Here is a 114,672-nt window from a genome sequence, read left to right as displayed (position 1 = left end):
TCCTAGTATATGAATTGACTGTGGGAGAGGTGTGTACAGTATGGGCAAAAACCAATCGACTCGGTAGCTGTAACCGCGGGGAAATAACAAACAGAGTGGCGATTACCGACAACACAGAAATAATGAGTGCGGTCAATCCAAAACTTGTTGGTACATTAAAAAACGAATTATACGCAGAGATGTGGTGAATGGCCACCGAAAGTACATCTTGTGGACAAATGGTGGCTCCCGCCGTTGAGAAGGGGCAGTCGCCCGTCATTTGTTTCCCCGACTCATGTGCCACCACACCAAAACTGAAAAGAACCAGCATTGAAAATACTACCAGAACAATGATGGCTATATTTTTTTTAAACAGAGAATTCATATTCATTTCATATTCATATTGAAGTTCATTATACCCCCACGGGGTATAGTAGTCAAGCGGGTACTCTAGCTCTTCTTTAAACTTGAATTGTGCATCCAGACCATATAACTCCCAAATATCCAAGCAAAGACAAACATATACACCGCACCAAGAACAATACTGCTAGAATTTCCCCACACAAAACCGGGGAGAGTTTCAAACAAACGGTGGTGTAATTCGGTGGCTACTTCTGAACGCCATGGAATATACCCCCCAAGAAGACAAATAACGTAGATAACCTCCGAGCCAAGTACACATTTCCAACCATATTTTTTTAATGATAGTTCCATATAATTTTTATTAATCTATTAAACAATTCCTCCTCGCTTCTCAAGCATCGTGTGATGAATTGTTGCAATCGCAAACCAAATTGCTATAAGAATAAGAATTCCGGCACAGAGTAGAGCACCCACTTTTGTAATTCCAAAAACCAAATTATCCGACCCACCTAGAATGGCACCTGCAAACACTATGATTCCGACAAACCCCACGATAACACTGACGACATGCATTAATTTAGATAGTTTCATAATAAGTTCTTTAATTAATCTAATAATCTTAACTTATATAATTTTACTTATACCAACTCTTATACCAACTTTCCATTTGTTCTATTTCTTTTGACTGCGATTCGGTAATATTATTTGCAAGAGTTAACATTTCCAGTCTGCTGGTCCCAGCTTTTAGCATCTGTGCCATCATAATTGCCATTTGGTGGTGCGGTATCATCTGTTCAATAAACTCCTTGTCAAAATCTGCGGCAGTGTTCAGTTTGTTTATATCTTCCTGCCCACCCATATGCATTCCTCTTTGTGACATCATCCCCCCCATCATGGAAAGGGTGTTCTCGGGGGCATCTGTACCGAACCACTCTCCGTACCATACTCTCATATCTACATTTTCTTTTGTTTGGGCCACAAGGATTGCCTGCGCCAATGTTTTAATTTCTGGATGCACTGCCTTTTGTAGTGCAAGGGTAGCCATTGCTATGGCTCCCTCGTGGTGCGGTATCATCTGTTCAATAAAATGTCTATCAATACCATTCATCACTTGGGTATTCCCTACGCCTTCAGTATCAAAGCCCATCATTCTAAATCCTGCGGTACGGTACCCGAAAAAACCCCCAGGTGTAAGAATGAACGCCAGCAGGAGGCCGGCAATGATTCCTCCGATTCCAAAAATAATTTTATTATTCATATTTTTTAATTACTTATAATTTTTTAGTTTTAATTCGTAAGGAATTTGATACCACAGACACTGAAGACATTGCCATCGCAAAACCAGCAAACACCGGAGAGAGTAGCCATCCAAAAACTGGATAAAATACTCCTGCAGCAAGTGGAATACCAACGATGTTGTAAATAAACGCCCAGAACAAGTTTTGCTTGATTCCCCACATGGTCATCTTTGAAAGCTTAATTGCTTTCACTAGCTTTGAGATATCTCCACCAAGAAGCGTAATGCCTGCTGATTCTATGGCAACATCAGTTCCTGTACCCATCGCAATACCAACATCCGCTTGAGCAAGTGCCGGTGCGTCATTCACTCCATCTCCTGCCATAGCAACAATACGTCCCCGCGACTGCAATTCTTTTATTTTTGCCAACTTGTCCTGTGGCAACACATGTGCTACCACGTCATCAATACCAACAAGAGATGCCATGTATTTCGCCGCCTTCTCATCATCTCCGGTGAGCATCACCACTTTGATTCCGAGTTTGTGAAGATCTGCAATTGCCTGTTTTGATTCTATTTTTATTTCATCAGCAACCATAACAAACCCGAGAACGCTCTCTTTCGTCGCAAGAATAACTGGAGTTTTTCCTTGCGCGGTAAACGTTTCAATTTTTGAAGCATCAAAAGAAGTGCCGAGGTCTGAAATCAATTTTACATTTCCCGCATAGTACTGAATTCCTTTGACCGTTGCCGTCACACCCTTTCCTTGAATTCCTTCAAAATTTGAAGCATCTTCAACACTAATAGCCTTATCTTGTACATACGACACAATTGCGTGTGCAATAGGATGTTCTGATTTTTTCTCAAGTGATGCAAGAAGTGATACAAGTTCATCATCTGACATTTTTGAGAAATTCTGAATATCAACAAGTGTTGGTTTTCCAATGGTGATGGTTCCTGTTTTGTCCACAATAACCGTATCCACCTTATGTAATTTCTCTAATGTTGCTGCATCTTTAATAAGAATACCTTCTTTTGCACCTTTGCCCACTCCAACGATAATTGCCGTCGGCGTTGCGAGCCCTAGTGCGCACGGACACGCAATCACCAAAATTCCCACGAACGACACGAGCCCAAATGAAAGTGCTTGTGAGAATCCGAGGTATTGTGTCCCCACAAGAAGCCATGTACCCAGAGTTACGAAGGCAATAACGAGCACAATTGGGACAAAGACACCAGATATCTTATCTGCGAGTGCCTGAATCGGTGCCTTGCTTCCCTGTGCCTCTTCAACCATGTGAATAATCTGAGCAAGCAGTGTCTCCGAGCCAACTTTTGTTGCGGTGAATGTAAATGAACCTGTGGTATTAATGGTTCCAGCAACAACACTATCCCCCACTTTTTTCTGTGCAGGCATCGGCTCTCCTGTCACCATGGACTCGTCCACAAACGAAGAGCCTTCCATGATTGTCCCGTCAACAGGAATTTTTGCGCCGGGTTTTACGACAAGTACGTCTCCGTGTTTCACCTCATTCACCGGAATCTCTATTTCTTTTCCATCACGAATCACGAGTGCTGTTTTTGCCTGCAAATTGAGAAGTTTTTCAATCGCATCTCCTGTCTTTAATTTTGAACGCGCCTCAAGATATTTACCAAATGCAATGAAGGCAATAACAATAATGGTAACGTCATAGTACGTATTATCTACATTAATGAATGGTCGTAATGTTTCTTCAAACGCAGTAACAATAAAACTGTAGAGGAACGCCACGGACGTACCAATACCGATAAGCGTATCCATGTTTGCTTTGCCATAACGAAGAAATCTGTAAAAACCAAGAAGATATGGCTGTCCTACAACAAAAAGTGTATAGGTCGCCATTATAGGAAGTAGGTGGTGAAAGAATTCACTCCAAAACTCCGGCATTGCGGCGCCTGAGTTAAATCGCGCAACAATATCCCACACTAAAATGATGGTACTGATGATGGTAAGTGGAATAACTGAAATAATTTTACTTTTCATGTCAGCCAGTTCTGCCAATTTCTCTTTTTTGGATTGATTAAGACCGAGATGTGCCGAATGTTCATCCTCAGACATTCCCATCCCATTAGAGTCAGAAGACCGCTCCATGTCTTCGCGGCCTCTAACGGGACTCGTTTCTTTCACACTCGGGCTATCTGGCAAGCGTAGAGAGTATCCGAGTGGCTCTATCTTCTTTGAAAGATCTGTTGGGTTTGTTTTTGACTCATCGAAAGAAACTTTTGCGGTTTCTGTGCCATAGTTTACTTGTACGGATGTAACACCGTCTGTTTTCTTAAAGGTTTTCTCAATAATTGCTGCGCATGACGCACAGTGCATTCCTTTTATGTTGTATGTTTTTGTAGTATCCATAAAAATTATTTTCGTTTGAGTTTGTACACTTTGAGAATCTCCTGTGCCGCCTTCGTTTCTTTGCCGTGTTTCATCTGGTGCACTACGTGTTGCGTCAAGTGGTTTTGCAACATTAAGTCCTCCACCGAGGCAAGTGCATTTCTGATGGCCGATGATTGGGTAATAACATCAATACAGTACTTACCCTCTACAACCATTTTCTGTAAACCACGAACTTGCCCCTCAATACGTTTGAGACGGTTTTCAACGTTTTTATGTATGTGTGTATGCATATATAAAAGCAGTATACCCCCATGGGGTATACTGTGTCAACCCTGTTAGAGTCTTGTGGAGGGCTTGGCTATTTTTCGTACCGTCGAATCACCGAGCGGACCACTGCACCAATTTTGAGTTCCTCTTGGGGATAGATATTCTGATATTTTTTGTTTCCCGGTTGGAGATAGTAGCCCTCTGCATTACGACGTAAATATTTGAGTGTCCACAACCCATCAATGTCAGCAACCACAATATTCCCCACCTTCCATGTGTCGGTGCGTTCAACAAGTACGAAATCTCCTTCAAAAATTCCCGCGTCCACCATGGAGTCCCCTTTTACCTTAAGAATGAATGTCGCATTGTGATCGTTGATGAGCCACTCATCAAGCGTAAGAGAATCAAATTCGTGTTCTTCTGTTGGTGACGGAATACCCGCCTCAATGAAGCCGAGCATTTTTACTTCACCAAAGAGCATTGTTGGTGTGAGACGTCCGAGATAATCTTTGGTTACTGCACCCGCTTCAACAAGTTTTTCAACAACTTTAAAAACTGCGTTTTTAGATTTAAAACCGAAAAGCTTCGCCATCTCTGTATACGTTGGCATTCGTTTATTCTTTTCATAAAACGAATGAAGTTTTTGTGTGTACTCGGTAAGCATTAAAAGAGTGCCATGACTGATGAAAGTCTTTTAAAAAGTGATGGACGACGATTGCGTCGTGCCCACCGTATCAGCTCTTTGTGTCTCTTTGCTTCAGAACGATACGAAATTCCTTGCATTATTTTTTCATCAATAGTCCAGTTAAGGGCCTCAATCTCTTTATCTATATATTGTATGTAGTCTTGGTACTTCATATGAATAATTGTTAGTTACCTATAACCTTTTGTTGGTTATAAGTATAGGTGAACGGTCGTTCACCTGTCAATGGATGGCTGTGGAAAACTCTACATTCGTTTTGCTTCCCAAAAACACGTGTCTTTTTCTACTGAAAAAGCACTCCCTCTCGCCCTCATCGGGCTCCCCGCCTGCCGGCAGGCAGGCGAGAGTTTTTTGAGAAGCAAAACTCATTCCGTACCTGAACTTTTGTTCTGCAAAAGTTCAGTGTTTTTACAAAAAGAAAGCGCGGACAAAAATACCAACACGAGTAATAATGACAAATCCAATTCCCCATGCAAATGGTAACCAATATGGAATACCAAATAGAGATGCACGTGACCATTTCTGTTGCGATCCAAGTTTTCGTAATCCAATCTCAATTACCAAACCAAAAGCAAGACCGAGTAGGAAAAGTGCTATTTCACCCACGTTGTAATGCAATGCAAAAATACCTCCGCTGAGAAATATCACAGTAAGCGTTAGTGCTTTTTCGCTTGTCTTGCCCGTTGCTTGTACGACAAAAAAGAGAACAAATCCAATAAACGGTACTACGACATCTAAAGGAAGTACTGTGTTCATACTAAAAGTATACCCGACTAAAATTATTTTTATAGTCTAAAAAAGAAAAACCGCCCTCCCAACGGTTTTTCTTTTCGTTGGTGGACGGTTTGAACCAAAAAAGCTTCAGATTACCTCGGCGATCTCTTCTTCGAGCTGGGCGAGAGCGGCGACAGGATCGGGCGCCTTTGTGAGTTGGCGACCCACAACGAGGTAGGACGCACCGGCGTTGAGTGCCGCGAGGGGCGTATCAACACGCTGTTGGTCGCCGGCATCCTTACCGACGGAACGAACTCCCGGCGTCACGAGAGTGAGACCTTTGAGCTCGGGACGTTTGGAGAGAATGCCGACTTCCTTCGGCGAACAGACAACACCTTGCATGCCGGCAAGCTTGGCCATGCGCGCGAGGTAGAGCACTGCCGCCTTGGACGGCTGCCCATGTAATAGATGCGTCTCCTCTTCCGAGAGAGAGGTGAGAACCGTAATCGCAAAGATCTCGGGAATACCGCTCTGAAGTGCGGCCATCATCATTTCGATACCACCCGATGCATGCACCGTGATGATGTCTGCACCTGCGTCGGCGAATGCCTGAGCACGAAGCCTGACCGTGTTCGGGATGTCGTGAAGTTTCGCGTCAACCCAGACGCGTCGCGCACCTGCCTTGTGAAGCTGGGTGACGATGGACGGGTCCATATCGTACAGGTTGTGAACCTTGAACGCATAGACCTGTTGCCCGATGGCGCGCGCCAAATCCAAGCACGCACCGAGAGGAAGCTCGTCTGTGGCTACGATAACCTTCTCACTCACGCTCATGTCACGTCTCCTAGGTTGGTGGTGGGGTGAAGCTGACGAGGAACAATTTCTTCTGGTGAGGATAGTATTCCTAATTACCAGTAAGAGCAATGTTTTAAAAAAATAAATTTTTTAGACCTAATTTTCAATTTTAAACCCCAATAGTGTGGCAAGATATAGGGCCTGCCCCGTATTGACAGTAATACTGTTGAGTGAGTTTTTGTCTATCACAATTCCTTCAATATCTGCGTCTTTAAAACTAATGTTTTTTAATTTTGTTTGGGAAAATTATGAATTCCTAAGACTGCAATCCTTAAACACAACATTCTCCATACTAGCCCCCATGAAGTCGGCATTTTCTAAATCACAACCAAGAAAAACCACATCTTTTATTTTTGCAAACCTAAATGATACATCTGCACACTTTGATTTCTCAATCATCACATCACGGACAACACACCCCATAAACTGTGTCCCTTGGAAACGACTTTTTGTTATTAAAACTCTTTCAAAATAAGTTTGTTCAAAGGAAGCTCCGGCAAAGTTAGCACCTGTGAGGGTTGAATCAATACATTGTATATCTTTTACTTTTGAGGATTGAAAGGAGATGTCTTCTAGGGCGCTGGTATCAATTTTTATATCTTCAATATTCTGATTTTCTAAAGAACCACCAACAATAAAAACACCCTCAAGTTCCGTCACGGAAATATTCGTAAAAGTTTTCTTTTTCAGAATACCTTTATTTAAAACGGGTTTTCTTATTTCCATATCAGAAGTACTTACCACGGCAATTCTTTGTCTCTAAACCAAAAGTGTCCTGTTTCAGGTTGAGAGAGGGCAAGAGTATAGATTCCATCAGCGGCATCTTCCGGTGTTACATCGGCCTCTTGTCCACCCATGTCGGTCTTTACCCACCCAGGATGAACTGCAGAAACAATCGCCTTCCCTTTCAACCTCTCTGAAAGTGTTTTGACATACATATTGAGAGCGGCCTTTGAAATTTTGTATGCAGGATAGTGTCCAGGAAAATGACTCTCGGTCGCTACTTGAGTGATTGAGCCAGCCGAGGAGGTGATGGTTAGAAGATGGGCTCCCTCAGACAAAAGAGAAATGGCTTTTTCAGTAAAACCAATCGTGCCGATAAGATTTACTTCTAACGTTCCTCGCAGTTTGTCCATAACAACTACCGTCTCGTCTTCATCAAGAAGCACGCCGATGTTATTAATGAGAATATCTATCGTATGCCCTGTATTTTTAATGTCTGCAACGCATTTCTCTATACTTTCTTCACTTCGTATATCTAGATGAAACACGGAGAGGTTTGGATCAGAAAAATCAACGGCACCCGTTAGTGCTGTACCAATAACACGGTTTCCTTCCGCGAGAAATTTTTGCGCAAGCGCCTTCCCAATTCCTTTGCCTATTCCCGTAATGAGAATTGTTTTTGTTTTGTGTGAACGCTCTTCCATACCATACCAAAAGTATACCAGTTCAAACTACAATTAGAGTACTTGGACAAATCACCAACTTCCAACATCCCTGCCTGCCGGCAGGCAGGTAACCACTAACTTCCACTATTTGGGGGTGGCTATCTCGAGCTGGAACTAATGAGGAAAAGGGGTCTGACCCCATTCCCCCACGAGCCCCTTTTTAAAGCCTTATTTCGTATAGTAACATATGTTACTATACGAATATGAACAGAAAATTTTATTCCACGGCAGAGGTAGCAAAAATATTGCACTTAAGTCGTGTGGAGGTTTTTAGAAAAATAAAGAGTAAAAGACTAAGGGCCGAAAAAATAGGACGTAATTATGTAATCGCCCACGAAGATCTTTTGGAAGCGTTGGGTCAGGCTGTTGGTTCAAGTAGAAAACAAAAAATTGAAACGGCAGTGAAAAAGGCCGTGAAAGAGTACGGAGGAGCATTCAGGAGATTGGCCAAGGAATGAAAACAAAACCTATCACAATGGCAGAGGTGGAATTTACTGCTTTTGCGTTAGCAAAAGAGCTAATGACATGGGATGAGCCGATACCTGACTTTAGGACACGTCTTCCCAACGCGCTTGAAAGTTGTTTAGATGTTCCATTTACCAGCTTTGACCAAAAAGATATGTATAGAGGGTTGGTTGAAAAATCAACGATGTTGTTTTATTTGATGATAAAAAATCATCCATTTCAAAACGGCAATAAAAGAGTCGCTATTATGACACTACTTGTTTTTCTAGCACACAATAATAAATGGATAAAGATGGATCAGAACGATTTATATAATTTTGCAGTTGGTATTGCAAAAAGCCGTCCGACGTCACGTGAAAAAGTGTTACAAAATATCCGGGTAACGATAAAAAAATACCTTATAAACTTTATCCAGTAGGGTCACAACCCTTGCTCGACCAGAACCTACCTCTAATTGGGGTGCCTAGAGAGAATCGAACTCTCGACACCGCTGCCACAGAGCGGAGTTTTACCACTAAACTATAGGCACCATATTTCGACTCGCCGAGGACGGGCTCTGGCTCGCTCAAGACAAGTTGTGGGGATACTGTACCAAAAAACCTTCAGTAAAGCGACAAAAAAAATTATTTCTCAATAAGTTGTTGGGGTTGCGTTGCACCAACATCAACAATATCAAAACGTACACGTCCAATGACTTGACCACGAGATGTTTCCACAGACACGCGCCACGCACCCGCTCCCAGATTTTCTTTCATAGAATATCCTCGGTATCCCCCATCACTGCCTCCGGTAATTGGAAATGAAATTCTGCTTGCCGTCTTCCACGAATTTCCTTCTTTATACTGCCAGTTATGAACGATTGCCGTGGAAAGCTTCGTTGGTGCAAACACCGATGTCCATATATACACCGGCTCACCAGGTGTTCTGTGGTAGATTTCAGACAATTGGAAGTAATCAGAAAGTGAATGTGGCTCAACTGAAAGTCGGTATCCATCGTCAACACGTACAACGCTGTGTGCTACGGCAAAATCTTTAAGTGCCAGTGGCACAGGAGGAATAATATTGGTGATATAGGCAATCATGTACACAATGGTAATGATGCCAATACTCTGCATGAGCACGTGTCGAACTTCGTATACATGCTCTCGAGAAAAAAAAGTGAGCAGTAAAATAAAACAGTACACAAGAATAATACTGACAGACACACTAAGTAGAAATGGAAGAACTCCAATTGAGTGAAGAACCACAGGAACAATCAGAACACTGAATGAAAGGAGTGCAATGAAAAAAATACTCACACGAAACACCATTCGCTCATATCGCGCACGAAATGTTTCATTACCGATAAGCATTCCAATAAGAAACAAAATGAATGGCCAACTTGCCGAAAAAGATGCACTTCGAGAATAAAAAACAACAAGCGCACTGAATAAACCACCGAACACAATCTGCATGATGAGTGGTGCTATTGTTACTGCCCACAAAAGAACGGGGTGGCCAGCAATTCGTGTTTCTTGCAACGCAAGAATAATAATACAAAAACCAACAATACAGAGATATATAAAAAGAACGAGTTGGTTTGAGAGAAGATCAATACGACTCAGTGTGAGTGAATCCATCACAAAACCAAACACAAGCGCGACCGCCGACAGTGGACGTTCGTGTCGCTCTAAGTAATCTTTTACTCTATGAAATGTCTCTCGCATATATGTAGAATAGCACCGAACCAAAATCTGTGTTCTCTTCCCTGTTTTTCAACTTTAGTTTATACTGCCCTCACCGCGCAGGTGGCGAAATTGGTAGACGCACTACCTTGAGGTGGTAGCGCCCGCAAGGGCTTGGAGGTTCAAATCCTCTCCTGCGCACAGAACGAAAAACAGCCCCGACGTTACGTCGGGGCTGTTTCTTTTTTTATTTTGTATCTTCTACGGCTACCTCTGCCACCACTTCGTCTACTACTTCATCTTTTGCAGTGCCTGTTGAAATGTTGACGGTGTGCATCTTGCGCATTTGTCGGCGAATTTCACGCGCCGCCTTGTCACGAATATCGTACAACTTCGCACGGCGTGTCTTCACACGGCGAGTGATTTCAATTTTATCGATTGCAGGAGAATAGAGAGGGAAGATTTTCTCAACACCATAGCCACCAGACACACGTCGTACGGTGAATGTTGCTCCCGCCGTTGTACCTCCCTTTCGAGCAAGAATCGTACCTTCAAACGCCTGGAGGCGTGTTTTTCCCTTTTCTTCAACTTTTACCCAGACACGAACTGTATCACCTGCTCGTAGAGGAAGGGCTTTTCGTTCGTCCATATTTATTGGTGATATTTTGGTTGTTTTTTGTGCCATATTTCGTAAAGAAACCATACTCTAGCACGACTCTAAAAAAACGGCAAGAATGAAGTACCCGTGTTATTGCTTGGTGATTAGTCATCAAAAACTCTTATTCTATAGAATTATAGAATTTGCGATGTTTGGTATTGTGCAAACATAGTAAAAAACCACTAGAGTCATGGGAGATTCTATTTACCCTCTTTTTTGAGAATTTTTTCTGCACGAACAAAATCAGGAGGAAGGGGCGCCTCAACGGTCTTGATTGTTCCCGATGGAAGCATGAGCGAGAGTGAGCATGCATGAAGTGCGAGGCGTTCAAAGCCGAGCGCTGCTTCTTGTTTGGGTGCGTATAAACGGTCACAAATGACCGGATGATTGATTGCTTTGAGGTGCACGCGGATTTGGTGCGTTCGTCCTGTTTTTGGGCGTAGTTCAAGGTATGAATGTTCTGTTCCCCGCTGCAGTACATCGTAGTGTGTAATTGCATCACGCATTACACCTCGAGCTCCTCTCTGTGCTGACCATAGGCGCGGGTCAGTTCTACTTTTTCCAATCGGACGGTTGATGACATCTGTATCTTTTTTCACGCTTCCGTACACAAATGCTCGATACACTTTTGTTGCCTCTCGTTCCTGAAACACACACTTGAGATGCACAAACGCATCTTCTGTTTTTGCAATCACAAGCACACCCGATGTGTCAGCATCAAGACGATGCACAATTCCTGGACGGTCTACCATCATGCCGTTAGAAAGCATTTGTGGCTCACCCACCGTCGCGCTGTCGGGATAGTGTTCAATAACCCAATCCACCAGCGTTTGACCTTTTCCGCGCCCGTCTTCGTGCACCATCACACCAGAGGGCTTGTTGATAAACACAACATCATCGTCTTCGTAGAGAATTTTTATATTCATAGTAAATTCGAAATATGAATATCGAAATTCGAAAAACTGTTTTTGAAATTCAAGATATTCGTACTTGTTTCGATTTTTGTAATTCGGTATTCGTGCTTACAGTTTACACTATAGAAAACTCTGTAAACTGTTCTGTTGGTTCTCTCCATAGTACCTGTACATCACGAACGTGTGCAAGAAACGGACCTTTGTGCAAGTGTTCTATGAGTCGCTCCAGTTTATCTTCTGGCCCTTGCGCAACCACCCTCAATTCGCCAACACCTTGGTTCTGCACAAAACCCTGAAGCCACAGTGCGTTGGCATGTCGTGAGACGAACTCTCGAAATCCAACATTTTGAACCTTACCTATTACAACTGCCTCTATCTCGTTCATGACCCTAGTATGACCCTTAAAGATAAAAAGTTAATATACCCAAAATAGAAAAACACCCTCTCGGGTGTTTTTGGTGGGCGCTGAGGGATTCGGTCACGGATACTTTTCTGTTGAAAAGTTCCGCGACCCCGTCTCGACACGTCTGTCTCTGACCTTCGAATCCCCACCGCCTCTACAAAACATAAACCTCCACTACATACGTAGCGGAGGCACTGTTTTGTGGGCGCTGAGGGATTCGAACCCCCGACCTTCTCTGTGTAAAAGAGTTGCTCTACCAACTGAGCTAAGCGCCCGACTGACCAATTATACATATTTTTTTCTGCCTGTCTTCTTCTTTTTCTTGTCCTCCCGGCAGGAATCGAACCTACATTAAGAGCTTAGAAGTCTCCTGTTTTATCCATTAAACTACGGGAGGAAAATGAGGGTGACACGCATGAGTCATAGAGCGTAGCGTTCGAGGAGAGAACAAAAAAGAAAGCCTGTTTTCTTTTTTGTTCGATTCCGAGGACGTGGGAGCTCGAGCTTATATGTGGTCCGAGTGACCTCCCGCATGGTACTCCATACAGGAGGGACACGCCTACCCTATCACAAAAACTTCCCTTTTACCTTCACAAACTTTTTATGAAAATTTTAATACCCCAACATACCAACCTCCACATACTAGCTACTATTTTCTGTTTACTTCGGCTCTGGAATAGAAACGCCATTTGTTTTTCTGTATTCAAATTCAACCACACGACGAGAAAAAGCCTCGAGGGTTTTTTGTACGCTCGCTCGGTCAACATCATCCGCCTGTTCAACCTCAACTGGCACAATGATTGATTGATTCATGTTTTGTATCCGAGAAAAGAAAATAAGCGAGAGTGTGATTCCAAAAATGTTCAATACTATTACAACACACAGAAGTCGGACCCAGAGACCCGCGGCTGTTTGTGCAACAAAAAACGTATGCGCTTTTTTCTTTATGTATAACCAAACTGTCTGAAGTGATGACATACTTATTTTTTAAGTACTATAGATAACGACGCTCGAACGGTCCATGGTAAAACGGTAGTAGACCCTCCCTCTTTTTGAGATGTGTCGAGAGTTATTTGGCTTGCTTTTGCTTGATACGGAAGCGAATCAAGCAGTCCTATAAGGTTCATCATTTTTTTCCACGAACCTGTTGAAAAAATACTCACCACAAACGTTCCTTCACGCGTCTTTGGGTCCTCATCATCTACCTGAACCTGCACAACAGACACCAGGGCTCCAATGGTGCGACCAAACCCCTCAATTTCTTCAATAATAGAAATCACGTCGTCAGGAGTTTTAAAAAAAGTTTTTACAACTTCACGCTCTTCTTTGAGACTAGCAATCACCCCCGCTGTGTCACGAACCCGTCGTTCGCGTTCAACCTGAACAAGTAGTTCTTCTTGTGTAAGAATGATTTGATTGTGGTATTGATTGGTCAAAAGAATGGCCCACACATATGCACCAACAAGACCTACCGCAAGAAGGGCAAACACAAACACAGCGTACCGTCGTTTCGTTTTTTCTGTTACCTTTTTCATGGTGTTATTTTTTCTATCAGCGCACCTGTTGTCGCTGATGTCCCTGTGCCCATTTCAGGCAACGGCACGTTCGTTCTTGGTGTCCCCGCGTATTCAACAACGTCTCCTGCCATCTCCAACAAAAGTGTTACAGTAAAATCAATATCTACACTTCGTGCCAAACTTGAAACAGGAATATCAACGCGTGAGAATAGTGGAGATGAACGCAACGAATCGCCGAGAGACGTCAATGCATTTCGTGTTTGTGCAATTCCTTTAAGTGTTACTGATATCTCTTTTTTTTGAGTACTGTATGTTATTTGTTGAAGAGAAACCCCATTTGGAATTCGTGGCATCACCTCTTGAAGAATTGACGTCAAAGATCTCTGTGATAACACATCTTTCAAGAGGTCAGAGCGCGTTTGTATGTCTGTCAACACTTCTGTACCACTTTGTCGCCGTTGTAAATCAACAAGTGTTTTTGTGGCAACCAATTGGTCTGTAAATCCACCTACCGCAGACCGTGCGAGAATGAGCGACGGCGCAAGAAAAAATATCAAAAGAATCAATGAACAAATAGCAAATATCAAAACGACAAGGAGAGCCCTCCCGCGACGCTCCCACGCAACGATGTGTTGATTTTTTATTGGAAGCAAATTAACCACACCTCTAGTATACCGCGCACTTCTCCCTCAAAGATAATCAAAAGTGGGATAATTCTGTCATGTGCTACTCGTGCTCGTGAAGCGCAAGTCCTATTGCGGACGCATATCCAAGCGAATCATTGAATGGTATTTCTGGAACATATCCATCCAATGAAAAAGCATTTGTCCATACATTTCCAATTTCAACAGGTATATGTAACGCGTGCGCGAGATACTCTGGAAGACCTGCAATATTTGCATTACCACCCGAGAGAAACACCCTCTCAATGGGGATGTGAGATACGTTAGAATCTTTAATATCCTTGTGGGTTTGCCAATACACAATATAACGGTCAAGTTCCGTGGCAATACTCTTTGCAAAAGTTTCAAATCCCTGACGAATGGTTGCATCTCCAGAAAAATGCAATCCTTCCTGATTTTTTATTCGCACCATGTCTTCTTCGGTTGTGGCGGGAAGTGTTGCGAGTATGACATCACTTACGTTGTCCCCCCCGATATCTACTGTAGCTGTAAAACGAACGGCCTGTCCTCGTACAACTGAAATTCCAGACCTTGTTCTTCCAACATCAACAACCATACATGCACCCACAAAACTTTTGGGGACAATGGCGCGAGCGATTGCCTGTGCCTCTATTTCAAGAGACAACGGTTCAAGTCCAGATGCAATAAGCAAATCTGCGTATTGTTGAGCAATTGCTTGAGGGTACGCAGAGACGGACACGAGTCGCTGACCAACAAAAAGAGACGCATCACGAACACTATCAAAATCAAACACCGCCTCGCTTGCTGTAAGTGGCACATTTTCCGCCAATTTAAATTCAAGAACTTCTTGTACTTCTTTTTTGGTGATACCAGTTGGAACGTATGATGGAAAAATGTATCCCTCTTCTTCAGGAAGCGATGCTCGCACAAAATGTAGCTTATATTTTTCTCGAAAAAGAGAGAGTACTTCTGTGAGTTTTTTTGCATCAACAACCTTACCACCAACAACAACCCCTTTTGGAATTTGCATTGACCCATACCCACTCAAACGCCTTCCGTGTGTGCGACTTTTTGAAAAGGTAATGTACTTCACCGAGTTGTCAGACACATCAATCCCCGCGGCGAGCATGGAGAGATACGCCGGTGTAGGAAAAAGAGAAAGAACTCGTGACGTAAATGTCATGACTTAATACTAACCCAAACGGGCGCCTGGCGGTATGTCTCTCTCGGGGACAATGAAAGAAAACTGTCGTTCTTCACCCTCACCCGTCGAGACAGCAAACAACATGCCGTTGCTTTCAAGTCCTTTAATGGTGCGGGGTTCAAGGTTTACTACAAATGCGGTTTTTTTGCCCACGAGTGTTTGTATATCAGCAACGTACTGTTTAATTCCAGAAATAATTTGACGTGGTGTCTCTTCACCAAAAGAAACAGTAAGTCTAAGGAGTTTGTCTGTCTCGGGAACTTCTTCTGCAGAAAGAATTTGTCCGATACGAATATCTGCGGTTTTTAATTGGTCGATGGTAATCATATGTTATGAATTATGTAACACGTAGCATGTAACGTGTAACACTATTATTCCACACATTTTGTTTCAAGTTACATGTTATCTGTTTTGTGCCCCCCTCTTTCTATCTAAAAATCTCTGCAAAATAATTGCGGCAGCCGATGCATCTATCATACTATTTGCACCCGTAAATCGTGTCGCCTCCTGTGAAGAAAACCACTCACGTTCAAACACAACTGGCACGTTTATTTCCTTCTCAAGTTTTTCTTTAAAACTCTGAATTGCAATCATGACAGGGTTATCTTTACCTTTTGTATCCGTTGAATGACCGATCACAATAATGTTCGCATTTTCTTTTGCAACAATGCCGGCAATGTCGGCTACGAGCGACTTTGTGTTTTGCAAAACCTCTCGCGGAAATGCAAGCGTTTCGCTTGTATCCGAGAGTGCAACCCCAACTCGTTTTGTTCCGTAATCAATGCCGAGAATCATGCTTGGGGTAGTTCTACTTTTTTCAAGTCAAGAAGCGCGATGACCTTTGTCTCTGCTTCTTCATATTTTTCAGCACGGGCAAGTTCTCGAATTTCTTCCCCCTCTGGAGTATCAGCGTCAATAATGGCACTTATATAATCCAAAATTTTCTTTCCGTGCTCATATGCGGAGTCCGAGTCAAAGGCCCTCTTGCCAATGCTTATGAGGATATTGTGTTGAAGCTTGCCACGGTACTCAAGCTCAAGACGTGTTGTTAGCACATCTGGAGTAGGCGGTATTTCGGGAATATATTGTTCAGAACTTTCCATATAGTTAGCCGATATGAGAGACCAATTAACCAAGATATTTTTCTAACAACGTCTCCCTACTCATGTGAGCCACCGAAACCGGTCTTTCTTCATCGCCGAAATGTTGGACTTTCGTTTTTTCATCCATTGGACCGTCAACTATAAAACCAGCTTTTTCTAAGAGACCGGGGTTTGATGCAACTATCCAAGACATGGCTTTAATTTCTTTTATTCTTTCGTCTTTTTTTGCCTGTTTTGCAAGCTCTTTCATTCCATCACGAAATGATTTTAGTATTCCGCCAAACCCTAAATTTCCCTTTGGTTCGACGTGAATAATCGCCACACCGTTTTGAAGGTCAAGGCTATAATACATAAGTTCACTCAATTTAATAGTTCCGAATCGTTGTATTCTTCTTTCTCGACGTATTTCTTCAAAAATTTCTGGGTGTTCTATTTTTTGGTCTATATATTTTTTTGTGGCACCAAAAACTATAGCAACAAATTCTTCCGGATCTTCTTGGTTCCACCCTTTCTTAATTTTTTCAATTATTATACTTGGATCCTCCCCAATAGCAGATACAAGAAATTGTATCTCAGAATACAGGCCCTCTATTTCTTCCTCATTTTTATCCTTAAAAAGTTTTAAAAGCCAAGTTTTTATTCTTTCGTATTCTTTGGTATACACCTCGGAATTTGGCCTTTGTTCTTTAGATATTGAGGATTCCTCAAATTTCATATAATTGTGTAGTGTGCCCCCGGTAGGAATCGAACCTACATCAGCAGCTCCGCAAGCTGCCGTCCTATCCGTTGAACGACGGGAGCGAAAAGAGGATGACACGCATGTGCGTAGAGCGAAGCGTTCGAGGAGAGAGTAAAAAAGAAAGCCTGTTTTCTTTTTTACTCGGGTCCGAGGACGTGGGAGCTCAAGCACATATGTGGTCCGACTGAGCTTCCGTATGGTACTCCATACAGGAGCGAATTTTCCACACGAGAGTCCAACACGCACACTCTAGCAAAAATGATGACGAGGCGCCACTAAAAACCAGCGAGCTCAACAATTCTATCAGAAAATGTTTCGTGCACCTCCTCTTCGTCTAGATACTGCAAAAGAGTATCGCGAACCTCATCGGTAGAAATATCAGCAAGGGGCACAATGATGTGGGGCATAAACATTTTTTGTGATTTAAGAAGAAGTCGATTTGGAATGAGGCGCTCATCTATCCAAAAAGACTCAAGCGTACGATACGGGAAAAGGGTGTCACCAATACGCACCCCTCTGTCTTGAATCTCACACTCTATGATATGCGGATGGCGAAGTGCATGTAAGCCGAGAGCAACCGCACCAACACCAATCACAACACCAAAAAGAAAATTTCCTAAAAAAATTGAAAGAATGACTCCCGCAATCGCAATAATACCGAGTCCCCAGAACCAATCGGAGCTCCGTGGTTTGTGTTCGTATTCCAATGTCTTCCACGCAAGGTGAATTTGCATACCTATAGCGTACCACATCTACACCTTGCTCAAAGAGGACTTTGTTAGTATCTTCTTGGTACTGGTGGGATGGCAGAGAGGTCTAACGCGCCGCACTTGAAATGCGGTGTCCCTTAACGGGGACCGTGAGTTCGAATCTCACTCCCACCGCCAGATGCACACACTATTTCTTCAGTATCTTCAGACATACCACGTATTCGCATACGTTCTCATTTTTGTTGGACTACTCATTGAAGGTGAGCTTACTCTTTTTCTTGCCGCCTTTCTTGTACACCAAGGTTCTTTGAACTTTTACGATATTCTCGCTATAACACTTCTTGGAGTTTTTATCGGTGATTTGTTGTGGTTCTTGCTCGGCACCAATCTTTCGCTCTCTAAAAAAATAAGCGCATGGGTTACCCGTGAAGCAGGACAATTTGACCATCTTTTTCATGCGCACATATTTAAATCACTTCTCATCACCCGTTTTCTATACGGTTTGAGTCGTCCAACACTTATTCGTATGGGAATGATTGGTGTTCCCATAAAGCAATTCCTTGAAGCAAACATAATCACCACGTTTGTGTGGTCATCCGTTATTTGGGTTTTGGCATACGTGCTCAGTGCCTCTCTCTTTTCAACACAACATTTTCTTCCACGACTTGAGGTTGGCATTGCGCTTATTATTGTCGTTATCATACTTCTCAATAAAGTTGCCCGACGTTTGATTGAAAAATATCTTGTTGAATAGATTCTAGATAAAAAAACAACCGCTCACGACGTGTGAGCGGCCTTGCGCGCCTTCTGCTTGGCGAGCCATGTACGTGCTTGAACCTTAGGAGGCTCCTTCCCCACGAACACCTTTCGTGGATCAAAGGGCGCCGGAAGACTGGTCCCCCGTTGTCTCCAGACATTGAAGTGAAGATAGATGTTCTCCGCCGAGCCCAAGGCGGTCTCGAGGACTCCCCACTCACATCGGTAAAGATTCCTCTTAACCCCATCGGAGCATCTTATTTCGTAACGCAGGTCCTCGTCGGAAGTCACTCTCCCGACTGCTTCCGAGGTATGTCCATTCTTCGGTTTGATATACCACACAGTCTTCCCCATGGCGTTTCTCCCCTTGGTTGAATCTGCCGAGACAATACCACCGCACAAACAAAAACACCAGCCCGAGGCTGGTGTTTTTAGAATTATTGCGATGATTTTTTAAGAAGTTTGGCAAGGCGTGATTTCTTTCGTGAAGCTGCATTCTTTTTGATAATACCGAGTTTTGCCGCCTTATCAATTGCCTGGTAGGCACTGGCGAGTTTTGCCTGCGCATCTTTTACACTACCCTTTCCTGTAAGATCGCGAATATCCTTCACCACTTCTTTCATGGCACGTGTACGACGCAAGTTAACCACACGCTTTCGTGCGGAACTGCGAAGTGCCTTTTTTGCTGCTTTGATTATTGGCATAGGAATTAGCTTCTTAGCTTGTAGCTTTTATAGCTTCTTAGTTTGTAGAGCGTAGTAAACATAGCAAGAAAAGTAGCAAGTAGCAAGTAGTAAAAGTTTTTGGATTTTGATATTTGGATTTTGAGCTTATACTTCATATATGATTTCCCACATTTCAGGCACAGCACTTCACACAGAACCAGGACTCATCGTTATTGATGTTGCTGGCATTGGCTACGGTGTTCATGTGGCACGCGACACGGCATCAAAAATAAAAATTGGTGACACGATTTCGTTGTGGACGCATATGGCGGTGCGCGAAACATCTATGGATTTGTTTGGATTTGCCGACCGCGACGAATTGGCATTTTTTGAAATGCTCTTAGCGGTACCGGGCATTGGTCCGAAGTCCGCTCTTGCCGTACTCTCGCTTGCAAGTGCCGAGACACTTCGACGTGCTATTGCTGAAGAAAATATTACCTACCTCACCAAAGTATCCGGCATTGGAAAGAAAACTGCAGAGCGCATTGTGGTAACGCTCAAAGACCGACTCGGCAGTCGCGGCGAGATGGGCGGAGAACTTCGTGAAGATGCTGATGTGGTGGAAGTGCTTGTGTCATTGGGTTACTCACAAACAGAGGCACGTGATGCGGTGAAAAAAATTGATGTATCAAAAATCGGCACAAACGAACGCATAAAAGAAGCCCTAAAAATTCTCGGTGGCAGGTAATCATCAAGGTTAAACCTCGATATATCGAGGTTTAACCTTGATAAACAAGCATGCTCAACAAAACTCTTCGGTTCATCAAACGGTTCATTCCCACAAAGCTGTTTACGGCATTGCAACCAATCTACCACTGGAAACTCGCCCTCCTCGGTACGCTTGTCTATCGCTTCCCTTCTCGCCATATCAAAGTTGTTGCCATCACCGGCACCAAAGGAAAATCAACAACAGCAGAGTTGGTAAATGCAATTCTTGAGTCCGCGGGATACACAACCGCGCTTCTTGGCACCATTCGTTTCAAAGTTGCCGACACCGAAACACGCAACCTCTACAAAATGACGATTCCGGGGCGATTTTTTGTGCAAAAGTTTCTGCGTAACGCAGTTACTGAGAAATGTGATTGGGCAATCATTGAAATGACGAGTGAGGGTGCGAAACAGTTCCGCCACAAATGGATTGCCATGGATGCGCTTATTTTTACCAATCTCGCGCCCGAACACCTTGAATCACACGGCTCATTTGAGAACTATCGCGATGCAAAATTGTCTGTCGCACAACAACTTGCACACTCACACAAACAAAATACTGCGATTATTGCAAACGCAGACGATGCTGAGGCACTTTCGTTTTTAGAGTGTGGCGCCAATCGTGCATTTCCTTTTCATCTTTCAGACGCAAAACCGTACAGCCAAACAAGCACGGGTTATGAGTTTGGATTTGGTGGAGAGCGTATCCATCTCGCTATTCCAGGACTTTTTAATGTGTATAACGCACTATCGGCTGCAACTTTTGCACAGAGCCAAAACATTCCACCCCAGAAAATAAAAGAGGGGCTAGAAAGTGTAACCAGCGTTCCTGGGCGTGCAGAATTTATACGAGAAGGCCAAGCGTTTGATGTGGTGGTGGACTACGCACACACACCTGATTCACTAAAAAGCATCTATGAGGCATTCTCTCTTTCTCGAGTTGTTGGTGTTCTTGGAAATACTGGAGGTGGACGCGACACATGGAAGCGCCCTGAAATGGCGCGTATTGCCGAAGCATCTTGCCAACATATTTTTCTCACCAACGAAGACCCATATGACGAAGACCCTCAAAAAATTCTAGAACAAATGGCGGAGGGTATACAAGATACATCAAAACTTTCTATTATTCTTGATAGACGAGAGGCCCTCCATGAAGCACTCGTACTGGCCCAAAAAATGGCTACAACAAACCCCCACGCGCGTGTTGCTGTTCTTATAACCGGCAAAGGTACCGACCCGTATATTATGGGTCCGAATGGGAGTAAAATACCTTGGGACGACGCAACGGTAGTCAGAGAAGAGTTGAAAAAACTAAACTAATCACCCCCATTCCAACTTCCCATATCCAACTTCCAACCTCTACTTTATATGAACGACCTCGTCAAATTTCTTTTTTTTATCATTGCGGCCGTCTTTTTTATCTCGTACGTACAAGAAACTGTTCCCGTCCTTAATAATTCTTCGTCATACAGTTTTTTGGGTGGTACTGATTCTATTGAAAGTTCTGCGGCATACACCCGTTCATATGACAACAATAATGATGGCGTTGTCAGTGACGCAGAATACAAACAGGGCGAATTAAACCGTATTGAAGATGAAATTGCAAAAATTGCACGGGCGGTACAAGAGGCCCTTGATGAAAAAAACCAATCTGTATACCACGGAATGATTACTTTGAGCGCGGGTAATACCTACACACAAAATTCTCGTGATGAATATCTCATCATTGAAGCCAGTGGTGCAAATACTGCCCCGATTGTTATTTCTGGATGGAAACTTGAAAGTCTGGTTTCTGGTACTCGTGTTGCTATACCAAAAGGTGTTGCCGTTCTTGAAGGTAACCAGCCGTGGAAAAAAGAACAAAACGTCTTTCTTGCACCAGGCGAGCGGGCGATTATAAATTCGCGATACGCAGTTGGAATAAACACGGGATTTTTAGAAAACAAATGTACAGGATATTTGAACCGTAGTTACAACTTTAATCCAAGTATGTGGCAGTCGTGTCCCCTCCTAGAAGATGAAGACCTTGTGTCATTTGGCATTACACCAGACGCATTTGACGATGAAGAAGAATACGACGCGTGCATGGATGGCATTGAAAACACTGGTTCGTGTGACCGCGGAACCTATGCAAGCACCACCCCTAGTTTTTGTAGAGCTTTTATACGTACGTATTCCACATATGATGGATGTCTCGAACTACACAAAACAGATTCTGACTTTTTAGGAAATACGTGGCGACTCTTTTTGGGTTCAAGTAAGACTCTGTGGCGAGAAAGGCGTGAGGCAATCGCCCTTATTGATGACACGGGAAAAGTGGTTGATATTCTTGAATATCGTTAAATACTTGACGTAAGACACTAAATACTCTACAGTGCTTCCAGAAGTCAACTTTCGGCCACTTGGCTGAGGAGGTATGTATGATCAGATTCATTCAGGACAAGGGATGGGAAGATGTTGCAAAATCTGCCCCAACGGGCAGAGTTGTGAGGAATCAGAACAACGAGTTGTCCGGTGGTGTTATCAAGGGCCTCACGGTCGATACGAATCGAGAGCTCTTGGTGGTGGAGTTTGAGGACACGGGGAGTAATCCCCCCAGCCTTGGGACTTTCGAGATCCCTCTTTCGGTGACATTCTCCGAAGAAGGTGAAGGAAGCGAGCGTCACTTCAAGACCAAGCAAGGAGAGATGGTCCTCCAAATCTTCGTTCGGTAAGACGACAAGAGCGTGCAGAGGGGTAACACCCTCCCGCATTCTGGGGACTGCGAAGCATTGCGGTCCTTTTTTAATGTAACAGGAAACCCCGCAGGCTACTGCGGGGAGGACGTCATTTATCTAAAAAGAATAATGCCGACAGTAACAGATACGTTGAGTGATTCTTTTTTCCCGCGCATAGGAATTTCAATTATTTCATCACACATCTTGAGGATTTCTTTTGAAATACCAGCCACTTCCCCACCAAATACAAACGCGATCGGTCCCTGTACCGATATATCGGTACAGAGCTTTGAATGTGGGTTTTGCTCAACGGCAACAATCCAAACTCCATCTTGTTTTAGTTTTTCAATTACATCCTGTGTATTGTATGCATACTCCCACGCAGCGTTCTTTTCCGCACCAAGCGCAACTTTTGCCATATCTTTTCGCACGCGCCCGAATCGGTCCACTGGTATCGGCGTAAGTCCACACAAGTAGAGTTTCGTAACACCCGCAGCATCACAGGTACGGAAAATAGAACCGACATTATGCACGCTTCGAATGTTATCAAGGATGACGTATGTGTTCATGTAACATGTAGCATATAACATGTAGCATGTAACATATAGCACGTAACACAAAACATGAAGTAATGAAAAAGTTTGTCTGGAAGAAAATTTTGTTGTACAGTGTCCATGTTCCGCACTTAACCGCCCGTAGCTCAGCCTGGTAGAGCACCTCCCTTTTAAGGAGTGGGTCGTTGGTCCGAATCCAACCGGGCGGACAAGATGAAACCTATATCCATTTCTACAAAACTGTCCGACGAACAGATTATGGAAGCTGTGCGACAGATAAAAGTCGCCTATAAACTCAAGCGGACGCTGCGGTATGCATCGGATCGAGACCTTACAGTACACAACGAGTCCGTCGCCGAGCATGTGTTTGCGTTGCTTTTTCTTGCAGAATATTTTTTGCCTTTTGAGGACCCTGATGACAAACTAGACGTTCAAAAGCTATATCGAATTCTCTTGTTCCATGACTTTGGTGAGATAACACACGGAGACATCCCCTATCACTTGAAAACAAAAGTGGATGAGGAACGTGAACAAGCTGATGCGGAGGAGGTGTTTGCATCTCTACCTCCGTCTTTACGAGAGATTGGGCATGAAAGTTGGCGCGCATACACTGAAAAAGACGGTCGCGAAGCACGTTTTGCATATGCACTTGATAAGATTGAGCCACTATTTGAGCTTTTTGATCCAATCAATGAGCGCTCCTTGAAGCGCACCCACCACACATATCAAGACCATATCGAAAGAAAGAGGAAAGCGACCGAAGGTTTTCCTGTGATGCAAAAATTCGTTGAGGTCGTCAGCAAAGACATGCTCGAGCGGGATGTTTTTTGGAAAGAGGACACCTCTATAAATTCAAAATAAATTTTTCCAAAGCAATTTCAAGCGGTGGACCTTCACGACGTGCTTCGTGGTACAGCGTTACAAGTTCATGAGTTAACGTATGAATTTCTTCTTGAGAAAAAAGTTTCAAGGCACTTCGTGCTTTGGTAATAGTGAATGGTTTCATACCCTCAGTATCGCCTCTATCAACAAGTGCGAGGGTTTTAAATTGCCACCACACACTTCCAAAAATTTCTTCTGGAACCATTCCTTCGCGTAGTGCCTTTTGCAACACAGTCCATGCATTCTTTTTATCACGACGAACGCACGCGTCGGTAAGCGCAAAAATGTTGAATCTTTTTTTCTCTTCTTTAGGAAGATCGAGTTCCTGTACTTTGTTTGCATGTTCTTCAAAAACTTTTTGTAGTGGTGTTCCTATTTTTTCTTCCAAGATAACAAAAATATGTTTTGACTCAGCGAGGGCGGGTGCTAGCGACATAATTGCTTCATCAAATATTTCGTCACCAAGAGCAAACTCCAATACAACAATATATTTTGCTTCAAAAAGCCCAGTGCTTTCAAGAAGTTCTTTAAGACGTTCAATTGTTGCTCCTTCATCAACAAGACGAAACACTTGCGCACCGGGTCGCTTGATCGCGAGACCTGTAAGAATCTTTTTTGATTCCTCTCTCACCTTTTTTCTATCTGTTCCGTGTAGGACGTATAACATATAAATAGAGACTAGATACTGGAGATTAGAGACTGGGGCATTTAAATTATATTTATGCTTTGGATTTTGTGCTTACCCTTTTCATCTCACTCCACCTCTTTCCTGATGAGGCTTCGGTAAGAATGGGTACTCCACCTGCCTTATCCGCGGGTAAGGCTTTCTCCATAATATTTTTAATAATAGGAACAATCTCGGCAACTTTTTCTTCGCGCACTTCAAATATCAATTCGTCATGAATTTGTAACACCAAACGAACGTCTTCAGAAAGCTTGTTCTCTGTTATGTGTTCGTCCGCACGAATCATGGCAATTTTTATGATATCTGCTGACGTACCTTGAATGGGCGCATTGACCGCCTGACGTTCCGCTTCGGCTTGCATAAATGGCAACGGCGAACGAATAGCGGAGAGCCGTCGACGACGACCAAAAAGTGTTTCCGTATACCCCTTTTTGCGAACCTCGCCTTTTGCCTTAGAAATATAATCACGTAAACCAATAAATGTTTTTTCGTATTCAGCAAGATATTTTTGGGCATCACTTCGGGGCATTTTTGCTGTCTGTGCAAGAGCATTCGCGCCCATACCATAGAGCACGCCAAAGTTAATAACCTTTGTTGTTCGTCGCATGTCGGCAGTTACATCTTCTGGGGCAACGTTAAATATTTCTGCGGCAACCGTTGTGTGAATGTCCCCTCCTTCGTGAAACGTCTTCACTAGCTTTTCATCGCGAGACATAATCGCCGCAATACGTAATTCAATTTGTGAATAATCAAACGCAACGAGTGCGTATCCTTTTTCTGCAACAAATGCTCCGCGTACCGCACGCCCAAGTTCTGTTCGAATTGGAATATTTTGCAAGTTTGGATTTTGAGACGACAATCGCCCTGTTGTTGTGCCCGTCTGCATAAATGTTGTGTGTAAACGTCCGTCGTCGCCAATCAGAGATGGAAATGCGTCAATGTAAGTGGAAAGTAGTTTTTGCAATTCACGATGCTCCAAAATTTCATTAATAATCGGATGAGTATCAACAAGTTTTTGTAATTCTGATTCACGCGTTGAGCGTTGTCCTGTGGCGGTTTTTTTACCACCCTTCAATCCCATTTTTTCAAAAAGCACATCTCCGAGTTGGCGTGGTGAATTGATATTAAACTCACCTCCCGCATGTTGATAAATACGTCGTGCAAGCGCATCCAATTCGCTGTGGTAATCGCGCGACAATTCTTTGAGATACTCACTATCAAGCCGAATACCTGTTGCCGTCATTTTTTTAAGAACGGGTGTGAGGGGTTTTTCAATCTGCTCAAGTACAGTAGTGAGCCCTTCCTTTGCAACATCTGTAAGAATTTTTGTACGTGCTTCGGTAAGTGATTCAGTTTTTGCATATGCAAGCAGGTCTTCTTCAGATGGTGATGTCATATCTGAATTAAGTAACCACAAACCTAGACACGCTTCCTCAAAATCTTTTTCAGGAATTACTTCCTTTGTTGGTTCTGGTGTGTCTTCAAAAAGTTTTTCACTTCGACCAAATTGCTCTTTGAGTCGAGAGACCAGCGAGCGAAATCCGAGTTCGGTAAACAGTTTCATGACAACGGTGAGGTCAAGAGTCTCTTTCCATGGTTTTGGTGGCAGTGTAAATGAGATGGGAACATCCCGACGAATTGTTGCCAACATCTTTGAGAATTCAGCGTCTTCTTTCCCTTCTTGTAACAGTTTTATAGTGCGCGCGGTTACACCAGAAGTGATAACTTTCTCCTCGTCTTTTTTGAGAGCTGCATAGATATCCTTAAGCGAACCAAATGTCGTCACAAGTGTTGTCGCCGTCTTCTCACCAATGCCCACAATCCCAGGAATGTTGTCGGACGGGTCGCCTCGGAGTCCTTTGTAATCAGGGAGAAGTTTCGGTACAAAACCAAATCTAGTCTTCACATCTTTTTCTCCATACAAAATAGTGTCGTGCATTCCTTTGCGAAGCGTGAATACGCGCACCCGATTTCCCTCCACAAGTTGGAGTGTGTCCATGTCACCAGAGGTAATGATGATTTCAACATCATCTCTTTTTTTCATCTGTTCAACAATGGTGCCGAGCACATCATCTGCCTCAAATCCTTCACATTCATACAACGGTATTGAAAGAGCTTCAAGCACATCCCGACTTCTTTGTATTTGTTGTATCAAATCATCTTCTGCCTTCACGCGCGTTGCTTTGTATCCAGCAAATGCTTCGTGCCGGTACGTCGGCTTTGGTAAATCATATGCAGCGACAATGTAGTCCGGTTTCAATTCGGTAACCATTTTCAAAAGCATTGCAGAGAGGCCGTACAAAGCACCTGTTGGTTCGCCTGTTGCGGATGCAAAGTCGGGAAGAGCGTGGTAGGCGCGGTGAATAATTGCGTGTGTATCAAGAAGCACGAGGCGTTTTATTTCTTTTTTTGTTTCTTTTTTTGCCATACTATAGTGTGAACGCTCGTGTCGTTTCATTTACAAATTCGCATTCAATAACGTGTGCTCCCTCAGGAATACTTTCTGCAACTCGTTCAGGCCACTCCACCATCACCAGCGTTTTTGGTTCTTTCAAAAGTTCTTGCCACCCAAGCACCTCGAGCTCATGTGCACTTTCCATCCTGTATGCATCGATGTGGACGAGGGAGCGAAAGTAGGAAGTAGTAGGTAGTAAGCCGGAAGGAAGTGTGTAGCGTTTTTCAATAACAAACGTCGGACTTGTTACGTGTTCCGTAATGCCGAGCAATCGCGCCGTTTCTTTTACAAATGCGGTTTTACCCGCACCAAGATCCCCTTTTAAGATGACAAGTGTTGCCCCATCTTCCCTAGACACAAGGGTACCCAAAAAAGCTCGTGCGAGCTTGCCCACCTCATCCAGCGACTGGCATTCCACCCTTTTCATGACCCTATTGTACCACCCCCAAAAATACTCACTCATTGATGAAGGGTGGGAATATGGTGTACTTTCTACGACATGATACCCAGGTACGCCCCGTGAGATATTTTATTTGCATGTTGTTGAAAGCGTTTTAAAGAGTGTGTACGAGTCATAAGCCACACAAGGTATAGTCAGTGTGTATCTCACGGGGTAAACTATAGGTAATGATTACCTTTGACGAAGACAAACAAAATAAAAAGTTCGAGCAACTCCGCGAACAAGAGGAGGAGGATTTGATGCACATGCTTTCAAATAAATATTCTATACCGTACATTGACCTCACCTCTTCTCCAATTAATCCAGACGCGCTTATTATCATTCCAGAAAAATCGGCGCGCGAAGGGATGATTGCTGCGTTTGGACTCACAGGAAAAGCGCTCAGTGTGGCGGTACACGCACCAGAAAATCCAGCAACAAAAACAGTTCTTGCCGAGCTTGAGAGTCGTGGGTTCACTCCGACACTCTCTCTTACCTCAACACACAGCCTTGCATTTGTGTGGGACAGATATAAAGATCTTTCATACACAGCGGGAAGCAAAAAGGGAATGCTCGATATTGGATCTGAAGACATGACCGCGCTTGTTGCACAAGTACGACATCTTGAAGACATCAAAAAACTCTTTGTGGAAGCACTCGCCATGCAAAAGACACACCGTATTTCACGAATTATTGAAGTACTTCTTTCGAGTGCCCTTGCAACAAAAGCATCCGACATCCACATAGAACCCGAGGAAAAAGATGTTCGTGTTCGTATGCGAGTGGACGGTGTGCTCGCCGATGTGGCAACGATTGATTCGGAAACATATCACCTTGTACTTTCACGTTTTAAACTTCTCTCAACCCTCAAGCTCAACGTACAAAACGAGGCACAGGACGGTCGTTTTAGTATCAATTTTAAAGATATCAGTATTGAAATTCGTACATCAATTCTTCCTGGTCAATATGGTGAGTCTATCGTAATGCGTATTTTAAACCCTGACTCAATCTCTGTGTCTATTGAAAGGCTTGGTATGCGCGATGATTTGTTTGCAATTATAACCGCTGCAATTGCCAAACCAAATGGACTTATTCTCACTACTGGTCCAACGGGTTCAGGAAAAACAACGACACTGTACGCATTCCTCAAAAAAGTACACACGCCCGATATCAAAATTATCACCATTGAAGACCCAATCGAGTATCACTTGAAGGGTGTCGTCCAAACGCAGGTTGATAGTGGGCACGATTACACATTTCAAAGCGGACTACGTGCGGCCCTTCGACAAGACCCTGACATCATCATGGTGGGTGAAATTCGAGACAATGAAACTGCGGAAATTGCCATTCACGCCGCACTCACCGGTCACCTTGTGTTCTCAACACTCCACACCAACTCTGCTGCTGGAGCGTTCACACGACTTATCGACATTGGAATCAATCCTCGTATTTTAGGTTCTGCTCTTACACTTGCACTTGCACAACGACTTGTGCGAATACTCTGTGAAAAATGTAAAAAAGAAGTACCTCTCGAGGGTGTTGAAAAAGAAAAAATTGATGCCGTTCTCGGAACCGTTGTTGATACAAGTAAAATAGCAAGCCTACAACGAGAACGTGTGTGGCATGCAGGAGAGGGTGGCTGTGAGGCATGCAACGGCCTTGGATATAAGGGTCGTATGGGTTTGTATGAAGGAATTATCGTGAACGCCGCAATTGAAGACATTATTGAATCCTCACCATCTGAACGTGAAATTAGAAAAGCTGCGGACCTTCAAGGTCTTCTCACACTGGCTCAAGATGGTGTTATGAAAGTCCTTGAAGGCAAAACAACACTTGAGGAAATTGAGCGTGTGGTGGATTTAACAACCGAAGAAAAAGCTGCACCACCAACACCTGAAATCTAAAAAGTAGACAAAACACAAAAGACCCGCTCCAAAATAATAGATATTGGAAGTTAGAAGTAAGGGGTTGGTGGTTAGAAAACAAAAACTTTACAAAACAAGAAAGCCACACCGCAGTATATGGTGTGGCTTTCCTTATTTCTTAATAACGAGTAGTATAAAGGGTAGGTTAACAGAAGAGAAATCTCTAAGCAAAACCACATTATCTGTTCAGGATACTGTTCGCTACCTCGATGCGAGATCGAGACAACCAACGGGTCCTCACCGACTTTGTGCATGTGACCATGACGTTTGCTTAGAGGTTTCTCGCCTGTCTGTTAAGTAAGCACGAGAAAATATTCGTTCCTCTTGAGAGGACTTTCCGTGCGCCACCCCTTACTGAAACCGCTTCTGAAAAGAACAACAGTATCCTAGCATACTTGATTGAGAATGTCAAGCCCGTTAAAGTTTTATCTTGGACCACATCAAAATACCCTGTAAAATGGGCACATACTCCTATGACATCTTTTTCCGATAAAGAAAAAACTCTAACGGGCTCAAGTCCCTCCAAAAAACCCGCCGAGGAGACCCCAAAAGAAATCCGCGATGTGTATTTGGATGCTTCTCTTCGCCCAACTCACTGGAACGAGTACATCGGACAATCTCAAACAAAAGACAACCTTCATATTTTATTGTCTGCCGCAAAAGAGCGCGGGCATGCACCAGAACATATCCTTTTTTATGGACCGGCGGGTCTTGGAAAGACAACACTTGCACACCTCATTGCTCACGAACTGAACAACGCAATTAAAATTACTTCGGGCCCAGCAATTGAACGCGTTGGTGACCTCGCGTCGGTGCTCACCAATCTTTCACCAAACGATATTTTGTTTATTGATGAAATCCATCGTCTTAATCCTGCAATTGAAGAAGTTCTCTACCCCGCCATGGAGTCGGGGCGTCTCGATATCATCATCGGCAAGGGTCCGTCAGCACGCACGGTGCAATTGGATCTTCCACCATTCACCTTGATTGCCGCAACAACGCGCATTGCACTTCTTTCTGCTCCACTTCGTTCACGTTTTTCTGGAGGAATGTTTCGATTGGAGTTTTATACTGACGAAGAAATTTTTTCTATTCTCAAACGCTCAGCGAAACTGCTTGGCGTAGAGGCCGATGCTTCCGCATTGAAAGAAATTGCAAAACGAAGCCGCTCAACACCACGCACAGCAAACTATTTGCTCAAACGCGTGCGCGATTTTGCACAAGTACACAAAAAAGATGTTACACACGAGGTTGTGCTCGACGCCCTCACACTTCTTGGTATTGATGAGTGCGGACTCACGCCGACAGACCAAAAATTACTTTCACTTATTGTTGACACGTTCAACGGCGGACCCGTCGGACTCTCAACACTTGCAGCTTCTCTGTCAGAAGACTCCGCAACTATTGAAGAAGTGTACGAACCATATCTCATGCAACTTGGTTTTATTGAACGCTCCCCTCGCGGACGTATCATTACAGGTAAAGGACGTGCACATATTGGTGCAAAACCAGCTGATCAAGAGTCACTCCTGTAGACTTGACAAAAGTATATTTTAAAATATAATACTTTCCGAACCTGTTCACCAACAACAAGGAGGCTGAAATGCCCGAAACTCGACTGCAGGGTGACGAAGAGCTCATCAAGTACCACGCCGACTACATCCTCAGAAGGTTGTACGAGGTGGGAACCCCGCCCCAGGTGATGATGCCCGCCATTCTCATCTCCGAACGGCTGAGCACCTTGGCCCAGTTCGACTCGCCGGAGAAATTGCGGGCCGTGATTGCACAGATCATCCGCAGAGTTCAGGAGGATGCCGAGCGATTCGAGAAGGAATTCTGGCCCGGGACGAAGCTTCCGAATTCCCCCTCATTGGGAGGAACGACTGGTGGCTAATGCCCCGCCCCGCCTGCACGCAAGTGCGCGGCGGGGCTTTTTCTATACGATTGACACCACGCTCCAAAAGCGTATTGTTGTTTCGAATGTTCCTTGAGAGGCGCGGATCGTCTCTGCTCACGAGCAGATCTCATGGGCCCATTGTGGCGGGAACGTCACCCGCAAAAAGCGGGAGGAGGTGGATGTGAAACGAGATTTGAAATATGATTTGTCGGATGTCTCTGTCACAAAAAGATTGTGGGGTGCTTGTACTCTGTTTGTACTCACATCCATCGGAATGTTGGCGTTTCGAGATGGTGTTCCAACCGATTCCAATATCATTGTCCTCTTTTCTCTTGGATGTATGGGAATTGTTCTTCTTACCTTCCTCATCCTGAAGAAACTCAAAGAGCTTCGGAACGAGCTCATCATCCGAAGCTCGTTCATCGGACAAAATGAAGTTGATGAGAAACTCACCAAGCTTGCTGTAAATCTTCGTCTTGGATCGAAGATTGCCAGTGATCTTCAAACGGAGGTGTCTCAAGCCCGCGAGCCAAGCCTCAGTCTTCGCGAAAGAAGCGAGAGCGCAACCACGTCATTCAAGGGGTACCAGGAGATTTTTTTCAATCTCTGCAAGGCGCTCGAAGAAGCTGGCTACGAAGTTCTCAAGACCGCCGAGGGTAAGTACTCCATCAAGTTGTACTGGCCCAAGGAAGAGAAGACCCCACCTCCACCAACTGAGGGGCCTGGGGTGATATCGGGTGGCTCTCATTTTTTGGTTGATGAATACAATATCTAAGAGAGCCTTGGCAAAAAAGATGTTCTTTCGCCCAGCCGAAGCACTTTGTGCTAAGGCGGGGCTTTTTCTTTGGCTATTGCATTACACAGCGCTGGTGGTACCTTCAGAGACAGAGACGTTCTCGGTGTTGTTTTCCAAAGGAGGGTACTTATGGAAACGCTCGGCGAAGTGGCAACCCTGATTGTGTTGTGGTTTGCATTCCTTCTGTGGGAGTTTTTGAAAGCGGTTTGGTTTCCTCTTGTTATGGTCGGAGCGCTATGTGTTCTTGAGCGCCTGTCTGGAGGATTTTTGTTGCAAAACTGGGCATTCGCATTGGTGATACTTTTTTCACCACTCTTTCCGGCGACAAGGTTTCACCCCCTAACCACCGACCTCTCACGTGCAAACTGGCTTGTGTTCATCCTCGGTCTTGTTGGGGGTCTGGTGTTATGGTTTGTGCACGGCTCCCAAATGGAGCTTCGCGCGCTGAAGTCTCCACACCTCACCCCCCGCCCGCCTGTGTAGGTGCTGGAAATTCTAATGGCTTACATGTCGGCACGGTTTCGGACGCACCTCGGTGCGTCCTTTGTTTTTCCAAAAAATAAGGCGCGAGTCTCGCGAGCAACTATATTTTTTGAGAACCCCGCCCTCTAAAAATTTCTTCCGTTCTTTGATATACTAGATAAATTAAGAGGGTGGGGTGGAGATTTTTTAATCGCTCAGCTCTTAAAAAATCAACCATGTCCGGACACAATAAGTGGAGCCAAATAAAGCAAAAGAAGGGTGCCGTTGATGCACAACGCGGAAAACTCTTTACCAAACTGGTGAAACTCATCAAAACGGAGGCCCGGGTTACGAAGGGTGACCTCAACGCACCAACCCTCAAGGCGGCTATTGAAAAAGCGCGTGTAGCAAATATGCCCAAAGATAATATCGACCGATCAATACAAAGTGCCCAAAACACCGTTGCTGATGAAAAAGTAACCTATGAGGCATACGGACCGGGGGGCTGTGCGCTTATTATTGAAGGACTCACCGATAGCAAAAACAGAACATCTCAAGAAATGAAACACCTTCTTTCTGAAAATGGGCTCGCGCTTGCAGCCCCCGGATCGGCAAGTTGGGCATTCACCAAAACCTCCGAAGGGTGGGCGCCATCAACAACCATTCCCCTTTCTGAAGAAGACGGAATGAAACTCGCCGGCCTCATTGAAGAACTTGAAGATAATGATGATGTGCAGGAGGTGTATACAAACGCCGAGTAGTGTCAGTGTTTTGCACTAACAAGGTGTGTGAGAGCAACACCAATTGCATCGTATTCATCATCCAACATTTTTTTCTTTGGGATGACGAGAAGTTTTGTAAGCATTGTTGCAATATCTGCTTTTGAACTTTTTCCATATCCAGACACTGCCATTTTTATTTCTTGTGGTGAATATTGAGCAAGCGGTATTTCTTTATCTTCTGCAAGATACACAAGCGCCCCACGAACTTCCGCAACATTCATTGCAGTTTTTTGATTGTTACTAAAAAAAAGCGTCTCGAGTGCAACTGCGTCAGGAGCATATTCTGTACAAATAGCTTCAACACGCCGTATTGATTTCAATAGTCGTTTTGAAAAATCTTCTTTAGAATCAGTTACAAAACATTCAGAAAAAAGAATGCGTTGTTTTTGTCTGTCGCCCTCAAGTACGGAAATACCGAGGCGGCCATATCCAGGATCTATACCAAGTACCTTCATGGTGAAAGTATACCCTCTTTTCCTTTCTATTCAGTTGTCCACACATTATTCACCTGAGGGTCTGGGGGGTCTTGAACTCCTGCGCATGATTTGGTACAACATACCCACTCTCGCACTGGCACTGTTTTTGTGAGAGATTATTAGCGACGAGGGGCGAGTGAAATAAAAGGAAACATTCTTTTATTTCCGAGCCGAGGAGCTAATACAAACGCGCACAGCGTTTTTACTACCTAATAGTGAGCCTATGTTTGACGCAGACGCATCTCTTGCACCACTCATCGCAGAGGACGATGATGCACTGTCTCCGTGGGATGACGCCGTAGATGTTCCTGTTCCTGTAGAACCAGATGAGGAGGAAGATTCTATTGTGCCAAAACCAGTTGCACCACTCGATGAGGATGAGGAAGAAGATGATGATATTGGATTGCTTTCGGACGAACTTGATGAAGAACTATAAGTTCTCAAACAAAAAACCGCCAAGAGGGCGGTTTTTTGTTATTCCTTCTTTTTGGGAACATGTTTAAGGGTGATTTTGAGAAACTTTTTCTTTCCAATCTTGAGAATGATTGACTTTGAAATAGGGGCCTTCACTTCGTGAATTTTTTCTCCTGTTTCTGCATCACGCAAACCACCACCTTCAATAAGTCGACGGATTTCTGATTTTGAAGGCACCATCCCCTCTTTCATAAGCACGTCTTCTAATGAAGACGCGTTACCGATAAGCGTCTCCGGCATTGAGCTTGGAAGTTCTTTGTTGCTAAACACTTTTACAAATTCCTCTTCTGCTTTTTGTGCGGCGCCTGGTGAGTGATAAAGTGTCACAATCTCTCGCGCTAATCGCATCTTTAATTCTCGTGGACGAGTAGCGAATTCTTTTTGCAAACGTGCCACTTCTTCTCCTGAAACACGTGTACAGATTTCAAAATATTTCATTACCAAACTATCGTGCACACGCATGATGTTGGCATACATCACATTGGGCGTATCGGTAAGTGCAATAATATTTCCCCAACTTGAACTCATCTTTCTTCCATCAATTCCCAAAAGCATCTCCATAATGACGACATCTTGTGACTCCTGTTTATAGTGTTGTTGCAACACACGCCCAGAAAGCACATTAAAGCGTTGGTCGGTGCCACCAATCTCAATGTCAGCCTTAATTGCCACACTGTCATAACCCTGCATAAGTGGGTACAGTGTTTCTCGTAGCGAAACGCGCTTTCCAGCAACAAGTCGGCGCTTAATGATATCCCGCGCAATAAAATCAGAGATTGAAAACTGGTCTGCTTGTTCGCCAATTTCTGCAAATGAGAGTTTGTTCAGCCATTTTGAATTGTGGTGTACTTCGGCGCGAGAAAGGTCAACTATTTTTTCAATTTGTTTGAGGTATGTTTTTTCATTGTTCTTCACCTCTTTTGATGACAACATAGGCCGTCCGGAATCTTTGTCCGACGTATCGCCTATAACACCCGTTGCATCTCCAATAATCAAAACCGGAATATGTCCAAGCTCCTGAAAATCTCTTAGCTTCAAAAGGGTTACCGCACGCCCCAGATGTATGTTGGGGCTTGTTGGGTCAATGCCGAGCTTTACCCGCAAACGTTTTCCAGACAGTAGTTTTTTCTTCAAATTCTCAAATGAAATGGTTTCGGCGACACCGCGCGTCAAAACCTCCTGTATGCGCGCAGAATCAACTATGACCGTATCTTTTTGCTTTTTTGCCGTCATATACCATCGTAGTGTATCATGGTGCGCCACATCGCTCCATTTGATATCTACCGTAAATACTGCGTGATATAATCATCACATACTTGTTATGACTCGTAAGAAACACCACCCGTACTACACAGCAGCACTCTTGCTTCTTGGTCTCGGCGCCTTGGGTGCTGGGGTTGTCTTGTTTTGGGCCGCCTCATTGCGATTGCCTGATTTTGATGTGTTTGAAGAGCGAAAGGTCCAGCAGTCAACAAAAATATATGACCGCACCGGCGAGGTCCTTCTGTATGACCTCCATGAAAATATTCAACGCACCGTTATTCCATTTGACCAAATTTCTCGAAACGTCAAAAACGCAACCGTTGCTATTGAAGATGCTGAGTTTTATCAGCACCACGGCATTAAGTGGAGTTCCCTTTTTCGAGCAGTTCTTGTTAATATTCTTTCCCTTCAGTACAGCCAGGGCGGTTCTACTATTACTCAACAAGTTGTAAAAAACTCTCTCCTTACACAAGAAAAAACTATTTCACGAAAACTAAAAGAGTGGGTTCTCGCCCTTAAGTTGGAACAAAATCTTTCCAAGGAAGAAATTCTTGCATTGTATCTCAATGAAACACCATATGGAGGAAGTGTGTATGGTGTTGAAGAAGCCAGTCGTACTTTTTTTCATAAAGATGCCTCAGAAATTACTTTGTCTGAATCTGCATATCTCGCCGCACTTCCTCAAGCCCCAACGTTTTATTCTCCGTATGGTGACAACGTAGACAAGCTTGAGGATAGAAAAAATCTTGTGTTAAGCCGAATGCTTGAAGACAAATTTATTACACAAGAAGAGTATGACACTGCAAAAATAGAAAAGGTGGAGTTTAAACCTCGTCCAGAAAAAGGACTCCTTGCGCCTCATTTTGTTTTTTATATTCTTCAATACCTTGAGCAAAAGTATGGACAAAACGCACTTGAAGAAGATGGGCTGCGTGTCATTACAACACTTGATTATGAATTACAGGAACAGGCAGAGGAAATTGTACGGGAGGGGGCGCTAGAAAACGAAGCAAAATTTAAAGCAGAAAATGCTGGTCTCGTTGCCGTTGACCCAAAAACTGGTCAGATTCTTGTCATGGTTGGTTCACGTGATTATTTTGATACCGCAATAGATGGAAATGTAAACATCGCGACGGCAAAACGACAACCTGGGTCTGCGTTCAAACCATTTGTCTATGCAACCGCTTTTAAAAAAGGAATCACACCTGAAACAGTTCTCTTTGATCTTCCAACACAATTTTCAACTGCGTGCCCCGTAACAAGTACAAAAAGTGCAACACCTTGTTACTATCCTGAAAACTACGATTCCAAGTTTCGTGGACCAATAAGTATTCGCAGCGCACTTGCACAGTCAATTAACATTCCTGCGGTGAAAGCACTCTATCTTGCTGGAATTACTGCATCTATTAAGACCGCCCGAGATATGGGCATTTCAACACTTGCAGACGCGTCACGATACGGTCTCACGTTGGTGCTTGGTGGTGGAGAAGTAACCTTACTGGACCTTACAAGTGCATACGGTGTGTTTGGTAATGGGGGCATACGCAACGAAACAAAATCTATTCTCAAAGTTGAACGTTCTGATGGGACTGTGCTTGAACAATTTTCTGAACACCCCTCTCGTGTATTGGAGCAAAATATTGCACGACAAATATCAAGCATCTTGTCTGACAATATCGCACGCACACCGTCGTTTGGAGCAGCGTCTGCGTTATATTTTCCAAGTACTGATGTTGCGGTAAAAACGGGAACCACAAATGACTACCGTGATGTGTGGATTATCGGATATACACCGAACATTGCCGTTGGTGCGTGGGGAGGAAACAACGACAACACACCTATTGACAAAAAGGTTGCTGGATTTGTTATTGCCCCACTGTGGCACCGTTTTATGGACGTAGCTTTACAAAAATATCCCGACTCACATTTTTCAAGTCCAGAAAAATCAACCTCAAACAAACCCGTTCTCTTGGGTATTTGGCAAGGAGGAGATACTCAAGAAATAGATTCACGAACAGGCAGTCCCGCAAAAAACAATACCCCTGATGCATTTCGTAAAATTGAGGTGACCCAAAATGTGCATGATGTTCTTCATTGGATAAATACCGACGACCCAACCGGCCCTGCTCCAAGCAATCCCTCAAATGACCCTCAATACGCATACTGGGAGTACCCCGTACGCGCGTGGGCAGCACAAAACGGATATTCATCTGGTGTAAAAATTATTACCAACACACCACTTTCTACATCAAACTCGGACACCGGGGCTACCTCAGGAGATATTGGTATAACTGGACTTAAGTCATCCTATCAAAAAGACGACACTATTTCTCTTAGACTCACACTCCCTGCTGGCTATAATAATAACCAGACCGAGGTGTTAATAAATAATACCGTGGTTCCTGATGTTGTTCGCGGTTCGTACTCCCTCTCGTTTCCTATTGATTCAGATTTAACACTCGAGGAAGAAAACGCACTCTATTTTATCTTCCACAAAACAGATGGCAGTAAGGTTGGTGTCACAAAATCATTTTCACTTAAATAAGTCCCGCTAGAGAACTTACACGGGGGACTAGACCCCGCGCTCGTACAACATAAGCCCCGTGGTTTGCTACGGGGTATTCTCTAACGGGATAAATACACCTATTGAATATCTTTTACTATTTTTTTCCCGAGGGTTTCTTCAAGACGTTGTAAAATATCTTCTTTTTTTAAAAAGAGCATGTTTTTTAAACCGCTTTCAACACCACAATACGCAACAGGCCCAATAATACGAACATCCTTTCCTTCTAATCGTATTTTTGTTTTTTCTTCAATAACATCAATAAGTTTTCTTCGCACCACGATGTCTGGTGGTGTAATTTCTTTGTATCGTGACAAAAAATCAAGTATTCCTCTCATACTTATCGGTTCATTGGCATCACAATGTACAAAAATGATTGATCTCCCACACTGCGAATTTGTGTTGGTTTTCCAACCCCAGCAAATTGTAGGGTTACTGAATCTGTTGCAACCGTTTGGAGAGCATCAAGTATGTACGCATAATTAAAGCTCATAGTAATATCCGGACCTGTAATTGCCGCATCAAGAGAGACGCTACTTTCACCCGATTCAGGGTTTGTTGTTTGAACGACACATTGTTTTTTTGTATGGTTAATACTAACCAATAGTTTATTAAATTGTCCTGAAAAAATTCGAACATGTTTAAGTGCATCTGCAAGATCTTGTTTTAAAAGTGTCATCTCTGTTTCAAATGTTTTCGGAATAATTTGTTTGTAGTCTGGAAATACTCCGTCAACAACACGGGAGGTGATGTACGTGTTTCCAAGCGTAAAGCCAATCTGGTGTACGTCTCCATACACAGAAATGTCGCCGGAAAAATTTTCAAGATGCCGTATAATTTCAACGACGTTTTTAAGTGGAATAAGAAGTGAGTCAAGTTTTTCTGTTTTTGAAATTTTTATTTTTTTCTCAGCAAGACGAAACGAGTCTGTTGCAACACACACAAGGTGTTCGCCGTTTTGGTATAAATAAATACTTGAAAGTTCTGGTTTAATACTTGAAACCGAGGCACTCCACCACACGCTTTTTAGTCCTGTAACAAAATCTTTTGCCTGAATAGTAAAAAGATGATTGTCTGATATTTTTGGTAATCGTGGAAAATCTTCATGAGAAAGTGTGGCAACACGGGTTGTACTTTTTGGCGTTGAAAGCACAATTGATCCGTCTACAAGAGAAAGAGTTAGTGGACCTTCATAAGAAAGTGTGGAAAGAAGTGTAAAAAGAGTGTCTGCAGGAACAGCAACCGTTCCCTCTTCTGAAACATCTGCGGGAACTCGTACTTCAACTCCAATATCTAAGTTTGTTGCCCTCACAACAAGCTCTTTTTTTTCTGCAATCAAAAGAACACACCGAAGAACTGGGAGAGAAAGATTTTTTCCAGTGACTCTTTCTGTTGCCACCAGAGCGTTATACAGATGTTCTTTTTGTAGGAGTATTTTCATATATATAAAACTTATTATTACTATTAAGAGGGTGAATATGTGTATAAGTTTTTAAGGCCGTGTGTTGTATTGGTTTTTTAGAAAGTGCCTTGTGAATTGAATTGTATAGAGGGAAGATAAAAAATGATTAAAAAAGCGATGTTCAGATTTTTAGGTTTTTATACGTTTTTTAAACACATTTCTTACTCTATTTATACAGAAGTACTACACACACTTATACAAAACATATCCACACCTATAACATCGCACGAACCTGAGTTAATTCTTGGCCCAACTGATGATCTGTTTCTAATTCCCTTTTAATTTTTTCATACGAATGAATAACCGTTGTGTGGTCTCTCCCACCAAGTTTTTGACCAATGGTTGGATATGGTAGTGCAAAATCTTCACGAAGAATATACATAATTACCTGCCGTGGTTTTACCACTTCTTTTTTACGACTCTTTTTATAAATACTTTCTTCATCAAGATTGTAAAAACCAGCAACAATCTTTACCACATCCTTCACAGCAACCATTTTTTTCGGTTTTATATTGTTTTTAACCACCTCTTTAATTTCTTGAAGGCTTAAATCTCTCTTTTTGAGTAAAATTTGGCACATAATTGAGTTAAGCGCCCCCTCAATCTCCCGAATGTTTCCATCCATGGAGTGTGATAGGTAGGTTACAATCTCATCAGACAACACAATATTATTTTCAGCCGCTTTCGTTTTTACAATCGCCATTCGTGACTCAGAATCAGGCGCCGGTATATCCACCGTCATACCAGCGTTAAAGCGTGATTTAAGACGTTCAGCAAGGCTTTGTATATAGTTAGGGTGTCTATCCGAGGAAAAGATAATTTGACCATTTTTATCATAAATTTCATTAAATAAATGGAAGAGCTCCTCCTGCATTTTTTCTTTATTTGAAAGAAATTGGACATCATCCATAATTAACACATCAAACTTTCTATATTTTTCTTTAAAATTACTTGTTGTATTAAGTTGAATTGAATTGACAAGATCTTGTGCAAATCGTTCAGATGTTACGTAGTACACTTTTTTGTCCGGATATTTTTTTCGCATCTCGTTTCCCACTGCTTGAATAAGGTGTGTTTTCCCGTGACCGGTCTGCCCGTACACAAAAAATGGGTTATATCGTGTTCCGGGGCGCTCTAAAATCGCCTGTGCGGCCGCATAGGCGAGCTCGTTGAATGACCCAACCACAAACGTGTCAAAGGTGTATCGCGGGTTAAGGTTGTCTAATTTATTGATGTAGAGGTCTCGTAGAGGAAGTTCGTCGGGCGAGTTTCCGGGGGAAACCTGAGTATATGATTGTATCTTGGTCTCACTTGGTGCTTTTGTAGAAATGATGTATTCAACAGACCGAATGGTGTCTGATATGTCACGGAGGCTCTTCAATATCATTTTGTGGTGTTTTTCAGACACCCAATCCTTTGCAAAGAGGTTTGGAACACCCACAAATACCACCCCGTCCTCTACCTTGACGATGTGGGTGTCTTTAAACCATGTCCGAAATACCGCCTTAGACACCGTTAGCTCTATCATTCCAAGAACTTCTTTCCATAATGTTTTTGTGTCTGTTGGTGTGATGTTCATTTGGAGATTTGATGCCTGGTTATTATATACTCCTTCTCCAAGCCGTGAGCTTGAAAAAATATGAAAACTATGTTAATAATATGGGGACAACGGAAGCATAAAATAGGTAACACAAAACACATAGTACAAAAGTCAACAATTTTTACTAACTACCAAACTAATCACCCAGCACCCGTCGCGCTCTGTGTCACGTCTCAATTGACGGTACGTGACATGATTTCGTAAAATCAACACTTGCGCGACGCGATTTTGTGAAATCGTATGAAACGAAAATATCAACCAAAGAAAAGAAAGCGAGCAATGACACACGGGTTTCGTGTTCGTATGAGAACATCAACAGGACGACGAATGATTAAACGACGTCGTGCCAAGGGACGAAAAAAGATTTCTGCATAAGCCCCCGGCTTCATGCTTTCTAAAAACAAACGACTCTCCACACAACAGTTTGATACAGCATTTTCAGCTGGCGCACTTATTCGTACACCACACTTTGCTATACGACACCTCCCCTCTCCCACAAAAACACAATGGGCAGTTGTTGTTCCTAAAAAACATATTCGTACAGCAGTAGGTAGAAATGCATTACGAAGAAAAATATATTCCGCGATAGAAAATCTCTCAAAAGAACAAAATACTTTTGCAGGACACTACATCATTATTCTTTCAAAACCGTTTGTGGCGACTCCTGCCGAAATACAAAAAGAGCTTGGCGACACACTCACTAGACGCTCCTCCTAAAAAGAGTACAATACGCTCATGTCTCAAGGTTTTTTCTTTACACTCGTTACACAACCTCTCTACAACGGTGTTGTAATTCTCATGCACGCACTTCCGTGGGCGGACCTGGGTGTGATTGTTGTTGTCTTTACGGTTATCGTACGATTTATTCTCTTTCCTCTTGCACAAAAAGCGCTTCGAACACAGATGGCAATGCAAAATATTCAGCCCGCGATGGATGAGGTGCGTACAAAGTTTAAAAATGATTCAGCCAGACAAGCACAGGAAACGATGAAGCTGTATAAGGCATATAAGGTAAATCCTTTTGCAAGTATCTTCTTTCTCCTTGTCCAAATTCCCATTATTTTTGGGCTGTATTACATGTTTGTGCGTACAGGATTACCTGAAATTCACCCCGATTTTCTGTACTCATTTGTATCAAACCCAGGTTCTATTTCAACAATGTTTCTTGGATTTCTTGATGTTGCTCAAAAAAGCATACCCCTAGCCGTTCTTGCTGGTGTTTCTCAATTTTTTCAAGCGTACTTTATGAAGGCGCCAGAGGTTGGAAGTAAAAAGGGGTTTGGTGCAGATTTTGCAAAAAGTATGTCACTCCAAATGAAATATGTCTTCCCTGTCATCATTGTGTTTATTTCATACGCACTCCCAGCAAGTGTCGCTCTGTACTGGACAACAAGCAACCTTTTTTCAATTGCACAAGAAGGAATGATACGAAAGAAATTGGATACGGAAAAAGTAGTAAGTAGTAAGTAGCAAGCAAAAAGATGGACTTCTAATTTAGAAGTCCATCTTTTTAAAATACTAAACAAAGTTATTCTACGGGTTGGGCGGAAAAATCAACGAGCCACAGCCGGCCGTCTTTTTTATTTGTGAATGAAAGAAACCCTCCACCAGCACTCACCCCTATATCAATCATGTCGGCACCACCGGAAATTGTGTCGTGTGGGTCGAAAATGAATGTTGCATTTCCTGTTTGTGTATCAATTTTCCAAAGCTCGTCAGAAAACGACACAACACCTTGATACCACACATCAGGAAGCCCTGTTTGAATTTGAATATCAGGAATGGCGCAATACAGGGTTCCCGCCCCTACCCACGCACATTTTTCTGGAAGCGTGCTGAAAGAAAGTGCGGTTCTTTGTTTTTTCATAACATCATATATAAAGAGTCGCATACCGGCTTGTCCTACGGATCCAAAAAGAACACGCAATCCGTCTGGAGAAGGGTGTGCTGTTAATGCGGTCGTGCTGCTGGCGATGCGGTCAAAGGTCTTCGTTGTTGTGTTAAGCAAGAAAGCGTTTCCGTTAGATTGAGAGGACGGTGCCGTTGTTAAAAGAACGGACGATGCTCCACTCCACGAGGTTTGCCATTGTGAAAAAGGGTGTAAAAACACACTTTTTGTAATTTTTTCACTCAAAACATACCCAACACCACCAGCATTTGTTTTTGTAAGATAAAAAGTTTTTGGAAGTGTTGGGTGAATAGAAAGAGATACAATGTCTTTTGGCAGGAATGATCCAGATAGAAGTGATCCGTTGTCCAAATTTGCGCTTGATGTTGCAATGGTTCCTAAAAATGTTTCTATAGAACCGTCCTCAGTAAGATAGCGTAACGCAACGGTTGAAGCGTTGTTTCCCCACAATGCCTCACGAACGCGAGGAACGGTAGTGTTTGAAATACGAGTCGTAAGCCCCGTTGAAAGTGAGTAGTCAAAAATGTGTCCTGTTTCTCGTTCAACATAACGCACCAACATATCGGTAGAGGTGCCATGTGTAATGATGGCAAATGTGGAACCAGCAACTACTTTTTCAGAAATAGCGGTAAGAAACTTTTTTTGTTGTACACCAGTGTCGGGTGTTTGTCCGTCTGTGCTCGTTGCGCTGGGACGTATTGGTGTGATGTCTCCAAAAAGTCCAAACGGGTTAAATGTTTGAGTTCCCTGTTGTGTACCGTCTCCCGTCGTTGCTAAATCATTTTTCGTAAAAAACCACCACACACTCCCTGCCAAAAAAAGAGCGACAACAAATACGATTATAAAAATAACAATTTTTTTCATACACTATATTTATTAAAAACGACACGTTGTTCCAATACACGCATGCCAGTGTGAACCCCAATTGCTACCCGGATTTGCGGGCTCATCCCAGAACTCACTCGTTCCATCAGTATATACTTGTCCGCCACCGACCACCTTCACTTTTTGCAGGCCCTCAAGGTAGGTGGTAATAGGCGGTGTCTGGCCGTTTATTATTTTTTTACTAAAATCATACATAGGTTTGTCTGGTCCGTGTGTTGTGTGACCCCGCTCTGTTCCACCTGTGATGTTTATGTTGCATCCACAGGCTTCAGCCAAAGCGACAAGTTGATGTGCAACAGGTGTCGACATGTCACCAACGTTTATACAACTTGGAGCCCCTTGTCCAGGAGTACAGGCGGCTTGATTTACGGTGATATGGTTAGCATCTAAATATGCACGAGCACTGGTTTCCATGGCGGGGTCGGTTGTTCCATCCCCTCCAGGGGGAGGAGGCGTTCCGCCCCCACCCCCGCCACCTGGTGCGGGTTCAATTGCTCCTAGTGTTTCAAAGATTCCAAAGTTAACAAGTTGGGGATTGATGACCTCAAGAATAAGCACAGAGCTAAATACAAGCACGAGCCCTCCTAAAATACTCAAGAATGCTTTTTTTGCACCCTCTTTGTTTCCAACAATGTCGGATGTCATGTAGATGACTCCGTTGTAGACAAACATAAGAATGGCAAGTGTTACGGCAATACCCAGACCTATTCTAAAAATGGTATTGAGATATGCACCCACCCCACCTCCCGCACCAGGTGTTACCGTCTCTCCAAGACCCGGAATATCATTGACAAGAAGTGTGTATGGTTCTGTTGCGGCATGAATAAAAAAGATGGGTACAAGGAAAACGACAAGAGTTAAAACAAAGACAACATTTTTTCTAGTGAGTATACGCATACTATTCAAAGGTAACGAGAATACTAGTACTTGCTCGTTGAAGAATTTGAGCAACATGATTCATGGAAAGTAACATGATGATGGAACGAGGTTCATCACTTTGTACAACAATACTTGGACCTTTTGCATCAAGAATTTTTTTTCCATTTGCTGACCACGAGTATGCAAGCGAGCTGTCGTTGTTAGTATTTGCTGAGAAAAAATACGGGTATACCTCAAGTGCTATGTCCTTTTTTGTCGTTGTGAGAGTTTGAGGAAGTGCGTGTTCAAGAGCAACACCTTCCAGTGGTTTATTTTCATAGAACCTAATGACTGGATTTATTTGTTGAATTTGAAGCGCCCCAACAGCTCTCGCGTTTCCGCTAGAAACCTCAACAACAACGAGTGGTATGTCTCCAAATTGTGAACCAGAGAAACTAAAAGAACTTTTTCCAACACCAGAAAGAGACCCCTGCACTTGCCCATCTCGTTTCCATGTGTAGGTGAGAGCGTTTGGATTTCCCAACGAAGCAGGAGGAAGCGCTAAGACGGTTACTTCCCCACCAATCGGATAGAGTGCTTTTCCTTTATAAAAAGGTGGAATATAAGAATGCGCTTCCCATATCATTTCAACTGTTGGTCGGATAATTTCTGTAGTAACGTTTATTTGGGCGTTGGCAACAGCACCAAAAAGAAAAAGAAAGACAAGGATGGCTGTTTTTTGAAGCGTTGTCATACCTTTATACTAGCACTCTTTTATATTTTAAGCGGTTCCTTTTTCTTTGTTTTCCACAGGACCAGTTGGAGGAGAATGGTCGGTGAGAGGCTCGTTGTACTTTGATAGTGGCTGACTAGGTGCACTTATTCCCTGGCCACCACCTCGAATGAGTCGTAGGCGTTCACTTGCAGGGTTTTGCTCCCACTCCTCTCCACCAGTCGCCTTTATTTGTGGTTTTCCTACTCTAAACTTTAATTTCTGCCAAGGGTTTTTAAATGTCACCTTTGCCCCACCATCTCCATAATTGTACTTTTCGGTTGGCTTTAAATCCCTCATCATTCCCTGAGGATTCGTTTTTGTCGCTATACCAACCTTTTTTTCTTTCATTTTGGCTAGGCGTTCTCGTGCCCGAGTTGCTCGTTCGGGATCGGCCGCTCTACGTGCAGCCTTTCTTTCTGTTCGTTGTGCTGTTGTGGACACTTTCCCTTTTGACATTTTTCCAGCTGCCAAACTTGCCAAACCGATTCCCGTTTTGTCCTCAATGTCAGTTAACACAATCATAATAATTGTTCCAGTTGTTATAAGGGGAAGAGCACTTACAACAGGAATTGCTTCGCCAATATACTCAACGGCGGTGGTTACAATTCGTTTTGGGCTTATGAATGATACGCCGAGTGTCTTGAACCAAATATAAAAAGTGATACCCGCCCCTCCAATGGCCAAGAACTGTCCAACAACAGGGATAATGCTGATAAGATCAAAAATAATTGCGGTTCCAATCAACAAGTAGCGTGTTGTAGAATCAATTCGTTTCGGTTTTTTATTTTCTTGAGAATCATTTTCTGACATAGCCGGGTTATTCTACGTTTTTCATATCCACAGCCTGGGTGAGAAGCTCGTTTTTGTGTTGTTCAGATTGTGATACTTTTTCTGCAAGAGGTTCAACATCACTTGTTTTTACCACGTCACTCTCTTTTGTTGCCTGTAATTCTTCTCGTGATTTTTTGAGTGCAAGAAGTTGTGACGGGTCCGAGGTAATAATTTGGTCTTCGGTATACGATGCAATACTTTTTATTGCCACGTGCTTGAGTCCAGCAAAGAAAATGCCCTCCCCGCGCTCAGATTCAAGAAGCAAGAACTTTTCCTCGTCGGTGAGGTTAAATGTTTGTTGCACGAGATCAATAGACGACGGAGACTGTTTTAAGAGCAACTGAATTGAAGAGTTGGTGATAATTGGAAGTCCGTATGGGGAACGTAGGAAGTCCCCAACATCCTGCGTGATGGTGGCAATGCCGAGGAAGTACTTTCGTCCACGTTTTGCCAACCCAAACAACAACGATGCGGTATTTTCATCCTTCATCATGAGCCATGCCTCGTCCACCACAAGGAGGCGCTTTTTGAGTGTACGGCGTACTGCACTCCAGATATAGTGTGTAATCAAATACATAGCAACCGGCTTGAGCTCCTCTTCCATGTCACGTACAGAGAACACAATAAATTTTTTATTGATATCCACGTTAGTTGGTTGGTTGATGAAGCCAGACCACGTTCCTTTGGTGTACTTTGAAAGTCGTTGTACGAGCGATTCTCCACCGTTCATACCCGCAAGCACGAGTTCAAAATCAGACAAAAGGGGTGGCTCAACACCCGCAAAATCGTGTTCTCCAGTAATATCTTTGAGTGCATACACTTCAGTAATAGCTCGGTCAATAATGGCATCCTCTTCTGGCGTGAGCCCACCAAACATAATACGGAAGAGTCCCACAAGTGTAATAATGTTTGAACGCAATACGTTTGCTGGGGTTTCATCTTCGCGCACTGGAGGTAGGTCAAAGGGATTGATGTGGTGTTGAGATGTAAGTGAAATATCAAAATAGCGTCCACCCATAGCATCAACCATAAATTCATACTCACGCTCTGGGTCAATTACAATAACTTCGGTGTCAAACATGAGCGTACGAAGAATTTCCAACTTCGTTGCGTAACTTTTTCCTGCCCCTGATGTTGCAAACATAACTGAGTTGTAGTTTGGCATAGAGAATCGGTCAAACAGAATGAGTCCAGAGTTGTGGCGGTTCACACCATAGAGAATTCCCTGATTTGATGAAAGATCAAATGACACAAATGGAAAAAAGCTTGAGAGAGGTGCTGTGTTGAGTTTGCTGTGGATACCAAGTTCGTCGGTTCCCACAGGAAGCACGCTCTTGAATCCCTGCTCTTGTTGGAAGAGCGCGGGTTTGAGATAAATAAGACGTGATTCAAGAAGTGAGCGAATTTCTGATTCTGTTTTATCAAGGTCACTCTCATTTTCTGAATAGATGGAGATATACAGTCCAACATCAAATAGTTTCTCAGTTGCTTGTTGTAGTTGGTCACGAAGTGATTCAAGATTTTCATAGGCACTATCAAGCATTGGGTCACGCACCATTCCCTTATCTTCGCGCATGTGAATTTGGCTTTGTACTTCTGCAACACGCTTTCTGAATTCTTTGAGCACTTGTGCGGTATCAACAGGAATAATAGAGATAGAGAGATCAAACACCTTGTCCATGTTGATAACTGGTGAAAGCCAATTGTCTGGAAGAAAGCGTGGGTATGAAATAGCAAAGAACGTTCGCACCACCTTGTCCCCAAGGTTGAGTGCGCGGGGTGTTATTTTGAGAGCAGATGGTGCAATAACGTCTTGGAGTTCAAGCACACCAGCCTCGTAAATATCCTTTGGAAGCACGGGGGTAATTTGTGCCGCCTTTTTTGGTTTTCCTTTTATAAAATCAAGAATTCCCATATATTATTTTTGAACCCCCTGAAGTCCTTGCAGAACAATAGGTTTTTCTGAGTCGCCAGGATTAAACATTTTGTAGTACAACTCAACAAGCTCTTCAGTTCTTAGTTGTGTTGAGCGAATGCCCGTACGCGCAAGGTTTTGTGTTACAGCGGTAACGCGTTGTTCGAGCTGACTGCGACTCTCTTCAAAAGCGGTAAGTTTTTGTTCGGAATTGGTACGATTCTTTTTTCCAAAGAGCCCCTTGAGTCCACCGAGAACACCGCCCTTTGAGGCACTCACAATTGCGCCAGTGTAGGGCACCACAATATAAAAATATTTTGTCATGATGCTCACATTCTCGGTGAATCCTTTCACAAATTCAATGTACTCACGTGTTTGCACCTTAATGAGGTCAATTGTTTGTTCCTTTAGTTGGTTTTCTAGCAAGGCAATGTATGGGCGAATATCAAGTCTGCGGGATTGCACGAGTATCTGAATGGGAAACTCAATAGAGTTCAACATGTTTTGAAATTGCATGATGATGGCAGATTGCTCATCTTCAGATTTGAGAGCAAAGTTGAGAGATGATGCAAGAAGGACAGCACGAAGAGACCCATCTTTGAGTACAACAACACCACTACGAATTTCTTTGATGGGCACGAATGCCTGTGTCGATTCGGCTTTTGGTTGGGCCATAATGTATATATTGTAGCCGAGAAAGTGCGTCTCACCAACACTTACAGTGGTGATTCCCCGCCCCCATTGAGTGAATCGTGTACATCCAAACTCCACGCAAGGTCGCGCAACTTACTATCTGCGATGCGGGGAACAAGCATACCGGACTCCTGTGTGCCATCTTCTTTTTCTTTGGTAACTTTTTTCGGCATTTTTTTCCAAATATACAGTTTATGCCCGAGAGAGTATCGAAGCGCTGACTCAATGAGAGCAATAAATGGTTCGTTGTTCACTTTATAGAATGCAAGCGCAACACCAAGTCCGACAACAACACCAATAAGTGGAATGGCAAGAAGAAGTGGTAGAAAAACCCAAATAACCACCGAAAGACCAGCACTACCCGCAAGATAGATGAACTGTTTAAAGGTGAGTGGTCCGAACACCTTGTCTTCTATGTCAATGAATTGAGGGACTTCAAATTTCATGGTAGGACACGAAACATGTAACACGAAACATGTAACATATTTTTGTTGTGCATTATATGCTACATGATACACGTTATATATCTTATGTCATATGTGAAAAACTTGACCACAACATTTTACCAATCTCATCCCCCATTTGGTACAGTTTTTGATGTGTTTCTAGAGATATCCACTCTCTGTCTTTAGCAAACTGCACAAGATACATGGATTCTTTGAGTGAGCCATAAGAAATCTTAAGAAAATGAGCAAGCTCCCTTTTACCATGACGAGCGTATCCCTCTGTATAATTTAGGGCAACAGATAGTGTTGCTCGACGCAGTTGACTTGTTACACCAAAAATCTCGTCTCCGGGGAATGTTTTAGTTGCATCATAGACACTGTGCACAAAAGAGTACATCAATGTTTGAAGTTTTTGATGAAATGTTTCCGGTGAGTTTTTGTTCACCAGTATACAATAACTCCCTGTCCTAAATTTTTTCTAAAACTTCTTGTTTCAAGCTACATGTTACATGCTTCGTGCTACATGCTACATGTCACTCAGTTGGTTCGCGGTACGGATCTACCACCTTTTGTGTCACAGGTGTTGGTGGCGTACTTTCTTTAATGGTTGTCGTTGTTGGAGGCATGCGGAAACTTTGTTCAAGTTTTGTTTGTACAATATCTTTTGGAAGTGTGCGGGTTAGTCCAGGGGCTGTCTGTGGTTGTGGTGTGATTGGAAGATTTGCAGGAGGTACCGCTTGTGATACTGGTGCTTGTACGGCGGGTTTTTGCGGGTAGATAACGGTTGGGGAGTGTTGTTGAGACGTTGCTGGTGCGACAGGTAGTTTTTCGGGGGTTGCTCCGTGTTCCCCAGTTGGAAACATCTTCATCAAGGACTCTCTCACAGGAAGAAAAACTTCCTTCTCTACATCAATAACAAGTTTTTCAATAGTGATAAGGGGAACATGCAGTCGGGTGGTAAGGTTCGCAATAAAGTTATTTGGATGCTCTAAACCAAGTAATATAAACATAACCTCATCCTCAAACAACCCCCCGTCGTCCACTCGCAGATTATTTTTGGTTATGATATTTCGCACACGACCCAAAAGATCAATCTCCGTAAATGCTTTTTGTAAAGCAGGAGGAAGCTGGGCAAATTTTTCTTTGATGATTTTTTGAGATTCTTCGTTCATACAATGTACTATATTAACCACCACAGATCTCCCTCTATTCTGGGCTGTGTGGGTTTCCTAGCTGTGGCACTGGTCCCCCCGGCGCCGCCGGTGCCGGTGTCTTCACTTCAGGTTCTTTCGCGTCCTTTTTTTCCGCCTTCAACTTTGCGATTTCTTTGGCGAGACTACCTTTTTCTGAGTCCTCTAGTCCTTTTCGTATTACTCTTACTCCCGCATCATGTGTTGCTACAACTACTGAAGTAGCATACTCCTCACCCAATTTTCGTAGGGCCGTTGCGGTGGTGGTTTTTTGGGCTTTTTCAATTTTGCCCCGTGTCTCCATTAGTCCAATCACATCCAATATGTTTTTTGATTTAGCCCCAGTCACCGTGCCATCCGCACCTTTTATACCGTTCTTGTATTCCTCAAGGTTTTTCTTGGCGTCTGTTACTTCCTCTTCAAGCTTCCTCTTCTCATCTGAACCCTCTTTTGCAATGTCTCTTCGGTTTTCAAGGTCTTCAATATATTCTTTTCGCAGTGCAATTATTTTCATTGTAGTGTTAAGCTCTGTTTCTTCTGCAAGAGTAAGCTTTGCACTTGCTTCAGCAAGTTCTCTGCGCTCTTTTGATGGGCCACCCCTCATTTCAACAAGCGCGCTTTTCTGTATAGCAAGATTGTCATTTGCCTTCTTTATGTCATCGTCACTTGCGCCCTCTTTCGTTTTCTTCGAAACATCTGCCTCGGCTTCTCGTACTGCCACCTCTTGTCCTGCTATTGCTCTGTTCTTTGCGTACATAGTAAGACGCTCCTCCTTCCCCTTACTTCGTGCTTCGCGTCTACCAATCAGACCACCTTCACCAGCAGCTTTTCCAGCATCAAGGCTAGCGGCAGCTTTGAGACCCCGTGTATCAAAACTTGCCTTTTGTGTCCAGTTTCCTGCCGCAGAGAGTGATTGGCCAACACGTTTTATGAATGGGTTTGTTGACTCTGCCAACCTTCCAACCCTCCCAGATTTTGCCAACCCTTCTCCGGCGCGTCCAAGTGTTTGTCGGGCGAGAAGTGCTCCGCCTCCAAATATTGCGCCACCCGCCAGTTTTGAACCCAAACCAGCAGCACCCTTTCCTGCATCACTTGAAACTTTTTTAGCAACAATGAGTGCAGTAACAAGGAGGTAGATGACGATGATATATTTAACAATAACTTCAGCGCTGCCAGCAACAAAGTTTGATAAATCAAGACCCTCAATACCAGTACCATTAGGATCAAGGGGACGGGCTGCAAAATCTTGAAAATGGGGGTCATTAAGTATTTTGAATACCACTAAGAGCATTGCAAAAAAGATTGGAGCAAAAAATGCTTGACCCCACAACGCTTCCCACCACTTATCCGCTTGAGATTTGAGCTGAGGAATAAGCCCCCCCATAAATGCTATTGGTGAGGTAACTATCAAAATAATAAAAATAACCATTCGCGCCAAGAACATAAATGCCATGATGAGAAAAATAAACATGGCAACGAGCACAACAATGATTCCCATGGTCACATTGGTCAACAAACTTCTATCTGCCGAGTCGGGTATTGCGACAGCCCTCCCCTCTTTTGTGAGTTTTCCATTTAGAAAAGAGGTCATGTGCAGGCTGTTCATTATCCCCCCCGCAAGTCCCGTAGTATTCATGTTAATACCCTCAGGAGGTGTAACACCTGCTACGGGTTCAGAGATTTTTTTCGTAGCAACATAAAGTTCAAGAGTGAGAATGTTTGATGTGTCTATAACAACCTTGGTAATCATCATGCTGAAGTTGATAAACAGGGCGGCCAAGAGAATTTTGGGAATGAGTTTTGTGTTGAAAGATGAACTAGACCATGAACCAAGTATGGTATTAATTCCCACAAAGAGAAGTGCAAACACAAAGACAATATTCATGAGGTCTCGGATAATTGTCCAACCCTCATTTATTCCGTTTGTTCCGGAAATAAACTGACTCATGTTTACTATGGAGAACTGAATACTGAAATCTAAAAGAGCACCACTTACCGCAAGAAGTATTCCAAGTATTTCAAGAACAATATAAAGTATCCACGCAACAAGGATTCTTGGCTTTGTTATGATATCCCAAAAGCCACCACTTTCTTTGTCCTCTGCGCCCGTCCCCTCAAGGTTAGGATTGTCTGGAAGAAGTACACACCCAGAACCCATGTGCATGTCCACGTAACCTTCTCGTGGCGGGTCACATTCGTATGCGTGTGCCTGGGTTGGTACGGAGAATGTGGTAAGAACAGCAACCACAAACAGAAGTGGCAACACAAACTTAATCCAGCACTTTTTTTGCGCGCTTTTTGCCCCGCGAGATAATGTCGCTTGGCAAAGTTCTGGACTTGGATTTTTTTTACCCCACGTGAACATATTTTTTAGAGTTACACACTTTTTGATTTGCTTCATTTTATGTACCTCAACCGTACCACCCCAATCTTAAAACTCCACCTAAAAAGGAACCACACATGGAAACACCGGCAACTGACCTCCTGGAATTAGTGTAATCGTGCCACCACCGATGGGCACCGAGTATGCCTCATATACTTCTGTTGCCGTTGTGTCGGCGAGGAAGTAGACCGTTTCACTATCACAACTTATTTTAAACTCTTCCTGTCCTGGCTGTACCTGCACATTCTCGCCAGCGTCCATTTGTTGGCTGATACGCAGTGCTCCAGCGCTCGCGCTTGGTGTGGAGAACAGCTCCCACAACCCAATAGATGTTCGGCCTGCTTGGTAGACGACACGCTGACCGTCTGGCGAGAAATCAAAATTCTTCACATCATAGTCAAACGGCAAGGTGTGGCTAATGCGCGTAACAGCACCACCCGTGATTGGCACGGTGTACAGTTCATAGTCTAGGTAATTACGAGCACTGGCACTGTACGCCACGTACCGGCCATTCTGCGAGACCTTAAAGAAGAGTACGTTTCCGTCGGCCACAAGTGGTCCAGAGAGTTTCGTGATTCCAGAACTCGCTTCTTTATAGAGTTCCATCTGTCCGGGGGTGTCGCGATCGTCAATAAAGAGTCGTAGTGGCGTCGGTGTTGCGTCAGCATTAACAACAACACTTGCGGTGGCCGTTCCGCCTGTTCCTGTACAGAGAATTGCAAATGTTGTTGCCGAAGCTATAAGGTCGTCTGAGTCATCACTTCCCGAAGGTGCACTGCCGACGATTTCAAATCCTGAATCTGAGCCCGCTGTTACTGAACACGCTGTTGCACCAGTGGAACTCCACGTCAGTATTGTTGGGCTTTGTGGGTTTACGGGGTTTGGAGAAGCGGTGAGGGTTGCTGTTGGTGCACCACCGATAGTAACAGTTGCACTTTTGTTTGCTGCCCCACCCGTTCCTCTACAGCGAATTGCAAACGTTGTAGTTGCGGTGAGATTAAACGAGGTATCGCTTCCTGATAGTGCGCTACCAGTAGAAAATCCTGCATTTGAGCCCTGCGTTACGTCACACGATGTTGCGTCCGTTGAACTCCACGAAATAGTTGTGGGAGTTCCAGAGTTCACTGGGCTTGTTGCGGTGAGTGTTGCTGTTGGAACAGGGCCTTCACACGTTGTTGTTCCCCAAGGAACACAACCGCTGCCATCATCATCACCACTATCCGCGGTGGTTGCCGGACCGGGTGTAAATACAACATTCAGATCTCTCCATGTCCAACCATAGGGGGCACCCTCATTACCCTCAGCATTTTCTGCACCACCGAGCACTATTTTAAAACCACCCTTGCCCTTATGTTTTCCAAAAGGAGGATTACTCTGCAACACATTAATACCCTGGCCGTTAGTGCCGGTGTTTAGGCTTGCAACAGCAGAGCCATTAATTTTTAACGACATTTGGCCAAAAGCGCCGGACTCAAAACCCCTTAGGCCCGGGTTGTAATCTACTTCAACGCGATATGTCTGACCAGCAACAAAAGAAAAACGAGAACCATTGTTTAGTGTTGCCGCACAAGGACTTCCATTGACTAGATTAACACTTGTCTTAAAGGCCAGTTGTCCTCCGTGTTGTCTTGAAACAAGTTCAACCACATCGTTTTGCCCCCAACCCGTATCTCTGTGAAGCCAAAAAACATTGTATTGGTCACCAAGAGATACCGGACATTCGGGTGTGGGTGGATCGACCGGAACACATTGATATTGGTCACCAACGGTTACAGTAAACGAAATTTGTACACGTGAGTAGTTTTGTTTTACGCCCATGTTGATAGGAATCTCTAAGCTTGGGTTTGAAGGCGTTGAGGTAAATGGCAAGCCAGTTGCAGGGTATTGGCTTGATGGAATTCTTATCGCTTGACCAGGTACTCCATCGGAAAGTGGGTATATTTCCCACAAATTTTCTGGCAAACACATTTGAAAATCACCACCCGTATCAACCCCAGGTATTTCAATCTCATCAAGACTTGGAAGGTCTGGATATGTGTCGTCGAGGAAATCGTTCGGGTCGTATCCCGCAAGACCTTTTTCTCCGAGAAGAACATCGCGTACCAAGAAGGCAACAATGGCCGTTATCATTTCATTAAGTTCATCTGCAAAAGACAGTCGCTCCATAGAAAGTCCAGTTGTCTTTGCAACCTGCTCTTGAATATATGAACCAGGGGTGACTGTCCGTGGTTCATCACAACCAACATCATCTGCACCAGCGGGAGTATTGGCGTTTTCATAATCCTCTGCTGTCATATCAACCCTTGTCCCGTCAACCATCGCATAACACTGTTGCACCTGCTTAGACAAGTACCCCGCCCCTTGGGCTATATCTTTTGTTTGTTTATCTGTAGTTGCTAAGATTTTTATTTTCATCTCTCTGTCCGCTTCAAGGTATGAGCCGTAGGGATTGCTGTATGGGTTGCTTACCAAATCTACCCACCCATTCCAGCCACCGTCATAAAAGTTTCCACCAAGAAATCCCTCAACGTTCCCAACCGCCTCTGTGAGCGAACAGCTCCCTTGATATCTCCCGGAACTTGTTTGGTATGACTGCATGAGGGCGAGCTGGACATCAAGTTTAAACGGAGAACAAAGCAGTGGAATTTTGCTTTCAAGATATAACCCTATCTGTTTATCAACAACATCGCGCATGTAGGAGTCCAATTGAGTAACAAACACGGGGTTTCCTTCAAACCCACTCTGTGCCCACCTCGTGATGCTCTTTATCATGTCCTCAATAATTACGTTTACAACACCATAGAGAATACAGTCAAGCATTTTTTTCACAGGAGTTTCCGCCGTTCCTGCGGGCACTGTCGCAGATGGCAAAATTGCAACAACACCAGATACATATTTCATTATAAATGCAGTTATAGCACACGCTGCAACCGTGGAAACAAAGCCCTTACCAAGCTCGCCAAGAGGCAGTGATCCTGCTTGGACACGTTGTACTTGCATGCCCGTAGAAAGAGATAAACCAACGGGTGTTATGACAAAAAGCACAACGAGGAGAGTAACGACTATTTTTGTATAAAAATGAGAGAACATGTACAGAACTAGTCCATAGTAACAAGTAAAAACCCGTCTTCAAAGTCGGTATAGGTGATATTTTGCGCAACAAGATACGTTTTAATGGCACGAAGTGCGGCAACTCGGGCGTCGTAGTTTGTTTGGTATGTTTGTAACACGGGAATAATAGCCACGGAGTCGACGGAGGCGGTCTGAAGTTGTCCAAGTATAGTTGCTGTTATTTGTGTTGTATTAATAAAATCAAGGTAGCTTGCGGAAATGTCTCGTGGGGTGGCAATACCGCGTAGCTTGGCAACAACATCTTTGTAGTGCTGAATAACGGGGCTCAGTTTTACAAAAGAGGCAACGTTTCCTGTTTTTGCAAACTCTTCAAATACAAAAAATTCGTTATTTTGTTCGGACACAGTAACCTTAAGCGCTCCTGCAACAGTGTTTCCATAGGTATGTAACTGTGCAGTGGTTGGTGTTTCAATAATACTGAGGTTGCTTAATTGAAATTGTTTCTGGTTTGTGTCTGGTGCCTGTTCAATCACACTTCCGAGCGTTGAAGCGATGTGTATTGCATCTTCTTTCGTGAGAGGAATTCCCGCAGTTTTAAATGCAATAACTTGTTCAAAGAGTGCTCGAGAAAGAGCATCGGTTTTGGTGATGTTTGTACCCTGTTCAAAATAAGAAAACATACTGCTCGTTGCAGAATTAAGAATTTGTTCTCGTGTCGTCTGTATTTCGATTTTTTTATTTCGCACTTCTGCAAGGTCACCAATTCCATCTCCATTCGAGTCCGTCATTTTTGGGTCGGTACCCCAAAGTGCCTCCTCCCAATCTTTGAGTCCGTCTGCATCAGAATCTATTTCGGTAACAATGGTACCGCTTACCACCTCATTTTTGAGCACGCCCTGTTGGGTGGTTGATGGTTTTATTTTAAAAAGAACAACAGAAGCAATCACCGCGATAGCAATTATTCCGAGGGCAAAAATACGTTTGCTTGGTTTGTGTAAAAAAGAATCAGGTTGCATAGAATAAAAGTGTATACCCCACGTATTATCATCCTTTATTCTACGCTATACTATATATATGTCCACGCACAAAAAGGCTTTTTGGGGCACGCCCTCCAGCGCACGTCTGGTATTGGGCGCCAGTTTTTTTATCGGTGTATTTTTTTTGTTGCTGTCCGCCCGTGCTTCTGCGGAAACGTTTTCCCGCAACCTGCGTCTCGGCGACTCTGGTGGTGATGTGTGGCAGTTACAAATACTTTTGAATCAAAACACAGTAACGCATGTTGCGGAAGCAGGCGACGGGTCTCCGGGGTATGAAACGTCGTATTATGGTGTGCTGACCGCTGATGCGGTACGGAGGTATCAGGAGCTGTATCGCGAAGAAATACTTATACCAGCTGGATTAGTGTCAGGAACCGGTTTTTTTGGTCCAAGTACGCGTGCGTTTATAAGTGATACACCTACTATTGTCATTGAAGATATGGGCACTGGCAGTACTATACCTGCTGAAGTGGGCCCAGATGCAAAAACAAAAGAACTATTTACCAGTATTGTGTCGCGCATGAATTTGGTGGTTATTTCTGATACAGAGATGTTGATGGCAAGAAAGGATACGGAGATTGTCCCAGAAACCATTGCGAGTCCGCCGACGACAAGGGCGGTGATGGATCTCGTACAAAATCAAAATGAAAACAATGTTGAAATACTCATTGCCTTTTTGGATGAGGGAGGATATTTGAATGACATGGATTCAAAAACAAAAGATGCTGTTAAGAACCAAATTCGTAAAGACTCAAAAAAAGATATTATTGAATTAATACAGTCCTCGGACGACATTACTTGGGCGATTCCTCAAGCACAAAAAACAGGGAACCTCCTTTTTCGCTTCTTAACGTCGGTTGTTACTATTTTAAAACCAAAAGAAGCACTTGCCGTCAGCCTACTTCCTTTTGGTGGAACTATTTATTATCGTTTCTTCTGTTATTACAGCGACACATGGGCAATCGTCATTGCTCCCCCGGGCATGCTCACACCTGCATGGGTCGGGTACACATATGCTCAAGGATATGCGAACTGGAATATGCCCTTTGCGTCGAAGACAATAGGATTGTATGTACCAGGAACCCAAACCTGTTATATCACATACGAAGGTGAGCCACTTCTTATTCCAACCATGGGGGTTATATCATTTATTACAGGGTCGGATTTGTAGTTTGAGATAACGCAAGCCAATCATCAACCGACAATTCCTCCGCACGCTCCCTCGCGGAGTGTCCGTGCTCCGTCAAGAAACGCGAAAGCGTTTCTTTTGGTACCAGGCTCGCAAGATTCGGGACGAGTTGTTTTCGTTTGTGTGCGAAGCCAGCTTTGACGAGTGTAAAAAATTTCTTTTCATCACCACCTGCAAATTTCTTTTTTGAAATATCTGAAATGCACAACACGGCCGAATCAACTTTTGGTGCAGGAGAAAAATATTTCTTTGACACATTCATCACAATCTTCGGTGTGCCATACGCTTTCACCGACAGTGAGAGAATACTTTCTTTTTTATCACGTGCTACAATTCGTTGTGCAACTTCTTTTTGTACAAGTACCACAATGCGTTCTGGTTGTGGTCCGTGTTCAAGAAATAATTCTAAAATTTCTCCCGTGATGTAGTAGGGAATGTTGGCAATGAGCTTGTAGCTCGTAGCTTGTAGCAGGTAATGAGAAAAATCAACAGTGCGAATGTCGCCTTGAATCAGTGTTAGTTTTTTTGATGCAATCTCTTCTGCAAAAGTTTTTTGCAACAATACAATAAGTTCACCATCTTTTTCAATTGCAATAACAGTGCATCCAGTATCAAGGAGTGCTCGTGTAAGTGCTCCCTTGCCTGGTCCAATTTCAAGAACGGTGTCTGTTGCGGATAAGGAAGCCACTTCAACGATTTTGCTAATCGCAAGTTTAGATTTCAAAAAATTTTGTCCAAGTTCTTTTTTTGCACGGTGTGCCATGTTTTTATTTTGCAGGAGTCTTGCTTCTGTACAGAAGCAAGACTCCTGCAAAGAATATACCTTAAAAATCTATATCCAAAAGGCCTTTTCCAAAACCTCCTTGGGGTTTCCACTCATTTGTAGGGGTAACATCTTCCACAAGCTCACTATCCATTTCAGTTATAAATCGTGACGGTGTGTTGATGGTTGGTGTTCCGAAAATGGTGCGGATAAATGCGTACGAAAGATGTGCTTGGTGTCGTGCACGTGTGAGTGCAACATAAAAAAGTCGGCGTTCCTCCTCGCGTTCCTCGGGTGTTTCGCGCGTCTCACTTCGTTCATCGGGAAAGAGCCCCTCTTCAAGACCAGAAATAAAAACATGAGCAAATTCAAGCCCTTTTGCAGCGTGAATGGTCATAAGTTTCACCGATGATTCGTCATTGCGGAGTGCGTCTTGATCACTTGCCAGTGATGCGTTTTCCAAAAATGTTGAGACGCCCTCTTCTGGTGGAAGAGTGTCATATCGCACCGCGAGTGTGGCGAGCTCTTTCATGTTGGCGAGACGTTCAATGTCGTCATCACCTCCATGTATGAGGTCTAATTCAATTCCACTTTCTTTGATGACAAATTTAACTACCTCGGATGGTTTGTGTGTGTGGGTGTATTCCGCAATGCGTCCAAGTAGCGCACGAAATCGTTCAATCTTTTCTTTCATCTTTGCTGGCAAGTCATGTTCTTGGTATGAAAGAATTTTAAGGAGTGTTGTTTTTCCAATACCGCGCGCTGGAACATTTATAATTCGAGAAATAGCGGTTGTGCTGTCTGGATTAAGTGCGGCAATAATGTACGAGAGAATATCCTTCACCTCTTTTCGTTCAAAAAAACGTACACCAAGCATTTGGTATGGTACGTGCGTGTTGAGAAACGCTTCTTCAAGTACGCGTGACTGAAAGTTTGCACGAAACAACACGGCGATTTCGTTTGCGGGAGTACCAGACGCAATTAATTCTGCAGCACGCGCAGCAATCCACATTGCTTCGTCATTTTCATTTGCCGCAGTGTAGAGTTCTATTTTTGCTCCATCAGCACTGTTAGTAAACAAATTCTTTTCTTTTCTAAATTCATTTTGTGCGATGGCGCTATTTGCTGCAGAGAGAATTGTTTGTGTTGAACGATAATTTTCTTCCAACATCACAACTGTTACGTGGGAGAAATCTTTTTCAAATCGCGCGAGATTGCGCATGTCGGCACTTCGCCATGTGTAAATGCATTGGTCGTGGTCACCGACAACACAAATATTCCCATGTCCGCTCGCGAGTAGTTTGGTGAGTTCATACTGCACCGTGTTGGTGTCTTGATACTCATCAACGTGAATGTGTGACCAACGCTTCTGGTAGTGTTCAAGAATATCTGGATTCTTTTTGAGGAGTTCCAATGTAGAAAGAAGTAAATCATCAAAATCAAATGCTTTTTCTTTTGTAAGCACCTCGGCGTATTTCTCCCACACAGGAACAACGAGTCGCTCAAAATAGTTGAGCCCACTTTTTTCCTTAAACTTTGAAAGTGTTGTTGCCTCGCCTTTGTTTTTTGAAATAACGGAGAGAAATGCGTTTGGTGAATGTTGTTTGGGATCTAATCCGAGGTCTTTTACAATTCGTTTGATTGCCGAAAGAGAATTATCGCGGTCAAAAATGGTGAAGTACTTTGTCACACCAAGACGTGTCACATTTTCTCGCAAGATTTTGACACCGAGGGAATGAAAGGTTCCCACAAAAGGAGAGGTGGTAGCTGGTATGTGGTAGCTGGTATGTAGGTCGGTTCCAAGGAGATGTCCAACCCGTTCGCGCATCTCGGTCGCCGCTTTATTGGTGAAGGTAATGGCGAGAATCTTCTCGGGAAGGACACCACTATTAATAAGGTGGAGTATGCGGGTGGTTATGACGCGTGTCTTTCCTGTCCCGGCACCAGCAATAATCATAAGAGCACCGTCAGTATGTGAAACAGCTCGTTTTTGTGCAGGATTGAGGCTTTCAAGGTAGTGCATGGACGCATAATAGCATGGTGGCCAAATAGCAAATATCAAATGGCAAATAACAAAATACAAACAAGAGTAGAAAGTAGTAAGTAGTAAGCGGTAAGAAATGACCAATAACCAAGCACCAATAATCAATGAAAATACGAAATTCGAATATCGAAATCCGAAACCTAAACGAGTAGAAAGTAGTAAGTAGAAAGTAGAAAAGAAAAACCGCCGACCGAGCACATGCTTGTGCATGTTGCTTGGCCGGCGGGCGATAGTGGTGGCAGAGACGAGAATACTAATCGATTTCCCCACCGTCGACGTTGACCGCGGCGAGGTCTTCGAAGACCATCGTCGCATAGAAAGTTCCGCGGGGCCCTGAACCTTGCTGGATAGGGCCTATGAGCTTCCACCGGGCGGACATCTCCTTCTGGAAGAGGGCGATGTTCATCAGAACTCCCGCAAGGTCGTTGCTCACGGCGACGGCAGTATGGCCGTGGACAACGACATGACCCCTGTTTTCCACATACTCGATACTCGTGACGCCGTCGTCACTCGTCTCACTTCTCATGCCTACAGTCTCCTTTTTGAGCCAACTCGGGCAGGATTGCCCAATTTGAATCGAGGTTACTTCTTACGGAAGACCTCCACGCCGATGCCGAAAATCATCAGGGCCATTCCCACAGTCAGCCGGGCTGTGATGGCCCATTCGTAGTGGGCGGTCTCGTTGCCGTACCAGAAGATGGCAACTGTTTCCAGCGCCGCAAATCCGGAGAGACAAAAACCGATGAGGAAGGAAATTCTTGACAGGTGCATGGGACATCTCCCCTTGTTTTTGAGCCAACTCAAGCGAAATGCTCGGGTTGGGTACATTCAGACGCTATTATATACGAATTATAGTATTTGTCAATCCTGCCATGTGTCCAAAAAGTTACATTGGAAATGTTTTTTACAATGAAAACATGTGTGATGTCAATAGTCCACGGGGTGTCTAAAATCCAAAAAACGGCTCTGTAGAGCCGTTTTTGACATAATTTTTATCCACGGAGTAGTCCACTTCTTTATTGCCCCTTTATCTCCATTCCCGTAGAATTGTAAGGGTTGCAGAAGTGAAGAATCCTCCCACCTTGGTGGGAACGCCAGACAAAGCAGGATTACCATTAACCTCACCATATACTATCTCCCTATCGTGATTTTGGCTCGTCCATTTCTTTTTTGACGAGTCGGATGAAACACGGTTTTCAGTCACAGCGCTTCTGGCGTGGTTTTGTTTTTCGTATACTCGCCACGGTGCTTCCTTTCGTTTCATATGGGGCCTTGCTGGGTATCTATGGTTTCTTGCCGTCAGTAGGTGCTCAAGAGGAATTTCCGGGAATTCACCTTACATCGCTCAACATACCCCTTTTAGAAAGCACAGGAAATCCCAATCCAAAGTTTGCTGTGGCAACACATTCCAATATTATCTACGGTGTTGCCCTTGCATACAACGACAACCCAATAGCTGATGAGCGACGACTATCAGCAACATCTGACCAAATTTCCACATATATCGTCCGCGAGGGTGACTCTCTTTCCACGATTGCGGACATGTTTAATGTTTCCATCAATACCATTCGTTGGGCAAATGACCTTTCAGGAAAATCACTCATTCGACCGGGCCAGACACTCGTCATTTTGCCAGTTACAGGAATTCAACACATAGTGAAGAAGGGTGATACGGTAAAGAGTATTGCCAAGAAGTACAAGGGTGATTTGGATGAAATTTTGCAGTATAACGGTATTGAGATTGACTCCGCCCTTGCCGTTGGAAGTGAGATTATCATTCCTGATGGTGAAATTGTTGCCGTACCGTCAAAAAGCTCAGTTGGTGGGGCGTCTCGTGCATATGCGGGTCCCACATACGCGGGATACTATATGCGACCAACAAGGGGTATTAAGACTCAGGGATTGCATGGAAATAATGGTATTGACATTGGCTCTCCAGCAGGGACGCCGATTTGGGCAGCGGCCGCGGGGGAGGTCATCGTTTCTTCAAGTGGTGGGTGGAATGGTGGATATGGAAACTACGTGGTTATTAAGCATGATAACGGAACACAGACGCTGTACTCCCACAACAGTAGTAATGCAGTTTCAGTTGGTCAGACCGTGGCGCAGGGTGATGTGATTGGTTATGTTGGCTCAACAGGACGCTCAACTGGCTCGCATGTTCACTTTGAGGTTCGTGGAGCAACGAATCCGTTCTAAAGAATGGTAGCTGGTATGTAGTAGATAGTATGTAGGTAGAAAGTAGAAAGCACATGAGAAAAACAGTAAAGAAATTCTAGGGTGGAGCCGGTAGTGAGTGGGGTCACGCACTACGGGTTTTGATCTAGAAATACCCAAAGCATAAAAACCGCCAGTGATGGCGGTTTTTATGCTTAATGACCAATTTCAAATATCAAAATTCAAAACTATTTGGTGTTTGGTTGAAATCCAATTGGATGTCTTGGCGGGTCTGGTTCGCGCATCATCTGCTGAATTGCCTCAAACACAATTCTAAACCGTTCGTCGTATTTTTTCTCTAGCTCGATAAGTCGTTGCAAAAGCTCTTTGTGTGTGGAAAGTATTTCCCGAAGATGCACAAATGCGCGCATAATGACAATATTAACTTGCACCGCCCTTGGGCTACGAAGTATTCCAGAAAGCATGGCAACTCCCTCCTGAGTAAATACGAACACTGGCTTGCGTCGGCCACCCCACGACCTTGAAGTCACAAACTGTGACTTCAAATATCTAGAACCTGATGTTCCACTTTGGAATATCAAGTTCTCCTCTTTGGTGAGTTGAAACATAAAATCTTCTGGAAAACGCTCCATATTTCTTCGGACTGCTTGGTTGAGTACTTTTGTTGTTACTTCATATAATTCTGCCAAATCACTATCGGTCATTACTCGTTTATTGCGAATGAAGTAAATTCGTTCCGCAAGTGTTTCTAAGGTAAGTGCTTTCATATATTGTTTGTCATTTGCTATTTGTCATTTGAAATTTGTTATTACATTCCAGCTCCAAACATTTTCGGACGATATTGGAGCGCTTCAAGAATGTGATGGCGTTCTATGTGTTCTGTATTTTCTAAATCGGCAATGGTGCGTGCAATTTTAATAACTCGATGGTACGCACGTGCTGAGAGGTCCAACTTTTTTGCTGATGTGTTGAGAATGTCGCGGACCTCTTTTGTGAGAGGCGTGAATATATCTAGGTCCCGCACATTCATATCGCTGTTTTTTCTACGGGTAGTGTTTTCAAATCTTTTTGTCTGTAGAGCTCGCGCAGACAGTACACGTTCTCGCACAACAGCGCTTGCTTCACCGTCCCCTCCACGAGAAAGGTCCGCGTGTTCAACCGGTGCAACCTCAACCCACAAATCAATTCTATCCATCACTGGTCCAGATATTTTCCGTTGGTAGTGAAGAAGAATATGGGGTGAGCAGGTGCACGCGCGCCCACTTCCCCATTTACCGCACGGACAAGGGTTGAGTGCGGCGACCAAGAGTGTATCTGCAGGAAATTGCGCACTTCCGCGGACGCGAGCAACAGACACGACGCGGTCTTCAAGTGGTTGTCGCAAACTTTCAATCACGCGCCTATCAAATTCAGGAAATTCATCTAGGAAAAGAACACCACGATGTGCAAGCGTAATTTCTCCGGGCTTTGGAAATGCACCCCCACCAACGAGTGAAACATATGAACTCGTGTGGTGAGGTGAGCGGAACGGTGGGTGTGTGACGGTGTGTTCTTTAAGTAATCCTGCAACAGAATGAATCGCTGTTACTTCTAACATTTCATCAAATGAGAGTGGTGGAAGAATACCCACGAGTGCTTTTGCAAGGAGTGTTTTTCCTGTACCGGGCGGACCCCACAGTGCGATGTTGTGTCCGCCTGCGGCGGCGATTTCTAGAGCGCGTTTTGCCGTTGTTTGTCCGCGCACATCTGAGAAATCAATACTGTGTTGTGCAACCGTTGGAATGTATTCTGTCTCGGGTGTTGTTGGTATTTTTATTTTAGGAATATCATTACCGTCATCATCAGGATTTTTCTTTTCATTGAGATGAACAATGAGTTCTTTGAGTGTGCGTATACCAAACACGGAAATCCCTCGAACAAGCGCAGCCTCTGCCGTGTTGTCGCTTGGCACAAACACCTCCGTGAAACCCATTTGTTGTGCTTTGATAACAAGAGGAAGAACACCACTGATGCGCCGAACGTCCCCATCAAGAGAAAGTTCACCGAGAAATAATTTTTTCTCTGGATTAAAACGAATATCGTCTTGTGAACGCAGATATGCAAGTGCAATGGCAACATCAAACAATGGCCCTTCTTTTTTGATATCGGCCGGTGCAAGAGAGATAACTATTTTTTGGTTGCGACTTTTGGGCGATTCAAAATTGCTATTTTTTATTGCGGCAGATACGCGGTCGCGAGATTCCTCAACCGCCTTGTCAGGAAGTCCCACAATTGAAAACGCGTGAAGACCATTAGAAACATCCACCTCGACGGAAATAATATGAGCCGCGAGTAGAGACGTTTGGGCACTGTATACTTTTGCGAAGGACACGCCAAGATTTTATCCTTTTGAGATAAAGGAAGGATAAAATCTTGGAATAACCAAGGGCCAAGTAACAATAACCAATGAAAATCCGAATATCGAAATTCGAAACAAATACCAAGGATAAAATCAGTAGTATGTAAAAAGTAGAAAGAAAAATTGACAGTAATGTATCTTGCGAGTATGTTTTGTGTAGATTCGTACAGACTCGAAAGGAGAAATCATGAAAGATGGACTGGTTGATGTGGTCGTCGGTCCCATGAACCAAGAGCAGATTGCCGAACAGATTGCGTGGCAACTGTCTCAGAGAGACCTCTCGTTTCTGAGAATTGACATTGTTGTACAACACGACGGAACGTTGCGCGTAATGGTTGGTATAACTCTAGAAGATTACCGCAAGGGCGCGAAGATTATTCCACCGCCCTTAGACCAAAATGAACTTATTTGGTACGATTCTGACGGTTGAACAACACAGCACCAAAAAACTCCGCCATTCTTTCAAAGAATGGCGGGCTTCTTTTTAAATTGACTATGTGGTAGTGAGCGTATACACTCGCGATAGATTTGTTGCTTGCTAAGGAGACACACATGACCAACGTTGCGAAGTTGTTTAGAGAGGTCAACGCAGAAGAGAGGCGACTCAACGAAGCTCTTAGGGAAGCGCGCTCCAAGAAGCTCAACATTGCTCGCAAATTCAACTTTAAGTGTCAGAGGTGTAACAGTCGTCGACCCCTCCACCAGTGGGCATTCATTCAGAAGATGAATTATGTTTCACCTTTTAGTTGCTCTGGAGGTGATTATTGGACTCCTTCCGGGGTGGGTGTGTGTCATGTTCGTTGCCCTGTGTGTGGGGAAGAAAATTACATTCACAACCACCCTTCCAAGAATGACCTTCTACTTTTGTTGGAGGAAGTTGTTTTTGATTGGCACAGCATCTTCGCGAGCTATGACGAGCGTCATAGACGAGATTACTAAGTTCTTTCGTCAAAAACCGCCAGCTTTAGGGCTCGCGGTTTTTCTTTTTGCTTTCTACTTTTCCCGACGTTTCAGTCGGGACCCCGACCATAGCGTCGGGGCTACTATTTAAATATTCGTTCGTGCTGAAGGATTTGCTTCGAGGCGGTCAACAGGAATTGGTTCATTTGTATTTTCATCTACTCCATACGTGCCGTTTTCAATTCGTGCGAGTGCGTCAGCAACTTCTTTGAGTTGCATCTCAAGTGTGTCTGAAATAGCAGTATTTTCTTCCAAATCCTCAAATTTGTCTGCAAGTTCGTTTTTGTCTGAAGTTGAAGCGTCAATAGCTTCGTCGACGACAGGTGACCAATCCCCTGCTTTGTTTGGATTTTTAATACCTACGTTTGAAAGCTCGCTTTCAAGGCGCGTCTTTTCGTCGGTTAATACTTGTTTGAAGTGAGCTAGTTGCTCATCGGTTATGTGTGTCATATGAGGGGCATCTTAGCAGGTTTTTTCCGTAAAATCTACCCCGAAAAACGGGCGGTAGAGATGTAATCAATAATAGCAGTAAGAGTTTCCTCGTCCTGGGCAACAATGAGCAGTTTTTGGGAGAGGAACGAATACAGAATACGTACCATACCATCCTCTCCAATATACGCTCGTGTGTCTTTGTTTTTTACAGACAAGTCTTTAAAAATTGGTACGGCGGAGGACGTGACCCTGACGACCGTTGGTTGTGGCGCCAGTGTTGCTCCGACGCTCTTCGGAGAAGAGGTCGAAGTCCCGACTCCTTGGGACGTCGGGATTGATGCGGTGCCGAGTGTTGTTGTAGAAACGGGGGGAAGTATTGGCGCGGGGGGTGGTGGAAGAGACGCTGGCGCGCGAACTATAAATGAGATGTCCTCCGGAAGTGCCGGCTCCCACTCAAGAAGTCCAGCAAATGCTGATTCGTATGACACTACTTCAAACGCAAGAAAAGGAGATACCTTTCCTCCCTTTGACACAATACCGAAATAGGTGAGCTTGCCGAGAGAGCGTTCGAGGCGGTCAGTGTTGCGCGCAGAAAGTGTTTGAAAAAAATCTTCTGGCAACATGTCTTGTACAACTCGCATCACTTTTCCGTCGGTATCTGTTTGTTCAACATAGGTGACGAGCCGTACGAGGGAGATACCACTTTTTTGTGCGTATGCAGAAGGAAGTGCGGACAGCGTTTGAGAAAGTTTTGTTCGCGTCATGTCTGTTACATCAAGTGTTGTTTCTTCAACACCAGGAATAAGTGCATTTGCTGGAGTCACCGTGACTGGTGCATCAGAGGCCTGTGTTTGCATGAGGTATGCGACAGTTACGACGATGACACCAAGAACTGCGAGACCAACACCACCAAGAACCCATGGTATGGTACCCGACTTTTCTTCAGGGAGAATATCGCGCACCGCTCTCTCTGATTCTTTTTGTTGTTGGGCGAGTGCAATACTTGAAACGGAAAGGTTTTGACTATGAATAGTTTCTGCTGCGTCCGATTCAAGTGTTCGGATAGATGCACGACGAATAGCTTCACTTACGGCGGTGGTTGGTGGAGTTTGTGGTGGTGTATTTTGTGTGGGAGGTGTGACTGGCTGTGACACTGTTGGTTTTTCTTCAACAGGTGGTTTAGGTTGTGTTTGCTCTGTCGGAATACCAAACGAAACTGTTTTTAGTGGAACGGCGCGTTCAAATGGGGGCTCTTCAATGGTTGGCAATGTTTGCTCTTGAGCTGGTGCGGGGGCTGGTGCTGGTTTTGGAATATCTGTATGAATTGGTTGGAAGGTTGGCGTGTTTGGTGATGTTGAAACGGCTTCAGGACCAAGAACATCAATGAGGGTTTGTCTCGGTGTAGCTGCATGTTTGTGTTCTGGAAGAATGGTGTTGTTTACAACAGGTGGTGGTGTGACAACAACTTCATCTGGAACAGGAGTGGAAGTTCCTGTTGGAATTTCTGGAGGAAGTCCAAAGGACGGATCGTTTTGAAATGGTTCAACCATATATGAATAGTATAAAACTAAAATGTGAAATCCAAAACTCAAAAAAGAATAAGAAAATAATAAGTAGAATGTAGTAAGTAGCCCCGACGCTACGGTCGGGGTCCCGACCGAAACGTCGGGAAAAGAAAATAGAAACGCCCCGCCTCTTACAAGAGGCGGGACTTCGTTTTGGGAAATAAAAAAGCCGAGCGAACCCAAAGGGTATCGCTCGGCACTGTGCTGTGACTATTCATCTGATGTAAGACTCACGTCGTCAATTCGAAATTCTGTAGGTCTCGTCGAGTTGTTTGCTCCGATAAATCGAACCCTGACGGTTTGTCCACGGAATCTCGTTACATCAACTGCTTTCAAAAAGTACCCCTCGTTTGGATTGCTCCGATTACTGAACGTGAGCACCGTTCCCAGCGTGCCTGTGCCAGTTGCGTTTGCAATCTTCACACTGAGAGTGTCCGTGGCAGTTGTGCCAGTTTCGCTCGTTGCAACCGACAACCAGAAACTAAGAATCGCACTCGTCGCGTTTGCAGGAATTACTATCGCCACGTGATCAAGTGTCTGCGACGACGAGTTATTGACACCAAGGCGGACACTATCAGCTCCACTACGGGCAACTCCAGAGTTTGCCACGAGGACGTTGGAGTTGGTACCTGTGTATCGGTACCGCATCCACGAGCCATCAGGAGCAGTGTTGGTGTTTGCTGTGATTGTTTCAAAACCACCGTTTGAGAGTCGCTCAATTTGCGTTCCCAAAACAGCAACGCATATTTGCGAGACCTCCCAACCCGGCCACTGTGATTCTGAATACGTGTGGCCAGTGAAATATACCCGCTCCTCGTTTCCAACTTTCAAGTATGTTGGTAGCCCCATACCTGTGTCGGAAAATCCGAAGTAGTCGGGCTTTGAGGAGAGTATCTTCACTCCAACGGGGAAAGAAAATCGATTCATCGAGAACGATGACCGCATTTCAGTAACAACCGGAAGACCAACAAAGAGATCGTAGATGAGTTTGTAGCCTCCAGGCACTTTTACCACATGTCCACGAGACATCATTTGTCCAATGACCGGAATCGTTTGAGATACAAAGTTCTGGCCGGTGGTGTCAGATGCCGTGGCCGCGCGCAGACTCACGTTGCCGTCCGTGTAGTACAGATAGAGGTTACCCTCATCAAGCAAAACAGTTGCCCACGCCAATCCACTATTTGCATGAGAGCCGAGAAGTCCATTCACAGGACCCCTCTTTATCCATGGACCGAACCAGTGGTCGGCCGTTGCGTGGAAGAGCATGCCGTCGCTCGTGTCACAGTTTGAGGTTCCTTCATAGTACATGTGCCACTGATTGTTCCAGTAGACCACATACGGATCGCCGATGAGTGCCTGCTCACCGACTCCCTCATACTCCATGACACCATCACCGTCGATGTCTTGACCCCCGATGTTGAGAAGTAAAATGGGCGGAGTATTTCCGTATCCATCATTCTGATTCCAACCCGATGGGTCTTTTCCGTCGCCGAAGCTCCACGTGAGCCAAATGCGATCTGCCCACCACGTATGACACGCAGTATTGTACGTGCCAGAATCGCCGGGTGTGAAGTCTTCACCAACAGGCTTTCCGTGTCGTACCGCACTGTTGATAGAAAAATACATCAAGTAGCGGTCCCATCCGTCTCGGTGAAGCACGTGCTGGCCGAACGGGTGAATCAGTGGATTGTTGAACGTCAGTGTTGGCGTTACCGTCGGCACTTGTGCAACGGCGGGTTGCATCAGAAAAAGCGACGCCACCAAAACCAACAAAACGAATCTGCGGACACCATTGTTCATAAACCAGTCCCTTTCTGGGTAGTGTTACCCTGTCAACGAACAACTCTGCCGAGACAATACCAGTTTGGTCTTTTTTATACAACTATAAAAAATAAGTGGTAAGTAGCCCCGCCTCTTGTAAGAGGCGGGGCTACGTTTTGAGAAAAAGAAAAGCCGCCCGTGAAAGACGCACGGGCGACTTTCTTGGGCGGCTGGGGGTTGTTTCTGTCTGCGTTTACTGTTTACCCCAAAAAGTTCTCGAACTCACCCCCGCGACAATGAAGGTACCCCCCAAAATCAGGAGAGCCAACACGACACCATAGGCGGGGTGGTTTGTGTCGTTGTCGATCAAGAGGTTCGCTACCCAACCTATAACGAAGAACAGTCCCCCACCGACGACAAAAATTCTACTAGATGTCATTTTTCCCCCCGTTCTCGAACCAACTCAAGTGGAATACTCGGGTTGGGTATGTCCAAACTCCATTATACATAAATAATAATATTTGTCAAGTATTACTGTTATCTTGCAGACAAGAAGCACAAAAAACAGCCCACCTGAGCCGTTTTTTGTGCAAATTGGGTATTTGTTATTTGATATTTTCTTCTCGCCTATCTCCGTGGCCCGCTGTGGTGGCTTGAACCACCTCGGTATCCTCCAGAACTGTGTCGGTGGTCTCCACCTGAACGGAAATCTCCTCCAGCGGAAGTTCCCTCTTTCAAACCTTTGCGTACGGCAAATTCAGGATCAGCATCTTTGATAGAGAGTTTAATTTTTCCTTCTTCACCAAGTTCTTTGATGATGACGGGTACTTTGTCTCCAACATTTGCAACACCGTCCATTGATGCAAGACGAAACGGTGCAATTTCAGAAATGTGCACGAGTCCTTCAGTGTCCTTCATTCCAGATAATGGGCTTTCATCGCCCATGCGCACAAACAAACCAAAGTCTGCGATGCGTGTGACAACACCCTCGAACTTTTCTCCAACAAGATACTCACGCGCAATCCCTTCAATAATTTTCTTTGTTTTCTCTGCCCCTTCAACATTTCCTGTGATGAAGACCGTTCCATCTTCTTCAATCGTAATTTCTGTTCCGGTTAGTTCACGGATTTGGTTGATTGTTTTTCCTCCGCCACCAATCACTGCACCAATAAATTCTTTTTTAATCTTTGTGACGAGAATACGTGGTGCGTGTACATTCATTTCTGCACGGTGTGTTGGTAATGTCTCTGCAATTTTATCCAAAATGAAGAGACGCGCTTTTTTTGCTTTTTCAAATGCTTCTGGAAAAACAGAAAGTGGAACTCCAGCAACTTTCACATCCATTTGCATTGCGGTCACACCGTCGCGCGTTCCTGCAACTTTGAAGTCCATGTCACCGTAGTGATCTTCCGGTCCTTGAATATCCGTAAGCACCTTATACTTTGCTATTTGTGATTTGTCATTTGATATTTCTTCAATAACTACTCCCATCGCAATACCTGCAACAGGGGCAAGAATAGGCACACCCGCATCAAGAAGTGCAAGCGTTCCTCCGCACACGGAACCCATTGATGATGAACCGTTTGATGACATCACTTCTGACACAATACGAATGGTGTATGGGAATTGCTCTTTTGGAGGAATAACGGCGGAGAGTGCTTTTTCTGCGAGTGCTCCGTGACCAATCATGCGGCGGTTAGTGCCACCCATGCGCCCCGTTTCACCTGTTGAGTACGGAGGAAAATTGTAGTGTAACATAAAGCTTTTTTTGCCTTTGACCTCCATCCCTTCCATTTCTTGTACCGCTTCAGGACCACCGAGCGTGAGTGCTGCAAGCACGTGTGTTTCACCTCGGTAGAAGACACCCGCACCGTGAAGCATTGGCGCAACGCCTCCTGCTTGTGTGTAGATTTCTCGAACTGTATCAAAGTCGCGTCCATCAGGTCGTTTACCTGAAAGAATTCCAACGTCAAACACCGCTTCAACTTTTTCTTCAAAATATAAGTCTGCTAGTTCACGACTTTCCTCGGGTGCACTTGTTTTGAGGAGCTCATGCCATGCGTGGTGTAGTTCACCAACTTTTTCTCCACCAGAAATACCACAGAACACGGCATCTGTAAGTTGTGGTGTGATTTCTTTTTCAAAAAGTGCGAGAGTAGCATCGGTGAGTGTTGGAAATGTGAATACTTTTTTCTCTTTTCCTAATTCTTTGATGATATTGTTTTGGAATGTTTCAAGTTTTGTAATTTCTTCAACTGCTTTGGTGAGTCCTTCAATAATAATGTCTTCAGAAACTTGGTGTGCACCCGTTTCAATCATGTTCACCTTTTGTTGTGCACCACATACAAGCAAATCAAGCACATTTGTTTTGCGTTCTTCGTAGTTTGGGTTAATTATCCACGCGCCGTCTGGTGTTCGCCCAAGACGAACTGCACCAACTGGTCCTGCCCATGGAATATCTGACACGCTGAGTGCGAGAGATGCTGCAAGAATGGCAATAACATCTGGGTCGTCTTCTCCAATTGAAAGAATGGTCGTGACAACTTGCACCTCAATACGCAAACGCTGGTCAAAGAGCGGACGCACTGTGCGGTCCACTGCGCGACCAGAGAGAATTGCTTCATCCGACGGCTTCCCTTCTCGGCGCATGTACTTGCCTCCAAGAATTTGTCCCGCAGCGTAAAACTTTTCTTCGTAATCAACGGTGAGAGGAAAATAATCCAGTCCTTCACGTTCCTTTGAACCCATGACTGCAGTTGCAAGAACGGCGGTGTTGCCATAGCGAACAATCACCGAACCGTTCGCCTGCATGGCGAGGTCGTTAAACTCTGCGGAGAGGGTCTTGTTACCAAAGGCCACCTCAAATGTTTTGCTTTTCATACTCTAAACTGAGCTCGTCTTCACATTGCAGATCTGACTTTCATCTCCCCTCGGTTGCAGACCCCGGAATGATGTTCAAACCCGTATATGTAAAGGCGAGCAATTACCCCTTTGTAATACTGAGAATATAGCACAAAAATCAATTTACAGGAGTTTCGCTCCTGCACAGGAGCGAAACTCCTGTAAAGAAAAAGCCCCACAGAGAAGCGTGGGGCTTCCTGCGGAGCGGGGCGAACGGCTACTTGTTGGTTTCGTACACAACGACGCGGATGATGGCCCTGCTTCTGTCGGGGTACTCATACACGTCATCTTTGATCGAGATGATTTTGGTCGCACCAAGGGCATTCACCATCTCGTCAAGGTGGCGATATACGAGGGCCGGACCTTGGCCCAATGGTTCAAAGAACGACTTCACCTTCTGTTTCAGAACTAGTCTACCTCGTGCCATTTTCGTTTCTCCTTTTGAAAGCAGAGGTGCTTCTCACTGTGTTGGGGTGATGAGAAGCTCTGGCGGAATTGCCTCACACGGAATGGTCGTAAACGCAAACTCGTTGGGATAGAAGGTCGGTGTGAACGCAAAACAAATTCCTGTCCGCGGGTCTTTCATGTACCGAAGGCTACCAAGGAGATCATTGGCGACATTTTGATTTTTCGCCTGAACCTGGGCAGTTTCTCGAGCGAGATGTTGTTCGGACGTTTCGCGTCCGAAAGTGAAACAAAGGATACCCACAATAGCAACTACCGTAAGAGCACTTCCTACAAAAAACACGTTTCTTTGCACATCTTTTCTCATCACAACCTCCTTAGGCCAAGGGCCACTGCATGCTACATTTTCTGACGAGACTGTACGCTTGAAACTTAAGAAAGTCAATTTCTAATATCGAGGCAACGCCTCGATATTAGGAGGCGTTGCCTTGTAAAACTTGGAATGAAAAACGGCGGAATCCCTAAAAAGGATTCCGCCGTGAATTCGATATGAGACAGGAAAGAGCAAAAAACTACTTGGTGCGAATAGCAGACTCGAGTATCTGCCTCTGTTTCTTTGTGAAACCCGGGAGAGCGAGCGTATCGTCCGCAAATCTCGGATCCTTTACCACGCCCTCGATGAGCACCTGCTTCTGCTTCCTTGAGAGATCAGGGGTATCGCGGAGTGCGCTGTATGCCCACTCTGGGTTTTTTGCAGCACCTTCAACAAGTATCTGTATCTGTTTCTTTGTGAGACCAGAAAAATTGAAAAGCGCACTGTCTGCCAACTGCGGATTTTTTGCCACACTCTCGACGAGTATCTGCCGCTGTCTCCTCGTGAGATTGTGCACGGTGTCGAGCAGGCTATACGCCCACTTAGAATCCTTCGCCTTCTTCGCGACGAAGAAATCAACGATGGGTTTCCACCACGCGGGCGGTGCGTTCTCAACAATGAATTCAAGACCACTTGCATCGAGTCCTAGGATAAGCATTTTTCCCCAAGTTGCCAAAACGGTGGCGGGATTCTTGAGGTACGGCTGAATCTTCTCTGGGAATCGCCAGGACTCCCAAATCCGTTGCTCCTCCCGATTTCCACCCCTTAGTTCAGGGAATGCGGCTCGGATGGCTCCATGACCAATGAAGTCCTTTCCTTGGGACCCCTCGACGCGCTTGCGAATAACCTTGTCTTTGAGGTCGCGGTCTACGAGAAACACAGGATCTCCGACCATTGGCTGTATCCATGAGACGAACTCACACATGACACCAGCTCCTTTCCTGAAATCAAACCGACACACACCGTGTGGTCGGTGCATCTGGTGTGGACAATACACCCTTTTTAAAAAAAGTCAACAATATCGAGGTTAAACCTCGATAGAAAAATAAAAAAGCCCCGCCTAGCACGAAGTGCATTGGCGGGGCAAATTACTTACACAACTCGGGAGATACGAGCACAAGCGTCGTTCCTTTTGATGTGCGTGTTACTGCGACCCGGTCTCCGGGTTTTGGTTTTGGGGAGTGCTCATCGTACTCAAGTGTTCCTCTTGAGGCGCGTCCGTCGTCGTAGCGGAGGAACACATTGCCACCAAATACTTTTTTTGAAAATGTTGCGCACTCAAAAATATTCCTACCCTTCATCAACCCAAACACAACCTGTTGTGCTTGGGTTTCTGATCGCTGTTTTTGTTCAAGAGCATAAACACGATTTTCAAGTACAGTGATTCTCTTGTGGAACACATCGTACGCATTCATATAATGTGCAACAGAGAACACGGCACCTATACCAATTGCAAGAATGAGCACCGCAAAAAATATTCGTCGCATGACACCTCCTCAATGTTCAAATCTAAGTCTAAGTATACAAAATAATGAGGTTGTTCGTGTGTGCGCGGTGTATAAAAAAAGAAGCCCCGCCTCGCACACAAGGTGCGTCGGCGGGGCAACGGTGGAAGGAACTGCTACTTGAGGAAGGCCTCGAGTTGCCGTCCTTTGGGGGAACGGCGCAACTTCTTAACGGCCTTGTGGAGGTGCTGGCAGGCGCAGTTGGCGCTAATCCCTAGAACTTTCCCCACCTCTTTGAAGGTTGAGTGTTCCTTGCACCCAAACCCGAAGTAGAGCCTCAGGACCTCTTTCTCCCTCTTGGAGAGGAACTTCTCCTGGTGGAGAATGCCCTCGATGAGTTTGTGGAGCTCGTGTTGTCCAGCAATCTCTTCGGGGTTCAGGGGCTGTGTCCCGAGACCCGCAAGCCAGGGGGTCGAACGGACCTCGTCGGCGGTGAGGGTGAGGCGGTAGTTGATCTCCACCGCCGCGACGCTGACTTGTCGGTTGAGTGCCTCCCTGATTGCCTTCATCAGGGAACCCATCGTGGAAAGCTTGGACTTCTGTGCTCTCGCCATCTTTACCTCCTTGGCCAAAGGCCATTGCGTACTGCGGTGTCTCTAATCTGGCACGCATTATATGCCTAAATACATGTTTGTCAAGTTTAACAAAAAAGCCCCGCCGAGCACACGAGGTGCACAGGCGGGGCGAGTGATTACTCGCAGAACGTCAGAATTACATTTTTGCAACATCTTCCAAGATCTCGGCCATACTTTTGGCCAGGTAGAGTATGAGAAAAAGAATAAACCAAACATCAACAAGGCTGAGGTACTTCAACATATCGAGTCCGCGGTCCCTACTGTTCGGGGTTGCTTTGCGCCAGACCCAGATGATGATTTTTACCATCACAGTCAGCAGAAGCGACGCGGTCATCATGTACAGAATCTTGAGGAGAGAAAGCCCAACGTCGAGAAGCACGTTTTCCATCACAATCTCCTTGGTTTGAACTACGGTTGATAAAGAGCGAACTGGTTGTTTCTGGTCGTGATTTTGCACTTAAAAAGCAATAAAGTCAACACAGAAAAACCTCGCCGGCATCATGCCGGCGAGGTTTTCTTGCTTACCACCTTCTACTTACTACTTTCTACCTTCTACCTTCTACTTTCTACTATTTGCTATTTGACATTTTTTCTCTCATTTCGTCCGCGGTACCCCATGAGGTACTTGCGGGGATCGTCATCAAGATTGGTGAAGTGGTCTGCGGCTTCAATGAGTTTTGCAGATGTTGAGCGTCCGAATGCGATGGCTTCCACCTGACATCCTTGGCTAATCTGCAAGTACTCAACGAGCGGAACATAGTCTCCGTCTCCAGACACAATGACAACGGCATCCAACTTTGGTGCGAGTTTCACTGCGTCCATAGCAAGTCCAACATCCCAGTCAGCTTTCTTAGCGCCTCCTGCAAAAATTTGTAAATCTTTTGTTTTTACCTCAATACCCATTTTGGTAAGAGCTTCAAAAAATGTTTTTTCTTCACCTGATTCGGTAGAAATAACGTATGCGATTGCACGAATGAGCGGTCGCTCCCCTATTGCATCCTTAACGATTGCTGCGAAATTAACGCGAGCGCTGTAGAGATGTCGTGCACTATGATAGAGATTTTGCGCGTCGATAAAAACGGCAACACGCTGTGCCTTCTGTTTGATTATGGTCATAAATATTTAAAATAAATTACAAAGTTCAAATAACAAATATCAAAAAAATTCAACGACCTTAATCCAAATGATAACAGGATTGTTTGTCATTTGGTATTTGATATTTTGCAGTCCTTGCGTGCAAGGAATTATTCTTTGATCTTCTTGAGTAGTTCGGCGTGTTTAGCTGGGTTTTTCTTTTTGAGGTATGCCAAATGCGTTCGGCGTTGTGCCACCATTCCGAGAAGACCGCGCCGTGAGTGTTTGTCCTTACGGTTGTCTTTCAAGTGCTTTGAAAGCTCATCAATACGCTTTGAGAGCAAATTGATTTGTACTTCAGGAGAGCCTGTGTCGGCATCGTGTCGAGCACTTTCCTTAATAACTTTGATTTTCTTTTTCTTGGATAACATATAAATAGAGACTTGATACTGGAAACTAGGATTAAAACGTTGTGAACACTTGGAGTATACCACTACCCCACGATTTTAAGAAAAGTGGGGGTACGAACGAGTACCCCCACGGTGTGATTTGGCGAGAACGCTGCTTTATGTCGCGTCACCCTATGGCCCGAGAGGGTCGCGGAGGTTGATGCTCCGCTTACAAAGGCACAGATGGCTGCGGGGAAAGCATTGTTGCTGTCCAAACCAGACCAAAAACACTATATCAAATTATGGGTTTTTTGCAAGTTCAAAAAATCAAGGAGTGAAACGACTATGATTTTTTAGAACCCCGCCCTCAATACGAGGGCGGGGCAGAAAAAGAAAAAACCGATTCGCGCCGTTGAAAAAACAACGTGCGAATCGGTTTGAAGAACACGGCTATTTGAAGCCGTTGAGGCTTTTGAAAACAAACTCGATACCGTCCAAAACGATGTGGGTCAGGACCGAGAGTGGCCACAGAAGACCCATGAGGGGACTCGGTACGAGTAGAATGATGAGGAATCTGGGCATTCCCCACCAAAATTCGGGTTTATCGTAGCCCCTGTTTCGGGCAGTCCGAACGACCAAACCGCCCATCAGGATGTATCCGATGATACCGATGACCCAGTACAACATGTTCATCCAGTTCATACCCATCTCTCCCTTTTGTTAAAGAACATGGTTACCATCACGGAAGAAGCGGAATGCCTCGTTCACGAATGATTTCCGACAGCGCCCAGTAGAAACTCGGGTGCACCCCCCACGTCGTCTCGCTCGAGTTCTCAACCACGTTGAGAAGCTGAGAGTCACTCAACTCCTTGAGGCCCGACTTCCTACTGGCGATGTTCTCGGGCCGGATCCTTCCCTGAAGAGCTCCAAGGTAGAGCTCCATTCGGTAGAACTTTCTGGCAACTTCTGCCCTTGAAGTCGCTGGCTTCTCGGTTTCGCTTCCCATTTCCACAACAATCCCCTTTCCAATGCTCGAAGAGCTTGGAAACTTCAGAAGCATCCCCTCTTTTTTTGAGCCGGGGTAATTCGGAAACCTTCCGTTGCTCATACCACCTCTCCTTTGGTTGCCGATCTTTCTGCGCACACTCTACACAGAATAGCTCTTGTTGTCAAGCAGAGAAGTTGCGCAAAATAATATTGTGCGACACTAGAAAGTGCGGGAGAATAGGGAGTATGAATCACATTAGAGATTTCTCAGTTATGAAAACCACTCTTACTCGAACAAAAAATGTGTGTATTGATTTGTACATTACCAATATAACCACGAAAACGTTTCACGTTTTCTATCTCTAGTGCGATGAACCCTGTTGAAAAATTAAAACACGAATTTCTTGAATACCTTGAGATTGAACGTGGGCGCTCTACCAAGACGATTGAAAACTATGATAGGTACCTCTCAAGATTTGTTGGTTTTTCTAAGATTTCTAAACCTGTTGATATCACCGAAACATCCGTGCGCGAGTTTCGTTTGTGGCTCAATCGTCAGCAGGCACGAACCATGAAACATGAAGCACAAAACAGCGGAACGCTCAAAAAGAACACACAAAATTATTATTTGATTGCCTTACGGGCATTCTTGAAATTTTTACGCAAACGAAACATTACAACACTCCAACCAGAAGCCATTGAACTCGCAAAAGTCGGAGATCGCGACCTTGATTTGATTACGCCAGTTGAATTGGTCCGCATTATGAAAGCGCCCGAGGGCGATTTGGTCGGCGCTCTTCGTGATAAGGCATTATTGGAACTTCTTTTTTCAACAGGCATGCGCGTGTCAGAGCTGGTGTCACTTCCTCGAGATATTGATTTGTCACGCGGGGAATTTTCCATTCGTGGAAAAGGTGAAAAGGTGCGTGTTGTGTTTGTCTCCCCTTCCGCGCGTGATGCCGTCAACGACTATTTGAAGAAACGAACCGACATGGATGATGCGATGTTCATTCAGTTTGGAAAAGCGTCAAAGAATGCAAAAGATTTGCGTCTCACCGCGCGCTCTGTTGAAAGATTGGTAAAACGATATGCGATTAAGGTTGGTATTAGCAAAAAAGTAACACCACACGTCATTCGCCACTCATTTGCCACTGATCTACTGGAGAATGGTGCCGATTTACGAAGCGTACAAGCGCTTCTTGGTCACGCTAACATCACCACGACGCAAATTTATACACACGTGACGGACAAACACCTCAAAGAAGTCCACAGCAAGTTTCACACTAATCGCGAAAAAGAGTAGAATGTAAAGAACTATTAGTAATATATACTCATGAAAAAATATCTCCTTGGAATAGCTGTCGTCGCTCTGAGCGTTGTTGGGTTTGCGTCGTTTAATATTCAAAACGCATCAGCTGTGGATGCATGTAATCATATTAGTGTCGGTTTTTCACGTAGCCAACTTCCTCTCAACACATACCCCGCCTTTACTATCACAGGACCCGCTGGGACCGTCATTTCCTCATCACGTTTTTTCCCAGGAAATGGTCAAACCTTTCAGAGTGTTAACACAACAAATAGTGGTGCCCCATTACCTCCTGGGGGATATCGTATTGATGTAGAGCCAATGGCTGGAACCTCTCGTCTTGTGTTGATTAATGCAGGTAATCCCCCAACCGCAACAATTCAATGTCCTTTTGAAACTTCAATATTGTTTTTTCTTGGGTATGAACCAGCGGCTCCATCTGGCGGGCCATCTTTGCGCATGAACCCAGCGCCTCAAACGGTGCAGGCCGGTAGTAACCCCGCTATTTTTGGTTCCGAATATAGTGCCGATGGAGGGAGTTGGAATGATGTGAGTGGCTACACAACATTTTCTTCTCCACAGGAAGGTACGATTATTCACAACGCAGGTTCTCCTCACGGTGGAAATCTACAAGAAATTTTGGGACTTCATGCGGGTGTTGCGCAGATTAACGCCATGTATGCCGGCCTCACCATATCATCAAATTTAACTGTTACTTCTGGTGCACCACCCTCTCCCCACGCACCAAATTGTCAAATGAGAAGTAATCCGGAAACAGCAACGGGGGGAACGGTAACGCTCGCGTACACCGTGGGATATTTACCAACAACTATTTCAATAGAAGCTGATGATGCTCCAGCTACTCCTTCAGGTACACCAACTGTTGGTGCTCCAGATCCTGCACGTGCGGACTCTCAACAAACAGGCAGTATTGTAACTGGACCAATAACAAAAGACACTGTCTTTACTATGACGGTTTCAAATTCTCACGGAACGCGTCACTGTGATCTTGAAGTGCCTTTTGTTGCTGCGCCAGAGGCGGGTTTGCGATTACCGCTTGTTGCGACACTGCTTGATCTACCTAATTTAATGGTGTATCCAGGACCAAGATTTGGCACTCAGAATATCCAAAGTGCAGCATATGCAAACGGTGCGTTCGCATTCTCTGGTGCGTGTGGTGGTCCTAAAGATCAAAATTACTTGAGCTCATATCCACCTTTTCGACAAGGTGGAGCGTGGTTCTTTAAAGATGATGGTACACTTATTTCTCAACGTGATCTTTGCATGGATGGTGGTTCGAGGTTTCAGACGCTGTTCTTCCACGGAAATGCCGAATCTCAAATGGTTGCCGATGGTGATAGAGGATTTTTTATGGCAGTTCGCTCGAACGGTGGAAGTGTCTCGGGAAATACGTATGGAGCGGGAGCCGAACACGCGGGATATTATCAAGTTTCTGGGGGGGGTGTACTTTTCTCACCCTCATCAAATTTTATTATTCGCAACAGTAACTTTGCCGCCGCCAATGGCAAAGTAATCGGTAACGTACAAGTTGGTCTTGATGGAAACAGTGGTAGAGATGTAACCCTTTCCACACCATCACTCCAGATACTTGCGGAGCGAGAGGAACACTCGCTGAGACCTCTTGTGGGTTTTGGAGATTACATACTTGGACGCGTAGGAAATTCATCTGACAGGTGTACTACCCCAGTCTCGTATACGCCAACTGTTTTCAGAGCCGAATCAGACGGTGGGATCACATCAGTACAAGAACTAACACTGCCGGATAATTTGTGTCCCGGAAGAGTGGCAATTGATTACACATCTACTCCAAAACGCTTGGCGGTGACTTCACACACTGGCCAGTCGGGAAGAAATCTTAATTACTCAAATCGAATTTTTCTTTTTACGAGTGGCGCAAACGGATTGGAACCTGCAGGAGAATTGACAGTACCAGAAAGCGTTCTTACAAATATCAACAGACGAGACATGGCCATATTTCCTGCTTTTGCGGTTGCCGGCTCATACCTGGTGTTTGCTGGTTATCCGGGTATTGATGAGAGATATTTCACCTTGTGGCACGACGGCACGCTTGCCGGTGTCGCAGAAGCACCTCTACGCCGAGATTATGGAACAGCCAGTATAGGTGAATCGGCAGGACAACCTTTACACCTCTTTATGACTCCGCAGGGAAAAATAATGGCCGGAGGTATACGTAACGCGTATCTCTTTGATAGTAATGTGGTGCCAGTGGGACCACCGGTACCCCCAGTTCCTCCCGGAGACGGAGGTGGGGGTGGAGGTGAGGTTCCAGGTTGCCACCTTCCAACATTACAAGTCAGCGGAACACAAGTTATAGGTGCTGACACCATGTTGAGTTCTTGGCTCACATACACTAGTTGTGTAATTCAAACACTGTATTCACAACCAACAAACGGAACAGTGCCACTAACTAAGTATAGTAATTAGTTTCTCCTAAAAGTTCCAATAACAACACAACACCCCGCTCGTACTCGAGCGGGGTGTTGTTATAAAAAAGACCGGACCTCCAAGAGGAGGTCCGGTCTTTTCTGAATTACATCTGTTGCATTGGCACTTCCTTTTTCATGTTGTTTGCACCACATGATTCACACGTACTACATTTCGCACACTTACAGTGAAAGAGTGACATAACACCGGCTACTCCGACGAGAACGTAGACAACACCCTCAACCCACCATCCCAAACTGCCAAAAATAAGGTTGACGATGTTCCAGTTACTCTGGAAGAATCCACCGAGACCTACAAGACCCCAGTTAATTGCTCCAACAATAATCAAAATCCAAATAATTTTTGCCACTCCACATTTTCCTTTCATCATATGTTTTTGGGAGGCCAGACCTCCAAATGTATTTAAATAATAATGTTATAAGCACGTGTATTGTATCAGAAAGTACATCCAGCACTAAATGCTCCAGTGCATTTGGAGAAACGTTTAGTGCTGGATACAATCATTGTATGAGTCCCGTTAGAGATCTCTCAGTTTTGAACGGGCGATGTGTGGAGAATTAAAAACATGGTCGAATTTTTAAAGAAAGATAAACATGATACGGAAATGCCCCGCATTTCCTATCTCTAACGGGATGAGAATTATCTCGTGGAATGTAAACGGACTTCGCTCACTCTTTAATCAAGGGTATTGGGATTGGTTTGAACAAGAAAAACCTGATATTTTTTGCCTTCAAGAAACGAAAGTAGAAGAAGGCCAACTTTCTCCAGAAGTTCAAAAGCCAGAAGGTTATTTTGCCTATTTCAACTCATCAAAAGAACGAAAAGGATATAGTGGTGTAGCCGTGTACTCAAAAAAAGAGCCTAAAAGTGTCTCTTTTGATGTGTTACCTGAAAAGTTCAACACCCAAGGACGTCTTATTGAAGCCGCTTTTGAAGATTTTGTACTTTTGAATGTCTATTTTCCAAACGGAGGGGGTTCTCCAGAAAAGCTTCAGTACAAGCTTGATTTTTATGACGCATTTTTGGAACACATTAAAAAACTAAGGAAAAATGGCAAAAAGGTGATTTTTTGTGGTGACGTCAATGTCGCGCATGAAGAAATAGACATTGCTCGACCGAAAGAAAATGAAGGACACGTTGGATTTTTGCCAGAAGAACGCGCGTGGATGGATGAAGTTCTCTCCGCCGGATTTGTTGACACATTCCGACATTTTCATCCCGACACAAAAAATGCCTACTCATATTGGGATACCATTTCTCGCGCACGAGATAGAAATATTGGTTGGCGATTGGACTACTTTATTGTTTCTCAAAATCTTCTTCCAAAAATTAAACGTTCAGAAATACTTTCGGATGTGTACGGCTCCGATCACTGCCCGGTTGGGTTAGAAGTAAGTAGTAAGTAGCCCCGACGCTGTGGTCGGGGTCCCGACTGAAACGTCGGGAAAAGTAGTAAGCCAAAAAACCTTTGTATACAAAGGTTTTTTGATGTCCGGCATTTACTCAGCACTTAAATTCTTAAGTGCTGAGTAAAGGACATTAAGAGTAGAGTTATGCACTTTTGTCCTTTACACTCGTATGCATGTCCTTTACACTTACTACCAGAGTCAGAGCAAAGGGGCCCAATTAAATATACCCCACACAAATCTCCTTGCCTCTTTCTGACACATTCGTTCTTTCCCAAGGATAGGGATTGAGGAAAAAAGCAACAAACGGTTTTGCGTGAAATTGTCTCGCAAGACAAGACACGAGAATAGTGCGCCCCACATACGCACCTCCAGTCTATACGTTCAGGCTCTTCTTACCCCATATCCACACAAGGATTTCTCTCCGAGCAATCCTAAGCCAAGGCCGTCTTGCACTGTTACAGAAGGTTATTCTTCACCGAATTGCGTTCCGTGACTTCAGGGCGGCTTTTTGCATATGTGACTTATAGCCACGGTCGTGGCTATAAGTCACATATGCGTATGCGTATTTAATTTAAAATAATGGAAGTTGGAAGAGGACTAATTCCTGCCTGCCGGCAGGCAGGCGTGCGAATTAGAGAATATTGACAATAATAAAAAATGTAATATAATACTACCGAATGTTCTCGAGCAACCGTGCTCAAAAAAACAGGAGGAGAAAGTCATGAAAACGGTTTTTGACGACGGTCGCATTCTCGTCCGCGTGAACCCGTTTGGTGAGGTATTCATCATGAACAAGACCGCCACCACCTCACTGAGGGGATTCTTCCAACACGCGGAGATTCAAGCGAGGACTCGGGAGAGTGAACTTTACGTTACGGCTCCTGGTAATCTGATGACTCTAGACGCTGTGAACGGATTCCCGGCACTTCGGGTTTGGCAGAGATAGCTTTCTCTGTCCACAGCGACGCACTTCTGCCCCAGCTTCGGCTCGGGCAGGTTTTGTTTTCTCCACAAACTAAAAAGCTAATAAGCTACAAGCTAACGAAGCTAACAAGCTTCTTCTCACTCCACGTGATGTTTGGAGCGGATTTTTTTAACTTCTTTTTCCTCAGCTTCTTCCTGTGCATCTCTCCCTTTTTCACCAAGTATGCGGAGTTCTGCGTCGGGAAGCTTTACAAGTGTTTGTGCGCGAGTTTCCAAATACTCTTTTGTATTTTGTGTTGGGTCATCAAGTACATCTTCAAGGAGTGCATGGAGAATCCATCCAATACGTGGTCCGGGACGCTCTCCAAGGAGCTCCATAAGCTGTTTACCATCAATACTAAGCATTCCAACAGACACCGGGTCGCGCAGCACCTCATCAATCATGGCTTTGTATTTACGCAAACGATATGGTTGTTCTTTTGGTCGTCCTGTTCCAATTCGATCACAGATGCGCACATTCAAAATATCTTCAACATTCTCTGGACCAACATTTCGAATGAGACGACGCACAGCGGAGTGTGTAATTTGTTCTGTATCGGAGAAAAACATGTGCCATCGAACAAGTTTCGTCACTTTTTCAACAATCTCTGTTGGAAAACGTAACTCTTGCATTCGTTTGCGTGCAAGACGTGAGCCCACAACTTCATGTCCATGGAAAGACCAATCATTTTTCTTTGTGTCCATCGCTTTTGTATGTGGTTTTGCGATGTCATGAAAAAGTGTCGCAAGACGAAGTTCAAGTGAGAATTTTTTATCAGCAGCAGCTTGCAGTGTTCGTCCAATGTGCTCAAAAACCGTGTAAGAATGGGCCTGATTTTGACCCACATCAATTCCCTTCTCTAATTCTGGAACAATGTACGAGAGCAATTTGTGTTCGTGGAGAAGCCGTACTCCACGAAATGGGCTGTCTGACAAAAGCATTTTAGTGAATTCATCACGAATACGCTCGGCCGATATATGTGCGAGGTCATCTGCGTGTTTGAGAATTGCATCCGACGTCTTTTTTTCAATATCAAAACCAAATTCCGTTGCAAAACGAACAGCGCGCAACATGCGGAGTGCATCTTCATTGAATCGTTTCTCCGCATCACCAACCGCGCGGATGAGTTTGTCCTTCAAATCTTTTTTTCCATCATATACATCAACAAGTGTGTTGGTTGTGGTATCAAACGCGAATGCGTTGATGGTAAAATCTCGTCGCGCAAGGTCTTCTTCAAGAGATGTGCCAAAAGAAACACTATCTGGGTGTCGTTTGTCGCTGTACCCGCTCTCCTTTCGATATGGCGTGACTTCAATTGCTTTGAGTGTTGCATCTTCTGTTTCATCGTTCACCACACCAACGGTTCCGTACTCATTTTCATAAAAAGTATGTGGAAAAAGCGCCTGAATTTGTTCGGGATTTGCATTTGTGGTCACATCCCAATCCTTTGGTGTGCAATCAAGGTACATGTCGCGCACGCAACCACCAACAAGATACGCCTCGTACCCGTTATGTTGCAGTAGGGCCACAATCCCCCGCGCTTCTTTTGGTAGGTCTTTCATACAGTTCTTGCAACTATTGTAAGGGATTCGATCGCAATTATTTTCGAAGCCTACTTCGGCACAATCTACTGATTGCCCGTCTCAATGAGTACATTGACCTACTGTGTCGCGCCGTCGCGCTCCGACTTTCGAATCCCTTCGAAAACATTGTATTACACTCTGTGCTCCCGGAGGGATTCGAACCCCCAACAACAGGTTCGAAGCCTGTCATGATATCCATTTCACCACGGGAGCAACATTAATAAGCTTTATTTATTATAACCTGTTTCTGTGTGCGGGCAGGGAGAATCGAACTCCCGTCTCGTCCTTGGCAAGGACGTGTTCTACCACTAAACCATGCCCGCCTTGCACGTTGTTCGGCGGACGAGTCCACCGCAAAGAACAGTATATCTATTTTCACTGAATTTACCATATGTTTATAACAATATACGATAATTTGTATGTCAATAATCTTTTTGTGAGCAAATCAGATAAAAAAATTTAGCAAATTCTAACCAACTCTCGACCAAAAGATAATAGATAAAATTTTTATAAAGACAAAACAACCATGTCTTTAAGAAAACTTTATTTTAAAAGGGTAAAATGGCTAAAACTGTGGACAACAACGGGGATATGTGTAAAAGACAGGCAATTGGACATGTGTAAAATAAAGGCAAATATCAGTGTAAAATAGCCCAGTTAAGCCATATTATAGAATTTGTCTCTAATAATGTCCGATATAAGTGTTTCACGTGAAACATATAGGTATTTGTTACACATGAAATCTTATTTTCCATGAAAAATGACCCAAAACACATCAAAATAGGCAAAATAGGAGAAGAATTAGCGTGTCTGTTTCTTGTGAAACGAGGTTTTAAGATTACAGAAAGACACTATCTAAAGAAATGGGGAGAGATAGATATTATTGCCCAAAAGAATAAAGTTTTGAGATTTGTTGAAGTTAAATGTGTTTCATGCGAAACAGGGAACGGTGTCGTTTCACGTGAAACAGGTTATCAAGGTTTAACCTCGATGATCAGACCTGAGGAACACGTTACGCGTGAAAAGCTCGAGCGACTTTCTAGGGCAATTCAGACATACCTAGTTGAGAAACATATTTCACGTGAAACACGGTATCAGGTAGATGTTGTGGCAATTCGACTTAATCTAAAGGACAAAACAGCTCATACACTCTTCATTGAGAATGTCCTTTAGAACTACGGTCGGGCCGGAGAGAATCGAACTCTCACTACAAGACCCCCAGCCTTGTGTACTGCCACTATACGACGGCCCGAAAAATTTGGGATACTTTACTTTATCCCAAATTTATCTTGATGCGCTAGGATTGGGACATGAAAAAGTGCGAAAAAGTTTGTAAATATTGTGGAAAATCGCTCCCAGAGTCCTTCTTTGGGGTTGCTCTAACGACTGAGAAAAAAGTGTACAGGCGCAGAAAGTGTCGCGATTGTTACCGTATTACAAAACAAATGCTTATTAATCGTTATTATCAATTAATTCTAGAATACAAACAACAAAAAGGGTGTAGTAGGTGCGGAGTTGGAGATCCAAGAGTTCTTGATTTCCATCACAAAAATGGAAAAGATAAATTATTTACAGTCGGAACATTTCGTCGTGCGGTCGGTCTCTCGCGTATTAAGTCGGAAATAAATAAATGTGAAGTTGTTTGTGCAAATTGTCATCGAATATTGCACGATGAAGAAAGAAAAAATGATATAAAACAAGAAAGGGTCTATTAAAATCAGTATAGACATGATATTGTTGTTTTTGTTACGGGGCGTAGTATACCGGTAGTACGTCTGCTTTGGGAGCAGATAGACCGAGTCCGATTCTCGGCGCCCCGACACTTGTGGACGAATCATTTAAAGACTTTGTGCTGGATCAGCTTATGGCTATTCCAGACGTAACCGCACGAAAAATGTTTGGTGGTTTTGGTTTGTATGCTGAGGGGATATTTTTTGCGATTATTTCTGATAACGTGCTGTATGTAAAAACTGATAACGAAAGTAAACAGAAATTTATTGACGTAGGTATGGATTGTTTTCGTCCAAGCAAGGAGCAGGTGCTGAAAAACTATTATGAAGTTCCCACAGACGTGCTTGAAGATAGGGAAGTGCTTACAGAGTGGGTGTTAAAAGCAATTCACACAGTGTCTAGGAAGAAAAAATAAGAAAGGCTACACTGGGTGTGGTAGTTTATTTTTAATACTTTTAGTACATGAATCCCGTTAGAGGCCGCGGTCGCTTCCGGGATTGTATGGTGGATAATGAGTAGTTGTTTTACTAGAATAATTTGCAGGTTTCGGAAATTTTCAATGACCGCGACCTGCCTCTAAACGGGATGAATACAAAACTTATTCAGTGGGTGTTGCGAATTGCGGTTGCTGGAGAATTTATTGGTCATGGTATGTTAGCCCTTGATGGAAAAGAACAGTGGCTCGGTTGGATACAAAAATTAACTGGTGCTGACCTCGGTACTGCAATAACGCTTCTTATGTTGATTGGTGTTGCTGATATGTTTGTTGCGCTTGTTGTTCTTCTCAAACCAATTCGCGTTGTGTTGTTGTGGGCAGTGTTGTGGGGATTTTGGACCGCACTTCTTCGTCCAATTGTTGGAGAATCAATCTGGGATTTCATTGAACGATTTGCAAACTGGGGAGCCCCTCTCGCACTTTTGTTGATGCTGTCGTGGCCACGAACACTACGTGAGTGGTTTCGATAGATGTAATAAATCCCGTTAGAGAACTTGGGTGACACACAAGACGTTGTATTGAAATATTCTCTAACGGGATAAAAAATAAAGAAAATAAGGGCGCATAAAATTACCCTGATGCAACATGGTGGTGATTTTGGTTGACAAACACAGACACATTGCTATACTCATGCGCCTGCCTGCCGGCAGGCAGGAATTCGCACCATGCGGATACCATTGCCAATTAACCTATTGTATATATGTCAGATTTAGACGATATTACACTTCCAACAGATGGTGATGAAAGTCCTGCGGCAACGCCTCTTGAGAACGACCCCGAGGATGAGGCACCTGAGGTTGGTGAAGATGGAGAAGGTGCGGACGAGGATGAATCAGATGCTGACGGCTCATCGGCTGAGTAGTGCACGTTTTACATACTCTTGATTGACGCGCCCACCTCATACGAGGCGGGCGCGTCTGCGTAGGTAGGCGTTGTCGTTTCTCAATTTTTTGGTACCATGCTTCTACGTGTTGCTTGTGCATTGAGTAGGTATTGTTCGGATATTGTCTGGCGGGTTTACCCGCCGAAGCGCAGCGAAGGCGGGATTAGTTAAGTGGCATAACTCCAGTTTTCCAAACTGGTGTCGCCGGTCCGATTCCGGCATCCCGCACACACAAAACAAAAACACCACCTTGCGGCGGCAACGGTCGCTTTCAGTGACCGAAAATTAAATGATTGTATACAAAAAATCTCCCGAAGGAGATTTTTTGTATGTGGGACAATGAAATGAAAATTATTTTCCTTTCACTGCTTCTTTGAGTGCCTTTGCTGCTGAAAACTTTGGCACTTTTGTTGCGGGAACATTTACTAATGCTCCTGTGCGTGGGTTGCGTGCTGTTCGTGCTGCGCGGGCGCGAACTTTGAACGCACCCAATCCAGCGATTGCAACTTCACCTCCGCCTTTAAGCGTTGATGTAATTGAATCAATGACTGTGTCCATGATGCGCTCTGCGTCTGCCTTGGTAACACCATGACGTTCTGCAATGCGCTCGACAAGTGCTGCTTTATTCATATTTTTTGATAACCACTAGTGGTTGGTAATGGTTTTTATTCGACCGTATACAAAAGTATAGCAACGAAGCCGTTTTTTAAGCAATACCCCTAGAGAATAGTGTGGATATGAAGAGAAAGGGCGGTGAGTTGACATTTTCTATATAAAAATGTATAACTATCGAAGATTACAATTTCAACGTAACATTTTTCTAGGTAGAGAGGGAGTGAACAATGGTGTGTGCATCTGAAGTCATTTCACCGAGGAAGAGGGTTGTGTGCTCTGGCCTACTGAGTGGCCAGGGTGTCGTGCTCGGACACCTATTCAAAGAGGTTTGGTATGGTGAGCGGGAAGAGGGGTGGCTCATCTACCTGGTTCTGGACCTCCAGACCCTGCGGGTTCTGGAGATTTCTGATGACCATGTTCACTTGGAGCTCGTTCCAGGATGTTTCTGGCCCGAAATGGTTCTTCCGAACGGTACGCGAGTTTCCTGCAACACTAAGGGTGCTCGCGTGGGAACTGGCATCATCGAAGGCAACGAGATACGAGAAGACATTTGTTGTGGAAAAACGTATACGTGGGTAAACTACCACGTTCGTGACGTGGCAACGGGTCGTCTGGTACTTGTTGCTGAGGCGTGGATCGAACCACTACCCGAGTGAAACTCGCGAAGGTTCTTTAAAGCGACAAAGGTCGGCCCCATGGTGGAGCCGACCTTTTTTGTTACACGTTACATGTTATATGACTACCGGGCGTATTCTATAACTCTATTCTCGCGAATCACATTAACCTTAATTTCTCCAGGGAATTTTAATTCCTTTTCAATACGGTCAGCGATACTGCGTGCCATTGTTTTTGCTTCAATGTCGGTAATTTTCTCCGGATTGATGAAAATACGAATCTCACGTCCCGCTTGAATCGCATATGCTTTCTCAACACCTTCAAATGATGTAGCAATATTTTCCAAATCACTCAAACGCTTAAGGTAATTTTCAACGGTGTCACGTCGTGCGCCAGGACGACTCCCTGAAACAGCGTCAGCAACCTGCACGATGATTGATTCAATGGTTTCGTATGGATATTCCTCATGGTGCGCCTGCATTGCTTTAATGATTGCTTCGTCGGCACCAAATTTTTGCAAAATACGTCGTCCGATTTCAACATGTGTTCCTTGAATTTCGTGGTCAACTGCTTTTCCGATGTCGTGCACGAGTGCTCCTGCTTTTGATACAGCAACATCAGCTCCTAATTCTTCCGCAAGCATGCCAGCGAGGTGTGACATTTCAACCGAGTGTTGCAATACGTTTTGTCCGTAACTCGTGCGGAAATGTAAACGTCCGAGAATAGAAATAATGCGCGGGTCAAGTGTAAACACGCCAGCGTCGTATGCTGCCTGCTCACCTTTTTCTTTAATAATATTGTTGACTTCAAGTCGTGCTTTCTCAACCTCTTCTTCAATTCGTGCTGGTTGAATACGCCCGTCTTTAATGAGGCGCTCCAAAGCTAATTTGGCGACCGCGCGTCGTACGGGGTCAAATGATGAGAGAATAATGAGTCCCGGTGTGTCATCTACCACAACCTCAACACCAGATGCGCGTTCAAATGCTTTGATGTTACGCCCCTCTTTGCCGATGATTTTTCCCTTCATGTCGTCACTTGGCAAATCAACAGATGATGACATTACGTCGGAGGACACATTACTTCCAAGTCGGTGAATGGACGTAACCAAAATATCCTGTGCCTTCTTTTCCAGTTGTTCTTTGCCACCAATCTCAAGTTTGTGCATGCGCACCATGAGATCTTCCTCGTATTTTTTCTCAACTTCTTTAATGAATAAATCCTTCGCCTCTTCTTCGGTGAGGTGTGAGAGTGATTGCAACTCATGCTGGCGCTTCTCCGTTAATTTTTCTGCATCTTCGCGCAAAACCTTCACCTCTTCAATTTTTTGTTTAAATTCTTCGCCTGTTTGGTCTATATCGGTCTGGCGTTTATCAAGCAATTCCTCTTTCTTAATGAGGCGTTCCTCGGTCTTTTTTAGTTTCTCATCAAGTTCGCGGGCCTCGGTGCGTCCACTCGACAGTGTTTCTTGAGCTTTCTTTTCGGCATTTTCAAGAACCTTGTTTGCTTCCTCCTGTGCTTCAAGCAACTTACGTTTTATTTCAAGCTCAACAGACCCGCGCTGACCAAGAGAGACAAGGTAGCGTAGGAAATATCCGAGAGCGATACCAACCAAACCCGCGGCTGCGAGAAGGAAGGCGACAAGTTTTAAATCCATACGGTTTTAGGAAACCGCTATGAAATTTTTGAAAAAATTAAAGACCCACAGTAAGAATTGGTAGAAAAGAAAGACGTTTCAAGAGTTGTACTGATAGGGTATTCATATACTTTACAAAATTTTCAAGCAAGCTTCACGGTTTAATTGTTGTAATGCACACATCATACGCTCTATTTGTATGTGTGGCAAGTCATGATTGTTAAAAGCACAAAATTCAAAGCACAAAGTTCAAAAATAGGAGAAAACACAAAACCAGGGGCTAATTCGTGCGCCTACCTGCCGGCAGGCAAGAATTAGCCCCTGGTTTTCCAGTATCTAGTCTCCGGTATCCAATCTCTACTTCTTTCCCGTCTTTTTCGTCAAAATATCGTCAATAACACCATATTTCTTTGCCTCTGTTGCTGAAAGGTAGAAGTCGCGTTCAATGTCTTTCGCAACCTTGTCGTATGTTTGACCCGTATTATCAGCCATCATTTGTGTCAAATTCTTCTTTATTTTGATGATTTGCTCAGCGGTAATGGCAATATCTGTTGCTTGCCCTTCAATGTGACCAGTGAGTGGCTGGTGAATCATGATTTCGGCATTTGGGAGGGCAAAACGCTTTCCTTTGGCTCCGGCTGACAAAATCCATGAACCTCCTGAAGCCGCAAGACCAACACATACCGTAGAAACATCAGGTTTGATGTGATTCATCGTATCAATAATAGCGAGAGCTGCTGTAACAGAACCCCCCGGGGAGTTGATGTAGAAAGAAATGTCCTTGTCCGTTTCCTGTGACTCAAGGTGGAGGAGTTGGGCAATAATGATGTTTGCGGCATGGTCATCAATCGGTCCGCCTAAAAAGATAATGCGGTCTTTGAGCAGGCGAGAGTAGATGTCGTACGCGCGCTCGCCGAACTGGGACTTTTCAATAACGGTAGGTATTAACATATATAGGTAGAAGTAAGTATTAAGAAGTAAGTAGTAAGATGGCCAAGTTCACTCATTTTACACCTGTTTTTCTAGGAATTCCAGCACCTTTTGATTGGCGAGCGTGGTTGCGATGTAGGCCTCAACATTAGCTCTTTTCGCATCTTTGTGGTGTTCAAGAATGTGGTCGGTTTCTTTTTTGATTTCCTCGGGAGTTGCTTGCAGATTTTCTTTCAATCCGATTTCGTGAAGAATGAGTTGGTTCTTTGCGCTTTTCTCCGCATCACTATGCCACTCGCCCCTAAGATCTTCCTGCGTTTTTTTGATATGCTCCATATACTCAATGACGTTCATTCCAAAACGTTCAATGTCTCCTGTAAATTGTGCAAACATCTTATCCAACTCTGCTTCAATGAGAATGTCAGGAAGTGCAATGTTCGTGTGTGTAAGGATGTCGTTCATGATTGCAATGCGCAGTTCATCTTGTGCGCGGTGACGTTTGTCGTGCATGATTCCTTCACGAATTTTTTGCTTAAAATCTTCCACACTGTTAAATGCACCAAATGTTTTAACAAGATCGTCGGTTAATTCGGGAAGTGGGTCCGCACTCTTTGTTTCAATGCCGTTCTTTTTGTTTTCTACATCTCGCTGTTGTCGTACTGTGTTATCAACAAACGTTGCCACATCCTCATCGGTTACAAGGATTTCTTTTTTTGTGTGTTCGAGGGCGTGCTGACGTGCAAGTTTTTTGTATGCGGGAAGTTCAAATTTTGGAAATACTGCCGTGGTGATTTTGAATCCAAGAGGATTGTCCGCAGCTAATTTTGTGATGGTGACATCGGGCCGTCCAATGGCGTCAATGTCATGATGTACCAGCATTTTTGGATAGTGTTCAGAGAGCGCATGTTCAGCCATTTCGGTAAAAAGCGCCTGTTCGCCAATGCGTTCTATCACCATTTTTTCAGGAACGTGTCCTTTGCGAAATCCGTCTACGCCAATGTCTTCCCCAAGCTCTTTAACGACATGTGCGCGGTGTTTTTCCAACTCTTCGTGCGGAAGTTCACCCTCAATGGTGACGGTGCCGTTGTCGTTTTTTGTTATTTTATGATTTGTGTACATATGCGCGAGAAGTGTACCAGTATCAATACAAAATGAAAAGACCCACACAATACTGTGTGGGTCTTTTCACGTTTCATTATTTATTTACTGAGTATTTATCTGTGCATTAAGCTGTTGCAAATCTGCATCAGTTTGTGCATCAAGTGCATCAAGTTCGTTTTGTTGTGCTTGAATGTCAGCTTGAATATCAACAATATCATTTGAGTTTGACGTAACGTCGCCCTGAAGCTGTTGGATCTCAGCCGCATCGCGCTCTGCTTTCTGTGCTTGTAATTGTGCGAAGAGATAATATCCTCCAATTGCAAGGACGATAATAACAACAATGATACCGACAACTGGACCATTTTGTTTGTCCGATTGTGGCATGCCTTCTATGTTTTGCATTTGATCCATATGCTTCTGTAAGGTGTTACCTATAATGTTGTTTAGTATACCTCAAAGGTTAGTCATTGTCGTCTTCCTTGTTGTCAGATACTCCCTTTTTAATAGAGTTGATCGCGTCCGAGAGCTTTGCGCGCGCATTCTTAAGGAGTTCTTTGACTGCCTTAAATTCTTCTCGAACACTCTTTAGTGCAGTTGATGGTGTTGTGGTTGCAACTGCGTCGGTAAGGTCAATGGCGTCAAGTGCTTTTTGTGCGTCACTAATACCTTTCTTTGCGTCGTCTAAGAATCCTTGTGCTTCATCAAGAGAGCTACCGTCGGCCTTAAGAAGGTCAATGCGCTCTTGAACACGAACTGCGATTTTTCCCATGCGATCAATCGCATTTTGAAATCGTTCCTCAAGACGGTTAAGAATATTGGTAATAACCTCCGCGCGCTTTGTGTCAAACCGTACACGCATTTCGTCCCTTCGTTCCTGCATTTTTTCTCTCAAACCCTCCATCCTATCTCCAAACATCATCTTGTCTCTCCAACCACCCCTGTCTCCACGCTCATCTTTATCTTTTTGGTTTTCTCTGCGTTCCTGTTTTGACGAGGTTGAGTCAATTGAGTCTTCTGCGTGAAGAAGGGCAAATGGACTTGCTAACAATACAACCGCGAGTGTTCCTATAAGAAATTTTTTCATACGATTTCACAAAATCGCGTCGCGCAACTGTTGATTTTACGAAATCATGTCACGTACCTGATTCCGCGGAATCATGTCACGTTAACGTCAACTAAAACGTGACTTAAGACGTGACACAGGGCGCGACGTATAATTGTGTAGTAATTAGTAATTAATAGATAGTGGCTACAATAATGTACAACCCAGAGCAGGTCGTCAACTGTGTATGTGCAAAAGAGGTCGGTACGTTACGCGGTTGGCGTCCAAACTCGTTTCACAACTGCCATGAAACACTTTATCTAGATTTTATTTTTATTTTATCTCCGCCAAAATACCCTTTATTTGTCCCCTTTTTCAGGAGTGCCAGTTTCTTTTTCGGGTGTAGTTGTTTCATCCTTTGAAACTTCGGTTTCGGATGGTTGGTCTGCCTCTTTTGAAATTTCAGACGCTCCTTCCGTTTCACCATCTTCGGCACCTTCTTCTGTGCCGGCGGAGCGGATATCAATGCGCCATCCTGTCAATTTTGCTGCGAGACGAACGTTTTGTCCTCCGCGTCCGATGGCAAGTGATTGCTGGTCTTCGGTTACGCGAACAACTGCGCTATGTGTTTCTTCGTCAACAATTTCAACAGACAACACTTTTGCCGGAGAGAGTGCATCTTCAATAAAGTGCTCGGCGGTTTCGGACCACTCAATAACATCAATTTTTTCTCCAGCGAGTTCAGACATGACAGTTGAAACACGAACACCGCGTTGTCCAACAAGCGAACCAACAGGATCAATGTGTTCATCGTTTGAGAACACCGCAACCTTTGAACGACTTCCCGGCTCGCGTGCGATTGCTTTTATTTCAACAACACCTTGTGCAACTTCTGGTGATTCGTTTTCAAAAAGACGAACGAGAAATTGTGGGTGTGAACGTGACATGCGCAAAAAGACGCCACGAGGTGTTTCCTCAACTTTAAAAAGATATGCGCGAATACGTTCGCCCGCACGGAATCGTTCACCAGGAATTTGTTCATCGTAGGGCAAGATTCCAACGGCGCGTCCAAGGTCTACAAACACGTTTCCGCGCTCAACGCGTTGCACCGTTCCGGACAGAATTTCTCCTTCACGTTCACCATATTCATGTGAGAGGTGCTCTTTTTCTGCCTCGCGAATTTTTTGAATGATAACCTGCTTTGCAGTTTGTGCGGCGATGCGTCCGAAGTCGTCATGCATTTCAAGAGGGAATACAATCTCATCACCAACTTTTGCATCTTTTTTAATTTTCTTCGCATCTTCAAGCAACATGTGCTTTTCAGTGTTGAAAAGGGGAAGTTTTATTTCATCCTCAACAACATCTGTAGCACGTGGAGCATCGCCTGTTGCAACAAGAATTTTTTTTGTTTGTGATGCATCCGTTTCTTCTAAAATTTCGTCATCCGCGTCTTCTTTGAAGCGAACAGTCGAATCATCAACAATTGTTTTGATTTGTTCAAACTCTGTCGTACCAGTGTTGATGTCAAATCGTGCACGCACAACCTGGTCACGCTTGCCGTACTCTTTTTTGTACGCAGTAGCGAGAGCAAATTCAATTGCCTCCATAACTTTTTCTTTTGTAACACCCCGCTCTTCCTCAAGTTCTCCGAGGACTGTGGTAAGTGCTTTGATATCAAATGGCATATGTGGATAGGGTTAAGTAGTAAGTAGAATGTAGTAAGTAGAAAGTGGTATGTAGAAAGTAGTATGTATTAAGAATAAAAAACTAAACCAAAACTAATTGCCAACACCTAACCCAATACTTTAAACAAAAATCGCGACCATTCTGGCGCGACATTCCTCTCTGCACTAACACCATGGAGCATACTCCCCATTGTGGCAAAAGTCAATGACATCTGTATATCCACAGATGCGATATGGTAGACCACCCGTGGCGTGTACTATATAAGGTGTATTATTTGTAGTACTACATACAACATTTATTCTACTAACCTTTTATATATGGAAGACATGCGCACAACACCACTTAGTCAGGAAGTTTCTGGCGGAATGCCGACACAAGGACACCACATGAAACCACTTCGTGTGTTTCTGATTATTTTGCTTATTATTCTCATTGGGTGGGGACTCTTTGCTCTTCTGAACAAACAACCAGTAGCTCCTGTAGAAGAAGAAAAGGATTACACGTCTGAAGTTGCCGAACAAGGACAGATTATTGCAGGTTTTCCGCAGGAACTTCTACCTGAAGAAGGTGTCACTATTGGTACTAGTGCAAAACTTACGTACACAAACCGTAACGAACAGCTTCCAACAGTTGAATATGTGTCGGCAAAGACACTCGAGGAAAACATCGCTCTTTTCAAGAATCTTTTGACCACACAAGGGTGGACGATTGTGAAAGAGGCAACACCTACAGAGAATCCTGTGACTAATTTCTATGCCACAAAGGACGGAAATGATGTAAATATAACGCTTTCCAGTGGTGCTACGGGTGTGAAGGTGCACATTGCGTACGTTGCTCGACAATAATAAATACTATTACCACTATAAGTCGGAGGAGTTTAGCTCCTCCAGAGGAGCCAAACTCCTCCGCCTTATCACTTATTCCTATGACCACACACACTGTATCTAAAATAAGTAACACCACACTTCTCCTCGCCACCCTCACGGTCTTCGGTGCTTTTTTTGTTGCACCAACACCCGCGTATGCAACATGCGTTCCTAATCCACGAGCAGACCTCCGTCAGCCAAACGGTAATCCATTTAGCGTTACCAGCAATCTTCCCACGTCAATTGAAGTAAAAAATTTCTCAACAGAGTGTACGTATTCAATTCACATGGCTACATACAAGGTATTTGATGAGTGGCAAGGGGGCTCGGGGACGACATTCCTTGCAACACAAACGCTCTATAGTGATGCCACGAATTCAATTGGACCTGGTATAACAAGAACAATATCAAGGTCACAACCTTCCACGTGTCAATATCAATCCGATTTCTTTGAAGGTCCAAGTGCACCCACAACAAACCCAGATTTTGCACAAATGCCGGCCTACACGGTTTTTGACTATGAATTTGCGTCCTACCCTCTGCCTTTGTGTGGACCACACCTTACCGTTACTAAAACTGTTATTAACAACAGTGGCGGAACCGCACTCGTTTCGGCCTTTCCTTTGCGCGTAAATACCACATCAGTAACAAGTGGTGCCAGCAACTACTTTCACGCAGGAACATACACCGTGTCTGAAACCAATCTTCCTGGATATACGGCCGGCACGTGGGGAGGCGATTGTACTGCAAGTGGTTCTGTAACACTCGCCGGAGAACAGAATAAGACGTGTACGATTACCAACGATGATATTGCTAATCCACCACCGACAGTCGCCCTTAGGGGTCGCATTGCAAATACGGGTGGTTATACGAACGGACCAATCTCACTACCAGCAACGGGTGGTTCAATAGATCTTCAATGGATAACAACAAACAACCCAACAACGTGTACTGCATCCGCTTCGCCGACAGTTGCTGGGTGGAGTGGAACAAAAGGAGTTTCTCCAACAAATGTGCAAGCAGGTATTGTGAACGGCACTTCAAACAGAACATACACCATCATTTGTTCAAATGCAGGAGGAAGTGACAGTGACAGTGTTTCGGTAACGGTCCCCGTCGCCCCCCCAACAGCTCTTATCTGTTCCCCGACACCAGTAATAGTTCCTCTCAACACGAACCAACAATTTACAGCAACAAATGGTTCTGGAACATACAGTTGGACAGGAGGAGGTACGCCGGCAACCGGTGGAAACACGGCGACATTTACAACACAATGGGGTACTGCGGGTGCAAAATCAGTCGTTGTCACGCGGGGTATAGAAACTGCTACCTGTGCTGTAACGGTTTCTGCAGTACCGCCTGTAGGACTCGCATGTTCTCCTGCAACACAACAAAAAGGAGTTCTTGTTCCAGCATCTATCGAAGCACAAAATGCAACTATTCCATACACATGGAATACGGGCGGGAGCCCTACGTGTGAGGCAAACGTTTCACCATGTACCCCAGCGTACGCAGTCGCAAACACAAAAACAGTGAGCTTAACTAGCGGGGGTGTCACAAGAACATGTGACGTTGTTGTCAAAGGAAGTGTGCGGGTTGTATCAAACCAACCAACAACATGGAGTATCACAAGAAGCAGTGGTGCACCGCTTGAACAGGACACACCATCACAAAGTGAAACGTATGCAAACCAAAAACCGGGCGATTACACCATTTCAAACGTTCCAACACTTCCAAACTTTACAGGTCCAGTTATTGAACCAGCAACGGCATCACAAAGTATCCCAGATACAGGTTCCGACATCACCTTTACAATTACCTATACTCCAATTGGAGACGACGACGATGATACGGGTCCCAAGCTTGACCTTAAGGCAGGTGAAGTTGGTGGTCCGCTATCAGATGGACCAGTGAGAGTTTTGTACAACAAATCAGCAACGCTTTCTTGGACGAGTAGGGGTGTGGGTTCGTGTGTTGCTAGTGGTGGTTGGACAGGTACTAAACCTGATAATGGCACGTTGCCAAGTAATCCAATTACTTCTGATGACTTGCTCATGTTCACCATTACGTGTACCAAAGTCGTAGTTCCAACTGCAGCTGTAACTGTGGCCGCAACGAGCGGTACTCTTTCGGATTCAGTACAAATTGGAACGCGCCCACCGCAGTGTTCCGATATGTTAGACAATGATGGCGATACTTTTGTTGATTATCTTGGTAAAGATGGAATTCGCGGCACAAGAGATGACGACCCAGGGTGCACGAGCGGGGAAGATGATAGTGAAAGTGATCAAAAACCTCCGCAGTGTGATGTTGACCCGACAGATCCACGCTGTAAACCGGCGCCAATTAAACCAGTAACACAATGTAACAACGGACTTGATGATGATGGTGATGGAAAGATTGATTACTGGGAAGTTACCCCTCCCAATAAAGAAGCCGACCCAGGATGTGCAAGTGAATTGGACCCATCGGAGTTAGACGACCCAACAATTGAAGAGATATAAGTAGCTTGTAGCTTGTAGCTTGTAGCTTGTAGCTTGTAGGAAGTAGGAAGCAATTCAAATAGCAAATAGCAAATAACAAAAAATAGAAAGAAAAGCCCCGCCTACGCACAGTGTGCTAGGCGGGGCTTTTTATTAACACTCGCAATTGGTATTAGTTGTATACAGCGGTACTATACTAACAGTACACTGAGAACGATTGCTGTTCTCAACAACAAACTATTTTATATTATGTTTTTTCTAAAACACACACGTCTTTTAAAAAATATTTCAGCTGGCATGCTCGTTGGGTGTGCGCTCTTTGTCGCGTGGTCGCTCATCAGTCCGCAGCCAGTTCTTGCTATAGAACAGTGTCCACCAGAGGAGTATCCCTGTGATCAACCTGTTGCCATAACGTCGTTCTCTGCAAGTCCAACCTCAGTTGGTTCTGGTCAAACCACTACACTTACTTGGAACTCTAGTCACGCATATATTTGTTCTGGTAGTGGTCCTGGTTTTGGACCACAATTACCAGTAGACGGCTCTGATGCATCAACCGCACTCACAACCACAACAACATTTACGATTACATGCGAAAATGATTCATACTCATTATCCCGCGATGTTACTGTCACCGTTACTGGCGCTTCGTACACCGTGTTGGGAAGAACGTCACCTACATCTGGAGCACAGGGTACTATTTCTCCAGCTTCGAGATCTGTTAGTTCCGGTGGTAGCACAACTTTCACCGTTACTCCAAATGCTAATTACACCGCATCGGCCTCGGGTTGTGGAGGAACACTTAATGGAACAACCTTTACCACGGGGCCAATTATGGCCAATTGTACAGTTACTGCAACATTTACTCCCGTCGCCGTTACCGAGTACACACTCACCATTAATCCAAATTCAATAGGGTACGGCACTTTGTACATTACAGCGCCTGTGGGAGTTTCTGGTGGTAACGGTATTGATTGTGGTAATGTTTCGGGCCACACAAATTGTACAGAAACGTATAATGCCAACACGGTTGTATCTTTAACTGGTTATTTTGGGGATGGGACAGATTGGGGCGGATGGACAGCTTCCTCTAACTGTGTGGGTGGTTCGGTTACTATGTCTGGTGGAGACAAAACGTGTACGCCGACAACTATTGCCTGTAATCCTGATAGCTATATTAAAGGTGTAGATGGCCAATCCTTTTCCTATCCCGATAGCGATAAGATAACAACCAACCCAGCCACTGGTCAGGCGTCAATCACGGTGAAGAACACATCTCCCCGTTGTTCGTTCCCTGTGAGTCTGGTGTCTTGGTATGTGTTCAGGGCGTGGGGTGCTTCCGATTATCTTTCCACACAAATCCGGAAAAGTATCACTTCGTTTACAATGCTACCGGACACATCAGGAACAGGAGCGGGCTACTCTCACACTTTCTCGGTACCATATCCCTCGTCGGGTTCTCCGGTGAACTGTGCGTATCAAATTGACCTTGTGTCAGATGGAGCTCCAAATCCTCCTGATTATACCGATTATTTGTACGCCGCAAAGACGGGTTCCGTACCTCGATGTATTGCATCCTGTTCACCACTTTCTTCATCAATCACAGCTGGAAGCAGTGTCACACTTACGGCCTCTGGGGGTATCGGCACAACATACCAATGGGATATGGACGGTGGAACAACGGCGTGTTCTACCCAATCATGTACCCGTACGTTTTCAACTCAAGGGACCTATGATGTTAGGGTAAGAAAAGGCTCAAATGAACCTTGGTCAGAGCTCCCCACTCCTTGGACTAATGAATCTGAATCCTGCCGAGTTATCGTGACTGCACCAGCCTTCAACTTCACGGTGGCAGACGCAGGCGATAAAAGTGTCGTGCAAGGACTATCGGTCACCAACACAATCACCGTTACAAAAACAGCAGGAACTGCAGCCTCTGTTGCGCTCACGTCATCAGGAATTCCAAGTGGTGCATCTGCTTCATATTCTTCAACACCTTGTACACCAAACCTGACGTGTACGCCCGCGCCTATATTGACGATTAATAGTGGAACTGCTACTGCAGGTACCTACCCCATTACCGTTACTGGTACATCAGGAGCAACTGTTCGTTCGGATACATTTAATCTGACGATTACTGCACTCCCAGCACCAACCGTTAATCTTCAAGGAAAACAGTCAGGCGGTAGTTCATATGGTGAAGGTCCATTGTCACTTCCTGCCGGAGGAGCAAACGTTGATTTGCAATGGATAGTTTCTGGAAATGCAACGTCATGTACGGCATCAGCATCACCGGCGGTTACGGGGTGGACTGGTTCAAAAACATACTCTCCCAATGGTACGTATGCGCAGACAAGTATTGCAAACGGCGCGACCGTACGGACATACACAATCACCTGTGCAAACGCAGGGGGAAGCGCAACGGATAGTGTTCTTGTGAATATCACACCAACAGCAACACTCACCGCGACAGCAAATCCTATTACTTATAACACCACCGCAACACTTAACTGGAGTTCAACAAATGCAACATCGTGTTCGGTGACCGCTGGAGGAACGTCAGGTTTTGTTATTCCTGCCAACACACCAGCGGGTTCAGACACATCAATAGCACTTACCAGCGCAACAACATTTACAATTACCTGTTCTGGCCCAGGAGGAACGAGTGCACCCGCAAGTGTGACGGTGAACGTGGGTCCAACATGTTCACCCGCAACCCAACCCATAGGTGTTGAAGTTCCCGTCACTCTCACTGCAGGCGGAGGTAACGGAACATACACATGGGATACCAGCAATGGTGGTGTGGGTGGCGGAACCGCATGTAATTCATTTGGTTCTTCTTGTGTAACAACATACATAACCGAAGGAACACCAAAAACCGTGACCGTTACAAGCAACTCATTAACTGCTCAATGTTCTGTGGATGTGGTTGGAAATATTATCGTAAGGTCAAACATACCAACAGCGTGGGACATCACTGGTCCCGTTTTGATACACGAACCAGGCCAAATAATCGGTCCTATATCATACGGAGATATTCTAGGAGGGTATGACTATACAATTTCAGCAGACAAACCCGGATATACTCTTGTGGTGAGGAGTGCAAAAAATCTTGTGTTACCAACTCATTCACAAACAATTTCATCTTTAGGTGGTTCAATTACCTTCAATCTTACCTACACACCAGATGCATCCTCGGGCACCGTAAATTTGTATGTGAATAATGTTTCCGTTCCAGTTGATGTTCTCATCGGTGTCCCAGTAAACCTTACGTGGGAGACGACAAATGTACAAAACTGCGAAGGCACTGGAGGTGTACCAAACTGGATTGGTGCAAAAACGGATGACGGTAGCGAGGCAAGCGGTGTGATTATGGCCGACAATACAGTGTTTACACTTACCTGCACCAATATTGATAACGGTCTTGAAATCTCTGACTCGGTCACTGTCGATGTGCACTACGCGGAATGTTTTGATGAGATAAACAACGATGACGGGGATGCATTTATTGATTTTGCAGGTGCAGATGGAAATCTTTTAACTCCAGATGATAATGACCCGGGATGTGGTTCGTGCCAAAGTGACAATCCGGCACTGTGTCCAACATCATGTATCGGAGCATTATGTGATCCGACTGAATATGATGCACCTATTCCACAGTGTCGTGACGGTGAGGACAATGAAAGTACACCCGACGGCCTCATTGATTACCCAGCTGACCCCGGATGTACAACTACTGAAGACAACGATGAGCGAGATCTCCCTATTGCACAGTGTAATGACACATTTGATAATGATGGCGATGGGCTAAAGGATTTTGATGGAGCGGGTGGCCCAGTAGATCCAGGATGTGCAGACCCACTCGACAATTCAGAGCTTGATGATCCAGATGTTGAAGAAAGATAAGTGGGAAGTAGAAAGTAGTAGGTAGAAAGCCAAGAGTAGAAAGTAGGAAGTAGTAAGTAGTAAGGAAAGCCCCGCTCGTACTCGAGCGGGGCTTTGCGCATGGGATGTTGCATTTATGAGAGGGATTGAGTATAGTTGTTTTCACAAGGCCGGAGAAAGTAGGCAGACTCACACGTACAAGAGTCAGAGGTCCTACTGAGGTCGACCACTCTTAGAGCGGCGGCACTTGTAGCCGTTTTTTTGTTTAACACAAAAAACATATGCCAATTACACGAAAGCAAAAAGAAACAATTCTTGAAAAGCTTCAGGACATCATTAAGCGTGTTCCCTCGGCTGTTTTTGTTAACTTCCACGGTCTCACGGTGCGTGATGCTATGGAAATTCGAAAAGAGTTGAAAGCAAATGACGTTGGATACACTGTTGCAAAAAAGACACTCATCAAGAAAGCACTCACAAGTTCAAAAGCAAAGGGAGATATTCCTGCGCTTGATGGTGAGGTAGCAATCGCATATCCACAAAGTGCAGACGCAGTTGATACAACAGCACCAGCGCGAAACATCTACACGTTCCAGAAAAAATTTGAAGGACACCTCGGTATTCTCGGTGGTATTTTTGATGGTGAATTTTTGAATCGCGAGCGCATGCTTGAGATTGCAACAATTCCTTCACAAACAGTATTGCGTGGAATGTTTGCCAACGTCATTAACTCGCCAATTCAACGATTGGTTATTGCGCTTGGTGCCATTGCAGAAAAGAAATAATACTATAAGCACGAAAATCGAAGTACGAAACACGAAACAAATTCAAAATTCTAATGTACAAATGTTTAAAACATTTTGATTTAGAAAATGAGATATTGTCTCGGATTTCGATATTTGAATTTCGAATTTAACCTAATACATATGGATGAACAAACAAAAACTTCCGCCTCCGCAGATGCTACGGCGGACAAGCCAGTAGAGGAAACAACAACCCCAGCTGTGGCGGACAAGCCAGTTGCAAAGACAGTAGAGAAAACTGCGGATGTAGCAATTCCAGCCGAGTTCAAGAAAATTATTGACGCAATTGAACAAATGAGCGTGTTGGATTTGAACCGACTCGTGAAGGTGTTTGAGGAAAAGTTTGGGGTGTCAGCAGTTGCTGTCGCAGCAGCTCCTGCAGCAGGTGCAGCAGGTGCAGATGAAAAGAGCGAGTACACTGTTGAACTTACATCAGTTGGGGAGAACAAGATTGCTGTTATCAAGGCTGTGAAGGAAGTTTCAGGTCTTGGTCTCAAGGAAGCAAAGGATCTCGTTGATGGCGCACCTGGCGTTATCAAGGAGGCAGTGAAGAAAGAAGATGCAGAGGTTATGAAGAAGAAGATTGAGGAAGCCGGCGGAAAGGTAACTTTAAAATAAATTTCAAAGTTACTTTTCGGTCGCAGGTGCGCCTGCGTAAGCAGGAGAGAGCACCGAGACGGGGCCGAGAGTTCTTGCGACGGAATTGTGCGAAGCACAATGAGGAAGCTAGAAACTCGTGGCAAAGTGACTCTCAAATAGAGTCACTTTGAGACGGAGCACGACGGTGCGACCCAGTAGGCAAATTAGTAGATTTGTAACTTGGTTATAACAATGTACTCATTGAGGTGGGCAACCAGTAGGTTGTGCCGAAGGAGGCTCCGAGCGCGTTTTCAATAGAAAACGACGCGTGACATGTAACTTTGAAGTAATCTTTTTCAGCACAAAAGTGCATAAAAACACCCCCAAAAGGGGTGTTTTTGTTTTAAAAGGAGGGTATACTAACTCTTGTATGGATCCCGATAGTTTTTTCAGTGACCCGTGTATCATGGTATTTTAATAGAAAAGAGTATTGTAAGGTTCTACATATTATTCGGCATATAACACTATCGGGATGGATCTACTCGCAAAATTATTTGGAGGAAGTGCGCCGGTTCGACTGATGCGTTTTTTTCTGTTTCACCCAGAAGGTATCTACGGGACAGCAACGCTTGCTGAAAAAACAAGTATTGTATCATCGTCGCTCAAGACACCACTCGCGCGTTTGAAGTCAGCAGGCTTTCTTAAAAAACGCGCACGTGGATGGTTACTCAACCCAGAATTTCCACACATGATGAGTGTGAAACACCTCATGCTCGGCAACATGCTTGCAGATGTACCTGTGGTGTCACGTGTTTCAAAATGTGGTGCACTCAAATTACTTGTTGTGTCTGGTATTTTTATTGAAGAAGAAGATTCACGAACGGATGTGCTTGTTATTGCCGATAGAATTGATGATAAAGCATTAGCAAAAGCAATCACACAACTTGAAGCGGAATGCGGAACTGACATTCGCTACTCTGCATTTTCAACAAAAGATTTTTCCTACCGCACGAGCATGAATGACAAACTCCTGCGCGATGTGTTTGACTATCCGCATCGAAAATTAGTGAATAAATTGGGGTTGTAGCATTTTTGGAAGCCAGGCTTCCAACGGGGAAGCCTGGCTTCCAAAAAGAAAGCCCGAGGTCGCGTGAGCGAACTCGGGTTCTTCGTGAAAAGAGCAGTGCAGTTTAGGTGATTTTTACACCACCGGGGAGTGAAACACGGCCATCGCGCACGGCGTCGAGAAGCTCGGGTTCCTTGTTCGGGTCGAAGTCGTCGCGCATCCTATTCTCTGGAAGTGCGAAGAATTTCTCGTACACCTTCGTGTCCGACCAGACGAACGCCCCAAAGCCGTGCTCCGCCGGAACGAGATACTTACCGTGGAGTAGCCATCCCAACCCGGTCTGTAAATCAACCTCTTCATCGCGAATGTCCCCATTCGTGAACGGCACCTCGAAAAGAGCATCCACTTGGTATGGGCCGACACCAAGTGTCTTAACCAGCTCTTCGGCAAAGACGCCCCGCTGCCACATATCCACCAGACGGTTTTCCACGAGAGAAGAAATCACAAGACCGAGATTTCCTCCCGTCCACATCCGTGTGCGCCACGCCTCCTCGTACTCGGCCAGGGTCCGTCGGAGCCCCCTCAGCTTGTTGGTGAACCGTATCGAGAGAGCAAGCCCCCAAACGATGAGTATTACCCCGATAAGGAAAAGAAAAAGATTCGGCCCACTCTCACGTACGAAAAGTTCGATGCCGAGTATGACCGTGCCGATGGCCACCAAAGCCACGGATGTCCAGATTTTGAGGAAAAATTGTCCGAAACACTTTCCCACCAATACCTTCAGTTCTCCAGCGTTCATTGGATGGACCCTTTCTTCCTCCTAGCCAAGGCTCAAGAGGATACATGCGTTAACCTGCGTATGTTCTGTCGCAAACGTACGCCTGAAAACAGTATCTGTCAATTGTTTTCTTTTTACAGAATTTTTGTAGCAACAAAAATTCGTGGTACGGAACGAGCCCCGCCCTATACACAAAACTCTCGGAGCCCGTGAGGGCGAGAGTGAGTGCGTTTTCAGCAGAAAACGACACGTGTTTGTGGAAGGGCGGGGCGAGCGTAGAGTTGTCCACAGGGGCATTAAAGGACATTCCTTGCGGTGCTATCATTAAAGACATTAAAAGTCGAAAAACTGCCCTTGTGGCACGGTGTTCAGGCACACATCCTGAAAATCATTAAAAACTGATTATTACGTATAATTTAAATTAATTTAACAATACTATGTTAGGAACCACAGTTCTTCAGACAACAGGTGTCACTGTCGCAACATCACTTGCAACAGTGTGGGGAGGAGTCATTGCATTCCTGCCAAAACTTCTTGTTGCGCTCATTATTTTTATCATCGGTTGGATTATTGCATCGCTTCTTGCGCGTGCGGTAGAACAGATTCTTAAGTCAATTAAGTTGGACAGCGCACTTCGTGGTGCTGGCTTGGAACAAACACTTGCACGAGCAGGTTTCTCACTCAACTCAGGAAAATTCATTGGGGAGCTTGTACGATGGTTCATTATCGTTGTCTTCTTGATTGCATCACTTGAAATCGTGAATCTCACACAGGTAACTGCTTTCTTACGAGATGTTGTGTTGGGATACTTGCCACAGGTGATTGTTGCAGTTCTCATCATGCTTGTGTCGGTTGTACTTGCTGAAGCGGTTCGTAGAATTGTTGTTGCATCAGCAAAGGCCGCAAACATCGCATCAGCAGGATTCCTCGGCACACTTTCAAAGTGGGCAATCTGGATTTTTGCTCTCTTGGTTTCACTTTCACAACTCGGTATTGGTGTTGCATTCTTGCAGACACTCTTTACAGGAGTAGTGATTGCTCTCTCACTCGCCTTCGGTTTGGCATTCGGCCTCGGCGGTCAGAGCGCAGCAGGTCGTTACCTTGAGCACCTTGGACACGAGATGAAGCACGACTAGTCTGAAGAAACACTAGATTCAAAAGCTTAAAAAGCCCCGCCGACCACGAGTCGGCGGGGCTTTTGCGTATCCACAGGATACAAAAGAATGGGATTGACAAAGATGTATACTTTGGTGTATTATTGACCTCGGAAAATAACCTGTGTTCACGCTAAACGTCGCAACTCTCTGGAAAGGGGTCCACCATGCCGTTCTCGCTCGCTTTACTTATCATGACTCTCATCGTGGCTTTTTGTGCACTTCTTGTCAGAGGACTTATCACAAGCACCTCTGAACGTGACGCCGCCTGGCAGAAGAGCGTGCAGGCACCTCGCCCGTCGACGGATGATATTCGGAAGCACATTCCCGATATCATCCGTACGCATTTTCGAGAGCACAAGCATTCTCACATCGAGGTTGAGTACAGCGTTGTCTGTGTCAACTTCTTTTTGGAGAAAATGCTGAGTGGCACGAAGAGTCCCTGGGAGAGTTTCGAGCGCGTACTTCTGGAGACGTTGATTGAGGATTCTCGAAAAATGCGTCTCGAAGCACAACGTGGTTTTGACATTTTGGCCTTTGAGACACGGTTCATGTGCCACGAGGCTGATGACGACACCTTCGCCTTCTCCCCAGAATTCATTCGCGCGCTCTCGGAGACGAAGGCGCGGGAGTCGTGGGTGCCAGTGTCCGCCGCACTTCTTCCCACACCGACATCAATGCCTCTGCACAACACGAAGTGAGGTGACAACATGAGCCTCCCGCTTCCGCCAGACATTTCACCCATGCCGTTCCTCATCACCATCGGATGTATGGTGGTGGCAGGAATCAGCACAAAGCTTTTCTTGAGGTGGTGCGCGTCATACCTCGAGACGCACGATACGTGGTTGGATTACGGCGTGCGCTCGGAAGATGTGCCCGAGTTCCATTCCGATGAGACACAGGATGTCGTTCTTTGAGCAGAGTCCGTTCCTTCATTGTGTGCATGCGCACGCTTTGGAGAACGGGCTCGTTTTGTTTTTAATCCACAGTTTCTCCACAGTTTTGCACGTAAAGAGCGGCAACGGGATTGACGATATCAAAATGGTTGTGTACAATGGCAACGCCTTACAAAATGCGCGCTACGCGTGTTTTTGTTCTCAGCATGTGCATCCTCGTGTGGGGCACAAAACCATTACAAACAATAGTTATTTTTAATAATCAACAAATTTATGGCAGAAACATTTGACCGTTCAAAGCCTCACGTTAACGTCGGTACCATCGGACACGTTGACCACGGCAAGACTACGCTCACCGCAGCAATCCTCAAAATCTTGGACATGAACAAGGACAAGGGATACGGCGCTCGCGTTGAAGCAATTGATAAAATTGACAGTGCACCGGAAGAAAAGGCACGCGGTATTACTATTGCGCTCCACCACTCCGAGTACTGGACACCACTTCGCCACTACGCGCACATTGATGCTCCTGGACACGCCGACTACATCAAGAACATGATTACCGGTGCTGCTCAAATGGACGGCGCAATTCTCGTTGTCGCCGCTTCAGATGGAGCAATGCCACAAACACGAGAACACATTCTCCTTGCAAAACAGGTTGGAGTTCCAAAAATGATTGTTTTCTTGAACAAAGTTGACATGGTGTCTGACAAGGACCTTGTTGACCTCGTTGAAGAGGAAGTACGCGAAATGCTCACGAAGTACGGATTTGACGGAAAAGAGACACCAGTGATTCGTGGTTCTGGATTAAAAGCGCTTGCTGCAACATCTATGGATGATGAATGGGCAAAGGGCGTCTTTGAACTCGTCAACACTCTGGACTCATACATTCCTGAACCTGTTCGTGAAGTTGACAAGCCGTTCCTTATGCCAGTTGAAGACATCTTCTCAATTGAAGGACGCGGTACTGTAGTAACCGGCCGTATTGAACGAGGAACAATTAAGGTTGGTCAGGATATTGAAGTTGTCGGTCTTACGCCAACACAAAAATCAACAGTGACAGGAATTGAAATGTTCAACAAGTCACTTGATTCTGGTATAGCAGGAGACAATGCAGGTATTCTCATCCGTGGTTTGAAGAAAGAAGATGTTACGCGCGGACAAGTTATCTCAGCTCCTGGTAGTGTGACACCTCACACAGAATTTGAAGCAGAAGTGCTCATCCTCACAAAGGAAGAAGGTGGTCGCCACACACCATTTATCTCTGGATACAAGCCTCAGTTCTACATCCGCACAACGGATGTGACGGGAGAAGTGACGCTTAACGAAGGAGTGCAGATGGTTATGCCTGGAGACACCGTTACATTCAAAGTAAAACTTACAGCACCAATCGCGCTTGAAGCACAACAGCGCTTTGCTATCCGAGAGGGAGGTAAGACTGTTGGAGCTGGTGTGGTTACAAAAATCGTAGCGTAAGAACGCATTCGATAGCCCTCATCTACTTTGTTGCGAGCTCCGGTTCTTCTTCACGATATTGCAATATCGCTCAGTCGAATCCTCGCTCGCGCCTCGTATCTGAGGGCTCTAGAATGCGTTCTGGACAAAGGGCAAACAATGGGATACAGTGTCCCCGCGTAGCGTATGAGTACCTTGAAACCAAAAACAACACGAAAGACAAAGAAAGAGAAAGTGCACGATGAGGCGCCACACAAGTTGCGCATCCGTATTCGTGCGTATGAAAGTAAACTTCTTGATGAATCCGTAAAGCAGATTATGGATACCGCTGTAAAATATGAAGCTGTTGTTGTTGGTCCAATTCCTCTTCCTACCGAACGCTCACTCTTTACTGTCAACCGTGCAGCATTCATTGACAAAGATGCACGAGAACAATTTGAAATGCGTGTGCACAAACGAGTACTTGATATTCTCAACCCAACCCCAAAAGTTATTGAATCTCTCACATCTCTTTCACTCCCATCCGGAGTAAACATTGAAGTGAAAATGATGTAGCTCTCCGCTCACCTACTTACAACAAAGAACACGTGTCGTTTTCTACTGAAAACGCACTCACTCTCACCCTCATCGGGCTCCGAGAGTTTCTTTGTTGTAATAGGCTCACTTCGTATGTTAAATACAAAAAAATTCAAAAAATAGAGGTTCCCTGTTTGTTCAAGAACGAAGTGATTGACTACAAACAGCAATCCTTTAGGGCTCGCTCCGTATGTTTTAAGACAAAAACGACCAGCTGGTGGGCTGGTCGTGGGGTACATCCGGCGGTCGCTACTTTTTTCGACGGCCATCATGGATGCGGAAGATGGCGAGTACTTTCTGAACCTCAATTCCCATCTGAATTCCGAGACGGATCAAATGGCTTATGCGTCGGAGCTCTTCCATTGAGAGCTCGTTGTTTCCAAGCTTCTGAACCGCAGAAGCTTGTTCTGGATCGAGGTCGACGGAGACCTCAATGACCATGAATCCATCTGGTACACGAGCCATTGCGTTGCCGAAGCCTTCCGCGGTTGGAGACATGATGTCTCCGAAAACTGTACCATCAGAGCGAAGTACGACGCCGAGCTTCATAACTTTTCTCCTTATGTGGAACGCGTGATTGATTCTGGGGTAACACTATTCTTCATGGTCTGTTTTGTCAATAAAACAAAAACGACCAGCTGGTGGGCTGGTCGTGAGAGCGTGTTTGGTTGAAGTTACTTTTTTCGACAACAACCACTGATGTGGGAGACGATGTCTTGTCCCCTAGCTTTCCAGCCAATCTTGATTCCCAAGTTCATGACGGCCTCAAAGAGTTCGGTGGTAGTTGGGTCGATAGACCGGTGAATTTGACTCTCCGCAAACATCTTTGCGACCTCAGTGTCAGACGGTAGAAGGGAAACGTTGATAGGAACGATGGTGAATCCATGTTCTCGAAGACGTGCGGTTCGTATTTTGATGTTTTCCTCAGATTCAGCGATGAAGCCTTTGTGAGGTCCACCACCTTTTGGACCTATGGCGATGGCAAATTTCATACGCGCTCCTTTCTGGAGTTGGGATACATTTCTGGGGCAACAATATTCTTTGTGGTGTGTCTTGTCAATCAAAAATCAAATCGGAATAAATCCAGCACTTAACTTTAAGTGCTGGATAAAAAAACGACCAGCTGTACTAGCTGGTCGAGGCGTTGTTGTGGACATCAGAGTTTCGAATCGGGTGCGGGAATCTCTTTGTTCATCTCGATCATGATTCCCATGATTTCGAGATTGTTTGCGCTGGCCCGTTGAGATGCATCGGCGTGGTTTGACTCAATCAGTGCATAGACCCTTTCACCCAAGATAGTCCTCGCTCCCTGGCTACGCAATAGGAAGTTGATTTCTCCTCGCACCGTTGCCTTCTGTGTCTCGTACGTGGCAACTCTAGCGTTAAGCTTGATCTGCTCGAAGAGCAGTTTGTTTAGGCGCATCTGCAACACCATGAACCTTCCGTTGAGTTTTTTCGTCATCCCATCCTCCCAAAGGTCAATTCTGCCGAATTCATTTCGGTCAGGTTCTGGTGTGTATGGTACTACGAAAAGTATGTTTGTCAAGTATTTTATCACTGAGAACTTGCACTCTGAAAGGTGGTCGTGTATAGTAGTCCCCACGTATGCGCCATGTTCCCACAGGAACCTCTGGACACTAGAGCCCTAGCTCGGATGTGTCCGAGCCAGGGCTCACTCGTATTCAAAACAAATTCATGAAATTTCTCGTCGGAACAAAACAAGAAATGACACAAGTCTTTGATGACAACGGTGTTGTGCACCCAGCAACGCTTATTCGTGTTTCTCCTGCCGTTGTCACACAAATCAAAACAAAAGATATTGACGGGTACACTGCTGTGCAGGTTGGGTATGACGTACGAAAAGAAAAAAATGTGAACAACGCACAAAAGTCAAAGGGTATGTTTGCGGGATTTATGGAATTTCCGGTTTCTGATCCTGCAGAACTCCCACTCGGGACTATGATTGATGCGGGTGTGTTTACTCCTGGCGACACAGTGACCGTTTCAGGTACATCCAAATCAAAAGGTTTTCAGGGTGTGGTGAAGCGACACGGTTTCAAAGGAGGTCGCCGAACACACGGACAGAAACACTCTGAGCGTGAGCCAGGTTCAATCGGAGCTGGTGGAGTTCAGCGTGTTATGAAAGGACGTCGTATGGGTGGACGTATGGGTGGAGACCGAATCACGGTTAAAAACCTCAAGGTTCTTCTCGTTGACGTTGCAAACGGACAGATTTTTATTTCCGGAGCAGTCCCAGGACGACGTGGTACCGTTGTTGAAGTGATGGGAAGCTAAGCTTCCTTTTGGAAGCTTAGCTTCCAAAGAATTCAAACAAAATGGAAAAAAAACCAGCACAAAAGAAAACAGTAAAAACAACTAAGGCACTCAAACCAAAGAAGGTTGTTGTTGCAAAAGACGGCAAGGATTTGAAAGCTCCTATTTTTGATATCAAAGGAAAAGAGGTAAGCACCGTTACACTTCCGGGGCAGATTTTTGGTGTGAATTGGAACGCAGACCTCGTGCACCAAGTGGTACTCGGCATGCAGAACAATGCACGCGCAGGTCGTGCAGGTGCTCACAC

Annotated in this window: 123 protein-coding genes and 12 tRNA genes (2 of these 135 cut by a window edge); 49 read left to right on the top strand and 86 right to left on the bottom strand. The window is 44.5% G+C overall.

Annotation, left to right across the window (positions count from 1 at the left end; translation table 11 throughout):
* The 12 genes from NUW02_01410 to NUW02_01355 form a co-directional block, all read right to left on the bottom strand.
* Positions 1-364, bottom strand: the 5' portion of a protein-coding gene (locus tag NUW02_01410; protein ID MCR4274688.1) for a hypothetical protein. 50 nt of this gene lie to the left of the window's left edge; only the first 364 of its 414 coding nucleotides appear in the window; its start codon is at positions 362-364; its stop codon lies off the left edge, out of view.
* 65 nt (positions 365-429) lie between these two features.
* On the bottom strand, positions 430-693 hold the full coding sequence (locus NUW02_01405; GenBank protein MCR4274687.1) for a hypothetical protein: 264 nt from the start codon (positions 691-693) through the stop codon (positions 430-432).
* An 18-nt stretch (positions 694-711) separates the two neighbouring features.
* The gene (locus tag NUW02_01400; protein ID MCR4274686.1) at positions 712-933 is read right to left on the bottom strand and encodes a hypothetical protein; all 222 of its coding nucleotides are present in this window, start codon (positions 931-933) and stop codon (positions 712-714) included.
* A gap of 43 nt (positions 934-976) precedes the next feature.
* Positions 977-1,600, bottom strand: coding sequence for a DUF305 domain-containing protein (locus NUW02_01395; GenBank protein ID MCR4274685.1), 624 nt, complete (start codon positions 1,598-1,600; stop codon positions 977-979).
* 13 nt (positions 1,601-1,613) lie between these two features.
* Entirely contained in the window at positions 1,614-3,971 is a 2,358-nt protein-coding gene (locus tag NUW02_01390) for a heavy metal translocating P-type ATPase (GenBank protein ID MCR4274684.1), read from the bottom strand.
* Between the two features lie 5 nt (positions 3,972-3,976).
* A complete protein-coding gene (locus NUW02_01385) occupies positions 3,977-4,243 on the bottom strand; it encodes a metal-sensitive transcriptional regulator (GenBank protein MCR4274683.1) in 267 nt (88 codons plus the stop codon).
* Positions 4,244-4,311: 68 nt separating this feature from the next.
* Positions 4,312-4,884 (bottom strand): LexA family transcriptional regulator, encoded by a 573-nt coding sequence (locus tag NUW02_01380; GenBank protein ID MCR4274682.1) that lies wholly within the window; start codon positions 4,882-4,884, stop codon positions 4,312-4,314.
* Positions 4,884-5,078, bottom strand: a complete 195-nt coding sequence (locus NUW02_01375; protein ID MCR4274681.1) for a hypothetical protein — start codon at positions 5,076-5,078, stop codon at positions 4,884-4,886. Before NUW02_01375 ends, NUW02_01380 begins: the two co-directional genes overlap by 1 nt.
* Positions 5,079-5,331: 253 nt before the next feature.
* Positions 5,332-5,679 carry a hypothetical protein gene (locus NUW02_01370; protein MCR4274680.1) on the bottom strand — a complete coding sequence of 116 codons (348 nt, stop codon included), beginning with the start codon at positions 5,677-5,679 and terminating at the stop codon, positions 5,332-5,334.
* Between the two features lie 105 nt (positions 5,680-5,784).
* The gene (pyrF, locus tag NUW02_01365) at positions 5,785-6,471 is read right to left on the bottom strand and encodes an orotidine-5'-phosphate decarboxylase (protein ID MCR4274679.1); all 687 of its coding nucleotides are present in this window, start codon (positions 6,469-6,471) and stop codon (positions 5,785-5,787) included.
* 267 nt (positions 6,472-6,738) lie between these two features.
* On the bottom strand, positions 6,739-7,218 hold the full coding sequence (locus NUW02_01360) for a pentapeptide repeat-containing protein (GenBank protein MCR4274678.1): 480 nt from the start codon (positions 7,216-7,218) through the stop codon (positions 6,739-6,741).
* Positions 7,219-7,229: 11 nt separating this feature from the next.
* A complete protein-coding gene (locus NUW02_01355; GenBank protein MCR4274677.1) occupies positions 7,230-7,919 on the bottom strand; it encodes an SDR family oxidoreductase in 690 nt (229 codons plus the stop codon).
* A gap of 224 nt (positions 7,920-8,143) precedes the next feature.
* Between NUW02_01355 and NUW02_01350 the strand changes: the two genes are divergently transcribed.
* Positions 8,144-8,398 carry a helix-turn-helix domain-containing protein gene (locus NUW02_01350; GenBank protein ID MCR4274676.1) on the top strand — a complete coding sequence of 85 codons (255 nt, stop codon included), beginning with the start codon at positions 8,144-8,146 and terminating at the stop codon, positions 8,396-8,398.
* 17 nt (positions 8,399-8,415) lie between these two features.
* A complete protein-coding gene (locus NUW02_01345; GenBank protein ID MCR4274675.1) occupies positions 8,416-8,823 on the top strand; it encodes a type II toxin-antitoxin system death-on-curing family toxin in 408 nt (135 codons plus the stop codon).
* 37 nt (positions 8,824-8,860) lie between these two features.
* Here the strand turns inward: NUW02_01345 and NUW02_01340 are convergent.
* Both NUW02_01340 and NUW02_01335 read right to left on the bottom strand, forming a co-directional pair.
* A tRNA-His gene (locus NUW02_01340) sits at positions 8,861-8,934 on the bottom strand.
* Between the two features lie 94 nt (positions 8,935-9,028).
* Positions 9,029-10,111, bottom strand: coding sequence for a DUF2914 domain-containing protein (locus NUW02_01335; GenBank protein MCR4274674.1), 1,083 nt, complete (start codon positions 10,109-10,111; stop codon positions 9,029-9,031).
* A gap of 75 nt (positions 10,112-10,186) precedes the next feature.
* Between NUW02_01335 and NUW02_01330 the strand changes: the two genes are divergently transcribed.
* Positions 10,187-10,270, top strand: a tRNA-Leu gene (locus NUW02_01330).
* A gap of 46 nt (positions 10,271-10,316) precedes the next feature.
* Here NUW02_01330 and rplS read toward each other — a convergent pair.
* The 15 genes from rplS to NUW02_01255 all read right to left on the bottom strand — a co-directional run bounded on the left by rplS (position 10,317) and on the right by NUW02_01255 (position 17,985).
* The gene (rplS, locus tag NUW02_01325) at positions 10,317-10,718 is read right to left on the bottom strand and encodes a 50S ribosomal protein L19 (protein MCR4274673.1); all 402 of its coding nucleotides are present in this window, start codon (positions 10,716-10,718) and stop codon (positions 10,317-10,319) included.
* A 209-nt stretch (positions 10,719-10,927) separates the two neighbouring features.
* Positions 10,928-11,653 (bottom strand): RluA family pseudouridine synthase, encoded by a 726-nt coding sequence (locus NUW02_01320; protein MCR4274672.1) that lies wholly within the window; start codon positions 11,651-11,653, stop codon positions 10,928-10,930.
* Positions 11,654-11,756: 103 nt separating this feature from the next.
* Positions 11,757-12,026, bottom strand: coding sequence for an acylphosphatase (locus NUW02_01315; GenBank protein MCR4274671.1), 270 nt, complete (start codon positions 12,024-12,026; stop codon positions 11,757-11,759).
* A gap of 220 nt (positions 12,027-12,246) precedes the next feature.
* A tRNA-Val gene (locus NUW02_01310) sits at positions 12,247-12,319 on the bottom strand.
* Positions 12,320-12,369: 50 nt separating this feature from the next.
* Positions 12,370-12,441: transfer RNA gene (locus NUW02_01305), tRNA-Arg, on the bottom strand.
* Between the two features lie 263 nt (positions 12,442-12,704).
* A complete protein-coding gene (locus tag NUW02_01300) occupies positions 12,705-13,022 on the bottom strand; it encodes a hypothetical protein (GenBank protein ID MCR4274670.1) in 318 nt (105 codons plus the stop codon).
* Positions 13,023-13,024: 2 nt separating this feature from the next.
* A complete protein-coding gene (locus tag NUW02_01295; GenBank protein ID MCR4274669.1) occupies positions 13,025-13,579 on the bottom strand; it encodes a hypothetical protein in 555 nt (184 codons plus the stop codon).
* Entirely contained in the window at positions 13,576-14,223 is a 648-nt protein-coding gene (locus NUW02_01290; protein ID MCR4274668.1) for a PilN domain-containing protein, read from the bottom strand. Before NUW02_01290 ends, NUW02_01295 begins: the two co-directional genes overlap by 4 nt.
* A gap of 64 nt (positions 14,224-14,287) precedes the next feature.
* Positions 14,288-15,388 carry a pilus assembly protein PilM gene (pilM, locus tag NUW02_01285; protein ID MCR4274667.1) on the bottom strand — a complete coding sequence of 367 codons (1,101 nt, stop codon included), beginning with the start codon at positions 15,386-15,388 and terminating at the stop codon, positions 14,288-14,290.
* Positions 15,389-15,397: 9 nt separating this feature from the next.
* Positions 15,398-15,736, bottom strand: coding sequence for a methionine--tRNA ligase subunit beta (locus tag NUW02_01280; GenBank protein MCR4274666.1), 339 nt, complete (start codon positions 15,734-15,736; stop codon positions 15,398-15,400).
* A gap of 75 nt (positions 15,737-15,811) precedes the next feature.
* On the bottom strand, positions 15,812-16,204 hold the full coding sequence (gene ruvX, locus NUW02_01275) for a Holliday junction resolvase RuvX (protein ID MCR4274665.1): 393 nt from the start codon (positions 16,202-16,204) through the stop codon (positions 15,812-15,814).
* Positions 16,201-16,512 (bottom strand): hypothetical protein, encoded by a 312-nt coding sequence (locus NUW02_01270; GenBank protein MCR4274664.1) that lies wholly within the window; start codon positions 16,510-16,512, stop codon positions 16,201-16,203. Before NUW02_01270 ends, ruvX begins: the two co-directional genes overlap by 4 nt.
* Before the next feature lie 25 nt (positions 16,513-16,537).
* Complete coding sequence (locus NUW02_01265; GenBank protein ID MCR4274663.1) at positions 16,538-17,227, bottom strand: hypothetical protein; 690 nt, start codon at positions 17,225-17,227, stop codon at positions 16,538-16,540.
* Between the two features lie 14 nt (positions 17,228-17,241).
* Positions 17,242-17,313 (bottom strand) — tRNA-Arg (locus NUW02_01260).
* A gap of 213 nt (positions 17,314-17,526) precedes the next feature.
* Positions 17,527-17,985, bottom strand: coding sequence for a hypothetical protein (locus NUW02_01255; protein ID MCR4274662.1), 459 nt, complete (start codon positions 17,983-17,985; stop codon positions 17,527-17,529).
* 63 nt (positions 17,986-18,048) lie between these two features.
* On the opposite strand from NUW02_01255, the gene NUW02_01250 reads away from it, so the two are divergent.
* Positions 18,049-18,138, top strand: a tRNA-Ser gene (locus tag NUW02_01250).
* A gap of 1 nt (position 18,139) precedes the next feature.
* Entirely contained in the window at positions 18,140-18,715 is a 576-nt protein-coding gene (locus tag NUW02_01245; protein MCR4274661.1) for a VTT domain-containing protein, read from the top strand.
* Between the two features lie 439 nt (positions 18,716-19,154).
* On the opposite strand, the gene rpsT is transcribed toward NUW02_01245, so the two are convergent.
* Positions 19,155-19,421, bottom strand: a complete 267-nt coding sequence (gene rpsT, locus NUW02_01240) for a 30S ribosomal protein S20 (GenBank protein ID MCR4274660.1) — start codon at positions 19,419-19,421, stop codon at positions 19,155-19,157.
* Positions 19,422-19,560: 139 nt separating this feature from the next.
* Between rpsT and ruvA the strand changes: the two genes are divergently transcribed.
* From ruvA to NUW02_01220, 4 genes are all read left to right on the top strand, one after another.
* On the top strand, positions 19,561-20,130 hold the full coding sequence (gene ruvA / locus NUW02_01235) for a Holliday junction branch migration protein RuvA (protein MCR4274659.1): 570 nt from the start codon (positions 19,561-19,563) through the stop codon (positions 20,128-20,130).
* 50 nt (positions 20,131-20,180) lie between these two features.
* Positions 20,181-21,470 (top strand): UDP-N-acetylmuramyl-tripeptide synthetase, encoded by a 1,290-nt coding sequence (murE, locus tag NUW02_01230; protein MCR4274658.1) that lies wholly within the window; start codon positions 20,181-20,183, stop codon positions 21,468-21,470.
* Positions 21,471-21,518: 48 nt separating this feature from the next.
* A complete protein-coding gene (locus tag NUW02_01225) occupies positions 21,519-22,493 on the top strand; it encodes a hypothetical protein (protein ID MCR4274657.1) in 975 nt (324 codons plus the stop codon).
* A gap of 77 nt (positions 22,494-22,570) precedes the next feature.
* Positions 22,571-22,864 (top strand): hypothetical protein, encoded by a 294-nt coding sequence (locus NUW02_01220; GenBank protein MCR4274656.1) that lies wholly within the window; start codon positions 22,571-22,573, stop codon positions 22,862-22,864.
* 116 nt (positions 22,865-22,980) lie between these two features.
* Here the strand turns inward: NUW02_01220 and NUW02_01215 are convergent, their stop codons facing one another.
* Positions 22,981-23,436, bottom strand: coding sequence for a TrmH family RNA methyltransferase (locus NUW02_01215; GenBank protein ID MCR4274655.1), 456 nt, complete (start codon positions 23,434-23,436; stop codon positions 22,981-22,983).
* 120 nt (positions 23,437-23,556) lie between these two features.
* On the opposite strand from NUW02_01215, the gene NUW02_01210 reads away from it, so the two are divergent.
* Together NUW02_01210 and NUW02_01205 are read left to right on the top strand one after the other, a co-directional pair.
* Positions 23,557-23,630, top strand: a tRNA-Lys gene (locus NUW02_01210).
* Between the two features lie 4 nt (positions 23,631-23,634).
* Positions 23,635-24,282, top strand: a complete 648-nt coding sequence (locus NUW02_01205; GenBank protein ID MCR4274654.1) for an HD domain-containing protein — start codon at positions 23,635-23,637, stop codon at positions 24,280-24,282.
* Here NUW02_01205 and NUW02_01200 read toward each other — a convergent pair.
* From NUW02_01200 to tsaE, 3 genes are read right to left on the bottom strand one after another with little or no spacing between them, the layout of a single operon-like run.
* Positions 24,266-24,970 (bottom strand): hypothetical protein, encoded by a 705-nt coding sequence (locus NUW02_01200; protein MCR4274653.1) that lies wholly within the window; start codon positions 24,968-24,970, stop codon positions 24,266-24,268. The genes NUW02_01205 and NUW02_01200 overlap by 17 nt on opposite strands.
* A 52-nt stretch (positions 24,971-25,022) precedes the next feature.
* Positions 25,023-27,416 carry a DNA polymerase gene (locus NUW02_01195; protein ID MCR4274652.1) on the bottom strand — a complete coding sequence of 798 codons (2,394 nt, stop codon included), beginning with the start codon at positions 27,414-27,416 and terminating at the stop codon, positions 25,023-25,025.
* Between the two features lies 1 nt (position 27,417).
* Entirely contained in the window at positions 27,418-27,870 is a 453-nt protein-coding gene (gene tsaE / locus NUW02_01190; GenBank protein MCR4274651.1) for a tRNA (adenosine(37)-N6)-threonylcarbamoyltransferase complex ATPase subunit type 1 TsaE, read from the bottom strand.
* Positions 27,871-28,070: 200 nt separating this feature from the next.
* Between tsaE and NUW02_01185 the strand changes: the two genes are divergently transcribed.
* From NUW02_01185 to NUW02_01160, 6 genes are all read left to right on the top strand, one after another.
* Positions 28,071-29,786: a GspE/PulE family protein gene (locus tag NUW02_01185; protein ID MCR4274650.1), complete on the top strand. Its 1,716-nt coding sequence runs from the start codon at positions 28,071-28,073 to the stop codon at positions 29,784-29,786.
* Between the two features lie 494 nt (positions 29,787-30,280).
* A complete protein-coding gene (gene ruvB / locus NUW02_01180) occupies positions 30,281-31,342 on the top strand; it encodes a Holliday junction branch migration DNA helicase RuvB (GenBank protein ID MCR4274649.1) in 1,062 nt (353 codons plus the stop codon).
* Between the two features lie 68 nt (positions 31,343-31,410).
* On the top strand, positions 31,411-31,701 hold the full coding sequence (locus tag NUW02_01175) for a hypothetical protein (GenBank protein MCR4274648.1): 291 nt from the start codon (positions 31,411-31,413) through the stop codon (positions 31,699-31,701).
* A 184-nt stretch (positions 31,702-31,885) separates the two neighbouring features.
* On the top strand, positions 31,886-32,479 hold the full coding sequence (locus tag NUW02_01170; GenBank protein MCR4274647.1) for a hypothetical protein: 594 nt from the start codon (positions 31,886-31,888) through the stop codon (positions 32,477-32,479).
* A gap of 150 nt (positions 32,480-32,629) precedes the next feature.
* Complete coding sequence (locus NUW02_01165) at positions 32,630-32,983, top strand: hypothetical protein (protein ID MCR4274646.1); 354 nt, start codon at positions 32,630-32,632, stop codon at positions 32,981-32,983.
* Between the two features lie 215 nt (positions 32,984-33,198).
* Complete coding sequence (locus NUW02_01160) at positions 33,199-33,723, top strand: YebC/PmpR family DNA-binding transcriptional regulator (protein MCR4274645.1); 525 nt, start codon at positions 33,199-33,201, stop codon at positions 33,721-33,723.
* A 2-nt stretch (positions 33,724-33,725) separates the two neighbouring features.
* Here NUW02_01160 and NUW02_01155 read toward each other — a convergent pair whose 3' ends face one another.
* Complete coding sequence (locus NUW02_01155; GenBank protein ID MCR4274644.1) at positions 33,726-34,199, bottom strand: crossover junction endodeoxyribonuclease RuvC; 474 nt, start codon at positions 34,197-34,199, stop codon at positions 33,726-33,728.
* A 244-nt stretch (positions 34,200-34,443) separates the two neighbouring features.
* Between NUW02_01155 and NUW02_01150 the strand changes: the two genes are divergently transcribed.
* On the top strand, positions 34,444-34,656 hold the full coding sequence (locus NUW02_01150; GenBank protein ID MCR4274643.1) for a hypothetical protein: 213 nt from the start codon (positions 34,444-34,446) through the stop codon (positions 34,654-34,656).
* A 38-nt stretch (positions 34,657-34,694) separates the two neighbouring features.
* Here NUW02_01150 and tyrS read toward each other — a convergent pair whose 3' ends face one another.
* Entirely contained in the window at positions 34,695-35,927 is a 1,233-nt protein-coding gene (gene tyrS, locus NUW02_01145) for a tyrosine--tRNA ligase (protein ID MCR4274642.1), read from the bottom strand.
* Positions 35,928-36,015: 88 nt separating this feature from the next.
* Here tyrS and NUW02_01140 point away from each other — a divergent pair, with 88 nt between their 5' ends.
* The gene (locus NUW02_01140) at positions 36,016-38,502 is read left to right on the top strand and encodes a PBP1A family penicillin-binding protein (protein MCR4274641.1); all 2,487 of its coding nucleotides are present in this window, start codon (positions 36,016-36,018) and stop codon (positions 38,500-38,502) included.
* Between the two features lie 98 nt (positions 38,503-38,600).
* Here NUW02_01140 and NUW02_01135 read toward each other — a convergent pair whose 3' ends face one another.
* The 3 genes from NUW02_01135 to dnaA form a co-directional block, all read right to left on the bottom strand.
* On the bottom strand, positions 38,601-38,858 hold the full coding sequence (locus NUW02_01135) for a hypothetical protein (protein ID MCR4274640.1): 258 nt from the start codon (positions 38,856-38,858) through the stop codon (positions 38,601-38,603).
* 2 nt (positions 38,859-38,860) lie between these two features.
* A complete protein-coding gene (dnaN, locus tag NUW02_01130; protein MCR4274639.1) occupies positions 38,861-39,961 on the bottom strand; it encodes a DNA polymerase III subunit beta in 1,101 nt (366 codons plus the stop codon).
* A 235-nt stretch (positions 39,962-40,196) separates the two neighbouring features.
* The gene (gene dnaA / locus NUW02_01125) at positions 40,197-41,561 is read right to left on the bottom strand and encodes a chromosomal replication initiator protein DnaA (GenBank protein MCR4274638.1); all 1,365 of its coding nucleotides are present in this window, start codon (positions 41,559-41,561) and stop codon (positions 40,197-40,199) included.
* A 261-nt stretch (positions 41,562-41,822) separates the two neighbouring features.
* On the opposite strand from dnaA, the gene rpmH reads away from it, so the two are divergent.
* The 3 genes from rpmH to NUW02_01110 are packed head-to-tail and all read left to right on the top strand — an operon-like array spanning position 41,823 to position 43,052.
* Positions 41,823-41,957, top strand: coding sequence for a 50S ribosomal protein L34 (rpmH, locus tag NUW02_01120; protein MCR4274637.1), 135 nt, complete (start codon positions 41,823-41,825; stop codon positions 41,955-41,957).
* A gap of 12 nt (positions 41,958-41,969) precedes the next feature.
* Positions 41,970-42,299, top strand: a complete 330-nt coding sequence (locus tag NUW02_01115; protein MCR4274636.1) for a ribonuclease P protein component — start codon at positions 41,970-41,972, stop codon at positions 42,297-42,299.
* An 18-nt stretch (positions 42,300-42,317) separates the two neighbouring features.
* Positions 42,318-43,052: a YidC/Oxa1 family membrane protein insertase gene (locus tag NUW02_01110; GenBank protein ID MCR4274635.1), complete on the top strand. Its 735-nt coding sequence runs from the start codon at positions 42,318-42,320 to the stop codon at positions 43,050-43,052.
* A 58-nt stretch (positions 43,053-43,110) separates the two neighbouring features.
* On the opposite strand, the gene NUW02_01105 is transcribed toward NUW02_01110, so the two are convergent.
* From NUW02_01105 to NUW02_01050, 12 genes are all read right to left on the bottom strand, one after another.
* Entirely contained in the window at positions 43,111-44,355 is a 1,245-nt protein-coding gene (locus NUW02_01105; GenBank protein MCR4274634.1) for a hypothetical protein, read from the bottom strand.
* A gap of 12 nt (positions 44,356-44,367) precedes the next feature.
* Positions 44,368-45,273: a pilin gene (locus NUW02_01100; GenBank protein MCR4274633.1), complete on the bottom strand. Its 906-nt coding sequence runs from the start codon at positions 45,271-45,273 to the stop codon at positions 44,368-44,370.
* Between the two features lies 1 nt (position 45,274).
* Entirely contained in the window at positions 45,275-45,988 is a 714-nt protein-coding gene (locus NUW02_01095; GenBank protein ID MCR4274632.1) for a hypothetical protein, read from the bottom strand.
* A 27-nt stretch (positions 45,989-46,015) separates the two neighbouring features.
* On the bottom strand, positions 46,016-46,819 hold the full coding sequence (locus NUW02_01090) for a hypothetical protein (GenBank protein MCR4274631.1): 804 nt from the start codon (positions 46,817-46,819) through the stop codon (positions 46,016-46,018).
* 7 nt (positions 46,820-46,826) lie between these two features.
* On the bottom strand, positions 46,827-48,755 hold the full coding sequence (locus NUW02_01085) for a conjugal transfer protein TraC (GenBank protein MCR4274630.1): 1,929 nt from the start codon (positions 48,753-48,755) through the stop codon (positions 46,827-46,829).
* A 3-nt stretch (positions 48,756-48,758) separates the two neighbouring features.
* Positions 48,759-49,430, bottom strand: coding sequence for a hypothetical protein (locus NUW02_01080; GenBank protein MCR4274629.1), 672 nt, complete (start codon positions 49,428-49,430; stop codon positions 48,759-48,761).
* A 41-nt stretch (positions 49,431-49,471) separates the two neighbouring features.
* Positions 49,472-49,894 (bottom strand): PrgI family protein, encoded by a 423-nt coding sequence (locus NUW02_01075; GenBank protein ID MCR4274628.1) that lies wholly within the window; start codon positions 49,892-49,894, stop codon positions 49,472-49,474.
* 82 nt (positions 49,895-49,976) lie between these two features.
* Positions 49,977-50,339, bottom strand: a complete 363-nt coding sequence (locus NUW02_01070; protein MCR4274627.1) for a four helix bundle protein — start codon at positions 50,337-50,339, stop codon at positions 49,977-49,979.
* Between the two features lie 88 nt (positions 50,340-50,427).
* The gene (locus NUW02_01065; GenBank protein ID MCR4274626.1) at positions 50,428-51,066 is read right to left on the bottom strand and encodes a hypothetical protein; all 639 of its coding nucleotides are present in this window, start codon (positions 51,064-51,066) and stop codon (positions 50,428-50,430) included.
* 34 nt (positions 51,067-51,100) lie between these two features.
* A complete protein-coding gene (locus tag NUW02_01060; GenBank protein ID MCR4274625.1) occupies positions 51,101-53,350 on the bottom strand; it encodes a hypothetical protein in 2,250 nt (749 codons plus the stop codon).
* A 177-nt stretch (positions 53,351-53,527) separates the two neighbouring features.
* Positions 53,528-56,557 (bottom strand): hypothetical protein, encoded by a 3,030-nt coding sequence (locus NUW02_01055; GenBank protein ID MCR4274624.1) that lies wholly within the window; start codon positions 56,555-56,557, stop codon positions 53,528-53,530.
* Positions 56,558-56,565: 8 nt separating this feature from the next.
* Entirely contained in the window at positions 56,566-57,555 is a 990-nt protein-coding gene (locus NUW02_01050) for a thrombospondin type 3 repeat-containing protein (GenBank protein MCR4274623.1), read from the bottom strand.
* A 58-nt stretch (positions 57,556-57,613) separates the two neighbouring features.
* Between NUW02_01050 and NUW02_01045 the strand changes: the two genes are divergently transcribed.
* Positions 57,614-58,747 carry a peptidoglycan-binding protein gene (locus tag NUW02_01045; GenBank protein ID MCR4274622.1) on the top strand — a complete coding sequence of 378 codons (1,134 nt, stop codon included), beginning with the start codon at positions 57,614-57,616 and terminating at the stop codon, positions 58,745-58,747.
* Here NUW02_01045 and rsmA read toward each other — a convergent pair.
* The 4 genes from rsmA to NUW02_01025 all read right to left on the bottom strand — a co-directional run bounded on the left by rsmA (position 58,728) and on the right by NUW02_01025 (position 62,343).
* Positions 58,728-59,528 (bottom strand): 16S rRNA (adenine(1518)-N(6)/adenine(1519)-N(6))-dimethyltransferase RsmA, encoded by an 801-nt coding sequence (gene rsmA / locus NUW02_01040; protein ID MCR4274621.1) that lies wholly within the window; start codon positions 59,526-59,528, stop codon positions 58,728-58,730. The genes NUW02_01045 and rsmA overlap by 20 nt on opposite strands.
* Before the next feature lie 61 nt (positions 59,529-59,589).
* Positions 59,590-61,551 (bottom strand): UvrD-helicase domain-containing protein, encoded by a 1,962-nt coding sequence (locus tag NUW02_01035; protein ID MCR4274620.1) that lies wholly within the window; start codon positions 61,549-61,551, stop codon positions 59,590-59,592.
* A gap of 274 nt (positions 61,552-61,825) precedes the next feature.
* Positions 61,826-62,098, bottom strand: a complete 273-nt coding sequence (locus tag NUW02_01030) for a hypothetical protein (protein ID MCR4274619.1) — start codon at positions 62,096-62,098, stop codon at positions 61,826-61,828.
* A 56-nt stretch (positions 62,099-62,154) separates the two neighbouring features.
* Positions 62,155-62,343 (bottom strand): hypothetical protein, encoded by a 189-nt coding sequence (locus NUW02_01025; GenBank protein MCR4274618.1) that lies wholly within the window; start codon positions 62,341-62,343, stop codon positions 62,155-62,157.
* 411 nt (positions 62,344-62,754) lie between these two features.
* On the opposite strand from NUW02_01025, the gene NUW02_01020 reads away from it, so the two are divergent.
* Positions 62,755-63,771, top strand: a complete 1,017-nt coding sequence (locus tag NUW02_01020; protein MCR4274617.1) for a M23 family metallopeptidase — start codon at positions 62,755-62,757, stop codon at positions 63,769-63,771.
* Positions 63,772-63,977: 206 nt separating this feature from the next.
* On the opposite strand, the gene NUW02_01015 is transcribed toward NUW02_01020, so the two are convergent.
* Together NUW02_01015 and NUW02_01010 are read right to left on the bottom strand one after the other, a co-directional pair.
* Positions 63,978-64,517, bottom strand: coding sequence for an ORF6N domain-containing protein (locus tag NUW02_01015; protein MCR4274616.1), 540 nt, complete (start codon positions 64,515-64,517; stop codon positions 63,978-63,980).
* Between the two features lie 41 nt (positions 64,518-64,558).
* Complete coding sequence (locus NUW02_01010; protein ID MCR4274615.1) at positions 64,559-66,121, bottom strand: YifB family Mg chelatase-like AAA ATPase; 1,563 nt, start codon at positions 66,119-66,121, stop codon at positions 64,559-64,561.
* Positions 66,122-66,335: 214 nt separating this feature from the next.
* On the opposite strand from NUW02_01010, the gene NUW02_01005 reads away from it, so the two are divergent.
* Positions 66,336-66,578, top strand: coding sequence for a hypothetical protein (locus NUW02_01005; GenBank protein ID MCR4274614.1), 243 nt, complete (start codon positions 66,336-66,338; stop codon positions 66,576-66,578).
* A 617-nt stretch (positions 66,579-67,195) separates the two neighbouring features.
* Here the strand turns inward: NUW02_01005 and NUW02_01000 are convergent.
* The 13 genes from NUW02_01000 to NUW02_00940 all read right to left on the bottom strand — a co-directional run bounded on the left by NUW02_01000 (position 67,196) and on the right by NUW02_00940 (position 79,196).
* The gene (locus tag NUW02_01000) at positions 67,196-67,558 is read right to left on the bottom strand and encodes a hypothetical protein (GenBank protein MCR4274613.1); all 363 of its coding nucleotides are present in this window, start codon (positions 67,556-67,558) and stop codon (positions 67,196-67,198) included.
* A gap of 35 nt (positions 67,559-67,593) precedes the next feature.
* Positions 67,594-69,090: a hypothetical protein gene (locus NUW02_00995; protein MCR4274612.1), complete on the bottom strand. Its 1,497-nt coding sequence runs from the start codon at positions 69,088-69,090 to the stop codon at positions 67,594-67,596.
* Between the two features lie 225 nt (positions 69,091-69,315).
* Complete coding sequence (locus tag NUW02_00990) at positions 69,316-70,905, bottom strand: hypothetical protein (GenBank protein MCR4274611.1); 1,590 nt, start codon at positions 70,903-70,905, stop codon at positions 69,316-69,318.
* A 588-nt stretch (positions 70,906-71,493) separates the two neighbouring features.
* Entirely contained in the window at positions 71,494-73,746 is a 2,253-nt protein-coding gene (locus tag NUW02_00985) for a polyribonucleotide nucleotidyltransferase (GenBank protein MCR4274610.1), read from the bottom strand.
* A 481-nt stretch (positions 73,747-74,227) separates the two neighbouring features.
* Complete coding sequence (locus tag NUW02_00980) at positions 74,228-74,527, bottom strand: hypothetical protein (GenBank protein ID MCR4274609.1); 300 nt, start codon at positions 74,525-74,527, stop codon at positions 74,228-74,230.
* Positions 74,528-74,744: 217 nt separating this feature from the next.
* Positions 74,745-75,470, bottom strand: coding sequence for a hypothetical protein (locus NUW02_00975; protein MCR4274608.1), 726 nt, complete (start codon positions 75,468-75,470; stop codon positions 74,745-74,747).
* Positions 75,471-75,633: 163 nt separating this feature from the next.
* Positions 75,634-76,032 carry a hypothetical protein gene (locus NUW02_00970; protein MCR4274607.1) on the bottom strand — a complete coding sequence of 133 codons (399 nt, stop codon included), beginning with the start codon at positions 76,030-76,032 and terminating at the stop codon, positions 75,634-75,636.
* Positions 76,033-76,166: 134 nt separating this feature from the next.
* The gene (locus NUW02_00965) at positions 76,167-76,622 is read right to left on the bottom strand and encodes a hypothetical protein (GenBank protein MCR4274606.1); all 456 of its coding nucleotides are present in this window, start codon (positions 76,620-76,622) and stop codon (positions 76,167-76,169) included.
* 139 nt (positions 76,623-76,761) lie between these two features.
* The gene (locus NUW02_00960) at positions 76,762-77,013 is read right to left on the bottom strand and encodes a hypothetical protein (protein ID MCR4274605.1); all 252 of its coding nucleotides are present in this window, start codon (positions 77,011-77,013) and stop codon (positions 76,762-76,764) included.
* Positions 77,014-77,201: 188 nt separating this feature from the next.
* Positions 77,202-77,741 carry an NYN domain-containing protein gene (locus tag NUW02_00955; GenBank protein MCR4274604.1) on the bottom strand — a complete coding sequence of 180 codons (540 nt, stop codon included), beginning with the start codon at positions 77,739-77,741 and terminating at the stop codon, positions 77,202-77,204.
* A 128-nt stretch (positions 77,742-77,869) separates the two neighbouring features.
* Complete coding sequence (gene rpsO, locus NUW02_00950; protein MCR4274603.1) at positions 77,870-78,130, bottom strand: 30S ribosomal protein S15; 261 nt, start codon at positions 78,128-78,130, stop codon at positions 77,870-77,872.
* A 408-nt stretch (positions 78,131-78,538) separates the two neighbouring features.
* Positions 78,539-78,790: a hypothetical protein gene (locus NUW02_00945; GenBank protein ID MCR4274602.1), complete on the bottom strand. Its 252-nt coding sequence runs from the start codon at positions 78,788-78,790 to the stop codon at positions 78,539-78,541.
* A 37-nt stretch (positions 78,791-78,827) separates the two neighbouring features.
* Entirely contained in the window at positions 78,828-79,196 is a 369-nt protein-coding gene (locus NUW02_00940) for a hypothetical protein (protein ID MCR4274601.1), read from the bottom strand.
* 249 nt (positions 79,197-79,445) lie between these two features.
* Between NUW02_00940 and NUW02_00935 the strand changes: the two genes are divergently transcribed.
* The gene (locus tag NUW02_00935; protein ID MCR4274600.1) at positions 79,446-80,378 is read left to right on the top strand and encodes a tyrosine-type recombinase/integrase; all 933 of its coding nucleotides are present in this window, start codon (positions 79,446-79,448) and stop codon (positions 80,376-80,378) included.
* Positions 80,379-80,408: 30 nt separating this feature from the next.
* Positions 80,409-82,847: a hypothetical protein gene (locus NUW02_00930; protein ID MCR4274599.1), complete on the top strand. Its 2,439-nt coding sequence runs from the start codon at positions 80,409-80,411 to the stop codon at positions 82,845-82,847.
* Between the two features lie 106 nt (positions 82,848-82,953).
* On the opposite strand, the gene NUW02_00925 is transcribed toward NUW02_00930, so the two are convergent.
* Positions 82,954-83,238: a DUF378 domain-containing protein gene (locus NUW02_00925; GenBank protein MCR4274598.1), complete on the bottom strand. Its 285-nt coding sequence runs from the start codon at positions 83,236-83,238 to the stop codon at positions 82,954-82,956.
* A 223-nt stretch (positions 83,239-83,461) separates the two neighbouring features.
* On the opposite strand from NUW02_00925, the gene NUW02_00920 reads away from it, so the two are divergent.
* Complete coding sequence (locus NUW02_00920; protein ID MCR4274597.1) at positions 83,462-84,274, top strand: exodeoxyribonuclease III; 813 nt, start codon at positions 83,462-83,464, stop codon at positions 84,272-84,274.
* A gap of 1,065 nt (positions 84,275-85,339) precedes the next feature.
* Here NUW02_00920 and NUW02_00915 read toward each other — a convergent pair.
* The 3 genes from NUW02_00915 to NUW02_00905 form a co-directional block, all read right to left on the bottom strand.
* On the bottom strand, positions 85,340-86,803 hold the full coding sequence (locus tag NUW02_00915; protein ID MCR4274596.1) for an HD domain-containing protein: 1,464 nt from the start codon (positions 86,801-86,803) through the stop codon (positions 85,340-85,342).
* Between the two features lie 162 nt (positions 86,804-86,965).
* Positions 86,966-87,037: transfer RNA gene (locus NUW02_00910), tRNA-Arg, on the bottom strand.
* 39 nt (positions 87,038-87,076) lie between these two features.
* Positions 87,077-87,147: transfer RNA gene (locus tag NUW02_00905), tRNA-Gly, on the bottom strand.
* Positions 87,148-87,577: 430 nt separating this feature from the next.
* On the opposite strand from NUW02_00905, the gene NUW02_00900 reads away from it, so the two are divergent.
* Positions 87,578-87,997, top strand: coding sequence for a YraN family protein (locus NUW02_00900; protein MCR4274595.1), 420 nt, complete (start codon positions 87,578-87,580; stop codon positions 87,995-87,997).
* Positions 87,998-88,005: 8 nt separating this feature from the next.
* Here NUW02_00900 and NUW02_00895 read toward each other — a convergent pair.
* A tRNA-Pro gene (locus NUW02_00895) sits at positions 88,006-88,076 on the bottom strand.
* A gap of 58 nt (positions 88,077-88,134) precedes the next feature.
* On the opposite strand from NUW02_00895, the gene NUW02_00890 reads away from it, so the two are divergent.
* The 6 genes from NUW02_00890 (at position 88,135) to NUW02_00865 (ending at position 90,162) form a co-directional block, all read left to right on the top strand.
* Positions 88,135-88,539: a hypothetical protein gene (locus NUW02_00890; GenBank protein MCR4274594.1), complete on the top strand. Its 405-nt coding sequence runs from the start codon at positions 88,135-88,137 to the stop codon at positions 88,537-88,539.
* Positions 88,540-88,573: 34 nt separating this feature from the next.
* A tRNA-Pro gene (locus NUW02_00885) sits at positions 88,574-88,644 on the top strand.
* Between the two features lie 5 nt (positions 88,645-88,649).
* A complete protein-coding gene (locus NUW02_00880) occupies positions 88,650-88,970 on the top strand; it encodes a TfoX/Sxy family protein (protein MCR4274593.1) in 321 nt (106 codons plus the stop codon).
* A 170-nt stretch (positions 88,971-89,140) separates the two neighbouring features.
* Positions 89,141-89,521, top strand: coding sequence for a hypothetical protein (locus NUW02_00875; protein ID MCR4274592.1), 381 nt, complete (start codon positions 89,141-89,143; stop codon positions 89,519-89,521).
* A gap of 230 nt (positions 89,522-89,751) precedes the next feature.
* Complete coding sequence (locus NUW02_00870; GenBank protein MCR4274591.1) at positions 89,752-89,913, top strand: hypothetical protein; 162 nt, start codon at positions 89,752-89,754, stop codon at positions 89,911-89,913.
* Between the two features lie 178 nt (positions 89,914-90,091).
* A tRNA-Gly gene (locus NUW02_00865) sits at positions 90,092-90,162 on the top strand.
* A 123-nt stretch (positions 90,163-90,285) separates the two neighbouring features.
* Here NUW02_00865 and NUW02_00860 read toward each other — a convergent pair.
* Positions 90,286-90,564 carry an HU family DNA-binding protein gene (locus NUW02_00860; GenBank protein MCR4274590.1) on the bottom strand — a complete coding sequence of 93 codons (279 nt, stop codon included), beginning with the start codon at positions 90,562-90,564 and terminating at the stop codon, positions 90,286-90,288.
* Positions 90,565-90,851: 287 nt separating this feature from the next.
* On the opposite strand from NUW02_00860, the gene NUW02_00855 reads away from it, so the two are divergent.
* Positions 90,852-91,205, top strand: a complete 354-nt coding sequence (locus NUW02_00855) for a hypothetical protein (protein MCR4274589.1) — start codon at positions 90,852-90,854, stop codon at positions 91,203-91,205.
* A gap of 83 nt (positions 91,206-91,288) precedes the next feature.
* Here NUW02_00855 and rny read toward each other — a convergent pair whose 3' ends face one another.
* The 6 genes from rny to nusA form a co-directional block, all read right to left on the bottom strand.
* Positions 91,289-92,818, bottom strand: coding sequence for a ribonuclease Y (gene rny / locus NUW02_00850; protein MCR4274588.1), 1,530 nt, complete (start codon positions 92,816-92,818; stop codon positions 91,289-91,291).
* Between the two features lie 336 nt (positions 92,819-93,154).
* A complete protein-coding gene (locus tag NUW02_00845) occupies positions 93,155-93,748 on the bottom strand; it encodes an ATP-dependent Clp protease proteolytic subunit (GenBank protein ID MCR4274587.1) in 594 nt (197 codons plus the stop codon).
* Between the two features lie 57 nt (positions 93,749-93,805).
* Positions 93,806-94,846, bottom strand: coding sequence for a hypothetical protein (locus tag NUW02_00840; GenBank protein MCR4274586.1), 1,041 nt, complete (start codon positions 94,844-94,846; stop codon positions 93,806-93,808).
* Positions 94,847-94,930: 84 nt separating this feature from the next.
* Positions 94,931-95,239 carry a hypothetical protein gene (locus NUW02_00835; GenBank protein ID MCR4274585.1) on the bottom strand — a complete coding sequence of 103 codons (309 nt, stop codon included), beginning with the start codon at positions 95,237-95,239 and terminating at the stop codon, positions 94,931-94,933.
* Between the two features lie 49 nt (positions 95,240-95,288).
* Positions 95,289-95,912, bottom strand: a complete 624-nt coding sequence (locus NUW02_00830) for a hypothetical protein (protein ID MCR4274584.1) — start codon at positions 95,910-95,912, stop codon at positions 95,289-95,291.
* A 317-nt stretch (positions 95,913-96,229) separates the two neighbouring features.
* Positions 96,230-97,555, bottom strand: coding sequence for a transcription termination factor NusA (gene nusA, locus NUW02_00825; GenBank protein MCR4274583.1), 1,326 nt, complete (start codon positions 97,553-97,555; stop codon positions 96,230-96,232).
* A gap of 318 nt (positions 97,556-97,873) precedes the next feature.
* Here nusA and NUW02_00820 point away from each other — a divergent pair, with 318 nt between their 5' ends.
* The 6 genes from NUW02_00820 to NUW02_00795 all read left to right on the top strand — a co-directional run bounded on the left by NUW02_00820 (position 97,874) and on the right by NUW02_00795 (position 107,253).
* Positions 97,874-98,401, top strand: coding sequence for a hypothetical protein (locus NUW02_00820; GenBank protein ID MCR4274582.1), 528 nt, complete (start codon positions 97,874-97,876; stop codon positions 98,399-98,401).
* Between the two features lie 80 nt (positions 98,402-98,481).
* Entirely contained in the window at positions 98,482-100,926 is a 2,445-nt protein-coding gene (locus NUW02_00815; protein ID MCR4274581.1) for a hypothetical protein, read from the top strand.
* 228 nt (positions 100,927-101,154) lie between these two features.
* Positions 101,155-104,808 (top strand): hypothetical protein, encoded by a 3,654-nt coding sequence (locus tag NUW02_00810; protein ID MCR4274580.1) that lies wholly within the window; start codon positions 101,155-101,157, stop codon positions 104,806-104,808.
* 260 nt (positions 104,809-105,068) lie between these two features.
* On the top strand, positions 105,069-105,569 hold the full coding sequence (gene rplJ, locus NUW02_00805) for a 50S ribosomal protein L10 (protein ID MCR4274579.1): 501 nt from the start codon (positions 105,069-105,071) through the stop codon (positions 105,567-105,569).
* A gap of 219 nt (positions 105,570-105,788) precedes the next feature.
* The gene (gene rplL, locus NUW02_00800) at positions 105,789-106,205 is read left to right on the top strand and encodes a 50S ribosomal protein L7/L12 (protein MCR4274578.1); all 417 of its coding nucleotides are present in this window, start codon (positions 105,789-105,791) and stop codon (positions 106,203-106,205) included.
* 493 nt (positions 106,206-106,698) lie between these two features.
* Complete coding sequence (locus NUW02_00795) at positions 106,699-107,253, top strand: hypothetical protein (protein MCR4274577.1); 555 nt, start codon at positions 106,699-106,701, stop codon at positions 107,251-107,253.
* Positions 107,254-107,356: 103 nt separating this feature from the next.
* Here the strand turns inward: NUW02_00795 and NUW02_00790 are convergent, their stop codons facing one another.
* Positions 107,357-108,031, bottom strand: a complete 675-nt coding sequence (locus NUW02_00790) for a hypothetical protein (GenBank protein MCR4274576.1) — start codon at positions 108,029-108,031, stop codon at positions 107,357-107,359.
* Positions 108,032-108,447: 416 nt separating this feature from the next.
* Between NUW02_00790 and NUW02_00785 the strand changes: the two genes are divergently transcribed.
* The 5 genes from NUW02_00785 (at position 108,448) to rpsJ (ending at position 112,070) form a co-directional block, all read left to right on the top strand.
* The gene (locus tag NUW02_00785; protein ID MCR4274575.1) at positions 108,448-109,146 is read left to right on the top strand and encodes a hypothetical protein; all 699 of its coding nucleotides are present in this window, start codon (positions 108,448-108,450) and stop codon (positions 109,144-109,146) included.
* 212 nt (positions 109,147-109,358) lie between these two features.
* Positions 109,359-109,865, top strand: coding sequence for a hypothetical protein (locus tag NUW02_00780; GenBank protein ID MCR4274574.1), 507 nt, complete (start codon positions 109,359-109,361; stop codon positions 109,863-109,865).
* 9 nt (positions 109,866-109,874) lie between these two features.
* Positions 109,875-110,081: a hypothetical protein gene (locus tag NUW02_00775; GenBank protein MCR4274573.1), complete on the top strand. Its 207-nt coding sequence runs from the start codon at positions 109,875-109,877 to the stop codon at positions 110,079-110,081.
* 252 nt (positions 110,082-110,333) lie between these two features.
* Positions 110,334-111,536 (top strand): elongation factor Tu, encoded by a 1,203-nt coding sequence (gene tuf / locus NUW02_00770; GenBank protein ID MCR4274572.1) that lies wholly within the window; start codon positions 110,334-110,336, stop codon positions 111,534-111,536.
* 165 nt (positions 111,537-111,701) lie between these two features.
* Positions 111,702-112,070 carry a 30S ribosomal protein S10 gene (gene rpsJ, locus NUW02_00765; protein ID MCR4274571.1) on the top strand — a complete coding sequence of 123 codons (369 nt, stop codon included), beginning with the start codon at positions 111,702-111,704 and terminating at the stop codon, positions 112,068-112,070.
* A gap of 270 nt (positions 112,071-112,340) precedes the next feature.
* Here rpsJ and NUW02_00760 read toward each other — a convergent pair whose 3' ends face one another.
* From NUW02_00760 to NUW02_00750, 3 genes are all read right to left on the bottom strand, one after another.
* Positions 112,341-112,640, bottom strand: coding sequence for a hypothetical protein (locus tag NUW02_00760; protein MCR4274570.1), 300 nt, complete (start codon positions 112,638-112,640; stop codon positions 112,341-112,343).
* 125 nt (positions 112,641-112,765) lie between these two features.
* On the bottom strand, positions 112,766-113,083 hold the full coding sequence (locus NUW02_00755; GenBank protein MCR4274569.1) for a hypothetical protein: 318 nt from the start codon (positions 113,081-113,083) through the stop codon (positions 112,766-112,768).
* A gap of 164 nt (positions 113,084-113,247) precedes the next feature.
* The gene (locus NUW02_00750) at positions 113,248-113,553 is read right to left on the bottom strand and encodes a hypothetical protein (protein MCR4274568.1); all 306 of its coding nucleotides are present in this window, start codon (positions 113,551-113,553) and stop codon (positions 113,248-113,250) included.
* 233 nt (positions 113,554-113,786) lie between these two features.
* Here NUW02_00750 and rplC point away from each other — a divergent pair, with 233 nt between their 5' ends.
* Positions 113,787-114,386 (top strand): 50S ribosomal protein L3, encoded by a 600-nt coding sequence (gene rplC, locus NUW02_00745; protein MCR4274567.1) that lies wholly within the window; start codon positions 113,787-113,789, stop codon positions 114,384-114,386.
* Between the two features lie 41 nt (positions 114,387-114,427).
* A protein-coding gene (rplD, locus tag NUW02_00740) for a 50S ribosomal protein L4 (GenBank protein ID MCR4274566.1) crosses the window boundary here: on the top strand, positions 114,428-114,672 show its start. It continues 514 nt past the right edge of the window; 245 of the gene's 759 nt are visible here — the first part of the coding sequence; the start codon lies at positions 114,428-114,430; the stop codon falls past the right edge of the window.

The organism is Candidatus Campbellbacteria bacterium, assembly GCA_024653945.1.
Lineage (GTDB): Bacteria > Patescibacteriota > Minisyncoccia > Phycocordibacterales > EsbW-18 > EsbW-18.
The sequence above is the reverse complement of the archived record's forward strand: the minus strand, read 5'-3'. Positions and strand labels throughout refer to the sequence as shown.

Bases quoted from the DNA above. Each gene is read 5' to 3' on its own strand.
- NUW02_01405 (MCR4274687.1), bottom strand. From the start codon at position 693: ATGGAACTATCATTAAAAAAATATGGTTGGAAATGTGTACTTGGCTCG.
- NUW02_01400 (MCR4274686.1), bottom strand. From the start codon at position 933: ATGAAACTATCTAAATTAATGCATGTCGTCAGTGTTATCGTGGGGTTT.
- NUW02_01395 (MCR4274685.1), bottom strand. From the start codon at position 1,600: ATGAATAATAAAATTATTTTTGGAATCGGAGGAATCATTGCCGGCCTC.
- NUW02_01390 (MCR4274684.1), bottom strand. From the start codon at position 3,971: ATGGATACTACAAAAACATACAACATAAAAGGAATGCACTGTGCGTCA.
- NUW02_01385 (MCR4274683.1), bottom strand. From the start codon at position 4,243: ATGCATACACACATACATAAAAACGTTGAAAACCGTCTCAAACGTATT.
- NUW02_01380 (MCR4274682.1), bottom strand. From the start codon at position 4,884: ATGCTTACCGAGTACACACAAAAACTTCATTCGTTTTATGAAAAGAAT.
- NUW02_01375 (MCR4274681.1), bottom strand. From the start codon at position 5,078: ATGAAGTACCAAGACTACATACAATATATAGATAAAGAGATTGAGGCC.
- NUW02_01370 (MCR4274680.1), bottom strand. From the start codon at position 5,679: ATGAACACAGTACTTCCTTTAGATGTCGTAGTACCGTTTATTGGATTT.
- pyrF (MCR4274679.1), bottom strand. From the start codon at position 6,471: ATGAGCGTGAGTGAGAAGGTTATCGTAGCCACAGACGAGCTTCCTCTC.
- NUW02_01360 (MCR4274678.1), bottom strand. From the start codon at position 7,218: ATGGAAATAAGAAAACCCGTTTTAAATAAAGGTATTCTGAAAAAGAAA.
- NUW02_01355 (MCR4274677.1), bottom strand. From the start codon at position 7,919: ATGGAAGAGCGTTCACACAAAACAAAAACAATTCTCATTACGGGAATA.
- NUW02_01350 (MCR4274676.1), top strand. From the start codon at position 8,144: ATGAACAGAAAATTTTATTCCACGGCAGAGGTAGCAAAAATATTGCAC.
- NUW02_01345 (MCR4274675.1), top strand. From the start codon at position 8,416: ATGGCAGAGGTGGAATTTACTGCTTTTGCGTTAGCAAAAGAGCTAATG.
- NUW02_01335 (MCR4274674.1), bottom strand. From the start codon at position 10,111: ATGCGAGAGACATTTCATAGAGTAAAAGATTACTTAGAGCGACACGAA.
- rplS (MCR4274673.1), bottom strand. From the start codon at position 10,718: ATGGACGAACGAAAAGCCCTTCCTCTACGAGCAGGTGATACAGTTCGT.
- NUW02_01320 (MCR4274672.1), bottom strand. From the start codon at position 11,653: ATGAATATAAAAATTCTCTACGAAGACGATGATGTTGTGTTTATCAAC.
- NUW02_01315 (MCR4274671.1), bottom strand. From the start codon at position 12,026: ATGAACGAGATAGAGGCAGTTGTAATAGGTAAGGTTCAAAATGTTGGA.
- NUW02_01300 (MCR4274670.1), bottom strand. From the start codon at position 13,022: ATGTCATCACTTCAGACAGTTTGGTTATACATAAAGAAAAAAGCGCAT.
- NUW02_01295 (MCR4274669.1), bottom strand. From the start codon at position 13,579: ATGAAAAAGGTAACAGAAAAAACGAAACGACGGTACGCTGTGTTTGTG.
- pilM (MCR4274667.1), bottom strand. From the start codon at position 15,388: ATGACATTTACGTCACGAGTTCTTTCTCTTTTTCCTACACCGGCGTAT.
- NUW02_01280 (MCR4274666.1), bottom strand. From the start codon at position 15,736: ATGATTACCATCGACCAATTAAAAACCGCAGATATTCGTATCGGACAA.
- ruvX (MCR4274665.1), bottom strand. From the start codon at position 16,204: ATGATTCTCGGCATTGATTACGGAACAAAACGAGTTGGGGTTGCACTC.
- NUW02_01270 (MCR4274664.1), bottom strand. From the start codon at position 16,512: ATGGAAAGTTCTGAACAATATATTCCCGAAATACCGCCTACTCCAGAT.
- NUW02_01265 (MCR4274663.1), bottom strand. From the start codon at position 17,227: ATGAAATTTGAGGAATCCTCAATATCTAAAGAACAAAGGCCAAATTCC.
- NUW02_01255 (MCR4274662.1), bottom strand. From the start codon at position 17,985: ATGCAAATTCACCTTGCGTGGAAGACATTGGAATACGAACACAAACCA.
- NUW02_01245 (MCR4274661.1), top strand. From the start codon at position 18,140: ATGCACACACTATTTCTTCAGTATCTTCAGACATACCACGTATTCGCA.
- rpsT (MCR4274660.1), bottom strand. From the start codon at position 19,421: ATGCCAATAATCAAAGCAGCAAAAAAGGCACTTCGCAGTTCCGCACGA.
- ruvA (MCR4274659.1), top strand. From the start codon at position 19,561: ATGATTTCCCACATTTCAGGCACAGCACTTCACACAGAACCAGGACTC.
- murE (MCR4274658.1), top strand. From the start codon at position 20,181: ATGCTCAACAAAACTCTTCGGTTCATCAAACGGTTCATTCCCACAAAG.
- NUW02_01225 (MCR4274657.1), top strand. From the start codon at position 21,519: ATGAACGACCTCGTCAAATTTCTTTTTTTTATCATTGCGGCCGTCTTT.
- NUW02_01220 (MCR4274656.1), top strand. From the start codon at position 22,571: ATGATCAGATTCATTCAGGACAAGGGATGGGAAGATGTTGCAAAATCT.
- NUW02_01215 (MCR4274655.1), bottom strand. From the start codon at position 23,436: ATGAACACATACGTCATCCTTGATAACATTCGAAGCGTGCATAATGTC.
- NUW02_01205 (MCR4274654.1), top strand. From the start codon at position 23,635: ATGAAACCTATATCCATTTCTACAAAACTGTCCGACGAACAGATTATG.
- NUW02_01200 (MCR4274653.1), bottom strand. From the start codon at position 24,970: ATGTTATACGTCCTACACGGAACAGATAGAAAAAAGGTGAGAGAGGAA.
- NUW02_01195 (MCR4274652.1), bottom strand. From the start codon at position 27,416: ATGGCAAAAAAAGAAACAAAAAAAGAAATAAAACGCCTCGTGCTTCTT.
- tsaE (MCR4274651.1), bottom strand. From the start codon at position 27,870: ATGAAAAGGGTGGAATGCCAGTCGCTGGATGAGGTGGGCAAGCTCGCA.
- NUW02_01185 (MCR4274650.1), top strand. From the start codon at position 28,071: ATGATTACCTTTGACGAAGACAAACAAAATAAAAAGTTCGAGCAACTC.
- ruvB (MCR4274649.1), top strand. From the start codon at position 30,281: ATGACATCTTTTTCCGATAAAGAAAAAACTCTAACGGGCTCAAGTCCC.
- NUW02_01175 (MCR4274648.1), top strand. From the start codon at position 31,411: ATGCCCGAAACTCGACTGCAGGGTGACGAAGAGCTCATCAAGTACCAC.
- NUW02_01165 (MCR4274646.1), top strand. From the start codon at position 32,630: ATGGAAACGCTCGGCGAAGTGGCAACCCTGATTGTGTTGTGGTTTGCA.
- NUW02_01160 (MCR4274645.1), top strand. From the start codon at position 33,199: ATGTCCGGACACAATAAGTGGAGCCAAATAAAGCAAAAGAAGGGTGCC.
- NUW02_01155 (MCR4274644.1), bottom strand. From the start codon at position 34,199: ATGAAGGTACTTGGTATAGATCCTGGATATGGCCGCCTCGGTATTTCC.
- NUW02_01150 (MCR4274643.1), top strand. From the start codon at position 34,444: ATGTTTGACGCAGACGCATCTCTTGCACCACTCATCGCAGAGGACGAT.
- tyrS (MCR4274642.1), bottom strand. From the start codon at position 35,927: ATGACGGCAAAAAAGCAAAAAGATACGGTCATAGTTGATTCTGCGCGC.
- NUW02_01140 (MCR4274641.1), top strand. From the start codon at position 36,016: ATGACTCGTAAGAAACACCACCCGTACTACACAGCAGCACTCTTGCTT.
- NUW02_01135 (MCR4274640.1), bottom strand. From the start codon at position 38,858: ATGAGAGGAATACTTGATTTTTTGTCACGATACAAAGAAATTACACCA.
- dnaN (MCR4274639.1), bottom strand. From the start codon at position 39,961: ATGAAAATACTCCTACAAAAAGAACATCTGTATAACGCTCTGGTGGCA.
- dnaA (MCR4274638.1), bottom strand. From the start codon at position 41,561: ATGAACATCACACCAACAGACACAAAAACATTATGGAAAGAAGTTCTT.
- rpmH (MCR4274637.1), top strand. From the start codon at position 41,823: ATGAAACGAAAATATCAACCAAAGAAAAGAAAGCGAGCAATGACACAC.
- NUW02_01115 (MCR4274636.1), top strand. From the start codon at position 41,970: ATGCTTTCTAAAAACAAACGACTCTCCACACAACAGTTTGATACAGCA.
- NUW02_01110 (MCR4274635.1), top strand. From the start codon at position 42,318: ATGTCTCAAGGTTTTTTCTTTACACTCGTTACACAACCTCTCTACAAC.
- NUW02_01105 (MCR4274634.1), bottom strand. From the start codon at position 44,355: ATGAAAAAAATTGTTATTTTTATAATCGTATTTGTTGTCGCTCTTTTT.
- NUW02_01100 (MCR4274633.1), bottom strand. From the start codon at position 45,273: ATGCGTATACTCACTAGAAAAAATGTTGTCTTTGTTTTAACTCTTGTC.
- NUW02_01095 (MCR4274632.1), bottom strand. From the start codon at position 45,988: ATGACAACGCTTCAAAAAACAGCCATCCTTGTCTTTCTTTTTCTTTTT.
- NUW02_01090 (MCR4274631.1), bottom strand. From the start codon at position 46,819: ATGTCAGAAAATGATTCTCAAGAAAATAAAAAACCGAAACGAATTGAT.
- NUW02_01085 (MCR4274630.1), bottom strand. From the start codon at position 48,755: ATGGGAATTCTTGATTTTATAAAAGGAAAACCAAAAAAGGCGGCACAA.
- NUW02_01080 (MCR4274629.1), bottom strand. From the start codon at position 49,430: ATGGCCCAACCAAAAGCCGAATCGACACAGGCATTCGTGCCCATCAAA.
- NUW02_01075 (MCR4274628.1), bottom strand. From the start codon at position 49,894: ATGAAATTTGAAGTCCCTCAATTCATTGACATAGAAGACAAGGTGTTC.
- NUW02_01065 (MCR4274626.1), bottom strand. From the start codon at position 51,066: ATGAACGAAGAATCTCAAAAAATCATCAAAGAAAAATTTGCCCAGCTT.
- NUW02_01055 (MCR4274624.1), bottom strand. From the start codon at position 56,557: ATGTTCTCTCATTTTTATACAAAAATAGTCGTTACTCTCCTCGTTGTG.
- NUW02_01050 (MCR4274623.1), bottom strand. From the start codon at position 57,555: ATGCAACCTGATTCTTTTTTACACAAACCAAGCAAACGTATTTTTGCC.
- NUW02_01045 (MCR4274622.1), top strand. From the start codon at position 57,614: ATGTCCACGCACAAAAAGGCTTTTTGGGGCACGCCCTCCAGCGCACGT.
- rsmA (MCR4274621.1), bottom strand. From the start codon at position 59,528: ATGGCACACCGTGCAAAAAAAGAACTTGGACAAAATTTTTTGAAATCT.
- NUW02_01035 (MCR4274620.1), bottom strand. From the start codon at position 61,551: ATGCACTACCTTGAAAGCCTCAATCCTGCACAAAAACGAGCTGTTTCA.
- NUW02_01030 (MCR4274619.1), bottom strand. From the start codon at position 62,098: ATGAGAAGTGAGACGAGTGACGACGGCGTCACGAGTATCGAGTATGTG.
- NUW02_01025 (MCR4274618.1), bottom strand. From the start codon at position 62,343: ATGCACCTGTCAAGAATTTCCTTCCTCATCGGTTTTTGTCTCTCCGGA.
- NUW02_01020 (MCR4274617.1), top strand. From the start codon at position 62,755: ATGAAACACGGTTTTCAGTCACAGCGCTTCTGGCGTGGTTTTGTTTTT.
- NUW02_01015 (MCR4274616.1), bottom strand. From the start codon at position 64,517: ATGAAAGCACTTACCTTAGAAACACTTGCGGAACGAATTTACTTCATT.
- NUW02_01005 (MCR4274614.1), top strand. From the start codon at position 66,336: ATGAAAGATGGACTGGTTGATGTGGTCGTCGGTCCCATGAACCAAGAG.
- NUW02_01000 (MCR4274613.1), bottom strand. From the start codon at position 67,558: ATGACACACATAACCGATGAGCAACTAGCTCACTTCAAACAAGTATTA.
- NUW02_00995 (MCR4274612.1), bottom strand. From the start codon at position 69,090: ATGGTTGAACCATTTCAAAACGATCCGTCCTTTGGACTTCCTCCAGAA.
- NUW02_00990 (MCR4274611.1), bottom strand. From the start codon at position 70,905: ATGAACAATGGTGTCCGCAGATTCGTTTTGTTGGTTTTGGTGGCGTCG.
- NUW02_00985 (MCR4274610.1), bottom strand. From the start codon at position 73,746: ATGAAAAGCAAAACATTTGAGGTGGCCTTTGGTAACAAGACCCTCTCC.
- NUW02_00975 (MCR4274608.1), bottom strand. From the start codon at position 75,470: ATGTGTGAGTTCGTCTCATGGATACAGCCAATGGTCGGAGATCCTGTG.
- NUW02_00970 (MCR4274607.1), bottom strand. From the start codon at position 76,032: ATGCGACGAATATTTTTTGCGGTGCTCATTCTTGCAATTGGTATAGGT.
- NUW02_00960 (MCR4274605.1), bottom strand. From the start codon at position 77,013: ATGGAAAACGTGCTTCTCGACGTTGGGCTTTCTCTCCTCAAGATTCTG.
- NUW02_00955 (MCR4274604.1), bottom strand. From the start codon at position 77,741: ATGACCATAATCAAACAGAAGGCACAGCGTGTTGCCGTTTTTATCGAC.
- rpsO (MCR4274603.1), bottom strand. From the start codon at position 78,130: ATGTTATCCAAGAAAAAGAAAATCAAAGTTATTAAGGAAAGTGCTCGA.
- NUW02_00945 (MCR4274602.1), bottom strand. From the start codon at position 78,790: ATGAACTGGATGAACATGTTGTACTGGGTCATCGGTATCATCGGATAC.
- NUW02_00940 (MCR4274601.1), bottom strand. From the start codon at position 79,196: ATGAGCAACGGAAGGTTTCCGAATTACCCCGGCTCAAAAAAAGAGGGG.
- NUW02_00935 (MCR4274600.1), top strand. From the start codon at position 79,446: ATGAACCCTGTTGAAAAATTAAAACACGAATTTCTTGAATACCTTGAG.
- NUW02_00930 (MCR4274599.1), top strand. From the start codon at position 80,409: ATGAAAAAATATCTCCTTGGAATAGCTGTCGTCGCTCTGAGCGTTGTT.
- NUW02_00925 (MCR4274598.1), bottom strand. From the start codon at position 83,238: ATGATGAAAGGAAAATGTGGAGTGGCAAAAATTATTTGGATTTTGATT.
- NUW02_00920 (MCR4274597.1), top strand. From the start codon at position 83,462: ATGATACGGAAATGCCCCGCATTTCCTATCTCTAACGGGATGAGAATT.
- NUW02_00915 (MCR4274596.1), bottom strand. From the start codon at position 86,803: ATGAAAGACCTACCAAAAGAAGCGCGGGGGATTGTGGCCCTACTGCAA.
- NUW02_00900 (MCR4274595.1), top strand. From the start codon at position 87,578: ATGAAAAATGACCCAAAACACATCAAAATAGGCAAAATAGGAGAAGAA.
- NUW02_00890 (MCR4274594.1), top strand. From the start codon at position 88,135: ATGAAAAAGTGCGAAAAAGTTTGTAAATATTGTGGAAAATCGCTCCCA.
- NUW02_00875 (MCR4274592.1), top strand. From the start codon at position 89,141: ATGAATACAAAACTTATTCAGTGGGTGTTGCGAATTGCGGTTGCTGGA.
- NUW02_00870 (MCR4274591.1), top strand. From the start codon at position 89,752: ATGTCAGATTTAGACGATATTACACTTCCAACAGATGGTGATGAAAGT.
- NUW02_00860 (MCR4274590.1), bottom strand. From the start codon at position 90,564: ATGAATAAAGCAGCACTTGTCGAGCGCATTGCAGAACGTCATGGTGTT.
- rny (MCR4274588.1), bottom strand. From the start codon at position 92,818: ATGGATTTAAAACTTGTCGCCTTCCTTCTCGCAGCCGCGGGTTTGGTT.
- NUW02_00845 (MCR4274587.1), bottom strand. From the start codon at position 93,748: ATGTTAATACCTACCGTTATTGAAAAGTCCCAGTTCGGCGAGCGCGCG.
- NUW02_00840 (MCR4274586.1), bottom strand. From the start codon at position 94,846: ATGTACACAAATCATAAAATAACAAAAAACGACAACGGCACCGTCACC.
- NUW02_00835 (MCR4274585.1), bottom strand. From the start codon at position 95,239: ATGGATCAAATGCAAAACATAGAAGGCATGCCACAATCGGACAAACAA.
- NUW02_00830 (MCR4274584.1), bottom strand. From the start codon at position 95,912: ATGAAAAAATTTCTTATAGGAACACTCGCGGTTGTATTGTTAGCAAGT.
- nusA (MCR4274583.1), bottom strand. From the start codon at position 97,555: ATGCCATTTGATATCAAAGCACTTACCACAGTCCTCGGAGAACTTGAG.
- NUW02_00820 (MCR4274582.1), top strand. From the start codon at position 97,874: ATGGAAGACATGCGCACAACACCACTTAGTCAGGAAGTTTCTGGCGGA.
- NUW02_00815 (MCR4274581.1), top strand. From the start codon at position 98,482: ATGACCACACACACTGTATCTAAAATAAGTAACACCACACTTCTCCTC.
- NUW02_00810 (MCR4274580.1), top strand. From the start codon at position 101,155: ATGTTTTTTCTAAAACACACACGTCTTTTAAAAAATATTTCAGCTGGC.
- rplJ (MCR4274579.1), top strand. From the start codon at position 105,069: ATGCCAATTACACGAAAGCAAAAAGAAACAATTCTTGAAAAGCTTCAG.
- NUW02_00795 (MCR4274577.1), top strand. From the start codon at position 106,699: ATGGATCTACTCGCAAAATTATTTGGAGGAAGTGCGCCGGTTCGACTG.
- NUW02_00790 (MCR4274576.1), bottom strand. From the start codon at position 108,031: ATGAACGCTGGAGAACTGAAGGTATTGGTGGGAAAGTGTTTCGGACAA.
- NUW02_00785 (MCR4274575.1), top strand. From the start codon at position 108,448: ATGTTAGGAACCACAGTTCTTCAGACAACAGGTGTCACTGTCGCAACA.
- NUW02_00780 (MCR4274574.1), top strand. From the start codon at position 109,359: ATGACTCTCATCGTGGCTTTTTGTGCACTTCTTGTCAGAGGACTTATC.
- NUW02_00775 (MCR4274573.1), top strand. From the start codon at position 109,875: ATGAGCCTCCCGCTTCCGCCAGACATTTCACCCATGCCGTTCCTCATC.
- tuf (MCR4274572.1), top strand. From the start codon at position 110,334: ATGGCAGAAACATTTGACCGTTCAAAGCCTCACGTTAACGTCGGTACC.
- rpsJ (MCR4274571.1), top strand. From the start codon at position 111,702: ATGAGTACCTTGAAACCAAAAACAACACGAAAGACAAAGAAAGAGAAA.
- NUW02_00760 (MCR4274570.1), bottom strand. From the start codon at position 112,640: ATGAAGCTCGGCGTCGTACTTCGCTCTGATGGTACAGTTTTCGGAGAC.
- NUW02_00755 (MCR4274569.1), bottom strand. From the start codon at position 113,083: ATGAAATTTGCCATCGCCATAGGTCCAAAAGGTGGTGGACCTCACAAA.
- NUW02_00750 (MCR4274568.1), bottom strand. From the start codon at position 113,553: ATGACGAAAAAACTCAACGGAAGGTTCATGGTGTTGCAGATGCGCCTA.
- rplC (MCR4274567.1), top strand. From the start codon at position 113,787: ATGAAATTTCTCGTCGGAACAAAACAAGAAATGACACAAGTCTTTGAT.